This window comes from Nonomuraea helvata, assembly GCF_039535785.1.
Lineage (GTDB): Bacteria > Actinomycetota > Actinomycetes > Streptosporangiales > Streptosporangiaceae > Nonomuraea > Nonomuraea helvata.
Window position 1 is genome coordinate 2,096,640 of the sequence record NZ_BAAAXV010000001.1, and the last position, 110,950, is coordinate 2,207,589.

108 protein-coding genes and 4 pseudogenes (2 of these 112 only partly in view) are annotated in these 110,950 nt (G+C 69.9%); 61 read left to right on the forward strand and 51 right to left on the reverse strand.

Going from position 1 to position 110,950, the window contains the following annotated elements; all coding sequences use genetic code 11:
* On the reverse strand, positions 1 to 116 hold the 5' end (the start) of the coding sequence (locus ABD830_RS09615; protein ID WP_344986166.1) for an antibiotic biosynthesis monooxygenase family protein. Its footprint begins 172 nt before the window's first position; only the first 116 of its 288 coding nucleotides appear in the window; it begins with the start codon at positions 114 to 116; the stop codon falls past the left edge of the window.
* Positions 117 to 175: 59 nt separating this feature from the next.
* On the opposite strand from ABD830_RS09615, the gene ABD830_RS09620 reads away from it, so the two are divergent.
* On the forward strand, positions 176 to 520 hold the full coding sequence (locus tag ABD830_RS09620) for a DUF6703 family protein (protein ID WP_344986167.1): 345 nt from the start codon (positions 176 to 178) through the stop codon (positions 518 to 520).
* A 10-nt stretch (positions 521 to 530) separates the two neighbouring features.
* On the opposite strand, the pseudogene ABD830_RS09625 reads toward ABD830_RS09620, so the two are convergent.
* Positions 531 to 1,267, reverse strand: a pseudogene (locus ABD830_RS09625) (aldehyde dehydrogenase family protein); the annotation flags it as partial.
* Between the two features lie 76 nt (positions 1,268 to 1,343).
* Here ABD830_RS09625 and ABD830_RS09630 point away from each other — a divergent pair.
* Entirely contained in the window at positions 1,344 to 2,081 is a 738-nt protein-coding gene (locus ABD830_RS09630; RefSeq protein ID WP_344986168.1) for a GntR family transcriptional regulator, read from the forward strand.
* A 75-nt stretch (positions 2,082 to 2,156) separates the two neighbouring features.
* Here the strand turns inward: ABD830_RS09630 and ABD830_RS09635 are convergent.
* A pseudogene (locus ABD830_RS09635) lies at positions 2,157 to 2,261 on the reverse strand (TerC family protein); the annotation flags it as partial.
* 79 nt (positions 2,262 to 2,340) lie between these two features.
* Here ABD830_RS09635 and ABD830_RS09640 point away from each other — a divergent pair.
* The 5 genes and pseudogenes from ABD830_RS09640 to ABD830_RS09660 all read left to right on the forward strand — a co-directional run.
* A pseudogene (locus tag ABD830_RS09640) lies at positions 2,341 to 2,754 on the forward strand (formate dehydrogenase accessory sulfurtransferase FdhD); the annotation flags it as partial.
* Between the two features lie 145 nt (positions 2,755 to 2,899).
* Complete coding sequence (locus tag ABD830_RS09645) at positions 2,900 to 3,781, forward strand: metal ABC transporter substrate-binding protein (RefSeq protein WP_344986169.1); 882 nt, start codon at positions 2,900 to 2,902, stop codon at positions 3,779 to 3,781.
* Complete coding sequence (locus ABD830_RS09650; RefSeq protein WP_344986171.1) at positions 3,778 to 4,557, forward strand: metal ABC transporter ATP-binding protein; 780 nt, start codon at positions 3,778 to 3,780, stop codon at positions 4,555 to 4,557. Before ABD830_RS09645 ends, ABD830_RS09650 begins: the two co-directional genes overlap by 4 nt.
* Entirely contained in the window at positions 4,557 to 5,429 is an 873-nt protein-coding gene (locus ABD830_RS09655; protein ID WP_344987652.1) for a metal ABC transporter permease, read from the forward strand. The genes ABD830_RS09650 and ABD830_RS09655 overlap by 1 nt, the downstream gene beginning before the upstream one ends.
* Positions 5,426 to 5,818 carry a Fur family transcriptional regulator gene (locus ABD830_RS09660; protein ID WP_344986172.1) on the forward strand — a complete coding sequence of 131 codons (393 nt, stop codon included), beginning with the start codon at positions 5,426 to 5,428 and terminating at the stop codon, positions 5,816 to 5,818. The genes ABD830_RS09655 and ABD830_RS09660 overlap by 4 nt, the downstream gene beginning before the upstream one ends.
* Positions 5,819 to 5,824: 6 nt before the next feature.
* Here ABD830_RS09660 and ABD830_RS09665 read toward each other — a convergent pair whose 3' ends face one another.
* Positions 5,825 to 6,118, reverse strand: a complete 294-nt coding sequence (locus ABD830_RS09665; RefSeq protein ID WP_344986174.1) for an EamA family transporter — start codon at positions 6,116 to 6,118, stop codon at positions 5,825 to 5,827.
* A gap of 253 nt (positions 6,119 to 6,371) precedes the next feature.
* Between ABD830_RS09665 and ABD830_RS09670 the strand changes: the two genes are divergently transcribed.
* Complete coding sequence (locus tag ABD830_RS09670) at positions 6,372 to 6,899, forward strand: CGNR zinc finger domain-containing protein (RefSeq protein ID WP_344987653.1); 528 nt, start codon at positions 6,372 to 6,374, stop codon at positions 6,897 to 6,899.
* A gap of 12 nt (positions 6,900 to 6,911) precedes the next feature.
* Here ABD830_RS09670 and ABD830_RS09675 read toward each other — a convergent pair whose 3' ends face one another.
* Positions 6,912 to 7,250 (reverse strand): hydroxyisourate hydrolase, encoded by a 339-nt coding sequence (locus ABD830_RS09675; RefSeq protein WP_344986175.1) that lies wholly within the window; start codon positions 7,248 to 7,250, stop codon positions 6,912 to 6,914.
* Between the two features lie 1,957 nt (positions 7,251 to 9,207).
* On the opposite strand from ABD830_RS09675, the gene ABD830_RS09680 reads away from it, so the two are divergent.
* Positions 9,208 to 12,252 carry an AfsR/SARP family transcriptional regulator gene (locus ABD830_RS09680; RefSeq protein WP_344986177.1) on the forward strand — a complete coding sequence of 1,015 codons (3,045 nt, stop codon included), beginning with the start codon at positions 9,208 to 9,210 and terminating at the stop codon, positions 12,250 to 12,252.
* Here ABD830_RS09680 and ABD830_RS09685 read toward each other — a convergent pair whose 3' ends face one another.
* A complete protein-coding gene (locus ABD830_RS09685) occupies positions 12,253 to 12,462 on the reverse strand; it encodes a DUF6059 family protein (RefSeq protein WP_344986178.1) in 210 nt (69 codons plus the stop codon).
* A gap of 159 nt (positions 12,463 to 12,621) precedes the next feature.
* On the opposite strand from ABD830_RS09685, the gene ABD830_RS09690 reads away from it, so the two are divergent.
* Positions 12,622 to 12,921 (forward strand): WhiB family transcriptional regulator, encoded by a 300-nt coding sequence (locus ABD830_RS09690; protein ID WP_344986180.1) that lies wholly within the window; start codon positions 12,622 to 12,624, stop codon positions 12,919 to 12,921.
* Positions 12,922 to 13,096: 175 nt separating this feature from the next.
* Here ABD830_RS09690 and ABD830_RS09695 read toward each other — a convergent pair whose 3' ends face one another.
* The 4 genes from ABD830_RS09695 to ABD830_RS09710 are packed head-to-tail and all read right to left on the reverse strand — an operon-like array spanning position 13,097 to position 16,444.
* Positions 13,097 to 13,879, reverse strand: a complete 783-nt coding sequence (locus ABD830_RS09695; RefSeq protein ID WP_344986181.1) for an SDR family NAD(P)-dependent oxidoreductase — start codon at positions 13,877 to 13,879, stop codon at positions 13,097 to 13,099.
* A gap of 9 nt (positions 13,880 to 13,888) precedes the next feature.
* Positions 13,889 to 14,563, reverse strand: a complete 675-nt coding sequence (locus ABD830_RS09700) for an SDR family NAD(P)-dependent oxidoreductase (protein ID WP_344986182.1) — start codon at positions 14,561 to 14,563, stop codon at positions 13,889 to 13,891.
* Complete coding sequence (locus ABD830_RS09705) at positions 14,560 to 15,759, reverse strand: cytochrome P450 (protein ID WP_344986183.1); 1,200 nt, start codon at positions 15,757 to 15,759, stop codon at positions 14,560 to 14,562. Before ABD830_RS09705 ends, ABD830_RS09700 begins: the two co-directional genes overlap by 4 nt.
* A gap of 16 nt (positions 15,760 to 15,775) precedes the next feature.
* Entirely contained in the window at positions 15,776 to 16,444 is a 669-nt protein-coding gene (locus ABD830_RS09710; protein WP_344986184.1) for a TenA family protein, read from the reverse strand.
* Positions 16,445 to 16,592: 148 nt separating this feature from the next.
* On the opposite strand from ABD830_RS09710, the gene ABD830_RS09715 reads away from it, so the two are divergent.
* Positions 16,593 to 17,345 carry an SDR family NAD(P)-dependent oxidoreductase gene (locus ABD830_RS09715; RefSeq protein ID WP_344986185.1) on the forward strand — a complete coding sequence of 251 codons (753 nt, stop codon included), beginning with the start codon at positions 16,593 to 16,595 and terminating at the stop codon, positions 17,343 to 17,345.
* Positions 17,346 to 17,365: 20 nt separating this feature from the next.
* On the forward strand, positions 17,366 to 18,667 hold the full coding sequence (locus ABD830_RS09720) for a cation:proton antiporter (protein ID WP_344986187.1): 1,302 nt from the start codon (positions 17,366 to 17,368) through the stop codon (positions 18,665 to 18,667).
* A 58-nt stretch (positions 18,668 to 18,725) separates the two neighbouring features.
* Here ABD830_RS09720 and ABD830_RS09725 read toward each other — a convergent pair whose 3' ends face one another.
* From ABD830_RS09725 to ABD830_RS09750, 6 genes are all read right to left on the reverse strand, one after another.
* Positions 18,726 to 19,811, reverse strand: a complete 1,086-nt coding sequence (locus tag ABD830_RS09725) for a beta-ketoacyl synthase N-terminal-like domain-containing protein (RefSeq protein WP_344986189.1) — start codon at positions 19,809 to 19,811, stop codon at positions 18,726 to 18,728.
* Positions 19,808 to 21,031, reverse strand: coding sequence for a beta-ketoacyl-[acyl-carrier-protein] synthase family protein (locus tag ABD830_RS09730; protein ID WP_344986190.1), 1,224 nt, complete (start codon positions 21,029 to 21,031; stop codon positions 19,808 to 19,810). The genes ABD830_RS09725 and ABD830_RS09730 overlap by 4 nt, the downstream gene beginning before the upstream one ends.
* Positions 21,024 to 21,290: an acyl carrier protein gene (locus tag ABD830_RS09735; RefSeq protein WP_344986192.1), complete on the reverse strand. Its 267-nt coding sequence runs from the start codon at positions 21,288 to 21,290 to the stop codon at positions 21,024 to 21,026. The genes ABD830_RS09730 and ABD830_RS09735 overlap by 8 nt, the downstream gene beginning before the upstream one ends.
* Positions 21,291 to 21,302: 12 nt before the next feature.
* Positions 21,303 to 22,250: an SGNH/GDSL hydrolase family protein gene (locus tag ABD830_RS09740; protein ID WP_344986193.1), complete on the reverse strand. Its 948-nt coding sequence runs from the start codon at positions 22,248 to 22,250 to the stop codon at positions 21,303 to 21,305.
* A gap of 53 nt (positions 22,251 to 22,303) precedes the next feature.
* Entirely contained in the window at positions 22,304 to 23,485 is a 1,182-nt protein-coding gene (locus ABD830_RS09745) for a nucleotide disphospho-sugar-binding domain-containing protein (RefSeq protein WP_344986194.1), read from the reverse strand.
* Positions 23,486 to 23,546: 61 nt separating this feature from the next.
* Positions 23,547 to 23,912 (reverse strand): SchA/CurD-like domain-containing protein, encoded by a 366-nt coding sequence (locus ABD830_RS09750; protein WP_344986195.1) that lies wholly within the window; start codon positions 23,910 to 23,912, stop codon positions 23,547 to 23,549.
* A gap of 155 nt (positions 23,913 to 24,067) precedes the next feature.
* Here ABD830_RS09750 and ABD830_RS09755 point away from each other — a divergent pair, with 155 nt between their 5' ends.
* The 5 genes from ABD830_RS09755 (at position 24,068) to ABD830_RS09775 (ending at position 30,019) form a co-directional block, all read left to right on the forward strand.
* Positions 24,068 to 25,624, forward strand: coding sequence for an FAD-dependent monooxygenase (locus ABD830_RS09755; RefSeq protein WP_344986196.1), 1,557 nt, complete (start codon positions 24,068 to 24,070; stop codon positions 25,622 to 25,624).
* Between the two features lie 5 nt (positions 25,625 to 25,629).
* Positions 25,630 to 27,399 (forward strand): acetyl/propionyl/methylcrotonyl-CoA carboxylase subunit alpha, encoded by a 1,770-nt coding sequence (locus ABD830_RS09760; RefSeq protein WP_344987654.1) that lies wholly within the window; start codon positions 25,630 to 25,632, stop codon positions 27,397 to 27,399.
* Between the two features lie 140 nt (positions 27,400 to 27,539).
* Entirely contained in the window at positions 27,540 to 29,372 is a 1,833-nt protein-coding gene (locus ABD830_RS09765; RefSeq protein ID WP_344986197.1) for an AfsR/SARP family transcriptional regulator, read from the forward strand.
* A 9-nt stretch (positions 29,373 to 29,381) separates the two neighbouring features.
* The gene (locus ABD830_RS09770) at positions 29,382 to 29,702 is read left to right on the forward strand and encodes an antibiotic biosynthesis monooxygenase family protein (RefSeq protein WP_344986199.1); all 321 of its coding nucleotides are present in this window, start codon (positions 29,382 to 29,384) and stop codon (positions 29,700 to 29,702) included.
* Complete coding sequence (locus ABD830_RS09775) at positions 29,702 to 30,019, forward strand: antibiotic biosynthesis monooxygenase family protein (protein WP_344986201.1); 318 nt, start codon at positions 29,702 to 29,704, stop codon at positions 30,017 to 30,019. The genes ABD830_RS09770 and ABD830_RS09775 overlap by 1 nt, the downstream gene beginning before the upstream one ends.
* An 88-nt stretch (positions 30,020 to 30,107) precedes the next feature.
* On the opposite strand, the gene ABD830_RS09780 is transcribed toward ABD830_RS09775, so the two are convergent.
* From ABD830_RS09780 to ABD830_RS09795, 4 genes are all read right to left on the reverse strand, one after another.
* Entirely contained in the window at positions 30,108 to 31,577 is a 1,470-nt protein-coding gene (locus ABD830_RS09780; RefSeq protein ID WP_344986203.1) for an FAD-dependent oxidoreductase, read from the reverse strand.
* Between the two features lie 3 nt (positions 31,578 to 31,580).
* Positions 31,581 to 32,180 carry a nitroreductase family protein gene (locus tag ABD830_RS09785; RefSeq protein WP_344986205.1) on the reverse strand — a complete coding sequence of 200 codons (600 nt, stop codon included), beginning with the start codon at positions 32,178 to 32,180 and terminating at the stop codon, positions 31,581 to 31,583.
* A 2-nt stretch (positions 32,181 to 32,182) separates the two neighbouring features.
* A complete protein-coding gene (gene asnB, locus ABD830_RS09790) occupies positions 32,183 to 34,042 on the reverse strand; it encodes an asparagine synthase (glutamine-hydrolyzing) (RefSeq protein WP_344986207.1) in 1,860 nt (619 codons plus the stop codon).
* 85 nt (positions 34,043 to 34,127) lie between these two features.
* Positions 34,128 to 34,328: a ferredoxin gene (locus ABD830_RS09795; protein WP_344986208.1), complete on the reverse strand. Its 201-nt coding sequence runs from the start codon at positions 34,326 to 34,328 to the stop codon at positions 34,128 to 34,130.
* Between the two features lie 146 nt (positions 34,329 to 34,474).
* Between ABD830_RS09795 and ABD830_RS09800 the strand changes: the two genes are divergently transcribed.
* Together ABD830_RS09800 and ABD830_RS09805 are read left to right on the forward strand one after the other, a co-directional pair.
* Positions 34,475 to 35,548, forward strand: coding sequence for a methyltransferase (locus tag ABD830_RS09800; protein WP_344986209.1), 1,074 nt, complete (start codon positions 34,475 to 34,477; stop codon positions 35,546 to 35,548).
* Positions 35,549 to 35,603: 55 nt separating this feature from the next.
* Positions 35,604 to 37,067 carry a peptide MFS transporter gene (locus tag ABD830_RS09805; protein WP_344986210.1) on the forward strand — a complete coding sequence of 488 codons (1,464 nt, stop codon included), beginning with the start codon at positions 35,604 to 35,606 and terminating at the stop codon, positions 37,065 to 37,067.
* Between the two features lie 66 nt (positions 37,068 to 37,133).
* Here ABD830_RS09805 and ABD830_RS09810 read toward each other — a convergent pair whose 3' ends face one another.
* From ABD830_RS09810 to ABD830_RS09820, 3 genes are read right to left on the reverse strand one after another with little or no spacing between them, the layout of a single operon-like run.
* Positions 37,134 to 38,147, reverse strand: a complete 1,014-nt coding sequence (locus ABD830_RS09810) for a methyltransferase (protein ID WP_344986211.1) — start codon at positions 38,145 to 38,147, stop codon at positions 37,134 to 37,136.
* Between the two features lie 12 nt (positions 38,148 to 38,159).
* Positions 38,160 to 39,368, reverse strand: coding sequence for an FAD-dependent oxidoreductase (locus ABD830_RS09815; RefSeq protein WP_344986212.1), 1,209 nt, complete (start codon positions 39,366 to 39,368; stop codon positions 38,160 to 38,162).
* Positions 39,368 to 40,222: an LLM class flavin-dependent oxidoreductase gene (locus tag ABD830_RS09820; RefSeq protein ID WP_344986214.1), complete on the reverse strand. Its 855-nt coding sequence runs from the start codon at positions 40,220 to 40,222 to the stop codon at positions 39,368 to 39,370. Before ABD830_RS09820 ends, ABD830_RS09815 begins: the two co-directional genes overlap by 1 nt.
* 164 nt (positions 40,223 to 40,386) lie before the next feature.
* Here ABD830_RS09820 and ABD830_RS09825 point away from each other — a divergent pair, with 164 nt between their 5' ends.
* On the forward strand, positions 40,387 to 41,382 hold the full coding sequence (locus tag ABD830_RS09825) for an LLM class flavin-dependent oxidoreductase (RefSeq protein ID WP_344986215.1): 996 nt from the start codon (positions 40,387 to 40,389) through the stop codon (positions 41,380 to 41,382).
* A gap of 67 nt (positions 41,383 to 41,449) precedes the next feature.
* Here the strand turns inward: ABD830_RS09825 and ABD830_RS09830 are convergent, their stop codons facing one another.
* From ABD830_RS09830 to ABD830_RS09840, 3 genes are read right to left on the reverse strand one after another with little or no spacing between them, the layout of a single operon-like run.
* Positions 41,450 to 42,868: an NAD(P)/FAD-dependent oxidoreductase gene (locus ABD830_RS09830; protein WP_344986216.1), complete on the reverse strand. Its 1,419-nt coding sequence runs from the start codon at positions 42,866 to 42,868 to the stop codon at positions 41,450 to 41,452.
* Between the two features lie 45 nt (positions 42,869 to 42,913).
* Positions 42,914 to 43,510 (reverse strand): class I SAM-dependent methyltransferase, encoded by a 597-nt coding sequence (locus ABD830_RS09835; protein WP_344986217.1) that lies wholly within the window; start codon positions 43,508 to 43,510, stop codon positions 42,914 to 42,916.
* Positions 43,511 to 43,518: 8 nt separating this feature from the next.
* On the reverse strand, positions 43,519 to 44,745 hold the full coding sequence (locus ABD830_RS09840) for an FAD-dependent monooxygenase (protein WP_344986218.1): 1,227 nt from the start codon (positions 44,743 to 44,745) through the stop codon (positions 43,519 to 43,521).
* Between the two features lie 227 nt (positions 44,746 to 44,972).
* Here ABD830_RS09840 and ABD830_RS09845 point away from each other — a divergent pair, with 227 nt between their 5' ends.
* On the forward strand, positions 44,973 to 45,566 hold the full coding sequence (locus tag ABD830_RS09845) for a PadR family transcriptional regulator (protein WP_344986219.1): 594 nt from the start codon (positions 44,973 to 44,975) through the stop codon (positions 45,564 to 45,566).
* Complete coding sequence (locus ABD830_RS09850) at positions 45,563 to 46,774, forward strand: FAD-dependent oxidoreductase (RefSeq protein WP_344986220.1); 1,212 nt, start codon at positions 45,563 to 45,565, stop codon at positions 46,772 to 46,774. The genes ABD830_RS09845 and ABD830_RS09850 overlap by 4 nt, the downstream gene beginning before the upstream one ends.
* Positions 46,775 to 46,834: 60 nt before the next feature.
* Here the strand turns inward: ABD830_RS09850 and ABD830_RS09855 are convergent, their stop codons facing one another.
* The gene (locus ABD830_RS09855) at positions 46,835 to 47,533 is read right to left on the reverse strand and encodes a 4'-phosphopantetheinyl transferase family protein (protein ID WP_344986221.1); all 699 of its coding nucleotides are present in this window, start codon (positions 47,531 to 47,533) and stop codon (positions 46,835 to 46,837) included.
* Positions 47,530 to 48,384 carry a metallophosphoesterase family protein gene (locus ABD830_RS09860; protein WP_344986224.1) on the reverse strand — a complete coding sequence of 285 codons (855 nt, stop codon included), beginning with the start codon at positions 48,382 to 48,384 and terminating at the stop codon, positions 47,530 to 47,532. Before ABD830_RS09860 ends, ABD830_RS09855 begins: the two co-directional genes overlap by 4 nt.
* A gap of 216 nt (positions 48,385 to 48,600) precedes the next feature.
* On the opposite strand from ABD830_RS09860, the pseudogene ABD830_RS09865 reads away from it, so the two are divergent.
* From ABD830_RS09865 to ABD830_RS09880, 4 genes and pseudogenes are all read left to right on the forward strand, one after another.
* A pseudogene (locus tag ABD830_RS09865) lies at positions 48,601 to 49,935 on the forward strand (2-isopropylmalate synthase); the annotation flags it as partial.
* Between the two features lie 26 nt (positions 49,936 to 49,961).
* Positions 49,962 to 52,679: an AAA family ATPase gene (locus ABD830_RS09870; RefSeq protein WP_344986225.1), complete on the forward strand. Its 2,718-nt coding sequence runs from the start codon at positions 49,962 to 49,964 to the stop codon at positions 52,677 to 52,679.
* Positions 52,680 to 52,824: 145 nt separating this feature from the next.
* Positions 52,825 to 54,369 (forward strand): acyl-CoA carboxylase subunit beta, encoded by a 1,545-nt coding sequence (locus tag ABD830_RS09875; protein WP_344987655.1) that lies wholly within the window; start codon positions 52,825 to 52,827, stop codon positions 54,367 to 54,369.
* The gene (locus tag ABD830_RS09880; protein WP_344986227.1) at positions 54,369 to 54,542 is read left to right on the forward strand and encodes an acyl-CoA carboxylase subunit epsilon; all 174 of its coding nucleotides are present in this window, start codon (positions 54,369 to 54,371) and stop codon (positions 54,540 to 54,542) included. Before ABD830_RS09875 ends, ABD830_RS09880 begins: the two co-directional genes overlap by 1 nt.
* Before the next feature lie 43 nt (positions 54,543 to 54,585).
* Here ABD830_RS09880 and ABD830_RS09885 read toward each other — a convergent pair whose 3' ends face one another.
* The 4 genes from ABD830_RS09885 to ABD830_RS09900 are packed head-to-tail and all read right to left on the reverse strand — an operon-like array spanning position 54,586 to position 57,021.
* Positions 54,586 to 55,041: an anthrone oxygenase family protein gene (locus tag ABD830_RS09885; RefSeq protein ID WP_344986228.1), complete on the reverse strand. Its 456-nt coding sequence runs from the start codon at positions 55,039 to 55,041 to the stop codon at positions 54,586 to 54,588.
* 5 nt (positions 55,042 to 55,046) lie between these two features.
* A complete protein-coding gene (locus tag ABD830_RS09890; RefSeq protein WP_344986229.1) occupies positions 55,047 to 55,907 on the reverse strand; it encodes an LLM class flavin-dependent oxidoreductase in 861 nt (286 codons plus the stop codon).
* Entirely contained in the window at positions 55,904 to 56,284 is a 381-nt protein-coding gene (locus ABD830_RS09895; protein WP_344986230.1) for a SchA/CurD-like domain-containing protein, read from the reverse strand. The genes ABD830_RS09890 and ABD830_RS09895 overlap by 4 nt, the downstream gene beginning before the upstream one ends.
* Positions 56,284 to 57,021: an SDR family NAD(P)-dependent oxidoreductase gene (locus ABD830_RS09900; protein WP_344986231.1), complete on the reverse strand. Its 738-nt coding sequence runs from the start codon at positions 57,019 to 57,021 to the stop codon at positions 56,284 to 56,286. Before ABD830_RS09900 ends, ABD830_RS09895 begins: the two co-directional genes overlap by 1 nt.
* A 161-nt stretch (positions 57,022 to 57,182) precedes the next feature.
* Here ABD830_RS09900 and fabG point away from each other — a divergent pair, with 161 nt between their 5' ends.
* Positions 57,183 to 57,929: a 3-oxoacyl-ACP reductase FabG gene (fabG, locus tag ABD830_RS09905; RefSeq protein WP_344986232.1), complete on the forward strand. Its 747-nt coding sequence runs from the start codon at positions 57,183 to 57,185 to the stop codon at positions 57,927 to 57,929.
* Positions 57,930 to 57,936: 7 nt separating this feature from the next.
* Here the strand turns inward: fabG and ABD830_RS09910 are convergent, their stop codons facing one another.
* Complete coding sequence (locus tag ABD830_RS09910; RefSeq protein ID WP_344986233.1) at positions 57,937 to 58,872, reverse strand: NAD(P)-dependent oxidoreductase; 936 nt, start codon at positions 58,870 to 58,872, stop codon at positions 57,937 to 57,939.
* 149 nt (positions 58,873 to 59,021) lie between these two features.
* On the opposite strand from ABD830_RS09910, the gene ABD830_RS09915 reads away from it, so the two are divergent.
* From ABD830_RS09915 to ABD830_RS09975, 13 genes are all read left to right on the forward strand, one after another.
* Complete coding sequence (locus tag ABD830_RS09915; RefSeq protein ID WP_344986234.1) at positions 59,022 to 59,348, forward strand: TcmI family type II polyketide cyclase; 327 nt, start codon at positions 59,022 to 59,024, stop codon at positions 59,346 to 59,348.
* Entirely contained in the window at positions 59,341 to 59,790 is a 450-nt protein-coding gene (locus ABD830_RS09920) for a cupin domain-containing protein (protein ID WP_344986235.1), read from the forward strand. Before ABD830_RS09915 ends, ABD830_RS09920 begins: the two co-directional genes overlap by 8 nt.
* Positions 59,790 to 61,049 carry a beta-ketoacyl-[acyl-carrier-protein] synthase family protein gene (locus ABD830_RS09925; protein WP_344986236.1) on the forward strand — a complete coding sequence of 420 codons (1,260 nt, stop codon included), beginning with the start codon at positions 59,790 to 59,792 and terminating at the stop codon, positions 61,047 to 61,049. The genes ABD830_RS09920 and ABD830_RS09925 overlap by 1 nt, the downstream gene beginning before the upstream one ends.
* Complete coding sequence (locus ABD830_RS09930; protein ID WP_344986237.1) at positions 61,046 to 62,284, forward strand: ketosynthase chain-length factor; 1,239 nt, start codon at positions 61,046 to 61,048, stop codon at positions 62,282 to 62,284. The genes ABD830_RS09925 and ABD830_RS09930 overlap by 4 nt, the downstream gene beginning before the upstream one ends.
* Complete coding sequence (locus ABD830_RS09935; protein ID WP_344986238.1) at positions 62,281 to 62,547, forward strand: acyl carrier protein; 267 nt, start codon at positions 62,281 to 62,283, stop codon at positions 62,545 to 62,547. The genes ABD830_RS09930 and ABD830_RS09935 overlap by 4 nt, the downstream gene beginning before the upstream one ends.
* A gap of 16 nt (positions 62,548 to 62,563) precedes the next feature.
* Positions 62,564 to 63,034, forward strand: coding sequence for an SRPBCC family protein (locus ABD830_RS09940; protein ID WP_344986239.1), 471 nt, complete (start codon positions 62,564 to 62,566; stop codon positions 63,032 to 63,034).
* The gene (locus tag ABD830_RS09945) at positions 63,031 to 63,498 is read left to right on the forward strand and encodes an anthrone oxygenase family protein (RefSeq protein ID WP_344986240.1); all 468 of its coding nucleotides are present in this window, start codon (positions 63,031 to 63,033) and stop codon (positions 63,496 to 63,498) included. Before ABD830_RS09940 ends, ABD830_RS09945 begins: the two co-directional genes overlap by 4 nt.
* Positions 63,499 to 63,520: 22 nt before the next feature.
* A complete protein-coding gene (locus ABD830_RS09950; protein WP_344986241.1) occupies positions 63,521 to 64,252 on the forward strand; it encodes an SDR family NAD(P)-dependent oxidoreductase in 732 nt (243 codons plus the stop codon).
* Positions 64,252 to 65,877: an FAD-dependent monooxygenase gene (locus tag ABD830_RS09955; RefSeq protein ID WP_344986242.1), complete on the forward strand. Its 1,626-nt coding sequence runs from the start codon at positions 64,252 to 64,254 to the stop codon at positions 65,875 to 65,877. Before ABD830_RS09950 ends, ABD830_RS09955 begins: the two co-directional genes overlap by 1 nt.
* Positions 65,877 to 66,545, forward strand: coding sequence for a TenA family protein (locus ABD830_RS09960; protein ID WP_344986243.1), 669 nt, complete (start codon positions 65,877 to 65,879; stop codon positions 66,543 to 66,545). Before ABD830_RS09955 ends, ABD830_RS09960 begins: the two co-directional genes overlap by 1 nt.
* A gap of 163 nt (positions 66,546 to 66,708) precedes the next feature.
* Positions 66,709 to 68,217, forward strand: a complete 1,509-nt coding sequence (locus tag ABD830_RS09965; RefSeq protein ID WP_344986244.1) for a hypothetical protein — start codon at positions 66,709 to 66,711, stop codon at positions 68,215 to 68,217.
* A gap of 102 nt (positions 68,218 to 68,319) precedes the next feature.
* Positions 68,320 to 69,729, forward strand: coding sequence for a hypothetical protein (locus ABD830_RS09970; protein WP_344986245.1), 1,410 nt, complete (start codon positions 68,320 to 68,322; stop codon positions 69,727 to 69,729).
* A gap of 162 nt (positions 69,730 to 69,891) precedes the next feature.
* Entirely contained in the window at positions 69,892 to 70,737 is an 846-nt protein-coding gene (locus ABD830_RS09975; RefSeq protein WP_344986246.1) for an LLM class flavin-dependent oxidoreductase, read from the forward strand.
* A gap of 7 nt (positions 70,738 to 70,744) precedes the next feature.
* Here ABD830_RS09975 and ABD830_RS09980 read toward each other — a convergent pair whose 3' ends face one another.
* From ABD830_RS09980 to recO, 4 genes are all read right to left on the reverse strand, one after another.
* On the reverse strand, positions 70,745 to 71,515 hold the full coding sequence (locus ABD830_RS09980) for a phosphotransferase (RefSeq protein WP_344986247.1): 771 nt from the start codon (positions 71,513 to 71,515) through the stop codon (positions 70,745 to 70,747).
* A 39-nt stretch (positions 71,516 to 71,554) separates the two neighbouring features.
* Positions 71,555 to 73,150, reverse strand: a complete 1,596-nt coding sequence (locus tag ABD830_RS09985) for an ABC transporter permease (RefSeq protein ID WP_344986249.1) — start codon at positions 73,148 to 73,150, stop codon at positions 71,555 to 71,557.
* Between the two features lie 107 nt (positions 73,151 to 73,257).
* Positions 73,258 to 74,085 (reverse strand): isoprenyl transferase, encoded by an 828-nt coding sequence (locus ABD830_RS09990; RefSeq protein ID WP_344986250.1) that lies wholly within the window; start codon positions 74,083 to 74,085, stop codon positions 73,258 to 73,260.
* Positions 74,028 to 74,762, reverse strand: a complete 735-nt coding sequence (gene recO, locus ABD830_RS09995) for a DNA repair protein RecO (protein WP_344986251.1) — start codon at positions 74,760 to 74,762, stop codon at positions 74,028 to 74,030. The genes ABD830_RS09990 and recO overlap by 58 nt, the downstream gene beginning before the upstream one ends.
* Positions 74,763 to 75,233: 471 nt before the next feature.
* Between recO and iscB the strand changes: the two genes are divergently transcribed.
* The 6 genes from iscB to ABD830_RS10025 all read left to right on the forward strand — a co-directional run bounded on the left by iscB (position 75,234) and on the right by ABD830_RS10025 (position 82,005).
* On the forward strand, positions 75,234 to 76,541 hold the full coding sequence (gene iscB, locus ABD830_RS10000; RefSeq protein WP_344986252.1) for an RNA-guided endonuclease IscB: 1,308 nt from the start codon (positions 75,234 to 75,236) through the stop codon (positions 76,539 to 76,541).
* Between the two features lie 100 nt (positions 76,542 to 76,641).
* A complete protein-coding gene (locus ABD830_RS10005; RefSeq protein WP_344986253.1) occupies positions 76,642 to 78,165 on the forward strand; it encodes a CDP-alcohol phosphatidyltransferase family protein in 1,524 nt (507 codons plus the stop codon).
* Positions 78,162 to 78,881 carry a DUF5941 domain-containing protein gene (locus ABD830_RS10010; RefSeq protein ID WP_344986254.1) on the forward strand — a complete coding sequence of 240 codons (720 nt, stop codon included), beginning with the start codon at positions 78,162 to 78,164 and terminating at the stop codon, positions 78,879 to 78,881. The genes ABD830_RS10005 and ABD830_RS10010 overlap by 4 nt, the downstream gene beginning before the upstream one ends.
* A 269-nt stretch (positions 78,882 to 79,150) precedes the next feature.
* A complete protein-coding gene (locus ABD830_RS10015) occupies positions 79,151 to 79,744 on the forward strand; it encodes a zinc metalloprotease (protein ID WP_344986255.1) in 594 nt (197 codons plus the stop codon).
* Between the two features lie 82 nt (positions 79,745 to 79,826).
* A complete protein-coding gene (locus tag ABD830_RS10020) occupies positions 79,827 to 80,501 on the forward strand; it encodes a hypothetical protein (protein ID WP_344986256.1) in 675 nt (224 codons plus the stop codon).
* Positions 80,502 to 80,625: 124 nt separating this feature from the next.
* Positions 80,626 to 82,005 (forward strand): glycoside hydrolase family 16 protein, encoded by a 1,380-nt coding sequence (locus ABD830_RS10025; RefSeq protein ID WP_344986257.1) that lies wholly within the window; start codon positions 80,626 to 80,628, stop codon positions 82,003 to 82,005.
* 5 nt (positions 82,006 to 82,010) lie between these two features.
* Here ABD830_RS10025 and ABD830_RS10030 read toward each other — a convergent pair whose 3' ends face one another.
* Complete coding sequence (locus ABD830_RS10030) at positions 82,011 to 82,673, reverse strand: isopenicillin N synthase family dioxygenase (protein WP_344986258.1); 663 nt, start codon at positions 82,671 to 82,673, stop codon at positions 82,011 to 82,013.
* A 67-nt stretch (positions 82,674 to 82,740) separates the two neighbouring features.
* Positions 82,741 to 85,086, reverse strand: coding sequence for a GH1 family beta-glucosidase (locus ABD830_RS10035; RefSeq protein ID WP_344986259.1), 2,346 nt, complete (start codon positions 85,084 to 85,086; stop codon positions 82,741 to 82,743).
* Between the two features lie 92 nt (positions 85,087 to 85,178).
* On the opposite strand from ABD830_RS10035, the gene ABD830_RS10040 reads away from it, so the two are divergent.
* From ABD830_RS10040 to rocD, 3 genes are all read left to right on the forward strand, one after another.
* Positions 85,179 to 85,664, forward strand: a complete 486-nt coding sequence (locus ABD830_RS10040; RefSeq protein WP_344986260.1) for an Lrp/AsnC family transcriptional regulator — start codon at positions 85,179 to 85,181, stop codon at positions 85,662 to 85,664.
* A gap of 123 nt (positions 85,665 to 85,787) precedes the next feature.
* Positions 85,788 to 86,585, forward strand: a complete 798-nt coding sequence (gene ddaH, locus ABD830_RS10045) for a dimethylargininase (RefSeq protein WP_344986261.1) — start codon at positions 85,788 to 85,790, stop codon at positions 86,583 to 86,585.
* A gap of 2 nt (positions 86,586 to 86,587) precedes the next feature.
* Positions 86,588 to 87,802 carry an ornithine--oxo-acid transaminase gene (gene rocD / locus ABD830_RS10050; RefSeq protein WP_344986262.1) on the forward strand — a complete coding sequence of 405 codons (1,215 nt, stop codon included), beginning with the start codon at positions 86,588 to 86,590 and terminating at the stop codon, positions 87,800 to 87,802.
* Positions 87,803 to 87,848: 46 nt separating this feature from the next.
* Here the strand turns inward: rocD and ABD830_RS10055 are convergent, their stop codons facing one another.
* From ABD830_RS10055 to ABD830_RS10070, 4 genes are all read right to left on the reverse strand, one after another.
* Positions 87,849 to 89,090 carry a CU044_5270 family protein gene (locus ABD830_RS10055; protein WP_344986263.1) on the reverse strand — a complete coding sequence of 414 codons (1,242 nt, stop codon included), beginning with the start codon at positions 89,088 to 89,090 and terminating at the stop codon, positions 87,849 to 87,851.
* Between the two features lie 7 nt (positions 89,091 to 89,097).
* A complete protein-coding gene (locus ABD830_RS10060; protein WP_344986264.1) occupies positions 89,098 to 89,691 on the reverse strand; it encodes an RNA polymerase sigma factor in 594 nt (197 codons plus the stop codon).
* A gap of 65 nt (positions 89,692 to 89,756) precedes the next feature.
* Positions 89,757 to 90,473: a class I SAM-dependent methyltransferase gene (locus ABD830_RS10065; RefSeq protein ID WP_344986265.1), complete on the reverse strand. Its 717-nt coding sequence runs from the start codon at positions 90,471 to 90,473 to the stop codon at positions 89,757 to 89,759.
* Between the two features lie 4 nt (positions 90,474 to 90,477).
* On the reverse strand, positions 90,478 to 92,028 hold the full coding sequence (locus ABD830_RS10070) for an alkaline phosphatase D family protein (RefSeq protein ID WP_344986266.1): 1,551 nt from the start codon (positions 92,026 to 92,028) through the stop codon (positions 90,478 to 90,480).
* Positions 92,029 to 92,248: 220 nt separating this feature from the next.
* Here ABD830_RS10070 and ABD830_RS10075 point away from each other — a divergent pair, with 220 nt between their 5' ends.
* Positions 92,249 to 93,478: a Glu/Leu/Phe/Val family dehydrogenase gene (locus ABD830_RS10075; RefSeq protein ID WP_344986267.1), complete on the forward strand. Its 1,230-nt coding sequence runs from the start codon at positions 92,249 to 92,251 to the stop codon at positions 93,476 to 93,478.
* Here the strand turns inward: ABD830_RS10075 and ABD830_RS10080 are convergent.
* Positions 93,472 to 94,470, reverse strand: a complete 999-nt coding sequence (locus ABD830_RS10080; protein WP_344986268.1) for an MBL fold metallo-hydrolase — start codon at positions 94,468 to 94,470, stop codon at positions 93,472 to 93,474. The genes ABD830_RS10075 and ABD830_RS10080 overlap by 7 nt on opposite strands.
* A 79-nt stretch (positions 94,471 to 94,549) precedes the next feature.
* On the opposite strand from ABD830_RS10080, the gene ABD830_RS10085 reads away from it, so the two are divergent.
* Positions 94,550 to 95,176: a TetR/AcrR family transcriptional regulator gene (locus tag ABD830_RS10085; RefSeq protein ID WP_344986269.1), complete on the forward strand. Its 627-nt coding sequence runs from the start codon at positions 94,550 to 94,552 to the stop codon at positions 95,174 to 95,176.
* Between the two features lie 137 nt (positions 95,177 to 95,313).
* Here ABD830_RS10085 and ABD830_RS10090 read toward each other — a convergent pair whose 3' ends face one another.
* Complete coding sequence (locus tag ABD830_RS10090) at positions 95,314 to 95,664, reverse strand: hypothetical protein (protein WP_344986270.1); 351 nt, start codon at positions 95,662 to 95,664, stop codon at positions 95,314 to 95,316.
* 259 nt (positions 95,665 to 95,923) lie between these two features.
* Here ABD830_RS10090 and ABD830_RS10095 point away from each other — a divergent pair, with 259 nt between their 5' ends.
* Entirely contained in the window at positions 95,924 to 96,745 is an 822-nt protein-coding gene (locus ABD830_RS10095; protein ID WP_344986271.1) for a trypsin-like serine peptidase, read from the forward strand.
* Here the strand turns inward: ABD830_RS10095 and ABD830_RS10100 are convergent.
* The 3 genes from ABD830_RS10100 to ABD830_RS10110 are packed head-to-tail and all read right to left on the reverse strand — an operon-like array spanning position 96,729 to position 98,874.
* Positions 96,729 to 97,616 (reverse strand): Gfo/Idh/MocA family protein, encoded by an 888-nt coding sequence (locus tag ABD830_RS10100; RefSeq protein ID WP_344986273.1) that lies wholly within the window; start codon positions 97,614 to 97,616, stop codon positions 96,729 to 96,731. The two genes, ABD830_RS10095 and ABD830_RS10100, sit on opposite strands and share 17 nt — an antisense overlap.
* Positions 97,613 to 98,524, reverse strand: coding sequence for an NAD-dependent epimerase/dehydratase family protein (locus ABD830_RS10105; protein WP_344986274.1), 912 nt, complete (start codon positions 98,522 to 98,524; stop codon positions 97,613 to 97,615). Before ABD830_RS10105 ends, ABD830_RS10100 begins: the two co-directional genes overlap by 4 nt.
* 2 nt (positions 98,525 to 98,526) lie before the next feature.
* Positions 98,527 to 98,874, reverse strand: a complete 348-nt coding sequence (locus tag ABD830_RS10110; RefSeq protein WP_344986275.1) for a YrdB family protein — start codon at positions 98,872 to 98,874, stop codon at positions 98,527 to 98,529.
* Between the two features lie 115 nt (positions 98,875 to 98,989).
* Here ABD830_RS10110 and ABD830_RS10115 point away from each other — a divergent pair, with 115 nt between their 5' ends.
* From ABD830_RS10115 to ABD830_RS10130, 4 genes are all read left to right on the forward strand, one after another.
* A complete protein-coding gene (locus tag ABD830_RS10115) occupies positions 98,990 to 99,682 on the forward strand; it encodes a TetR/AcrR family transcriptional regulator (protein ID WP_344986276.1) in 693 nt (230 codons plus the stop codon).
* 24 nt (positions 99,683 to 99,706) lie between these two features.
* Complete coding sequence (locus ABD830_RS10120; protein ID WP_344986277.1) at positions 99,707 to 100,036, forward strand: PadR family transcriptional regulator; 330 nt, start codon at positions 99,707 to 99,709, stop codon at positions 100,034 to 100,036.
* Positions 100,033 to 100,914 carry a hypothetical protein gene (locus ABD830_RS10125; RefSeq protein ID WP_344986278.1) on the forward strand — a complete coding sequence of 294 codons (882 nt, stop codon included), beginning with the start codon at positions 100,033 to 100,035 and terminating at the stop codon, positions 100,912 to 100,914. Before ABD830_RS10120 ends, ABD830_RS10125 begins: the two co-directional genes overlap by 4 nt.
* A gap of 145 nt (positions 100,915 to 101,059) precedes the next feature.
* Complete coding sequence (locus ABD830_RS10130) at positions 101,060 to 103,066, forward strand: hypothetical protein (RefSeq protein ID WP_344986279.1); 2,007 nt, start codon at positions 101,060 to 101,062, stop codon at positions 103,064 to 103,066.
* A gap of 40 nt (positions 103,067 to 103,106) precedes the next feature.
* Here the strand turns inward: ABD830_RS10130 and ABD830_RS10135 are convergent, their stop codons facing one another.
* Entirely contained in the window at positions 103,107 to 103,535 is a 429-nt protein-coding gene (locus tag ABD830_RS10135; RefSeq protein WP_344986280.1) for an ATP-binding protein, read from the reverse strand.
* Between the two features lie 148 nt (positions 103,536 to 103,683).
* Here ABD830_RS10135 and ABD830_RS10140 point away from each other — a divergent pair, with 148 nt between their 5' ends.
* The 5 genes from ABD830_RS10140 to ABD830_RS10160 all read left to right on the forward strand — a co-directional run bounded on the left by ABD830_RS10140 (position 103,684) and on the right by ABD830_RS10160 (position 108,697).
* Positions 103,684 to 104,511: a helix-turn-helix domain-containing protein gene (locus ABD830_RS10140; protein ID WP_344986281.1), complete on the forward strand. Its 828-nt coding sequence runs from the start codon at positions 103,684 to 103,686 to the stop codon at positions 104,509 to 104,511.
* Positions 104,499 to 104,711: a DUF397 domain-containing protein gene (locus ABD830_RS10145; RefSeq protein WP_344986282.1), complete on the forward strand. Its 213-nt coding sequence runs from the start codon at positions 104,499 to 104,501 to the stop codon at positions 104,709 to 104,711. Before ABD830_RS10140 ends, ABD830_RS10145 begins: the two co-directional genes overlap by 13 nt.
* Before the next feature lie 955 nt (positions 104,712 to 105,666).
* The gene (locus ABD830_RS10150; protein WP_344986283.1) at positions 105,667 to 105,909 is read left to right on the forward strand and encodes a hypothetical protein; all 243 of its coding nucleotides are present in this window, start codon (positions 105,667 to 105,669) and stop codon (positions 105,907 to 105,909) included.
* Positions 105,906 to 108,107 carry a hypothetical protein gene (locus tag ABD830_RS10155; protein WP_344986284.1) on the forward strand — a complete coding sequence of 734 codons (2,202 nt, stop codon included), beginning with the start codon at positions 105,906 to 105,908 and terminating at the stop codon, positions 108,105 to 108,107. Before ABD830_RS10150 ends, ABD830_RS10155 begins: the two co-directional genes overlap by 4 nt.
* Positions 108,104 to 108,697, forward strand: a complete 594-nt coding sequence (locus ABD830_RS10160; protein ID WP_344986285.1) for a hypothetical protein — start codon at positions 108,104 to 108,106, stop codon at positions 108,695 to 108,697. Before ABD830_RS10155 ends, ABD830_RS10160 begins: the two co-directional genes overlap by 4 nt.
* 378 nt (positions 108,698 to 109,075) lie before the next feature.
* On the opposite strand, the gene ABD830_RS10165 is transcribed toward ABD830_RS10160, so the two are convergent.
* The gene (locus ABD830_RS10165; protein ID WP_344986286.1) at positions 109,076 to 109,522 is read right to left on the reverse strand and encodes a hypothetical protein; all 447 of its coding nucleotides are present in this window, start codon (positions 109,520 to 109,522) and stop codon (positions 109,076 to 109,078) included.
* Positions 109,523 to 109,950: 428 nt separating this feature from the next.
* A protein-coding gene (gene leuA / locus ABD830_RS10170; RefSeq protein ID WP_344986287.1) for a 2-isopropylmalate synthase crosses the window boundary here: on the reverse strand, positions 109,951 to 110,950 show its 3' portion. Its footprint extends 710 nt past the window's final position; the window shows 1,000 of its 1,710 coding nt (coding positions 711–1,710); its start codon lies beyond the right edge, outside the window — the gene reads right to left on this strand; the stop codon is at positions 109,951 to 109,953.

Sequence of the window (110,950 nt, forward strand, 5' to 3'; positions counted from 1 at the left end):
AGCCTGCCACGCCGGTAGCCCGGCTGGGCGGCGAGTGTGTCGAGGATGGTTTGGCCTTGCTTGACGAAATCTTGGGACTGGGACTCAGGAACGGTGTATCGGATCACGGCGAGCACCCGACCAGATTAAAGGCGTTACGACGGGGCCGACATGCCAACTGCCGTAGGCTCAGGGGGTGGCCCCTGACAGCAAGCGCCCGCTTCCCAAGGGCGAGCAGTTCTTCACGCCGGGCGCGACCGGCCTGCGCAAGGCCGTCGAGCAGCGCAGCGCCGTGCCGATCACCTATCTGTTCACCCAGGTGCCCCGCTGGGTGGCGCCCGCCGTGCTGGTGATCCTGCTGCTGGCCGGGTTCGCCGTGGCCAACCCGCTGGGCGGCGTGGCCGTGCTGCCGGTGATCGCGTTCATCGGCTGGCTGGCGTACCTGTCGTGGCCGTCGCTGGGGATCGGCGGGAAGGTGCTGCGGGTCGCCATGCTGACCTTCCTGGTGCTGCTTGTCGCGACCCGCTTCGGGGCCTTCTGATCTGGAAGGGCTAAGGGAGCAGGGTGTAGTGCGGGAAGTTGCCCGGCAGGCGCTCGCCGTCCGGGCCCGTGGTGGCGGCCCGTACGAGCAGCTCGCCGCCGACGAACGCGCCGCGCCAGGACGCCCCGAGCCCGCCGAACAGCTCCTCCCGGTCGCCCCGTGAGCGCGGCCGGTTGTGCCCCACCTTGAACGCCCGCACCTCCGGCGCCAGCCGCCGGAACGTCTCCTCCTCGTCGCAGGAGAGCGTGGCCACCAGGGCGCCGTTGCTGGCGTTCATCGCGGCCAGCAGCTCCGCCTCCGTGTCCACCAGCACGAACGTGTCCACCGGCCCGAACGGCTCGGCGTGGAAGAGCGGCGAGGAGCGGGGCGGGTTGAGCAGCGACCGCTGCACCACGAACCGCGGATAGGCGGTGCACCGCTGCTTGCCGTAGTCGAACGACGCCCGGATCTGCCGGGTGAGCAGGTCCCAGTCGCCGTCTCCCACACGCCCCACCAGTTGAGCCCCTCCTGCTCCAGCACGTGCCGGCGTCCGACGTCGGCCAGCGAGGTCGCCACCTTCGCCCCCGCGTCCCTGCCACCCACGAACGACACGCAGCCCAGCGCGCGCCCGCCGACGAGCACCGGCGAAAGCTCCGCCCCGCCCCCGCTGACCAGCGTGAACGGCAGCCCTTCACGCACGGCCAGCGCGCAGGCGAGCGTGAGGCAGCACAGCCCGCCGCCCGTGGGCGTCTTGGCGATCACGGCGTTGCGGTCCGGGATCATCCCTGGACGGTATGCTGTAGGCAGTCGACGAAAAACTTTAGTCCAGCCCTGGAGACGTGACATGTTGCTCTCGGATCAGGCCGGTCAGGCGACGGCCACGAAAATCGCCCGCCCTGCCACGCTCAGGGAGAGCGTCATCGAGGCTATCCAAGAGCTCATCGTCTCCGGGCAGCTCAAGCCGGGACAGCACCTGGTCGAGAGCGAGCTGGCCGAGCTGCTGGGAGTCTCCAGGCAGCCGGTCCGCGAGGCGCTGCAGCAGCTCAGCGGCGAGGGATGGGTGGACCTGTTCCCGGGTCAGGGCGCGTTCGTGCACGTCCCGACGCTGGAGGAGGCCGACCAGCTGCTGGCCGTGCGCACCCTGCTGGAGACCGAGTCCGCCAGGCTCGCCGCCAAGCACGCGGGCGAGGACGGCGTGCAGCGGCTGCGGGCGCTGTGCGCCCGGGGCATCGCGGCGGTGGAGTCCGACGACGTCGAGGCGGCCGTGGCGACCGACTCCGAGCTGCACGCCCTGGTGACCGCCCTGTCGGGCAACAAGGTCCTCTCCGAGCTGGCCAGCCAGGTGGCCAGGCGGGTGCGGTGGTACCACACGCCGGTGGCCCGCCAGCGCGGCATGGCCTCGTGGGAGGAGCACACCTCGCTGATCGACGCCATCGAGGCGGGCGACGAGCGCCGCGCGGCGAAGATCATGCGTGAGCACACCGAGCACACCCGCGCCTCCTACCTGGCACAGCGCGAGAAGGAGCCGGTCGAGCCGGCGCCCAAGCCGGTGCGCCGGCGCCGCCCGCGGCAGCTCGGTTGACCTGACGTTCGCAGAAGGCCACATGCTCCGAAACACCTCGGGCAGAGGGTGGAGTCATTGGAGGTGCATGCATGACACGCCATCGTGGTGCAGGGCCTCGAGGATCAGCTTCACGCCGATGAAGGCCAGCACCACCGACAGCCCCTTGCTCAGGTAGACGAGCCGGTCGAGCAGCCCGCCGCCCGCCACCGCAGGGGAGGGCGGCTCGAGGACCGAGGCCGACCTGCGGGTCGCGGCCCGCGCCGAGTCGCAGCGCGACCTGCGTGCGGCCCAGCGGGTGTTCGACAGGACCGGGGGCCCGCACGCGGCCGGCCTGTTCACGGCCGACGGCGAGCCGCTCTGCGTGCGCGAGGACGTGGGCCGGCACAACGCGGTGGACAAGCTGCTCGGCTGGGCGCTGCGCGAGGGCCGGCTCCCGCTGCGGGGCACCGTGCTGATGGTGTCGGGCCGGGCCTCGTTCGAGCTGGTGCAGAAGGCTGTCATGGGCGGGATCCCGGCGCTCGCCGCGGTCTCGGCGCCGTCGTCGCTCGCGGCCGAACTGGCCGCGGAGGAGGGGCTGACGCTCATCGGGTTCCTGCGCGGGAACTCGATGAACGTCTACGCCGGCGAGCGCCGCTTGGACATCGCCCTGGGCGCCGGCAACGGCTCAGCCGGCGCACATCAGCCGGGGTGATGGCGGGATGCCGTACGGCGCCGCCTGGCCCCCAGCTCCGCCGTCCGGCATCCCCGTGAGTTCAGCGCGGTTTTGACAACCATTTTCATTTTGGCCCATACTGACTCACATGATGTCAGGATTTTCCCGGTCGTACGCTGCTGGTTTGCTGGCCGGAGCCACTCTCCTCACCACTGCCGCCTGCGGCTCGGGCTCCGCTGAAACCGTCTCGGGAGACCGGCCCGAGGTGGTGGCCGCGTTCTATCCGCTCCAGTGGCTGACCGAGCAAGTGGGGGGATCCGACGCGCACGTCACCGGCCTGACCGCGCCCGGCGTGGAGCCGCACGACCTGGAGCTGGGCATCCAGCAGGTGAGCGAGCTCCAGAAGGCCGCGCTCACCGTCTACATCAAGGGCGTCCAGCCGGCCGTGGACGACGCGGTGGACGCGGACCGCAGCTTCGACGCCGCGACGGCCGTCAAGACGCTCCCCTCTCACGGAGGCGAAGAGCACGCGGGCGAGGAGCACGATCACGAGGTCTCCTACGACCCGCACCTCTGGCTCGACCCCTCCCGCCTGGCCACCGTCGCCACCAAGCTCGGCGAGCGCCTGGCCGCCGCCGACCCGCCGCACGCGCAGGCGTACCAGGATCGCGCCGCCAGGACGGCGAGCGCGCTGGGAGCGCTCGACCAGGAGTTCGCCAAGGGCCTGAGCACGTGCAAGACCAAGACGCTGGTCACCGCGCACGAGGCGTTCGGCTATCTGGCCGACCGTTACGGGCTCAAGCAGGTCGGCATCACGCTCGACCCGGAGCAGGAGCCGTCGCCCGCGCGCCTCTCCGAGGTGGCCAAGCTGGCCAGGTCCGAAGGCGTGACCACGGTCTTCACCGAGTCTCTGGTCAGCCCCAAGGTGGGTGAGGTGCTGGCGAACCAGGTCGGCGCGAAGACGGCGGTGCTCGACCCGCTGGAGAGCAAGCCCTCCGGCGACTACCTGTCCGCCATGCGCGATAACCTCAAAACCCTTCAAACAGCACTGGGGTGTACGGCATGAGCGAAACGGCCTTCGCGATGACCGACGGCCGGGTCTCCTTCGATGGCAAGCCCGTCCTTCGCGGGATCGATCTGACCGTCTGCCCTGGAGAGGTCGTGGCCCTCCTGGGCGCCAACGGCTCCGGCAAGTCGACACTGGTCCGCGCGCTGCTCGGCCTCACGCCGCTGTCCGGCGGCACGACGCTGGTGTACGGCTCACCGCCCGGCAAGTTCCGCGACTGGTGGCGCATCGGCTACGTGCCGCAGCGGCTGCACGTCGGCGGCGGCGTGCCCGCCACCGTGCGGGAGGTCGTGGCCTCGGGCCGCATCGCCAGGCAGAGCCGGCTCCGCAGGACCAGCCCGGCCGACAGGGCCGCCGTGGCCCACGCGCTGGAGGCCGTCCGGCTGGCCGACCGCGCGAACGACCCCGTGCAGTCGCTGTCGGGCGGGCAGCAGCAGCGGGTGCTCATCGCCCGCGCGCTGGCCGGGGAGCCGGACACGTACGTGATGGACGAGCCGACGGCGGGCGTGGACGCCGGGACACAGCAGTTGCTGGCCGACACGCTCGCCGGGCTGGTGCTCGACGGCAAGACGGTGGTGCTGGTCGCGCATGAGCTGGGGCCGCTGGAGCCGATCATCACCCGCGGCGTGGTGATCCGCGAGGGCCGCGTCGCGCACGACGGCCGCCCGCCGCGCCCGGAGGGCGACTGCGCCAGGCCAGGCCACGAGCACCAGCACCCGCACGCCGCGGCCCCGGCCGCGGGACCGCTGACGGGCTGGCAGGGAGACGCATCATGATCATGGAACTTCTCCAGGAGCAGCTCTTCCAGCTCGCCCTGGTCGCCGCGCTGCTGGTGGGCCTCTGCGCGCCCGCCGTGGGGACGTTCATCGTGCAGCGCCGGCTCGCACTGCTGGGCGACGGCATCGGACACGTGGCGCTGACCGGCGTGGCCCTGGGCTTCCTGACGGGCACGGCGCCCGTGCTCACGGCCGTGATCGTCTCGGTCGTCGGGGCGGTGGCCATCGAGCTGGTCAGGGCTCGCGGGCGGACGAGCGGCGACGTGGCGCTCGCGCTGCTCTTCTACGGCGGGATCGCGGGCGGCGTCATGCTCATGGGCATCGCGCCCGGCGGCAGCAACGCCAAGCTGAACTCGTACCTGTTCGGCGCCATCGCCAGCGTGACCCCTCAGGACATCTGGGTGATCGGCGCGCTGGCCGTCGCCGTGATCGCGGTGGTCGTGATCTTCGGCAGGGAGCTGTTCGTGCTCTGCCAGGACGAGGAGATGGCCAGGGCGAGCGGCCTGCCGGTGCGCTTCCTCAGCCTGCTGATCGCGGTCACGGCCGCGCTGACCGTGGTGATCGCCATGCGCGTGGTCGGGCTGCTGCTGGTCAGCGCGCTGATGGTGATCCCGGTGGCCACCAGTCAGCAGCTCACGCGGGGGTTCCGCACCACGATGGGGCTGGCCATGCTGTTCGGGGTGCTCGCCTCGGTGGGCGGCCTGCTGGCCTCCACCTACTCGGCCAAGGTGCCGCCCGGTGCGGCGATCGTGCTTCTTGCTCTCGCCGGCTTCGTCCTGGCGCTCGCGATCGGTAGATTCGTACGGCGAGGCCGTACCCAGGAGTCGACAGTGAGCGAGAGAGCCAAGTTGCGCACGGAGGAGGCCGCATGACGACGAGACGCGATGCCGTGCACGACACCCTCCGCAGGAGCGAGGGCTTCCGCAGCGCGCAGGACGTCTATGCCGAGATGCGCCTGCACGGCGCCAAGATCGGCCTGACCACCGTCTACCGCGCCCTGCAGGCCCTGGCCGACGGCGGCCAGGTCGACGTGCTGCGCACGGACGAGGGCGAGTCGGTCTACCGCGCGTGCGCCAGCGACGCCCATCACCACCACCTGGTCTGCCGCCGCTGCGGCCACACGGTGGAGGTGGCCGGTCCCGCGGTCGAGCGGTGGGCGGAGGCCGTGGGGAGCGAGCACGGCTTCACCGGGATCACCCACACGGTGGAGGTCTTCGGCACCTGCTCCTCGTGCTCCACGGTCCCGGCCAAGGTGGGCTGAGCCCCCTCACGCCACCTTCGACAGCTCCTCGTCGCGGGCTTCCCTGGCCTGAGCACGGCGGCCGGAGCCGTACAGGACGCCGAGGACGACCACCAGGCACCCGGCGAGCTGCAGGACCGACGGTCGCTCGCCGAGCGCCACCGCCGACAGCGCCACGGTCGTCATGGGCTGGATGAGCAGCAGCAGCGCGGTGAGCGCGGCGGGCTGGCGCGGCAGCGAGAACGTGATCAGCGACCAGCCCAGCACCTGCGGCCCCAGCGCGAGCAGCAGCAGCCATCCGTGCGCCGGCCACTCGGGCACGAGGTCGGCGCCAGCACGAGCATGGGCGGCACGGCGTACGCACAGCGGAACAATGCCGACGTGGCGGGCGATACACCTGATAGCCGGACCAACGGGCCGGAGGTGGAGATGATGAGCGCACCGACTATCGCGACCAGCACGATACGGCGATGTGCACTCATGGAGACCCCCGAACGCCCATGCAGCAGATACAGTTCGACGACGCTAGAACCCGGCGCGGACAGGAGTCAACATGCCGTTTGGCCATGACATGGTGCATTCTTTGGCCACCGTTGTCGAACTGGTCAACACTTCGCCCTCCACAGGCGGCGAAGAGGGGCTGGCCGGCCTGGCCGAGTTGCAGGCGTTCGTGGAGTCCCGCCAGATCAGCGGTGTGACCAAGCTGACGCCCCGCGACCTGGGCCACGTGCGGATGGTGCGGGAGGCGTTCCACCGGGTCTTCACGGCCCCCGACCAGCCCACGGCGGTCCGCACGCTGAACGCCCTGCTGTCGGAGACCCGCATCACGCCCCGCCTGACGGAACACGACGGCCACCCGCTCCACATGCACTACTTCGCCGCCGACGCGACGCTGGCCGAGCACGTGGCGGCCGACTGCGGAGTGGCCCTGGCCCATCTGCTGGTCGAAGGCGAGGTCGAACGGCTGCGCACCTGCTCGGCCCCCGACTGCGACCGCGTCTTCGTCGACGAGTCCCGCAACCGGTCCCGGGTCTACTGCGACAGCCGGACGTGCGGCAACCGCATGCACGTGGCCGCCTACCGTGCCCGGCGCCGCGCCTAGAGGAGCGGGCGTTCAGCTCCTGGTGCCGAAGTACGTGGAGTACGTGCTCGGAGAGAGCATGACCAAGATCTTGCAGATGTCGGTCTCGTCGCGGATCCGGAACACGACCACGATCTCCGGATAGATGGCCTCGATGCCGAGCCCGGAGAAGTAGTAGTCGCTGTCGAAGACAACCCGGTACAGCCCGCGGGACAGCCCCGAGTGGGCCCACTTGCTGACGTTCCCGTCGCCGTCGGTCTCGGCCTTGCCGATGTCGTCCCACACGCCGTCGACCAACTGCTCCAAACGCACTCGCAGGCCCGACGCCGGCCGGCCGTACACTCCGTCGAGCACCTGCGCAGAGATATTCATGTCTTCACCATTCCGACGCCATCTATCCTTGTGCCTTCCAGCCGCTATTCGCCTGCCGGGCCAGCCCGCGCGCCAGGGCGTGGTTCATCGCGTCCGATCCGGGCAGGAGACCGAGACACACGCGAGATCCCTGCCCGCGAGACTGACGCGGATGCACCGGTAATTCGGCGGCACACCGGATTTAGAGGATGTCGGAGGCGCGTTACCAAGGTCAAGTTCGAGTGTCAACCAGAGCTGCGTGAGAGTGATCTGGCACACATTGCCGGCCTCTTCCCCGTGGCCGAACTGCAGCCCTTCTTACGCCGACCGGTAGGGGCCACTCCGCCGGGGCCGCACCACTGCCGCGGTCGTTGTGCGCATGGACCGGCGGGCGCGTTCTCGACGGCTTGCCGTTCATCCATTTGGTCAGGCTCGCGTAGGCGCCGGGCATGGCGCGCTCCACGACGGCCGTGAAGCTGAGAGCCATTTCCGTCCCGGCCCACGATCCAACACGTCACGCGACCGTCGCGCAAACCTCGAGCGACAAGTCAGGCATCGTCCCGTCGAACAGCTCAGACGAATACCGGGAGCCGCGTTCGCAGGTTCCCGGTATTCGCCCGGCCGGCTTCGATAACCATGCGGCATCCCGCTATGGCGAGCCCTTTGCACCGGCGTCGCGCAGTTACCACCTCTATGCGGCTGATCAGGGGAAACGTCGCATTACCTCGATGAATCGGGGTGCCTGGCGGATCGGACGGGCTCCGCGCGTGCGCTCGATCAGCTCTGCATCGTCCGCGACGCCATGTCGCTCGTGGCGCGGCCGGACGTCGGCCCCTCTCCGCCGGGTCCGCGCACGAACACGCGCCCGTCCCGACCATCCTTCCAAATCGACTTCGATTTCCGCGCCGAACCGCCGCGGCCGAGCGGCCGGGCATCCCGGCTTTTGCGCGGGCGCCGCACCCGGAAACGTCGTTCGACGGTCACCGGTCAATCCGACCCGCGGCCTGCGGGGAATCTTGATGATAACGCTAACCTGCCGGGCGCGTTCGCAACTCAGGAAGCGAATTTATCAGGACGGCGGACAGTCGCCGGCATAACCGGCGTGACCGCGATTTCCATGGCCCGCCCCGACGGGATATACCGCCATTTCACCGAGGACCTGCGCGGTGATGTCCGCTGTCAAGGCCGTACGCAACTCCGGAAATGTAATCGATCAGTTATGCACCGGTCCAGGGGCGATGCCCTGCGCCTTTCTCCCGCACCCTGGTCGCGGGGCCGCCTCGGGGGCGGTCCAAGAGCCCTCGCGGAGGTAACGCGCGACCGGGCGCGACGTCGGCCTATTTGCCCGCCACCGGCCCGCCTACTCCCCCGATATCCGCTTTGACCTGGGAAGATGCCACCCGAGAAGGGAACGGATAATGAATGGATGGAGGGCGCTCATAGCTTCGGATCAACAGGCAGCCCGCCGGGCGGCGGCAGGCGCCCCAATTGTTAACGCGAGGTAAAACATGATGTGGCGTCGTCTCACGAAAAGCATCATCCCGCTCGCTCTGTCCGCAGCCCTCTCCGCGGCAATCCTTTGGGCCGGCGCCCACTCCGCCGGCGGCTCGGTCGCACTGTCGCCTAATCTCAGCTCCATGCACGATGATGGCACTCCCTGGGACTGACCCGGCGCTCCCCGTACAAGCCTAGCGGCCGCCCCCGGGCGGCCGTTTTCGCATTCACGTGTACACACAGGTTCCGGACAATGGAGTACCGCTGCGGCATGAGAGGCGACCGCGTCGCGAACAGATCGCGAAGAAATAGGTCTAATCTGGCTTCCAAATGCACCGCGCTGTACACTCCGCGAGTAGGGGGTAATCCATCGGTCCTCTATCGCAGCCGGTCAGGGGGCCTGTCCTGCGCCGATGACGGTGATGGGCGTACCAGTGATGTCGGCTGCGCGCACGCCATCGCCGGGCTGAACGGGAGACACGGGGTGGAGATTCGGATCCTCGGCCCTTTGGAAATCATGATCGAGGGGAAGCGGCTGGACCTCGGCAGCCCGCGGCAGCAGGCCGTTCTCGCCGTCCTCCTGCTGGAGGCGGGGCGCGTGGTCTCGGTCCGCAGGCTCATGGAGGCGATCTACGGCGACGACCCGCCGGCCACGTCACGGGCGCAGATCCAGATCTGCATCTCCGCACTCCGGCGCTTGTTCGCCTCGTACGGACATCCCCACATCATCACCACCGAGTCGCAGGGCTACATCTTCCGTTGCGACGACGACCAGATCGACGCGCAGCGGTTCCGGCGGCTCACCGCCGAAGCGCGGCGCGCGCGTGACGCCGGGCAGCTCGACGACGCCGTACGCGGTTACCGCGAGGCCCTCGCCCTGTGCACCGGGCCGCTGGAGGGCATCGAGAGTCGGCTGGTCCGCTCGGCGGTGACCCGGTTCACCGAGCGGCAGATCACCATCAACGAGGAGTGCATCGAGCTCGAACTCGAGCTCGGCCGGCACCGCGAGCTGGTGGCCGAGATCACCGAGCTCGTCGAGAGGCACCCGCTCCGCGAACGCTTACGCGGTCAGCTCATGACCGCGCTGTACCGGTCCGGGCGCCAGGCGGAGGCGTTACAGGTCTACCAGCACACGCGGGAGACCATGATCGAGGAGCTGGGGCTGGAGCCCAACGAGGAGCTCCGCCAGTTGCATCAGGCGATCCTCACCTCGCACGAAAGCCTCAACGCCCCGGCCCCACCCCCACCCCCACGCGAATCCCCCTCCGCCGCGCCCCAGGGGACGCCGCGATTACTTCCCAGCGACATCGCCGACTTCACCGGCCGCCGCCGGCAGGTGGAGACGATAGGACGGCTGCTGACCTCGGACCGCTGCCAGCTCGCCGTGCCGGTGGCGGTCATCTACGGCAAGCCCGGCGTCGGAAAGACCGCCATCGCCGTGCACACCTCGCATGCCATCGCCGACAGGTTCCCCGACGGCCAGCTCTTCGCCGACCTGCACGGCGCCGCATCGCCCACGGTCCATCCCAAGCAGGTGCTCGAACGCTTCCTCCGCGCTCTCGGCCTGCCCGGCACGGAGATACCCGACGGCCTGGAGGAACGGGCCGAGGTCTACCGCACCATGCTCTCCAACCGGCGCATGCTGATCGTGCTCGACGACGCCGGCAGCGAGAGCCAGGTCCTCCCCCTCGTGCCCGGCTACCCGGACTGCGCCGTCATGGTCACCAGCCGCAGCCGCCTGGTCGGGCTGCCCGGCGCCATGTCCGTCGAGATCGAGACGTTCGAGTCGCAACAGTCGATCAACCTGCTCAAGCGCATCGCCGGCAGCGACCGCATCCAGGACGACCCGGAGCCCGCCGCCGCCCTGGCGCAGCTCTGCGGCCACCTCCCGCTGGCCCTGCGCATCGCCGGTGCCCGGCTCGCCGCCCGGCCCAACTGGACCATCGGCCACCTGGTGGAGCGGCTCGCCGACGAGGCGCGGCGGCTCGACGAGCTCAGGTACGGCGAGATGGGCATCCGGGCCAGCCTCGCCCTGACGTACGAGAGCATGAGCGAACCGGCCCGCCGCCTGCTCCGGCGGTTGGCCATCCTCGACTTCACCCACTACTCCGGCTGGATCGCGGCCGCGCTGCTCGACGCGCCGCTCACCGAGGCCCAGGACCTGCTCGACGACCTGTCCGACGCCCAGCTGATCGAGATGTCCGGCCCGGACGACGGGCACGCCCACTATCACCTGCACGAGCTGACCCGCGTGTTCGCGCGGGAGCGGGTGGTGGCCGAGGAGTCCCCCGTGGAACGCAAGGACGAGCTGACCCGGGTGCTCAGCGCCCTGCTCGCCCTCACCCAGCAGGCGCACAGCCTGGAGTACGGCGGCGACTACGTCAAGGTGCGCAGCGCCGCCCCGTCCTGGCCGGCCCCGCCCGAGCAGATGGAGACGATCATCGGGCTCCCGATGCAGTGGTTCGAGCGCGAGCGCGCGACGCTGGTGGCCGCGATCCGGCAGGCCGCCAGGGCCGGGCTCGTCGAGCTCTGCTGGGACCTGGCGATCACCTCGGTGACGCTGTTCGAGGCGCGCATCTACTACGACGACTGGCGGCAGACCCACGAGGTCGCGCTGGAGGCCGCCCGCCAGGCCGGGGACGTACGCGGCCAGGCGACGATGCTCTACTCGCTCGGCTCGCTGCACAGCGCCGAACAGCGCTTCGACGACGCCCGGCGCGACTTCGAGGCGGCGGCCGAGATGTTCAGGGCCGAGGGGTACGACCAGGGAGAGGCGCTGGCGATCCGCGACCTGGCGTTCCTGGACCGGATGTACGGCCGGCTCACCGCCGCCGAGAACGGTTACCGCCACGCGCTGAAGATCTTCCGCGCCAACGGGGACCTGGCCGCCGCGGCATTCGTGCTGCACAGCCTGGCCAGGACGCGGCTGGAGTTACGCGACCCCGCCGAGGCCAGGCGGCTGCTCGACGAGTCGCTCCGGCTCAGCCGCACGGCCGGGAGCAAGCGCGTCGAGGCTCAGGTGCTGTGCTGGCTCGGCGACGCGTACATCCAGGCGGGCGACCTCTCCCGCGCCGTCGACGTGCTCCAGTCGTCGCTGACGATGGTGCGGTCGATGGACGACGCCATCGGAGAGGCGTACGCGCTGCACCAGCTGGCGCTCGCGCGGCTGCGCCGCGGCGAGTTCTCCGAGGCGGCCACCGCGCTCGACCGGTGCATCGATCTGGCGGGCAGCGCCCGGTCGCGACTGGCCGAGGTCAAGGGGTTCACCGGGCTCGGCGAGCTGGCCTCCGCCCGGGGCGAGCCGGACAAGGCCATCCACCATCTGGACCAGGCGCTGGCGCTCTGCCGGAAGATCCACGCTCCGCTGTACGAGGTCCGGGTGCTCACCCAGCTCAGCGTGGCCCACGCCGCCACCGGCGACAGGACCGCGGCGGAGCAGGCCCTCGCGGAGGCACTGTCGCTGGCCGCGCAGATGGATCCGGTGGTCGTGGAGCAGGTCTGCGCCGACCTGGGCCGTCGCGCGACGTGATCAGGGCCGGTTCAGCTCTTTCCAGAGCCGCGCCTCCTCCGGGGTCAGCGGCACATCGGGGATGAGCTGTTCCGGATGTCCCGCCGGAAGAGATGGAGGCGGGTTCTCCGGAGGGACCACCAGGAAAGGGGCCATCCCGGAGAAACGCCCAACACCCACCAGGCCGTCCCAGATGAACTTGATGAGCCCTCTGGCAAGCCGAGCTAACACGCCCTCACCCTCCTTCGGCGTCCTGCAGTGATGGATTGTCGCTTCCCCCGCTCGATCCCGTCTGGACGCCGCTCCACGCCGGTCCATCGGGCCGGTCCAGCGGGCGTCGAACAGGCGTCGAGCCGCGGCGTGCACGCTGGGAGAAACGAGGGGGCAGACATGAAGACGTTCACCCTTCCGGCCCACCCCGGCGACGACGCCCTCGCCCGGCTGGAGTGCTCGCCCGTCGCCGAGCACTGGACGGCCAGGGCCGGCTGCGCGCAGAGCGATCCCGATCTGTTCTTCCACGACGCCGGCCACAGCGCCGCCCACCGCGCCAAGGCGATCTGCCGCGACTGCCCGGTGGCCGAGCAGTGCCTGGCGGTCGCCGTACGGTTGGAGGTGCGGCACGGCATCTGGGGCGGCCTGCTGCCCGAGGAGCGCCGCCACCTCTACCCGGCGACCAGGTCGGCCGCTTGACGCTCCCCACGCTGGCCGCCGCCCTGCCACCCACCGCGCGGGCCGGCTGCATCCCCCTGAGAGCCGTGCCCCGCTGAGCATCACGTGGACCGAAGAGGCGTCGCCAGAAGCCACCACCCGCACGATCGAGGCCGGCTAGCCGCGTGGCGGTGAGCCGGCCTCGTGCGCGTCGCCCTCAGGAGGGGCGGTTGTAGTGAGCCGGAGGAGCCATACCGGCATCGATCATGACCTCCGCGCCCGTGATGCTGCGGACCCTGCCGGACGCCAGCATGACGACCAGGGTCGCGATCTCGTCGGGGTCGATCATCTCCCCCGTGGAGAGCCCCGTCATCTTGGGCACGGTGGCGACGAACTCCTCCGGGGTCATCCCCGCGCGCTTCGCGATCTCCGGGTTCGTCCACAGCCGGGTACGGACCGGCCCGGGCGAGATGGTGTTGACCCGGACGCCTTGCGAGCTGAACTCCGCGGACAGCGCCTTGCCGATGTTGGTGAGCGCGGCCTTGGCGGCCGAGTAGTGCCCGAGCCGTGGGTCCACCATGCTCGAGTTCATCGAGCCGATGTTGATGATGGCGCCGTTCCGCTCGACCAGGCTGGGGAGCGCCGCCCGGGTGGCCCGGATCGTGGTCAGGACGTTGAGCTCGAACGTGTGCTGCCAGACGTCGTCCTCGATGTCCAGGAAGCCCGAGGCCAGCTTCACCCCGCCGCCCACGTTGTTGACCAGGATGTCGATGCCGCCGAACTTGGCGAGCGCCGCGTCGATCAGCGACTGCGGGCCCTGCTTGGTGAGGAGGTCGACTTCGAGGGTGTGCGGCGTCGTGGCCAGCAGGTCCGCGCTGACGGTACGTGCCCCGCCGAAGACGTCGGCGCCCGCGGAGACCAGTTTCTGCGTGACCGCCAGCCCGATCCCGGCGCCGGCCCCGGTGACCACGGCCGTCTTGCCGGTCAGGTCGAATTCCATGCTCTCTCCTTAACGTTTCTCGGTGAGGAAGCTGCCGTTCGGCCCGCCGGCCGGCAGGGTCGCCACGTCGGCGATGAACCGGGCGGCCTGTTCCGGCGTGACGTGGCCGGAGGGCATCATGTCGGTACGCACGCGTCCCGGGTTGACCGCGTTCACCAGCACCCCGGTGCCCTCGCACTGGGCGGCCAGCATCGTGGTCAGGCCGTTCAACGCGCTCTTGGAGAGCGAGTAGCCGGGGGCGCCGGCGAAGAGGGCCCCGCCGAACTCGGCGGTCGTCCCGCTGGAGATCAGCACCACGCGGCCCCACCCGCGGCGGATCATGGACGGGACGAAGGCCTGGGCCAGCCGCCACGAGCCGATCAGGTTCACCCGCAGCGTCCGGTCGACCAGGTCGAGCGGCGCGGTGAGGGGGTCGGTGCGCGCGTCGAGCAGGACTCCGGCGTTGCACACCAGCACGTCGACGTGCTCGAGCTCCTTGCGCAGCAGCATGACGCCGGTGGGGTCGGTGACGTCCAGCACGTGCGGGCAGACGCCGGGACCGATGTCGGCGGCGGTGGCGAGGGCCGTCTCGGGGTCCCGCGCGGTCACCACCACCCGCAGGTTCCTGCGGTACAGCTCGGTGGCGACCGCGCGGCCGATCCCGCGGTTGGCCCCGGTGACGAGCGCGGTGCGCGGTCTGGTCACCACGTGACCGGAATCTCGCTGAAGCCCTCCATGAACCCGCCCAGGCCCCGGGGCAGCTCGTCGCCGGGCACCGCGAGGCGCAGGTCCGGGAACCGCCGCAGCAGGGTCTCGGTGGCCACCTGGAGTTCCATCCGGGCCAGGGCCGCGCCGACGCAGTAGTGGATGCCCGCGCCGAACGTCATGTGGTGGTTCTCCTTACGCCGGATGTCCAGCGTGAAGGGATCGTTGAACACGGTCTCGTCCATGTTGGCCGACTCCTCGGACAGCAGGACGCTGGAGCCTTCCTTGATCACCGTGCCGTCGGACAGCGGGATGTCCGTCAGCGCGTAGCGCAGGGTCCCGATGGACGAGCCCATGATCTGCGTACGCAGCAGCTCCTCCACCGCCGACGGCACCAGCGAGTAGTCGGCCCGGATCTCCTTGACCAGGTCCTGCCGGTGGAGCAGCACCGCGGTCCCGGTGCCGATCTGGCTGGCGGTGGTGACGTAGCCGGCGATGAGCAGGCTCTGCGTCCAGAAGTGCAGCTCGTGCTCGGACAGGCGGTTGTCGTCCTCGTCGCGTACCTTGATCAGGGCGCTGATCAGGTCGTCGCCCAGGTCCTCCCGCTTGGCGGCGATCAGCTCGACGAGATAGCCCCACAGGCCCTTGCGGCACTCCTCGACCTCGTCGGCGGGCAGCTTGGTGACGGACAGGAAGCCGTCCACCAGCCTGCGGAACCGGTTCCTGTCCTCCGGGGGGATGCCGAGCAGCTTGCAGATCACCAGGATCGGGAGCGGGAACGCGACCGCCTCGTTGAGGTCGACCGGCTTGGGCCCGGCCTCCATCTCGTCCAGCAGCTGGTCCACGGTCTCCTGCGCATAGGGCCGCAGCCGCTCGATCCGGCGCGCGGTGAACGCCTTGGTCACCAGGCTGCGCATCCTGGTGTGGTCCGGCGGGTCGGCGTCGATCTCGGGGTCGACGAACAGCTCGTTGTCCGCGGAGATCCGCGCGACACCGGGCCTGGCGATGTTCTTGCTCAGCCGCTCGTCGGCGAAGAGCTTCCTGACATCCTTATAACGCGTCACCATCACCGCCGTGTCACCGCTGGGCAGCCTGACCTCGACGAGAGCCTTGCTCCGCAGGCCACGCAGCCCCTCGGGCACCTCCATCGGAGGTGTCCACGCGAAGGGGTAGTGAATGGGGGTTTCCGTGCTCATTCGGCGACCTTTCTCCTTAAACCGGCCAGGAGGGCTGCCGCAGGCAGCATTCCGCGAAGGCCCATTCGTAACGGACGCTGGTGGAGAACTGCTCGACGATGAGCCGACGCTCCGCGGCCGAGCAGCTCTCGCCGGCCCGGTCGATCATGTCCAGGAACGCCCGCACGGCGTACCCGTAGGACTCACCCGGGTGGTAGACCTCGATCCACGGCAGATAACGGGAGCCGGGCGCCGCGTTGAGCTTCAGGTTGTCCGACACCTCGGCGTTGAACCAGACCATGGGCAGCAGCGCGCCGATCCCTGCGTAGTAGGAGCGCGCGGTGGCGGCCGCGAAGAAGGACGCGTGCGCGTGCGTGGCCGGGTCCACCGGGATCTGCTCGCCGAGCTCCGGCAGGCCGAGCTCTCCGGCCAGCCCGGTGTAGGCCTGGCGCAGCCGGTCCTTGGCCTCGAGCGTGCCCGCCACGGACTGGCCGAGCAGGAACGCGTCGGCGTCCTCGGGAGCGGCCGCGGCGCACCGGGCCAGGGCGCGGGCGTAGGCGGGCAGCAGGAAGCCGGTGTCCTGCTGGACGAAATAGGCGAGGGCCTCGCCGGGAAGCGAGCCGTCGCGAAGGCCGGACCAGAACGGATGGTCCTGCACCTTCCGTAACACCGGGTCCCTGATCTCCATGAGCTCTTCGTGCAGCATCGGCCTTCCCCTGTCGTCGTGAACTCCGCTCCGGACGGTAGGGACCCGTCCTAGAAGCCCTCTGGAGCCCGGCACCAGGCGGTGACCAGCCGTTCTCGAGCCCGCTGCCGCACATTGGTGGCTCCCAACGCCGACTTAAGGACGTCACATGGATCTTGGCTTGGCGGACAAGCGGGTACTGATCACCGGCGCCACACGGGGCATCGGCCTGGCCACGGCCCGCGTCTTCGCCGCGGAGCGGGCGCGGGTCGCCATCACGTATCACACCTCCGACGCCGCGGCCAAGCGCGTGGTCGAGGAGCTGGGCGGCGAGGACCGGGCGTGCGCCTTGCCGTACGACCTGGCCGATCCGGACTCCATCAGGCAGGCCGTGTCGGCCGTCGAGGAGCGCTGGGGCGGGGTCGACGTCGTGGTGGCCAACGCGCAGTCGTGGGTGTGGATCAACCCGGAGGACGTCCCGCCCTACCAGGACTTCCCCATGGATCACTGGCTCGGGCTGTTCCGCGAGAACGTCGAAGGCCACCTGTGGACCGTCCGCCAGGCGCTGGGCGGCATGCGGGAGCGCGGGTGGGGCCGGATCGTGCTGCTGTCGTCGGTGACCGCGACCCACGGGAATCCCGGTTCCGAGCTCTACAGCGCGGCCAAGGCGGCGCTGCACGGGTTCGTCCGCGGGCTGATGTGGACGCGCGACGGAGTGCTCGCGAACGTGGTCGCGCCCGGCGGCACGCTGACGGAGAGCCTGGAGGCCGTGGACCCCAAGCTTCTGGCGCGGGCCGTGGAGGAGACCCCGAGCGGGCGCCTCAGCACGGCGGACGACGTCGCGCGCCTCATCGTCTTCCTGTGCTCCGAGGCCAACGGCAACATCAACGGCGAAGTCGTGCACACCGCCGGCGGGCGCTGACCGAGAGCTGAGGGTTGACCATGCATCTCACCACTCCGGTGCCGCCCATCGCGGCCGACAGTCTCCTGCTCTTCCTGCTCCAGGTCGGGCTGCTCCTGCTGGTCGCCCTGGTGCTCGGCAGGCTCGCCACCCGGCTCGGCATGCCCGCGCTCGTGGGCGAGCTGGGCACCGGCGTCCTGCTCGGCCCCTCCCTGCTGGGCCACGTCGCGCCGGGGGTGTCGGACTGGCTGCTGCCCAGGGACGCCGCCCAGTTCCACCTGCTCGACGCGGTGGGCCAGATCGGCGTCCTGCTGCTGGTCGGCATCACCGGCATGCACCTGGACCTCGACCTGATCAAGCGCAAGGGCACGACCGCCGTCAGGGTCAGCACCGCCGGGCTCCTGGTGCCGCTGCTCTGCGGCGTCGGGGTGGGGCTGCTGCTGCCCGCCTCGCTCATGGCCGGGCAGGGCGACAGAACGGTCTTCGCCCTGTTCCTCGGCGTCGCGCTGTGCGTGAGCGCCATCCCGGTGATCGCCAAGACGCTCATGGACATGAACCTGCTGCACCGCGAGGTCGGCCAGCTCACCCTGGCCGCGGGCACTGTCGACGACGTCTTCGGCTGGCTGATGCTGTCGGTCGTGTCCGCCATGGCGACGACCGGCCTGCGCGCGGGCAGCATCGTCCAGTCCCTGGTGGCCCTGGCCGTCTTCGTCGCACTGGCGGTCACGGTCGGGCGGACCGCCGTCGGGGTGCTCCTGCGGCCGGTCAGCAGGTCGGGTTCGCCGGGACCAGCGATCGCCGCCGTGGTGGTCCTGCTCCTGGGCGGCGCCGCCGCCACTCACGCCCTCGGGCTCGAGGCGGTCTTCGGCGCCTTCGTCCTCGGCATCCTCATCGGCCAGGCGCCCGGCTTCGACCTGAGCCTGCTCGCGCCCCTCCGTACGGTCGTGCTGGCCGTGCTGGCCCCGATCTTCTTCGCCACGGCGGGGCTGCGTATGGACCTGACGGCGCTCGGCGACTCCGCGATCCTGCTGGCCGCCCTCGCGGTGGTGGCGATCGCGATCGTCGGCAAGTTCGTCGGCGCCTTCATCGGCGCGCTGAGCAGCCGCCTCACCCGCTGGGAGGCCCTCGCGCTGGGAGCCGGGATGAACGCCAGAGGCGTGATCGAGGTGATCGTCGCGATGGTGGGCCTGCGGCTCGGGGTGCTGAACACCGCGAGTTACACCATCCTCATCCTGGTCGCCGTCCTCACGTCCCTGATGGCGCCGCCGCTGCTGCGCCTGGCGATGGCCCGCGTGGCCGTCCAGCCCGGGGAGCGCGAACGCGAGCTGCGAACGGTCGCCTAGCACGCCGAAGAGACCGGCCCGGAGATGCTCTCCGGGCCGGTCTCTTCTTTGCGCCGGCTCAGCCAGGGTGGCGCAGCACCAGGCAGCCGACGTTCCCGTCGTCGCCGGTGACGACGACCAGGGCCACCGAACCGGCCGCGGCGGGGCCGGTGCGCCAGGCCGCGAGCACGTCCGCCAGCTGCAGCGCGGCCGTGGCGCTGAAGCTCTCGCCCAGCAGGGTCGCCGTCCTGAGCTGCGCGGGCAGCGGCTCGCCCAGGGCGTCGCGGACGCCGGCCTGCTCGGCCGCTCTCAGCCCGCGCAGGACCGACGCGCTCAAGGAGATGGCGGTGACCGCCGCGCCGGGCACGCCGCTGCGCTCCAGTGCACGGCCGACGGCGGTGGCCACGCCCTGCCGTACGTCTGACATGCCCAGGGTGCCGACCTCGCAGGCGAGCACCTCAGCCAGCGGCGCGCGGCCGGCCGCGGCGGCGCCTTCGGCGCTCTCCATGACGAAGACCGCCGCCCCCTCCCCCACCGCCGCGTCCGGCGCCAGCGCGCCGGACAGGTGCCAGGCCCACGCGGACTGGGGGCACAGCTCCTCCACCGCACCGACCAGGGCGCGGTCGATGTGGCCCTGGATGATCGCGTTCCTGGCGTAGCTGACCGCGCCCAGGCCCGACACGCGGCCGTCGGCGATCGTGGCGTTCACGCCGCGCAGCGAGTTCCAGATCGCGATCTGGCTCGCGCAGAAGTTCATCACCGAAGGCGGGAAGAGCGTGGCCTGCACCAGGTAGGGCTTCTCCCGCACCAGCGTCTCGCGGGAGAACTCGCTGGAGCTGCGGATGCTGCCGGTGCTGGTCCCGATCACCACGCCGGTCCTGGCGCGGTCGTCGTCGCTCAGGGCGGTCTCCAGCGTCGCCAGCGCGCGGTTGCTCGCCACCAGGGCGAGGCGCGTGGTCCGGTCCAGGGTCCTGATGCCCTTCTTGCCGAGGTACTCCTCGACCCTGAGGTCGGGGATCACCGCCAGCGGGATGGGCGGGTACTCCCCTTCGGGAGGCTCCGCCCGCCCTGCCTGGTTCCGTGGGGCGGTGAGCGCCTCCAGGCCGATGCCCGAAGGCGACACCACGCCGCAACCGGTGATCACGAGTGGCGCCGACGTGGTCACGCGACCCTCCCCAGGATGGTGATCGCATTGTTCCCGCCGAAGGCGAAGCCGTGGTTCTGCACGATCCGCGGCGAGGCCGTCCGGCCCGTCCCCGGTACGCAGTCCACCCCGGGGCCCAGCGCCGGATCGATCTCCGTCACGTTGGCCGTGGGCGGTAGGAACCCGTCATGCAGCGCCATGCAGCAGATCAGCGCGCCGAAGCCGCTGGCGGCGCCCATCGTGTGCCCGATCATGGATTTGATCGAGCTGATCGGCGGCAGCCTGTCGCCGAACACCTCACGCACCGCCTTCACCTCCGTGGCGTCGTTGGTCGGAGTGCCCGTGCCGTGCGCGCAGATGTAGTCGATGTCCTCGGAGCGCACTCCGGCGTTGCGGTGCGCGGCCCTGATGCACTCCGCGATGCTCGTCGGGTCGGGCGCCACCGGGTGCTTGGCGTCGCAGTTGACGCCGTACCCGAGCACTTCCGCATAGATACGGGCACCTCGGGCGAGTGCCCCCTCCAGCGGCTCGAGGAACAGCGCGACCCCGCCCTCCGCGGTGAGGATCCCCGAGCGGTGCGTGTCGAAGGGCCGGCACACCGACTCGGCCAGCGCCCCGAGCCGGTAGAAGCCGGCATGCTCCCACCGGTTGACCGAATCGGCACCGCCGCTGATCATGAAGTCGGCCTCGCCGGTACGCACCAGGTCGTAGGCATAGCCGAGCGTGTAATTGCTCGCCGAGCAGGCTGTCGCGATGGTGTGGGCCTCCCCGGTGAGAGCGAGCTCGGCGTTGACCGCGGCGGCGATGCGGTTGGCCGGCGCCCGGCGGGCGAGGACCGGGTCGATGTCCTTGAGCCCCTGGTCGACCCACTGGCTCACCAAGTCCTCGATCACCGCCGACTCGCCGAGCGTCGTCCCGATCGCCGAGCCCGCGCGCGCCGCCGAGACCTGAGCGGGATCGATCTCGGCGTCGATCAGCGCCAGCCGCGCGGCGGAGGCCGCGAACAGGCTGCTGCGGCCCCACTCCTCGACCCGCAGCCTGCGCAGCACCTGGCCGGGGTAGAAGTCGTGGACCTCGCCCGCGTAGGTGTGCGGGAACCCGCTCGCGTCGAAACTCCGGATGGGCGACACGCCGTTCCGCCCCGCCCTGATGGCGTCCGCGAAGGCGCGCGCCCCCGTTCCGAGGCTGCTCACCGCTCCGAGCCCGGTGACCACGACCCGGCGCGACGCCGTTTCAGGCATCGGTGTCCTCGTAACGGAGCACGAGCTCGACCACGGCCCCCAGGTTGACCATCTCGGGAAGGGCCTCGCTCGGGATGCGCACGCCCATGGACCGCTCGATGCTGGCGATGATGTCAATGGCCAGCAGCGAGTCGGCGCCGTGCTGGTTGACGAAATCGCTGGTGTACGTCAGCTCGTCCGGCTCGATCTCCAGGACGTCGACGAGGATGTCACGGATCTGCTGGAGCCGCTCGGCCTGGATCGCCACGTGGGACATCATGCTTCCTTTCGGTTAGGCGGCGCCCTCGAGCGCCCGGTGGATCATTTCCGCGGCTTGCCGGTTGCCGTCGTCGGTGAAGTGCACGGTGTCCGCGAACGCGTCGCCCTCGAACAGGTCGGCGGACAGGTTCAGGAACGAGATCCCCAGGTCGGCGCAGCCCTTGGCGTACAAGGCGGCGTAGGCGTCCCAGTTCTCCTCGATGGCGCTGTGCAGGACGCCGAAGACGGGTGCGTCGAAGTCGTACCGTGCCTTCTCCTCGGGGCTGAGCTGTCTCGTGCGCGAGGTCACGAGCGGCTGCAGGCAGAACAGGACCCGCGTACGCCCGCCCGCCGCCCGCGCGAGGAAGCCGAGGTGCTCGAGCCGCCTGCGGGCGGCCGCCTCCATCCGCGGCACGGTGTCGGCGAGGTTCCAGGCCGGGGCCTTGCCGCGCTTGCGGCGGCGGGACTCGAGGTCGGGCACCTCTTCGCCGGCGGCGAGGGTGGCCAGGTCGAACAGCGGGATCTCGGCGAGCTCCGTGAACGTGCGCTCGTAGGAGACGGCGCCGAACAGCCCGCTCGGGTCGAGCGAGCCGACCAGGTTGACGAAGTCGGGGCCGCCACCGATGACCACCACGGTGGACGCCGCGTGCAGGAACGGTGTGGCGGCGACCAGCTCCTGGAGGGAGACCGCCGCGCACAGGCCCAGGTTGAGCTGCCGGGTCCCGGAGGCGAAGGCCAGGTGCGAGGGAGGCGAGTCGCGGTCGGAGGTCGCGGCGAGGCCGACGGCCACCGAGTTGCCCAGCACTATCCCGCCGCCGCCCGCGGCCAGCCACGAGGTGGTGTCCACCGTGCCGAACGGCGAGTCCGAGAGGCGAAACCCCTCCTCATCGGTGTTGAGCACGGATGAACGGTGACCGGGAGGCAGGGTGAAGCCGAGGAAGGGATGCGGATAGAGATCGATGCCGTGCCGTTCGAGCAGCATCCCGCCACGGTGTCGCCGAGCGAATGACTCGTGCGCGAATTTCGGGGTGGATCTCATTGCTCGACAGTCACCGCCACCGGTTGAGGGCGGCTCGTGCCCGGCTCGACGAGGCTCTCCAGCGCCTTCACGACCTGGGCCGGGGACGGCTGGCCGGACATCTCGCCCTGCAGGCGCCGCGCGGCGGCCCGGTGACCCGGATTCGCCATCAGCTCGGCGAGATGGTCTCTGATCGCCGCCGGCTCGGCTGCCTGCGCCGGGAGGGCCAGCCCTGCGCCCGCCTCGGCCAGCCGCCCGGAGTGGCGTTGGTGATCGGGCAGCCGCGGGAGGTGCAGCTGCGGCAGCCCGTGCGCCAGCCCGGTCAGCAGGGTGCCCGCGCCGCCGTGGGCCACGACGACGTCGCAGGCCGGCAGCAGGAGGTCGAGCGGCGTTCCCTCGGTGACGTACGCACCGGGCGGCAGCTCGCCGAGCAGCGGCCGCTGCTCCGGCGTGACCGCGACGACCACTTCCACGTCGAGGTCGCCGATCGCCCTGGCCACCTCCCCCGCCAGGAAGAGCTCCGGAGCCACCCGGCTCGGCGTGGTGCCCCAGGTGACGCACACGCGCGGCCGGACGGACGGCGCGGGCAGGCCGACGGGCAGCCTGCCGGGACCGTTGTGGGGCAGATAGCGCATCGGCAGGCGGCGGGAGCCGACGGGAACCTGCAGCCCGGCGGGGCACGGGTCCACGGTCGCCACGCCGAACGGATCGACGGCGTCCAACCCCAGCTTCGCGCTGAGCGGGGCGAGCGCGTCCGGCAGGAAGCGCCCGACGACGCTCATGAGGTCGGTGCCGAACAGGTGCCGCACGGCCGGGACACCGAGCGCGGCGGCGGCCAGCGGCCCCGCGAAGGCGGTGGGCTCGAACACGATGAGGTCCGCGCGCCACCGCCTCCCCAGCGCGATGAGATCGTCCGTCATGGCCTCCGCCAGCTCGGCCAGCAGGCCGAAGACCCGCGGCCCGCCGCCCGACGGCCGCTGGGCCGACGGCGGCGGGAACACGATGTCGTGGAAGGTCGCCACCGCGTCCACGTCCCGCCCGACCGGCGCCGCCGGCAGGCCGGTACGCAGGATCGCGCCGGTGAGCTCCGGCTGGCTCGCCACCAGCACGTCGTGCCCGGCGGCCCGGCAGGCCCACGCGAGCGGCACCATCGCGTACAGGTGGGACGGCCACGCCCAGGTCGTGAAGATTATCCGCATGCGCCCAGGGCACCACGGGGCGGTGGCCGATGCCTCGAGCAGCACTGGAGGCGCCCTCGACTCACCGCGGCACGGCCAGCTGGGTGATCGAGCGCAGCATGCTGCTCTTGAACGTCCGGACGAACCCTTCGGGGGTGCCGGTGTCGCGAGGGGACCTGAGGTACGGCTTGAGTTTCCGCTCGACCTCCTGGACGCCCGGCTGGACGGCCATGTGCCGCGCCACGGCGTCGAGGTCGCCTTCGAACTCGATGAACCGGACCAGCAGGTTGTCCCTGATGAACACCGCCGTGGCCAGGATCCGCCCGGCCTGCTCGCCGTCAGCCCCCGGCACCACCGCCGACCTCGGCCGCTGGAAGCCGGAGAAGACCTCCGCGACCTGGTCCTCGTAGCCGCTCTTGATGTCATAGGTGATCGCCGTGAAGGGCATCGTGTCCTCCCAAGGGAAATCCGGTCTGTACGGCACGCAGCATGCACCGCCGTACTCGGACGAGACTCGAAGCCACCCGCGACCCGAGCGAGGCTTGAGCCTGCCGTGGAACCCTCCGGCAAGCGCACCGATGCAGCCGGAGAAGGAGACCATTGATGACGACGCCTGACGAGAACGCCCCGGTCCTCATCGTCGGTGGCGGGTACGCGGGCCTGGCCTCGGCACTGTTCCTGTCGGGGCACGGCGTGCGCCCGGTGCTGGTGGACAAGCAATCGGGCGTGTCCATCCAGGGCCGCGCACGCGGGATCAACCAGCGGACCATGGAGCTCTACCGCCCCCTTGGCCTGGCCGCGCGCATCGCGGCGGCCGGCGCGCCGTTCGACGCCGAATCGGGCGTCGTACGGTGCGAGAGCCTCGCGGGCGAGTGGACGTGGCTGCTGGACGACGACTCGCCGCGGGCCTTTCCCGAGCTGACCGCCGGCGAGTACGTCATGGCCGACCAGCGCAGCGTGGAGCCGATCCTGATCGAGGCGGCCCGCGGCCTGGGGGCCGACATCCGGTTCGACACGCGGTGCCTCTCGGTCGAGGTGGACGCCGAGGGTGTCACGGCGGTGACCGAGGACCGGGTCAGCGGGCAGCGGCGCACCATACGCTCCGACTATCTGATCGCCGCCGACGGCTTCCGCGGCGCCATCAGGCGCCGGCTCGGCATCGACCACACGGGGCCGGGCGTCACCCAGAACTGGGTCACCTTCATCGTCGAGGCGGACCTGGCGGAGCTCGTGACGCAGCGGGCCATGCTCTGGATCGTGGTCAACGCCGAGATCGGCTTCGGCTCGTTCCTCACCACCGCCGTGCCCGGCCAGTGGGCGATCAGCTTCACCTACGACCCCGCCAAGGAGTCCCCCGCCGACTTCACCCCGGCACGCTGCGAGAAGGTGGCCAGAACGGTCATCGGCCGGGACATCCCCGTCACCGTCCTCGACATCGCCTGCTGGGAGGAGGCCGTCGGGGTCGCCGACCGCTACCGCCACGGCCGCGTCTTCCTCGCCGGCGACTCCGCGCACGTCTGGTCGCCCGCCGGCGCGATGGGGGCGAACGCCGCCGTCCAGGACGCGCACAACCTGGCCTGGAAGCTCGCCGGGGTGCTCGGCGGGTGGGCGGGAGCGGGCCTGCTCGACACCTACGAGCCCGAGCGCAGGCCGGTGGCGCGGACGCTGGCGGAGATCACCGTACGGCGGCAGCAGGCCCGGTTCTCTGACCAGCCGTACGAGGACGACGTGGACGACCTGGTCTGCGCCCTCGGCCAGCGCTACGGGCACGACTCCGTCTACGGCGACCAGGTGGTGGCGCGAGCCGTTCCCGGCGCTCGCGCGCCGCACCTGTGGCTGCGCCACGAGGGGCGGCGGATCACGGTGCACGACCTGTTCCACGACGCGTTCGTGCTGCTCACCGGGGCTGACGGCGCCGGATGGACGGAGGCGGCGGACAAGTGCGCCGCCCAGCTGGGCGTCCCGTTGCGGGCCTACCGCGTCGGCCAGGAGGTGATCGACGTGGACGGCGCCTGGGAGGACCGCTACGGCGTCGGCCGGGACGGGGCGGTGCTCGTACGGCCCGACGGCTACGTGGCCTGGTGCGGCCCCTCGCCGGACGCCGACCCTGAGGCGACGCTCCGCGGCGCGCTCGGCCGGACTCTGGCGAGGACGTCATGAGCGGCATCTCCAAGGTCCTGATCGTCAACCGCGGCGAGATCGCGGTACGGATCGCCAGAGCCTGCAAGGACCTGGGCCTGACCAGCGTCGCCATCTACTCCGAACAGGACCTGAACGCCCTCCACGTCAAGCGCGCCGACGAGGCGTACGCGCTCGGCGGGACCAGCCCGGCCGAGACGTACCTGGCCATCGACAAGGTGCTGGCCGTCGCCGACCGCTCCGGCGCGGACGCGGTCCATCCCGGCTACGGGTTCCTGGCGGAGAACGCCGACTTCGCCGAGGCCGTCCTCGATGCGGGGCTCACCTGGATCGGCCCGCCGCCCGCCGCGATCAGGGCGCTCGGCGACAAGGTCGCCGCGCGGCACATCGCGCAGAAGGTCGGCGCGCCGATGGTGGCCGGCACCGGCGAGCCGGTCGCCGGTGTGGAGGAGGTGCTGGCCTTCGCCGCCGAGCACGGGCTCCCGATCGCGATCAAGGCGGCGTACGGCGGAGGCGGCCGGGGGCTGAAGGTCGCCTGCACGACGGCGGAGATCCCGGAGGCGTACGAGTCGGCGGTGCGCGAGGCGGTCACGGCCTTCGGGCGCGGGGAATGCTTCGTGGAGCGCTATCTGGAGCGGCCGCGCCACGTGGAGACCCAGTGCCTGGCCGACGCGTACGGCGAGGTCGTGGTGGTCTCGACCCGCGACTGCTCGCTGCAGCGGCGGCACCAGAAGCTCGTCGAGGAGGCGCCGGCCCCGTTCCTGACCGCCGAGCAGCGGGCGCAGCTCTACAGCAGCTCCAAGGCGATCCTGCGCGAGGCCGGCTACGTCGGCGCGGGCACCTGCGAGTTCCTCATCGGCCTGGACGGCGTGGTCTCGTTCCTCGAGGTGAACACCCGGCTGCAGGTCGAGCACCCGGTCACCGAGGAGGTGACGGGCATCGACCTGGTGCGGGAGATGTTCCGCATCGCGGAGGGCGAGCCCCTCGGCTACGGCGACCCGGAGCCGCGCGGCCACTCGATCGAGTTCCGGATCAACGCCGAGGACGCCGGGCGCGGATTCCTGCCGGCCCCCGGCACGATCGCGGCCTTCTGCCCGCCGAGCGGGCCGGGCGTGCGGCTGGACTCCGGGTACACGTCGGGCCAGGAGGTGCCGAGGGAGTTCGACTCGCTGATCGCCAAGCTGGTCGTGACGGGAGGCGATCGCGAACAGGCACTGCGGCGGGCCCGGCGGGCGCTGGCCGAGTTCGAGATCGAGGGGCTCCCCACGCTCCTGCCCTTCCACCGCGCCGCGGTGGAGGAGCCCGCCTTCACGGGCGAGCCGTTCACCGTGCACACCCGGTGGATCGAGACGGAGTTCGCCAATCCCGTCGAGCCGCACCCGCACACCGAGGTCGTCCCGGCGCAGGCCGCCCCCCGCGAGCGCGTCAGCGTCGAGGTGGACGGCCGTCGCCTCGAGGTCGTGCTGCCTACCGGCCTCATGAGCGGTGCGATGAACGCCCCGACGAACGGCGGGGCGATGCCAAGGCGCGGGGGCGCCGCCAAGGCGTCGACACTGGCAGGCGCCGACAGCGACGCCCTGGTCAGTTCGATGCAGGGCACCGTCGTCAAGGTCTTCGCGGCCGACGGCGACACCGTCGAGGAGGGCGAGACCATCCTGGTCATCGAGGCGATGAAGATGGAGCAGCCCGTCACCGCGCACAAACCGGGCGTGGTCACCGGCCTGTCCGCGACCCCCGGAGAGAGCGTCTCGTCCGGCGCCGTGCTGTGCCGGATCACCCCTAGTACCAGCCAGTAGGCCGCTAACCCGCAACCCTAGGGGTTGCTAGCAAAGAAGCTCAAAAATTAGCCTTCGAGTGGAATTGATGCCGGACGTCCGAATTCCGCCGGAATCAACGTTGATTCCCTCAACATGCCGTGCGCAGATTGAAGGGCACAATGAGCTTCCGCATACTCGGCCCGCTCGCTGTCATACACGAGGGCAGGGACATCACTCCTACAGCACCCAAGGTCCGCCAGGTCCTGGCCTTCCTCTTGGTACGCAAGGGCCAGATCGTGCAAATCAGCGAATTCATCGACGAGTTATGGGGAGATCATCCGCCGGAGAGCGCGATGACGACCCTGCAGACCTACATCTACAAACTCAGGAAAGAAGTGCTCGACCCCTCGGGCCTGGCACGTTTGCACACGCAGCAGTGCGGTTATCTGCTGGATGTTCCGGACGAAAGCGTCGATGTCGGCATCTTTGAAAAGGCGACGCGTGAAGGCCGTTTGACGCTGGAGAGCGGCGACGCGCAGCGCGCCGGCGAGCTGCTGTCCGAGGCGTTGAGCGTGTGGCGTGGCCAGGCCCTCCTCGGCGTCACCACGGGCGAGATCCTCTCCGCCCACGTGACCCGCCTGGAGGAGAACCGGCTGCGGGCCCTTGAGCTGCACATCGATGCCGACATGCGCCTCGGCCGCTACCGCGAGCTCATCAGCGAGCTGAAGACGCTCGTACACGGCTACCCCCTGCACGAGCGTTTCTACGGCGACCTCATGACGGCCCTGAACCGCTCCGGGCGCCGGTACGAGGCGCTGGAGGTCTACCGGCAGTTGCGCAAGGTGCTGATCGACGAGCTCGGGCTCGAACCGTCCGCCGCCCTGCAGCGCCTCCACCAGTCGCTGCTGAGCGCCGACGCCCCCAAACCGGCCGGGACCGCTCCCCCTCGGCCGCAGGGCGCCACCACCCCGCCGCCGGCCGCGCTGACCGTCCCCGCGCAGCTGTCGCCCGACATTTCCGACTTCACGGGACGGGTGGCGGAGCTCGCCCGGCTCGCCCAGGTCCTGGCCGCGCCCCAGCCCGGCAGCACCGCGGCCCGGACGATATCGATCACCGGGATGGGCGGCGTGGGGAAGACGACCCTGGCGCTGCACGCCGCGCACCTGCACCGGGCCCAGTTCCCCGACGGACAGCTCTTCACCGACCTCCACGGCGCGTCGGCCGCGCCGGCGTCGCCCGGTGACGTCCTCGCCGGCTTCCTGCGCTCGGTCGGGGTGCCGGACCAGCAGATCCCGCCGACGCTCGAGGAGCGCAGCAACCTCTTCCGGACCTGGAGCAACAACCGGCGGATCCTGGTCGTCCTCGACAACGCCAGCGATGCCGCCCAGGTGACCCCGCTCCTGCCCGCGACCCCCCACTGCGTCGTGATCGTCACCAGCCGCGAGGGGCTGCAGAGCATGCCGGGCGTGACCAACGTCGAACTCGGCGTCATGAGCCTGTCCGAAGGCACGCAACTGCTCGGCCGCATCATCGGGGCCGAACGGGTGGCCGCCGAGCCGGAGCACGCCGAGACGATCGTCGAGCTCTGCGGACGGCTGCCCCGGGCCCTGCGCTGCGTCGGCTCCCGGCTCGCCGCCGCCAGGGTCTGGTCGCTGCAGAAGATGGCGGCGCTGCTGGAGTCGTCCCCGGCGCCCCTCGACCAGCTGCGGTTCGCCGAGTTCGACGTGCGCGCCGACTACGACCACGCCTACTTCCGGCTCGACCCGCACGACCGCAGCACGCTCCGCCTCCTCAGTCTGCTCCCCGCGCAGGACTTCACCGCCGTGACCGCCGCAGGACTGCTCGGCAACGCCACCGACGCGGTGGAGGCCCGGCTGACCCGCCTGGCCGGCTGCCATCTGCTCGACGTACGGGCGGACGACGCCGGCAGCATCCGCTACGGCATGCACAGACTCACCCGGCTCTACGCACGTGAACGGTTGAACCGCGAGTTTCTCCAACCCGAGGATTGAGGTCATCCCATGTCACAGTCACAGCCCGTCTTCCGCGTCCTGCTCCGCATGAACATCCACTCCGGCATGGAGGAGGAGTTCGAGCGGACGTGGTACCAGGTCGGCAAGGCCGTCACCGACCACCCCGCCAACCTCGGCCAGTGGCTCTCCAAGAGCGAGGAGGAGGAAGGCGTCTACTACATCATGAGCGACTGGGCCGACGAGCCGCGCTTCCGCGAGTTCGAGCACAGCGCCGGCCACCTCGAGCACCGCACCAAGCTCCACCCGTTCCGCTCCGGCGGGACGATGACGACCATGCAGGTCGTGTACGCGATGGGGGGCAAGCGCTGATGCCCACGGCACGAGCCAGGGTGCTGATCTACGCCGTCGCGCCGTCCGAGGAGCCTGACGCGGTGGAGGCGGCGTACCACCGGATCAGCAGCGACCTGTCGGGCACACCCGGCCTGCTCGGCAACGAACTGCTGCGGGCCGCCGACGACCCCGCGGCGTTCGTCGTGATGAGCGAGTGGGAGAGCCTGGCCGCGTTCCGCCGCTGGGAGGAGGGCGCGGGGCACCGCGACACGACGGCTCCCCTCCGCCGCCACCAGCGGGCGCCCGGCGGCAGACCGTTCGGCATCTACGAGGTCACCGCGGCCTACTCCGCTTGAGCACCGGCCCGGGCAGCGTCCATGAAAGGGGGTGGCGCACCGCGTACGTACGCGGTGCGCCACCCCTTTCGCGCTGCCCGGGTGACGGTCACACGGGCGAGCCCTCGAGGCGCGCCCGATCCTCGCCGCGGGCGTCGGCCGTCAGGACGATCTCCCGGAGCTCCTCCCTGCCCGGCCCCAGCTCCACGGCGGGCGCGGCCGCGAGCTGCCGCAGGTTGTCCCTGGCCCGCAGGACGATCTCGGGATTGTTGATCACGGCGTCGGCCGGTCCGGCCAGGTTGATCCGGCGGCAGAAGGCCCGGGAGAGCTCCACGTCGGTGAGTATCCCCGCGGCCACGCCCTCGGCGATGAGCCGCTGCCGCTCCATCTCGGCCCGGTCGTCCTCGGGCACCTCCTCACCGGTGATGCGGTAGATGCGGGCCCGGTCCATCGCCGCCGACTCGCGGTAGACGGCGTCGGCCTCGGAGGCGGTGGCGGCGTCATAGGCGAGCGCCATGGCCACCGGATCGCCGTGGTGCGCGGCCACCGCCTCCGCCGCGGCGAAGGCGTAGGTGAGCGCCATCGACGCCCCCCAGCCGTAGGCCGGGTTGGTGGTGCACAGCGCGTCCCCGACGGCCAGCAGCCCCGTCACGACCGGCCGCCCGTCCGCGACGAACCGCCGGCGTACGTTGTGATGCCCGCCCATGATCTGGACGCCGTCCAGCGGGGTGGCGTTGGCCGGGTCGATCCACGGCGCCAGCGCCGGGATGCTGCGCGCGGCGGCCTCCCAGGTCCACGTGTTGCGCAGCGGCTGCAGGTTCTCGCTGGGGTGGACCTCGAGGCAGAGGCCGAACGTGTCGTGGTCCCCGGGGAAGCCGATGTACATGAGGCTTTCGAGCTCGCCGCGGACGAGCATGGCGTTCTTCGGCAGGGCGCAGCCAGGGGTGAAACGGTAATAGCGGCTGAAGTAGACGGTCTGGCAGTCCTGGGTGTCGGTCGGGACGGTGACGCCGGCGGCGGCCAGCCAGCGCGACACCCGCGAGCGCCCGCCGCCGCAGTCGAGCACCAGGTCCGCCGCCAGTTCCTGCCCGTCGGCCAGGCGCACCCCGGTCACCCGGGGCGGCCCCGACTCCTCCGGTGCGAAGAGCAGGCCGCCCACGACCTCCGGGCAGCGGAAGGTGATGCCCGGCTCGGCCTCGGCGCAGCGCCGTAGCGCCAGCTCGAAGGCCGACCTGCGCGCCCACACGACGGTGAACTCCTCGTCGGAAGGCTCCCAGAGCTCCGGCGGGACGAAGGTCTTGAAGACGTTGACCTCCTCGATGCCGTCGGCCCTGAGCTGGTCGAGGACCTCGGGCGCGTGCGCCGCCAGCAGCGTGCGCGCCCGCGCGGAGAAGCCGTGCGGCAGCCGGAACTGCGGGACGCCGCGGCGCTTCCACGCCAGGAAGGGGTCCAGCCCCGGGTCGGCGGGCGGCGGCGGGTCGCGCTCGATCAGCGTGACCGGGTAGCCGTGCCGTACCAGGCCGATGGCGGCCGCCAGGCCGGCGATGCCGCCCCCGAGGACGGCGATGCGCGGTTTCACCACTCACACCCGCCATTCGATGAGCTGGTCGTTGGGCAGGCGGGTCGCGGCGTTGGGCGGCACGGGCAGCACGCGGTCATGGTCCGGGTGGCCGATGGTGATCACGCCGGCCAGGGCGAGGTCGTCCGGCAGGGCGACGACCTGCGCCAGCTCGTCCAGCTCGTCGGTGTAGACGGAGCTGAAGAACCCGGTCGCGAGCCCCTCGTTGAGCGCGGCCAGCTGCAGCAGCATGAACAGCGCGCCGCAGTCGAACCACCAGAACGGCACGGGCCAGGGAATCTCGCTGTAGCCCGGCCTGACCTCCTCGGCGCCGCCGTAGCGCTCGTGGTACGACCGCTCCCGCGTGCACAGGTAGATGTGCACCGGCGCGGAGGCGATCCACCGGGGGAAGCCCAGGTCGACGTAGCGTCCCTCGGCGATGTCGGCGGCCTGCTGCCGGAGCTTGGGATCGGTCACGACGACGAGCCGGTGCCCCTGGCTGAAACCCGCGCTGGGCGCCCGCCGCAACGCCTGCAGGACGCGCTGCAGCACCTCGTCGGCCACGGGCCGGTCCTTGTAGCTGCGCATCATCTGGCGCTTGCGCAGCACGTCGGCGAAGTCCATCGTCAGATCTCCAGCTCTACGTTGTACTGCCTCATCCAGGTGTTGAACTGCAACGTCATCTCGATGTGCATCCTGCTGATCCACTCGTTGGCGCGCTCGGACGGCTCCTCGACCGTGCGCCGGATGGCGTCCAGGTCGAGCAGCGGGAGGGCCGGCGACGAGGGATCGTTGATCAGGGCGGTCAGCTCGCCGTGCAGCATCCGCGTGTAGGCCGGGTCCTGCGTGACGGGCCACGGGCTCTTCTTGCGGTCCAGCACGGAGGCGGGCACGAGATCGCGTACGGCCGCGCGCAGGATGCTCTTCTCCCTGCCGTCGAAGGTCTTGAAGCTCCACGGCGTGTTGTACATGTACTCGACCAGCCGGTGGTCGGCGTACGGCACGCGGAGCTCGAGACCGTGCGCCATGGACAGGCGGTCGTCCCGATCGAGCAGCATGGGCAGCCAGCGGGTCAGGGTGACGTAGCCGAGCGAGCGCATCTGCCGCTCCTCGGCGTCGTCGCCCTCCTGGTGCGGCACCTCGGACAGCGCCTGGCTGTAGCCGTCGGCGTAGAAGGCCTCCATGTCGAGCTTGCGCATCAGGCCCTGGTCGAACAGGCCCCGGCCCTGGCCGCGGGGCGAGCCCGGCTGGCGGAGCTCGTTGGCCGTCCAGGGGAAGGTGCCGGCGTTCAGCAGCTCGGGGACGTACATCCAGTTGTAGCCGCCGAAGATCTCGTCGGCCACCTCGCCCGCCAGCGCCACCGTGGAGTGCGTCTTGATCTCACGGGAGGTCAGGTAGTTGGAGGTGTCCATGTCGCCCAGCGTCGTCGGCATGTCCTGGGCCAGCAGCACCTCCAGCCGGGTCCGCGGGTCCATCAGGTCGCGGGTATTCAGCATGATCCTGATGTGGTCGGAGCTGATGTGCCGCGCCATCTCGGCCGCGTACGGCTCGTCCGGCGAGAAGCGGACGTCGTCCGGCCGGAAGTTCTGCGCGTACGTGTCGAACGTGGTCACGAACGTGCGCACCCGCTCGCCGTCGAGCTTCCACCGCCACTTGGCGGCGATCGCCGTGATGGCGCTGGAGTCCAGGCCGCCGGAGAGCGCCGTGCAGAGCGGGACGTCCGCCTCCAGCTCCCGCAGGACGATGTCCTCGAGCAGCTCGCGGACGTGGCCGATGGTCTCCTTGATGTCGTCGTCGTGCGGCCGTGCCTCCAGCGCCCAGTACGTCCGGTCCACCACGCCGTCGCGGCCGACGGTCAGCGAGTGACCCGGCAGCACCGCCCGCATGTCGCGGAAGACGGACCGGCCCGGGGTCTTGGCGGTGGCGAACAGCTCGCGCAGCCCGTCGAGCGTCACGGCGGGCCGCACCAGCGGGTTGGCCAGCAGCGACTTGGGCTCGGAACCGAACAGGATCCCCTCCGGGAGCCTGGTGTAGAACAGGGGCTTGACGCCGAGGCGGTCGCGGACCAGGAACAGTTCCTCCCTGCGCACGTCCCAGATCGCGAAGGCGAAGATGCCCTCGAGGCGCTTGGCGCAGTCGCTCCCCCACTCGAGGTAGGAGCGCAGGACGACCTCGGTGTCGCTGCGCGTGCGGAACTCGTGTCCCCGCGCCCGCAGCTCCGTGCGCAGCTGCTTGAAGTTGTAGACCTCGCCGTTGTAGACGATCACGGCGATGGTGCTGCCGTTCTCCTCGACGGCCAGCGGCTGCGCACCACCGGCCACGTCGATGATCGCCGTACGCGTGTGCCCGAGCCCGACGTGGCCACGCAGCCACAGGCCCCGGTCGTCAACGCCTCGTTTGGCCAGCGCGTCGGTCATCGCCTGCAACGTCGCCCGCTCGGGCGTCAGGTCTCGTCCGAAGTCCGCCCAGCCGGCGATACCGCACATCCACATCTCCTTCGGTTGGTCGGCAAGCTTCGCCCCAGCATGTGACCGCCGAGTCCAGCCGACCTCGACGACCGCTCGACCGGGCTCAGGCGGGCACGTCCCGGATGTGGATCGACCGGGTCGGGCAGCCGCGGGCCGCGTGGCGTACGGCGTCGTGCAGCTCGCCGGACGGGTTCGGGTCGAGCACCTCGACCAGGCCGTCCTCGTCCTGGTCGAAGACCTCGGGAACGCCGTAGACGCACAGGCTGGCCACCGCGCACGTGTCCTTCGTCGCGCTCACATGCATCGCACTCACCCGTTTCGGTTGGGAGAGCCTCACTGTGCGAGACGCGGTTCGCGGGCGGCTCGAGGGGCCGTCTTCGAGTGAGGTTCCACGGCGCTGCGGCATGGTCGCCGTGACCCAGAGCGCTATGGATGGAAGGAGGCCGGCCGATGACGCCCAGCGCCCCCGGCTCCGTGCACGACATTCTCCGCCTCGGCAACGCATTCTGTGAGGCCCAGGCGCTGCTCACGGCGGTGGAGCTCAACCTGTTCACCGTGCTGTGCGACGGGCCGGCCGCCGAGCCCGACCTCGCCCGCCTGCTGGGCCTGCACGGCCGCGGCCTGCGTGACTTCCTGCGGCTGCTGGTCGCGCTCGGCCTGCTCCTGGAGGACGACGGCCGCTACCGCAACGCCGAGGTCGCGGAGCTCCACCTCGTCGAGGGCCGGCCAGGATACGTCGGGGGCGCGCTCCTCGGCGCCAAGGCGAACCTCTATCCGCTCTGGGGGGAGCTCACCGAGACGCTGCGCACCGGCCGGCCGCGATCGGCCGCCGACGGTTTCGCCGCCATGCTGGACGACCCCGCGGAGCTGCGGCGGTACACCCGCATGATGGACGGCGCCCTGCAGCCGCTCGTGCCGGGGATCGTCAAGGCCGTCGACTGGGCGGCCCACCGGAGCGTCCTGGACGTCGGCGGGTGCCGGGGCGACCTGGTGGGGCAGCTCGTCCGGTCCCACCCGGGGCTGACCGGGCACGTGTTCGACCTGCCGCAGATGGAGCCGCTGTTCGACGAGCACATGGCCGAGCTCGGCACGGCCGGGAGGGTCCGCTTCCACTCCGGGGACTTCTTCGCCGACCCACTGCCTCGTGCCGATGTGCTGATCCTCGGGCACATCCTGCACAACTGGTCGCGGGAGCGGCGGGAGCAGTTGGTCCGCGCCGCGTTCAAGGCCGTCAACCCCGGCGGCGTGCTGCTCGTGCACGACCGGATGATCGACGCCGCGCACCCGACCGTCGACAACCTCGTGACCAGCCTGGTCATGGCCCTGGTCACCGAGGAGGGCGAGGAGTACGCCATCGGCGAGCTCGTCGAACTCGCCGAGTCGGCGGGCTTCGCCTCCGTGAGCCGGCAGCCGCTCGACCACAACGAGACCCTGGTGGTGTGCCGCCGGAGCGGCGAGCCGGGCCTGAGAGCGGCAGGGCGTCCAGCCCGTAACCAGCGAAGGCCCGAGGGAGCGCGACCATAAGCACGCTCAGGTCGTCCTTGAGCCTGGCTCGAACCCCTGGACGGACGCTCGGAGCATGACATCCCCATCCTGGTCCAGACGTTCGTTCATCACGCTCTTCATGAGCGACCTGTGGGAGCGCTTCGGCTTCTACGGCATGCTCGCCATCCTGGTCCTCTACTTCAGCGCACCCGCCGCCGGCGGCGGCCTCGGGCTGGCGCCCACCGACTCCGCTGCGCTGATGGGCGTCTACCTCGGCCTCACCTTCATGCTGTCGCTGCTCGGCGGCTGGGTGGGCGACCGGATCCTCGGCCCGCACGCCGCGACGCTGTACGGCGCCGTCATCGTGGCGGCCGGCTACTTCGTGCTCGCCGCACCCACGACCGCGCTCACCGGCGTCGGGCTGCTGCTGGTGGCGACGGGCACGGCGATCTACAAGCCGAACCTCACCACCATGCTCAACCTGCACTACGAACGCGTCCGCAGCGAGCGCGAGGCGGCGATCTCCATCTTCTACGTGGGCATCCAGGTGAGCGCTCTGCTGGCCCCGCTGGTGACCGGCTACCTGGGCGAACGCGTCGACTGGCACGCCGGCTTCGCCGCGGCCGGGGTGACCTCCGTCGCCTGTGCGCTGACGTACTGGCGTGGCAGCCGCCGCTTCGACACCGCCGGCACCCTCACCGTCAACCGGGCGAGCGGGCAGGAGCTGCGGCGGTTCGGCGTGCGCGCGGCCGTCCCGGCGGTCTTCCTGCTGGCGGCGGCGGTGGGGCTGGTGCCGGTCGGGCTCACCATCGCCATCTGCGGGCTGAGCATCATCGTGGTGCCGTTCGTGTCCTTCTGGCTGCTCCGCCGCCACCCCGACCTCACCGCGGGCGACCGGCGGCGCCTGACCGTCTTCCTCTGGCCGCTGTGCGGCTCGGCGCTGTTCTGGCTGATCGCCGGTCAGGACGGCTCGATCCTGAACCTCTTCGCCCAGCAGTCCACCGACCGCGAGATCTTCGGCTTCGTCGTGCCGGCGAGCTGGCTCCAGTCGGCGACGCCGCTGTTCATCCTGCTGGCCGCGCCGCTGCTGGCGCGGTACTTCAAGCGCCACGGGCAGTACGTCAACGTGGCGGTGAAGTTCTCGGTCGGGCTCGTCATCGTCGGGTTCAGCTTCATGATCATGGCGGGCGCCGCCTGGCTGGCGGCTTCGGGCGAGAAGACCTCACCCCTGTGGCTGGTCTCGATCTACCTCCTGCACGCCCTCGGCGAGCTCATCATCGCGGCGGTCGGCATCAGCGCCGCCTTCGAGGTCGCGCCCCCGGCCTTCCGCGCCCGGATGATCGGCCTGTGGTGGCTGTTCTCCGCGCTCGGCGCCGGCCTGGCCAGCCAGGTGGTACGGGTGACCGCGGTCATCCCGCAGTCGGTCTACTTCCTCGTCATCGCCGTGATCGTCACGGGCTTCGGTCTCGCGGTGGCGTACCGGCGTGACCGGATCGCGGCGGGCATCGTCCGGCCGGTCGAGACCGGCGAGCCGGCGGCATCCACCGTCCTCCACTGACGAGTCTCTCAACGCAGAAGGCCGGTGACGGTGGATCCGTCACCGGCCTTCGCCGTGCGGTGGGGCTCAGCTCGCCTTGCGGGCGATCACGAGCGTGTCGTCGTCGCCGAGCAGGCGCACCTCGACGGAGGCGAACCCGGCCGCCTCCGCGTGGCTCCGGAGCTCACCCACGGTGTACTCCGACCCGCCGTCGGTGACCAGCAGCATGTCCAGGCTGATCACCAGGTTCTCGATCCGGCTGGACTTGCGGTCGAGCATGCGGTCGTAGACCACGAGCACGCCCCCGGGGTTGACGGCCTGGTACGCCTTCTCCACCAGGAACTTGCGCTGCTCGGCCGACCAGTCGTGCAGCACGTGCCCCATGACCACGATGTCGGCGCTGGGCAGCGGGTCGTTGAAGAAGCTGCCCCCGTGGAAGGTCACCTTGCCGGTCAGCCCCTGCGCGGCGGCGAGCTCCTCGGCGAAGGGCGCCATCTGCGGCAGGTCGAACACCGAGCCGGCGAGGTGCGAATGCGCCTTGACGATCTGGGAGACCAGAGCGCCGCGGCAGCCGCCGACGTCCAGCACGGAGTCGTAGTCGCCCCAGCCGTCGTAGGCCTCGATCAGCTGCGGGCCGAGCGTGCGCGTCAGCGCGTCCATCGAGTTGATGAACTGGCCGAGGATCTTCGGGTTCTCGACCACCTCGTCGAAGTGGCTGCCGGTCTGCGACTCGCCGGTGCGCAGCGCCTCGGAGAGCCGGCCCCAGGCCGGGTAGAGGTTGCGGTTGGACCTCTCGATGAACCCGCCGATGTACGGCTCCGTGCCGCGCACCAGGTACTGGTCGGCGCCCGCGCTGTTGCGGTAACGGCCGTCCTCTCGCTCCAGCAGGTTGAGCTCGACCAGCAGGTCGAGCCAGTCGGACAGGCCGCGGCCGTGCAGGCCGAGGCGCTCGCGGATCTCCTCGGCGGAGGCCTCCACGCCCTGCAACTCGGTGAACAGACCGAGCTCCACGGCGGTCATCAGCGCCTTCGCGTCACAGAAGGAGTTGGCCAGCCGGATGATCCCGGAAGGCTTGCTGGTGTCCACGGCTGTAGTCGTCACGTACGCATCTCCCTAGGCTTCTGTTTCGACATCGATCTTCCGCATGGACCATTTGGCGATCTTCAGCGACATCTCGATCGCTTCGGTCGCGTACCGCACCATCTCGGCCTGATAGCCGGCCGCCGCGTCCTCCAGCGACGCCTCGCCCCGCGCCACGGCCGCCAGGGCCCGGCTGAGGGCGCTCGCGTCGCGCAGCGCGGTGTTCGCCCCGACGCCGCCGGTCGGCGGCATCGTGTGGACGGCGTCTCCGAGGGGGATGACCCTGCCCTCACCCCAGGGCTCGACGGGCACCGTCGCCTTCAGCGTCAGCGGATAGGTCTCCGCCGCCTCGGCGTGCGCGAACACGCCGCGAAGGTCCGGATGCCATTCGGCGGTCCGCTCGAGCACCAGCTCGCGCAGCTGTTCGCCGGTCATCGAGAGGAACTCGGTGTCGGGGATCCCCAGCACGTCGCGGTGCACGCTGAAGACCGACATGTAGTAGTCCTCGGCCGGGTCCATCTCCACACCCGGCCACAACCGCCCGGCCGCCTCGCGCGGCGTGTCGCGGAAGACCATGGGCATCAGCGCGAGGCGGAGCCCGTTGGCGCCGGTGACGTTGACGAACCGGTCGCGCAGCACCTCCGGCAGGCCGGCCTTGATGGCGGCAGCCCTCGGCGTACGGGAGAGGATCGCGCGGACGCCGAGGTCGAGGTGCCGGAACTCCGGCCGCAGCTGCCTGCGCACCTGCGAGTTGGCGCCGTCGGCCGCCACCAGCACGTCGCCGGTGACCGAGCCGCCGTCGGCGAAGTGCGCCACGACCTGGTCGCCCACCTGCTCAAAATGCGTGAAGCGCCGGTCGAAGTGCACCCCGTCGAGACCCGCCAGCAGGACGCGCCGCAGCGTCATGCGGTCGACCGCGTCGATCTTGTCGGGCGCGTCGCCGCGCGCGTCGCCGAACTCGGGGGCCCACTGCGGGTTCAGCTGCTCGTCGTAGGCCGCCAGGCCCTGCTCGTGCCGCAGGTTCGCGGTCGCGGCGAGCAGGTCCTGCGCGCGGCGGGGCAGGCAGTCCCGCAGCGCGCTCTCCCCTTCCGGGCTGATCCGCAGCCGGTAGCCCTGCATCCGCCCGCGGGGCGACGCGTCACGCTCATAGACGTGGACGTCGTCGACACCGGCCTGTTTCAGACCTTGAGCGAGGCAGAGCCCGCCGATGCCGCCGCCGATGATGATGATCCGTAGCGGCATCACAGCACCACGTCGGCGATCCGGTCGAGGTGGTCCGGATCGGCCGTGCACGAAAGGATCAGCAGCTCGTCGCAGCCGTTGGCCGCGTAGGCGGCCGCCGCGTCCTTGAGCACGCTCTCGTCCGTGATGGCGCCCTTGGCGAGATGCTCGGCCATGGTGCCCATGTAGGCGTAGTAGCTGAGCATGTGCTCGGTGGCCCGCTCCTTGCCGTCGGGGCCGAGGGACACGTAGCAGTTGGTGCCCATCCTCGGCGTGCCGGTGCGGCCCTCCTCGTCCCAGAGCTCCTTGAACCTGGCCACCAGGTCGGGGAACTTCTGCGGCGGGCCGCCGGGCGAGATCCAGCCGATGCCGTACTTCGCGGCCCGGCGCAGGCCCCCGGGCGAGTGGCCGCCGGCCCAGAACGGGATGTCCCCGTTGACGGGCCGCGGGCCGACGCCCGGAACCGGGCCTTCGCCCTTCCAGACCTCCCTGAGCTCCTCGAGCATCGCGTCCAGCCGCCTGCCACGGGTGTGGTAGTCGGTGCCCGTCGCGACGTAGTCGTCCTCGCGCATGCCGGCGGAGACGCCGACGATGAGACGGCCCCCGGACAGGCGGTCCAGGCTGGCGAGCTGCTTGGCCAGCTCCACGGCGCTCGGCCGGTAGGCGGCCAGCAGGATCGCCGTCACGAGCTTGATCCGCTCGGTCACCGCCGCCGCGGCGGAGAGTGTGACGATGCCGTCGTAGTTGTCGTAGACCATCCGATCGACCACCGTCAGGCTGCTGAATCCGAGGCGCTCGGCGCGGCGCGCGAACTCGATCAGCTGGCTGCCGTCGGCGCCGGGGATGGTGGTCGGAAGGCAGACTCCGATATCCATGAACGCTCCTCTGTGCTTGCCTGGCTACCGGCGTGCACAAGTCTCCGAGCGGTCGTTGGGGGCGCGGTCGAGCCTGGGTCGATACGCCTGTCCGGCGCGTTCGACGGCGCGTCGAGTTCGCCTGGCTATTTTCGGCTTCCGAGCCGAACGTCGAAAGGTATGCCATGAAGCTGGGCGCGATCATCGAGTGGACGGACGACCTCGCCGTATTTCGCGATGTCGTCCGCCTCACCGACGAGCTCGGATATGACGTCATCGGCGTCGGGGACACCCCTGCCCGCGCCTACGAGCTGTTCGTGTCGCTCGCCGTGGCGGCGCAGGAGAGCAGGAACGCGACCCTGACGACCATGGTGACCACGCCGTTCCTGCGCCACCCTGTCGCCACCGCCACCGCGATCTCCACCCTGTACGAGCTGACGGGCGGCCGGGTCCACCTCTCGCTGGGCAACGGCGGCAGCACCAGGCGCGTCGTCGGGCGCTCCCCCGTGGGCTCGCCACGCCAGCTCTTCGACTACCTGCGGGCGGTCCGGGAGATCCTCGACGGCGGGACGGCGGAGGTCGACGGCTTCACCACCGAGGCGCTCACCCGGGTGCACCCCATGCCGATCCACGTGGCCGCCGACTACCCGCAGAGCCTGCGCCTGGCGGGCGAGACGGCCGACGGCGTGATCACCACGGTCGGGATGTCGGCCGAGCACGTGGAGCGGAAGATCGCCATGATCCGGGCCGGCGCCGAGCAGGCCGGCCGCGACCCGGACGCGATCGAGATCTGGGGCTTCAGCTTCATGTCCGTCCGCGACACCCACGAGGAGGCGGTCGCCGAGATCGCCGCGGCCCTGGCCTCCGACGTCGCCCTGCGCCTGAAGGCGCCGCACATGCGCAAGCTCGTCCCGTCCGGCCTGCTGGGCGCGGTGGAGGAGATGGAGCGCCGCTACGACGTCTGGGACTTCGTCCACGGAGGCAAGAACGCGCGCCTGCTGGAGGAGCTGGGGCTCACCGACTTCGCCCTCTCGCTCACCGGCGTGGCGGGGACCGTCCCGGAGGTGGCCGAGCAGCTGAAGGTGCTGGAGTCCGTGGGCGTCACGGGGATGTTCGCGGCGCTGCCCGTACTGGCCGACCCGGCGACGACACTGCGCGGGCTCCGCAAGGCGGCCGATTAGCACTGACGATCACACAGAGCCGGCCCCCACCTGGGAGGTGGGGGCCGGCTCTCGTCGTGGCGCCCGCTCAGCCGACGGCGTCGAGCTCCTGCGCCGGCTGGCTCGAACGCAGGCCGAGCCGGGGCTGGGTGACCAGGTAGAGCCCGCCGACGGCGTTGGCCGGGTCGAACGGCGACTGCTTGACCTCGTGAACCCGGTTGAGGTTGTTCAGCGGGTTGGGGTCGCCGCTCTCGGCCCCCTGCAGATGGGCCTGGACCAGCTTGTACGCCTGCTCCGCGTCGTTGAGGTCGGCGATGCCGGTGACGATGCGGTCGAACGCGGCCTGCACCTCCAGGTGGTCGCGCTCCCCGGAGGTCAGCCGCTGCGCGTTGAAGAAGTGGTGCTCCTTGCCCCGGTAGCTCTCGTAGAACACCGAGACCAGCACGAGCAGCCGCTGGTAGGCGTGGTGGTAGACGTGGGAGTAGAAACGCCCGGCGTCCTCCTCCTCGACCTCTCCGCGCAGCACGCTGGACAGGCTCGCCGCGGCGAGCATCGCGCTGTAGGTGGCCAGGTGCACGCCGGTGGACAGCAGCGGGTCGAGGAAGCAGGCGGCGTCACCGGCCAGCAGGTATCCGGGACCGGCGAAGTTCTCGGTGACGTAGGAGTAGTCCTGCTCGACCTTCATCGGGGACACCTGCTCGGCGCCCTCCAGCATGGCGAGCACGGCCGGGCACTTGGCCAGCGCCTCGTCGTAGACCGCCTGCACGTCGCCGTCGAGCCGGTTGCGGCTGTCCCTGAACAGGTCGCGCCCGGTGACCAGGCCGACGCTCACCGTCCCGTCGTGCAGCGGGATGGCCCAGAACCAGCCGTCCTCGATGGAGCAGACCGCGATGGCGCCCTTGGGTCCCTTGTCGAGCGGCTTGGCGTTCTTCCAGTACGTCCACGCCGCGACGTTCTTGAACACCTCGTGCATCCGGCGGCTCTTGAGGTGCTTGGTGGCGAGCACGCCGGCGCGGCCGGAGGCGTCGATGACGTGGCCGAACTCGATGCGTCCCGTCTTGCTCGCGTCCTTGGTCTCGTACCAGGTGGCCGCGACCGCGCGGTCGCCGTCGAACTCGATGTCGCGCACGCTCACTCCCTCGTGCACCTCGACACCGAGCTCGCGGGCGTGATCGAGGAGGATCTGGTCGAACTCGCTCCGTACGACCTGCCACGCGTTGGGGGTCTCGTCCCCCATGTTGCTGAACCTCACCTCCCACTCCTCGGGGCCCCAGACGAAGAAGGCGCCGCCCTTGGGCTGGAAGCCGTGGGCCTCCACCTTGTCCCAGACGCCCAGCAGCTCGAAGATCGGGCGGCAGGAGGGCAGGATCGACTCGCCGATGTGATAGCGGGGGAAGCGGTCACGTTCCAGGAGGGTCACCTGGAAGCCCTCGCGGGCCAGCAATCCGGCCGCCGTCGCGCCGGCGGGGCCGCCCCCAATGATCAGAACCTGGGTTGATTCGCGCATGGCTGGATCCTTCCGTCCTCGGGTTGAAGGTCGCTCGTGCACCGGTCAAGGGCGACGACGCAGCAAGAAGCAGGCTGAGCCGCTGCCGGGGACCGGGGCGGCGAGCCGGCGGATCGTGAAATCTTCCTCATACAGCTCCCGTTCCTCTCCCGGCCGGAGCCGGCCGGGATATCGCATGCGCTCCCAGCGCCACCAGGGGATGTCGTTGTAGAAGCACCACATGAGGACGAGCCCGCCCGGGCGCGTCCACTCCGCCACGTGCGCCGCGACCGCCCCGCGTTTGGCGGGGGCCACGTCGTCGACCGACCCGTAGTCCAGGATCAGGTCGTACGGCCCGGCCACGCCGTCCACCCGTGGCGCGGTGAAGTCGGCCCTGACGAGGTTCACCTCCACGCCGGCGCTTCCGGCCGCGCGCCGCGCCTTGGCCAGCGCCGTGGGAGAGAAGTCCACCCCGGTGGTCTCGAACCCCTGCCTGGCGAGGAAGACCGCCTGCGTGCCGTCGCCGCAGCCGAGGTCCAGCGCGCGGCCGGGGGCCGCGATCTCGCCGCTCGCCAGCAGTTCGGCGAGCTCCGGTCGAGGCTCGCTGGTCTCCCAGGGCGCCCCGACGCGGTACATGAAGTCGTAGCTTCTCCGGCCTGCCATGCCACACCTCATCTCGTCCTGGCGTCGGACAGCCGAGCGGCTTCCGGATCGACCGGCTCGTCCCAGTCGATCCGGTAGCGGTGCTGGTAGCCGAACGTCCGCTCCGGTCGCAGGACCGTGCGCAGCCCCAAGGGCAGCAGCAGGCTCATCAGCCCGCCCGCCACCGGTCCGAGCAGCTTGCTGCCGTTGGTCCGCGCGGCCTGCGCGATGACCCGCTCGACCCTGGGGCGGCGCAGGCGCTCGTAGGCGGCGAACGCGCCCGGGAGGTCGGGCAGGTCGCGCAGGCAACGGGCGAGCTGGACCGCGCTCTCGATCGCCAGCGAGGCGCCCTGGCCCGAGCTGGGCGAGGGCGCGTGCACGGCGTCGCCGACGAGCACCATCCGGCCCCGGTGCCAGCGCGGCACGCTCGGCATGATCTCGACCGTGCCCAGCACGATCAGGCGGTCGGGGCTGGTGTGCCGGATCAGGTCGCCGGCGGGCACGTCGCCCGCGTAGACCTCGCCCAGCCGCCGCAGCCACTCGGCCGCCGGCACCCGGCGGGCCTGGGCGGCGGTCATCGGCTCCGCGTGGGGAAGGTTGGCGAACCATCCGGTCCTGCTGTCGGGCTGCAGCCAGTATCCGAGGAACGCCCGCCTTCCGAACGCCATCCAGAGCTCGTCCGTACGGGCGGGGACCGCGTGGTCCGCCAGGCCGTCGAAGTTCAGCAGCGGAACGTGGCGCGGCCCGGGGGCGCCAGGGTCGATGAGCGTGCGGACCGTGGAGCGGATACCGTCGGCGCCGATCAGGACGTCCCCGCTGGCGGTGCTGCCGTCGGCGAACCTCGCCGTGATGCCGCCCGGGGTCTCGTCGGCGCCGACGAGGCGCTTGCCGTACACGATCCTGACGCCGTTCGCCGTGGCGTGGTCGTGCAGCGGGCCGTAGAGGTCGCTGCGCCACATGGTCTGGCTGGCTTCCAGGCCCGGCAGTCCGGGCAGCTCGCCGAGCCGCTTCCCGCTGCCGCTCGCCACGACCATGCTCCTGGTCGGCTGGCCGACCGTGCGCACCGTGACGTCCGAGCCGGTGATGCCCAGGGCGGCGAAGCCGTTCGGCGCGATCGTCAGCACGCTCCCGACGCCCTCGGCGGGCCCCGCGTACGCCTCGTAGACGGTCGCCTCGATGCCCGCCTTGCGCAGCGCCAGCGCCAGCACCGGACCGGCGATGCCGCCTCCGATGACCAGCGCGCTGCCTGTCGCCATCGTCGAGCCTCCAGAACGCTTGGGTTGAGCCGGTGGCGAAACGCTAGGTGGCGGGGCTCAACGGCCACTGGAGGCCGCCTTCGAGGCAGCTACGAGCGGGCCCGGTTAGAACCGGAGGCATCCGGCCGGTACGTCGTAATAGTTGGTATCACTTAGTTGGTGTTGACTATATAGAGCTGACTAGTGCATCCTGAGTAAGTAACAAAGGGAGTGTGGATGGGACAGTGATGAAGCAACGCAAGGTGACCAACCCGCTGGCGTTGGCGGTGCTTGCAGAGCTGATGGTCGAGCCCATGCACCCCTATGAAATCGGACGGCGCCTCAAGGGACACGACACCGACCAGTCCATCAAATACAATCAGGGCTCGCTCTACATGGTCGTCAAGCAACTGACCAAGGCAGGCTTCATCGCTTCCCAGGAGACAGTGCGCGACACGTTGCGACCCGAGCGCACCGTCTACGCCCTCACCGATAAGGGCAGGCACGAGCTGTTCGACTGGCTGAGCGACCTGGTCGCGCAGCCGGTCAACGACTATCCCCAGTTCGGGGTGGCCTTGTCGCTCATGAGCGTCCTGCCGCCCGCCGAGTCGGTCCGGCTGCTCACCCAGCGGCTGGAACGCCTCACCACCCAAGCCGAGCAGATCCGTCAGAGCAGGCAGAGCGCCGGCAACGACGGGGTCCTGTGGGTGTTCTTGATCGACGACGACTTCCGGCTCGCCCTGCTGGAAGCCGAGCGTCAGTTCGTCACTGAGCTCATCGAGTCATTCAAGCAGCCGGCCTACATGCGGGCATGGCAGGAAACCTTAGGGAGCCAGACATGACTTCAGTTCGGAAAGCGCTGGTCATCGGTGGCGGCGTCGCGGGGCCCGCGGCCGCCATGGCGTTACAGAAGGCCGGGATCGAGGCCGTGGTCTATGAGGCATACGCCACCCCGGCCGACGACGTCGGCGTGTTCCTCACCGTCGCCACCAACGGCATCGACGCGCTGCGCACGATCGGCGCGGACAAGGATGTGGTGGCCGCAGGTTTCCCGACCCCGAAGATCACCCTGCGCAACAGCGCCGGGAAGAACCTGGGCGGCACCAACACCGGCGCCCGCCTGGCTGACGGCACCACCAGCCACACCGTCCGCCGTGCCGACCTCTACCGCATCCTGCAGAACGAGGCCACCAGCCGGGGCATCCGCATCGAGGGCGGCAAGCGCCTGATCAGCGCCGAGCAGACCGCCGACGGCGTGCGGGCGATCTTCGAGGACGGCACCGAGGCCACCGGCGACATCATCATCGGCGCCGACGGCATCGACTCCACCGTACGCAAGATCATCGACCCCAAGGCGCCGGCCCCCCACTACACCGGCCTGATCAACCTCGGCGGCTACACCGACGGAGTCCCGGTCGACACCGAATCGTGCAGCTACAGCATGATGTTCGGCAAGCGGGCCTTCTTCGGCTACGCCGTCCTGCCCAGCCGCGAGGTGTGGTGGTACGCGAGCCTGCCCCACCACAACGAGCCCAAGAAGGGCGAGCTCGACGCCACCGACGGGCCGGGCTGGCAGCGCAAGCTGATCAGCTTCTTCGAGCACGACTCGGGCCCCGCGGTCGACCTCATCAAGGCCACCCGCAACCCCGAGAACCTGCGCGCCACGCCGACCCGTTCCGTGCCCAACCTGCCGACCTGGCACAACGACCGCATGGTCATCATCGGGGACGCCGCCCACGCCCCCACTCCCACCTCCGGGCAGGGCGCCTCGCTCTCCATCGAGGACGCCGTGGTCCTGGCCCAGTGCCTGCGCGACCTGCCCACCGCGAAGGAGGCGTTCGCCACTTTCGAGAGGCTCCGCCGCCCGCGCGTCGAGGCCATCATCAAGGTCGCCAGCAGCATCAACAACAACAAGGCCCCCGGCGCCGTCGGCGCGGCGATCAGGGACGCGTTCATGCCGATCGTCATGAAGCTGACGGCCAACAGCAAGTTCATGATGTCGCAGTACGACTACCACATCGAGTGGGACGAGGTCGTCAAGGCCGCCTAGGCCCCCAGAATGGTTCAACGCCCGGCTGGTCCTCCCAGCCGGGCGTTCGCATATGGATGATCAGCTGGCCACGGCCATCAGGCCCTGGCGGGCCGGGGTGTAGATGGAGGACGGCATCACGATCGCGGTCAGGATGAGCCCGTCCCCGGCCAGCCAGCGTCCGGAGAAACCGGTCAGCCGGTGCCGGTTCAGCAGCGGGCCGGGCACCTGCAGCCGCGCCTCGAACGTGCCGCCCGGACGGATGTCGACCAGCACGTCGTGGAAGCCCAGCCACCGGCGGGCCAAGGGGAACCACGCCTTGTAGACCGACTCCTTGGTGCAGAACAGCAGCCGGTCCCAGCGCACGTCGGGACGCTGCTCGCTCAGCTCGCGCACCATCCGCTCCTCCTGCGGCAGCGCGATCGCCTCGAGCACGCCCATCGGCAGCTCCTTGTTGGGCTCGGCGTCGATGCCGATGGCGGCCGCCTCGACCTGCGTGGCGACCACCACGCCCCGGTAGCCCGCGCAGTGGGTGACGCTCCCGATGAGCCCGCGGGGCCACAGCGGCTCGCCGCTCTGTCCCGACAGGATCGGCGTCGGCTGCCGGCCGAGCAGCCGGATGGCCCGCCTGGCGCAGATCCTGGCGGTGGTGAACTCCTTGCGCCGCTTGCCCACCGCTTTGCTGATCATCGCCTCCTCCTCCGGGAACAGGCTGCCTTCCAGCTCGTCCTCGGTGGTGTCGGACGACACGACGTACGGGGGCAGGATGGACTCGATCATGCCGGTTCCTCCGCGGGGAGCACCGATCTGAGCACGGTGCCGGATCTGGTCCACTGGAGCCATTCGCGCGGGTAGCCGAGGGAGACCTCCTCGAAACGCACCCCGTCGCTCCAGCTCGTTCTCGGTATGTGCAGGTGGCCGTAGACGGCGCACCGGACGTCGAAGCGGCGGTGCCAGTCGTGGGTCCGCTCCGTCCCGCACCACATGGCGAACTCCGGGTGGCGCAGCACCAGCGTGGGTTCGCGGATCAGCGGGTAGTGGCTGACCAGCACCGTCGGGATGGCCGGGTCGCGCCCGGCCAGCCTGCGCTCGGTCTGCTCCACTCTGGCGTCGCACCACGCGTCCCTGGTCGGATAGGGGTCGCAGTGGAGATAGAGCTCGTCGGTGCACACGACACCGGCTCGCCTCGCCCAGTCCAGCGCGTCCTGCCGGGAGACCCCGGGTGGCCGGAAGCTGTAGTCGTACAGCAGGAAGAGCGGGGCGATGGTGACGGGGCCGCCGGGGCCCGTCCAGACGGGATAGGGATCCTCCGGGGTGATCACGCCGATGCGCCGGCACATCTCGACGAGATAGCGGTAACGCTCCTCGCCGCGGAGCTGGACGGGGTCACCGCTGAGCGTCCAGAGCTCGTGGTTGCCCGGCGTCCAGACGACCGTGGCGAACCGCTCCTTGAGCAGGCTCAGCGCCCACTCGATGTCCGGGGTGAGCTCGGCGACGTCGCCGGCGACCACCAGCCAGTCGTCGTCGGACTGCGGCCGGAGGGACTCCAGGACCTGGCGATTGCGGGGATGGGACACGTGCAGGTCGCTTATCCCCCAAAGCCGTCCGGCGCTCTTCCTGACCTTGATCATATTTTCACGATAAGGTCCGCTATTTCCCATCAAAAGTCCCGCAACCCAGGTCTAGGGTGCGTGCCCCCTCACCAGGGGGATTAGGGGTTCCGGTGCCGAGCAGCCCGGAGGGAAATAGCCACCCGAAGCCGGGCGAATAGCCGCGTACCTCACTCTGAACCTCGATAAGGGCCACGTATTTCGGGCCTCAGCACATGCTCGACACCTGAGGAGGGACTGCCGTTGAACAGAACCACAAAGGCGGTCCGGCGCTACGGCGCTCCCACACCGATGCCGCTCCCTGACCGCCGGTGGCCGGACAACACCGTCACCTCGGCGCCACGCTGGCTCTCGACCGACCTCCGCGACGGCAACCAGTCGCTGGCCAGCCCCATGGACCCGGCGCGCAAGCTCAAGATGTTCGACCTCCTGGTGCGGATGGGCTACAAGGAGATCGAAGTCGGCTTCCCGGTGGCCAGCCAGGACGACCACGCGTTCGTCCGTCACCTCATCGAGAACGACCTGATCCCCGACGACGTACGGATCTCCGTGCTCGTCCAGGCCAGGGACGAGCTCATCAGGAGGACGACGGAGAGCCTCGTGGGAGCGCGGCGGGCCACGATCCATCTCTACAACGCCACCTCACCGATGTTCCGGCGGCTGGTCTTCGGCATGACCAGGGACGAGTGCAAGGACCTCGCCGTCCAGGGCACCCGCCTACTGATGAAATACGCGGACAAGTTGCTGGGTAACTGCGACCTCGGCTACGAGTACTCGCCCGAACTGTTCAACGACACCGAGCCGGACTTCGCTCTGGAGGTCTGCGAGGCCGTCATGGACGTCTGGCAGCCGGGCCCCGGCCGCGAGACCATCGTCAACCTGCCCACCACGGTCGAGCGGACGACCCCGAACGTCTTCGCCGACCAGATCGAGTGGTTCAGCCGCAACCTGTCCAGGCGTGAGCACATCTGCCTGTCCGTCCACCCGCACAACGACCGCGGCACCGGGGTCGCGTCGGCCGAACTGGCGCTCCTCGCGGGGGCTCAGCGCATCGAGGGCTGCCTGTTCGGCAACGGGGAGCGGGCGGGCAACGTCGACCTGGTCACGCTCGGCATGAACCTGTTCAGCCACGGCATCGACCCAGGGGTCGACTTCTCCGACATCGACGCCATCCGCCGCACGGTGGAGGAGTGCAACGGCATCGCCGTGCACCCGCGCCACCCCTACGGCGGCGAACTCGTCTACACCGCCTTCTCCGGCTCCCACCAGGACGCCATCAACAAGGGCTTCGACGCGCTCCAGCGCGAGGCGGAGCGCTCCGGCGCGGCCGCCCGCGACCTGCCCTGGGCCATGCCGTACCTGCCCGTCGACCCGGCGGACGTCGGCCGCTCCTACGAGCCCGTGGTACGGATCAACAGCCAGTCGGGCAAGGGCGGCATCGCCTACGTCATGCGAGCCCATTACGGCGTGCGCCTGCCCCGCCAGGTGCAGATCGAGTTCGCGCGGATCGTCCAGCGGCAGGCGGACGGCGAAGGCACGGAGATCGCTCCGACCCGGATACGAGAACTGTACGAGTGTCTGCCAGGGGGAGATCGGAAATGGATTTGATCGAGCGCGACGAGGCGCTCACGACGTTGGAGGGCCTGCTCGCGAACATACTCTCGGGCCGGGGATGCGTCGCCGTGGTCGGCGGCACCGTCGCGACGGGCAAGAGCAGGCTGCTCGACACGTTCGCTCAGGGGACCGCCCAGCGGGGCGCGCTGTCCATCGCGGCGTCGGGCTCCCCCGTGGAGCAGGACCTGCCGCTGGGCGTGCTGGGCCAGCTCATCCACGAGGCGCCGCTGATGGAGGAGGAGCGCTCCAGGGCGATGGCCCTGCTGCGGGAGGGCGCGCAGAGCGACCTCGGCTCCGACCGGCTCGGCCAGCCCCACGCCCAGGTCGTGCACGCGCTCTGCACGGTGCTCATCGAGCTGTCCGAGCGCTACCCGCTGGTGATCGTGGTGGACGACGCCCACTACGCCGACCGGCTCTCCCTGCTCTGCCTGGCGTACCTGTCCCGGCGTGTGCGGCTCGCCCGGATCATGATGGTCCTCAGCCACTCCGACACCGCGTGGGAGTCGGGTTCGGGCGCGTTCTCGGGCGCGCAGCTGTTCTCCGGGCCCCGCTGCCACACCATCCAGCTGCGGCCGCTCTCTCGTGCGGGCGTGCTGTCCCTGGTCGCCGCGCGGGTGGGGGCGGAGGAGGCCGAGCGGTACGCCGAGGACTGGCACGCCTACAGCGCCGGCAACCCGCTGCTGCTGCGGGCCCTGCTGGAGGAGCGATCCGAGGGCCGGCCCGTCCCCGGCCACCGGTACGGCCAGGCCGTGCTGGAGTGCCTGCACCGCGGCGAGCCCGAGCTGCTCGGCGTGGCGCGCGGGCTGGCCGTGCTCGGCCAGGCGGACTCCCTCGACCGGCTGCTCGGCATCGAGCGTACGCGGCTCGACAAGGCGCTCCGCTCCCTGGCCATGGCCGGTGTGCTCGGCTCGGGCCGCTTCCTGCACGAGGCGGCCCGGCTCGCGGTGCTGGCGGAGCTGGACCCGGCGGACAGCATGGACCTGCACCGCCGGGCCGCCAGGCTCTGCCACGACGACGGCGCCCCGACCGAGGTGGTCGCCGAACACCTCCTCCACGCCGGTCCGCCCGATGACGCCTGGGTCGTTCCCGTGCTCGCCGACGCGGCGGCGAGCGCGCTGCGCGAAGGCCGCGTCAAGCCCGCCATCGAGTACCTGCGGCTGGCCTGGCACACCGCCTGCGACGAGCGGGAGCGCACACGGCTCGCCATCCTGCTCATGCGCGCCGAGTGGCGGATCAACCCGGCGGCGCCGGCCAGACGCCTCACCGACCTGTTCGAGACGATGCAGCGGGGCTGGCTCGACGGGAGCGACGCCGTGGTGCTGGCCAAGGCGCTGCTCTGGCACGGCAAGCTGGACGACGCCAAGGAGGTCTTCGACCACCTGGCGGAATCCGGCGGCGCCCATGGTCCGGAGACGACGATGGAGCTGGCCATCGCCGGCTCGTGGTTGCGCTCCACGTACCCCTCGATGAACGCCCCGCTGGGCGAGACGCAGCCGCGCACCACGCTGGCCCCGCTGGCGGCCATCCACCGGTTCGAGTCCACCGCCGCCCTCACCGAGGTGATCGTCAACGGGCCGCAGGCCGAGGCCATCACGACCGCCGAGCGGATCCTGCGCGTGAGCCACCTCGACGAGATGTCGATGGACACGGTGGAGAGCGCGCTGCTCACGCTCACCTACGGCGGGCGCCCCGAGCAGGCCGCGCCCATGTGCGAGCTCTTCCTCGCAGAGGCCTCGGCCAGACAGGCCCCGAGCCGGATGGCCAGGCTCGCCGCGATCCGGGCCGAGATCGCGATCCGCCAGGGCGACCTGCGTACGGCGGTGCACCAGGCGGGCACCGGCCTGGAGCTCCTCCCGGTCAGCGGCTGGGGCGTGACGGTCGGGGGCCCGCTGGGCAGCCTCGTCATCGCCCACACCGCGATGGGCCACTACGAGACCGCCCACGACCTGCTCGACCAGCCCATGCTCGACGCCATGTTCGAGACCAGATACGGCCTGCACTACCTGTACGCCAGGGGCCGCTACAGCCTGGCCATCGGCGACGTCGCCTCGGCGCTCGACGACTTCCAGCGCTGCGGCGAGCTGATGGGCCGGTGGAACGTGAACGCGCCGGACCTCTTCCCCTGGCGGGCCGACGCCGCGGACGCCCTGCTGCGGCTGGGCCGGCCGGACCAGGCCCGGCACCTCATCGAGGAGCAGCTGGTGCGCTTCGGCTCCTCCTCGCTGCGCATCCAGGGGATCTCCATGCGCCTGTTCGCCGCCACCAGCGAGATGCGGCACCGCCCCAACCTGCTCAGGAGGTCGGTCGACCTGCTGCAGGCCGGCGGCGACGACTACGAGCTGGCCCGGTCGCTGTTCGACCTGGCGGAGGCGTACGGCAAGCTCGGCGAGCGCCGGCGTGCCGGAATGATCCTGGTACGGGCCCGGACGGTGGCGAACGAGTGCGGCGGCGCGTTCGACACCGCCTCCCCGGCGGCGGAGGAGACCGACACCCCCGCGGCGCGCGAGTCAGGCGAGGTCGTGACCGTGCTGAGCGAGGCCGAGCGGCGGGTCGCGGCGCTGGCGGCCGCCGGGCACACCAACCGGGAGATCGCCGGCCAGCTGTACCTCACCGTCAGCACGGTCGAGCAGCACCTGACCCGCACCTACCGCAAGCTCAACATCGGCGGACGGAGCGATCTACCTGCGTCTATCGCCTTCTAGTGGTCCAGTAGGGGTGCCGCGTCGCGGAACCCGTGTGTTCCTCTGGGATGTGCACAAACCTGACAACAGGTGAGGGGAACGCATGCTGGAGAGGGAAGACACCGGGATCATTGATTCGCCGTTGACCGACTTGCCCCGCGAGACGATGAGCGATCGCGTCACGGAGCTGGCCCTCCTCAAGGAGAACATCAGGAGCGGGCCGGATGCCGAGGCCACGGCGAGACAGCACTCCAAAGGCAAGCTGACCGTACGCGAACGGCTGGAGGTGCTGCTCGACCCCGACTCGTTCGTCGAGGTCGAGGCCTTCCGCCGGCATCGGGCGACCGACTTCGGGATGCAGCACCGCCGCCCGCACACCGATGGCGTGGTGGCGGGCTGGGGACGCGTCCACGGCCGCCGGGTCATGGTGTTCGCGCACGACTTCCGCATGTTCGGCGGGGCACTCGGAGAGGCTCACGCGGCCAAGATCCACAAGGTGATGGACCTGGCCGAGGCCGCCGGGGTCCCGCTGATCAGCTTGAACGACGGCGCGGGCGCGCGCATCCAGGAGGGGGTGACGGCCCTCGCCGGTTATGGCGGCATCTTCCAGCGCAACGTGCGCATGTCGGGAGTGATCCCGCAGATCAGCGTGATGCTCGGGCCGTGCGCCGGCGGGGCGGCGTACTCCCCCGTGCTCACCGACTTCGTGTTCATGGTCAACGGCATCGCCCAGATGTTCATCACGGGCCCCGATGTCGTGAAGGCGGTGACCGGGGAGGAGATCAGCGCCGACTGCCTCGGCGGCGCGCGCGTGCACGGGACGGTCTCCGGGGTGGCGGGCTTCGTCTATCCCGACGAGGTCTCGTGCCTGGAGGACGTGCGGTTCCTGCTGTCCATGCTGCCGTCCAACAACCAGGAGCTGCCGCCGTCCGTCGCCGCCGCCGACCCGACGGACCGGAGCAACGACTGCCTGCTCGATCTCGTCCCCTCCGAGCCGTCGATCCCGTACGACATGTCCGCGGTCATCGAGGAGATCGTCGACGACGGGGAGTTCTTCGAGTTCCACGCCGGCTGGGCGGGCAACCTCATCTGCGGGCTGGCCAGGTTCGACGGCGAGGTGACCGGGATCGTCGCCAACCAGCCGCGGCACCTGGCCGGTGTCCTGGACATCAAGGCCTCGGAGAAGGGCGCCCGCTTCATCCAGCTCTGCGATGCCTTCAACATCCCGCTGGTCAGCCTGGTGGACGTGCCCGGCTTCCTGCCCGGCACCGACCAGGAGCACGGGGGGATCATCCGGCACGGGGCCAAGCTGCTGTACGCGTACTGTGCCGCCACCGTCCCCCGGATCCAGCTGATCCTGCGCAAGGCGTACGGTGGCGCGTACATCGTGATGGACTCCCGCTCCATCGGGGCGGATCTGTCCTTCGCGTGGCCGACGAACGAGATCGCGGTCATGGGCGCGGAGGGCGCGGCCAACGTCATCTTCCGCAGGGAGATCGCCGCGGCGGCCGACCCCGCGGCGCAGCGGGCCAGGCGGGTCGAGGAGTACCGCAACATCCTCATGCACCCGTACTACGCGGCCGAGCGCGGTCTCGTGGACGACATCATCGACCCGCGGGAGACCAGGGCGACCCTGATCCGGGCGCTCGCCCTGCTCCGGGCCAAGCACGCGGCGGGCCCGCAGCGCAAGCACGGAAACCCGCCGATGTGATGGAACTGCACATCATGTCGGGGCACCCGACGGACGAGGAGATCTGCGCGCTGGTCTGCGCGCTCACCGCGCTGGGCACGGCTCGGGCCGCACGGCCTGAGCCCGCTCCCGCCACCAGGCGCCCGCGCCGGGAGTGGCACCGCTACCGCTCGCCCCGCTCCTGGGCGACCTGAAAACGTCAAGGCCCAAGGGATGATCCCTTGGGCCTTGACCGGGTCAGAAGATCAGAGTGAGGGCGAGACTGTTGGCGGCGAGCGCCACCATGGCGAACGACGTACGCAGCAGGTGCCAGCGCCGCCACACCGGGCGGGGATCCTCCCATCCCGGCGGGACCGCGTCCGGATCGGTCCGGTGCACCCGCTTGTTGATCGGCACGTTGCGCAGGTGGGAGACCCACGAGACGCCGGCGAGGCACACCGACGCGCAGATGACCAGCGCGCGGGCGGCGCCTCCCGGTGCCCAGAAGGCCAGGACGATGTCCAGCAGCGTCGTGCCCAGCACGATGAGCGGCATGGTGGGGTCCCAGTTCCGGCCGAGCAGCGTGTGCGTGTAGACGTAGCGGTCCGGCGGCATCGCCGCCAGCGCCGGCACGGTGCTGACCGCCACCGCGAACAGCACGCCCGCCACCGTGCCGCTGCCGAGGAGCACCAGCACGGCCAGGACGTTCAGCATGTTGATCACCTCCAGACGGCGTCCGCGATCAGGTCGGCCTGTCCCGGGTCCTGGACGCACGGGAACAGCAGCAGCTCGTCGCAGCCGGCGGCCTCGTAGCCGGCCACGAAGTCACGCAGCTGCCGCGCGTCAGTGAGCACGCTGCGCACCGCCATCTCGGCCTTCCACCCCATGAAGGAGTAGTAGTCCAGCAGGTGGTGCGCGGCCTGCTCACGCCCGTCCGGGCCCAGCGACACGTAGGCGATCGCCATGAGACGCGGCCGATCGGCCCGGCCGGCCGCCTCCCAGGCCTCGCGGACCCGGCCGACCAGCTCGCCGTAACCGGAGGCCGAGCTGCCCCCGGCGATCCAGCCGTCGCCGAAGGCGGCGGCACGCCGCATCGCCGTGGGCGAGTGGCCGCCCACGAACAGCGGCGGCCCGCCCTTCTCGGCGCGCGGGCCGGGGACCGGCCCGTCGCTCTCGCCGCTCCAGAACCCGCGCAGCTCGGCCAGCAGCCCGTCGAGCCGCCGGCCGCGCGCCGCATAAGAGGTACGGCACGCCTCGTAGTCGTCCTGCCGCCCGCCGGCGGCGACGCCCACCGTGAGCCGTCCTCCGGAGAGCCGGTCCAGGCTCGCGAGCTGCTTGGCGAGCAGTGCCCGATCGCCCCTGTAGGCGGCGATCAGGATGGTCGTGGCCAGCCGGATCCGGCCCGTCGCGCCGGCCGCGCCGGCCAGGGCGATCAGCGGCTCGTAGCCGTCGTACATCAGCCGGTCGAGCGCTCCGAGTGACGAGAAGCCGAGCTCCTCGGCCCGGCGGGCCCAGGTGAGAAGATCGCTGCCGGCGATCCCCGACACCATCGTCGGCAGCCCGATGCCCAGCTCCATCATCGGCCCGCAGGATGGGTGTCCACGGAGAGCTGGACGACGCAGCGCATGAGCGCGTTGCGGAAGTACGCCTGGAACGCCTCCGGCGTGGAGGTGTCGCGCTGGTCGACGAGGTAGGGCGCCAGCTTCTCCTCGATCACGTGCACGCCTTTCTGTCCGGCCATGTGGGCGGCGACAGCGCGGAAGTCGCCCTCGTAATGGATCACTCGGACCAGCACGCCGTCCTTGAGGAATACGGCCGTGCCGAGCAGCCGGCCGGCCTGGTCGCCGGTCGCGTCGCGCAGGATGGGAGTGTCCACCCGCTGGAAGTCGGCGAAGATCTCCGCGATCTCGTCGTCGAATCCGGGCCGGACGTTGTAGGTGATGGCGGCATAGGGCATCAGACGCCTCCGTCCACGTTGAGAGTGACCCCGGTGATGTACCGGGACACGTCGCTGGCCAGAAAGAGCACGGCCGCCGCCACCTCTTCGGGAGAGCCGAGGCGGCCGAGCGCGGTCACCGCCTTGATGAGGTCGGCGACCGGGGGCGGCGGACCGTCGCCTGGCCCCTTCACGATCACGCCGGGCGCCACGGTGTTGACCCGCACGCCCCTGCTGCCGAGCTCCCTGGCCAGTGACCTGGTGAGCCCGGAGAGCGCGGTCTTGGAAGCGCAGTAGTGCGCGCTCTCCGGCCGCCCGCGCATGCCGGCCGACGCTCCGATGTAGATGACGGAGCCGTGGTCGGCGAGCAGCCCGAGTGTGGCCCGGGTCACCAGGAAGCTGCTGGTGAGGTTCGCCGAGATGACCCGGTCCCACTCCTGCTCGGTGAGCTCCGCGAAACGGGCGCGGCCGTCGACGCCGACGTTGTTCACGACCACGTCGAGGCCGCCGAGCGCCTCCTCGCAGACGGTCGCGAGCGTGGCCGCGCCGTCGGGCCCGGTCACGTCGGCCTGCACCACGCGGTGGCCGTCACCCAGCTCCTTCAGTTCGCGGGCCAGACCGTCGGCCGCCTCTCCCGGGCTGCGGTGGCAGGCGACCACGCGGGCTCCGGCCCGGGCGAACGCCAGCGCGGTCGCCCGGCCGATCCCCTGCGTGCCGCCGGTCACCAGGACCCGTTTCCCGGCCAGTTCAAGATCCACGATCAACCTCCGCTCAGGGCACGTCATGGCCGATGCTGGGCGTTCGCGCTCGCGACAGGCTGGAACAGGGCTCGACCGGCCGCGCGAGCGCAGGCAGGAGGCCCTTCGCTCCTCGAGCCGGCCTCGAGCAGTCCCTCCGGGGCCGATGCGACTCTGAGGTAATGAGCCACACAGACAGGCAGGTCGCGCTCGTCAGCGGCGGCTCGCGCGGCATCGGCCGGGCGATCGTGCTGCGACTGGCACGGGACGGATTCGATGTCAGCTTCTGCTACCACAGCGCCGAGGAGAGCGCGGCGGCGGTGGCCAAGGAGGCCAGGGAGTTCGGCGGCCAGGTGCTCCCGGTCCGCGCGGACGTGGCCAGCGGCCAGGCGATGCGGGACTGGGTCGGCCGCGTGGAGGACGAGCTCGGCGCGATCGACACGGTCGTGACGTCCGCCGGCATCACGAAGGACGCGCCACTCATGCTCGTGGAGGAGGCCGACTGGGACGCGGTGCTGCGGACCAACGTCGACGGCGTCTACCACCTGTGCCGCGCCGCCGTCTTCGGCATGATGAAGCGCCGGTCGGGCTGCGTGATCACCATGTCGTCCGTGGCCGGTGTGTACGGCCACGCGACGCAGACCACGTACTCGGCGTCGAAGGCGGCCATCATCGGGTTCACCCGGGCACTGGCCAAGGAGATCGGCGGGCACGGCGTGCGGGCCAACGTGGTCGCGCCGGGCCTCATCTCGACGGACATGACCGACCAGCTCAGCGAGCGGGCCGCCAAGCGCCTGCTGGACGCGATCGCGCTGCGCCGGTTCGGCCACCCCGAAGAGGTGGCCGATCTCGTCGCCTTCCTGGCCTCCGACCGGGCCTCGTACATCACGGGCAGTGTCTTCGAGGTCCACGGCGGAATCGCGATCTGAGCCCGGCTCAGCGGGCGGGGGTGGGCAGCTCGGTGACGGCGGCGGCGTCCTTGCCGCCGCCGCCGTCGCCACGGACCGGAGTACGCAGCTCGGCGATGGCGGCGGCGTCCTTGTCGCCGTCGCCGGCGCGGATCGCCGCGCCGAACCGCTCGGCCACCCCCGCCGTGACGGGCAGCTCCAGGTCGTGCGCGGCGGCACCGGCCACCGCCAGGCGAAGGTCCTTCTCCATCAGCGTGCTGCGGAAGGCCGGCGGCTCGTAGCGGCGGGTCCGCATCAGCTCCGCGCGGAACGCGAGCGCCGGCGAGCTGAACCCGCTCTTGGCGATGGTCGTGAAGAACAGGTCGCGGTCGACACCGGCGCTGACGGCCAGCTGCGCCGCCTCGGCCAGCGCGGCGATCTGGTTGCCGAGGAGCAGGTTGAAGGAGAGCTTCAGCCCGCAGGCCGAGCCGGCCGGGCCGACGTGCACCATCTCCTGGGCGAGCGCCTCCAGCACCTCGCGGGCGCCGTCCACGTCCTCGCGCCGCCCGGCCGTGAAGATCCGCAGCTGGCCCGCCCTGGCCATCGGCGGGTTCCCGATCACACACGCCTCGATGCGGCGGGCGCCGATCCTGGCCAGGCGCTCGGACGCGGCCGCGGAGTAGGCGGGCGAAACGGTCGAGGTGTCCACCACGAGTGCCCCAGGACGGAGCCGCCCGGACAGCTCACCGAAGAGGATCTGCTCGACCGCCGCCTCATCGCTGAGGCTGAGCAGGATGATCGAGGCGTCGCGGCCCGCCTCGCCGGCGGAGGAGGCGACGCGTGCCCCCGCCTCCGCCAGCGGCGCGGCCTTGGCCGCGGTGCGGTTGTGGACCACCAGCGGGAATCCGGCCTCGCGCAGGCACAGCGCCATGCCGGCGCCCATGCCGCCCAGACCGATGAAGGCCAGCTCGTTCTCGCCGCTCACAGCAGTCACCTTTCGACGGTTCTGAAATGCCGCCGCCACTGTGCGGTTCTCGGCTCGACGTGGACTCGCGCCGCCCGCTTCGAGCGGGATTCGACCGAGACCAGAACCATCGGGTCAACCATGGGGCATCAAAACGAGAGGAGCTCCCGGTGCATCGGACATTGATCGTCGCCCGCATGGACCCGGCCGAGGCGGACAACGTGGCACAGATCTTCAGGGACTCTGACGCCACCGACCTGCCCCGGATGATCGGAGTGTCGCGACGCACGCTTTTCCGCTTCCACAACCTCTACTTCCACCTGGTGGAGGCGGACGACGACATCACGCCGGATCTCTACAAGGCACGCAGCCACCCGCTCTATGACGACATCAACAAGCGGCTGGCTCAGCACATCCGGCCGTACGACCCGAACTGGCGCGAGCCGAAGGACGCCATGGCCAACCCCTTCTACGTCTGGGAGTCGAACGGTGAGTGAAGCAGCGGAGAAGCTCGCCGTGGTGGCCAAGGTGCGCGCGGACGACGTGGCTGCCAACCGGCGCCGCGGAGGTGACATCCGCGTGGTCCTCAGCCCGAAGACCGTCGCCTCGACCTCCGGGTTCATGGGCACGCTGACGCTCGCGCCCGGCGAGTTCGTGGCCGAGCACTACCACCCGTACTCCGAGGAGTTCCTCTTCGTGGTGCGCGGCCGGCTCACCGCCAGGATCGGCACGCAGGTGCTGGAGCTCGAGGGCGGCGAAGGGCTGATGGTCCCCAAGAGTGTGCCGCACCGGGTCTGGAACGACGGCGAGGAAGAGGTGTACGCGATCTTCCACCTGAGCCCCCTGGCACCGCGGCCGGAACTCGGGCACGTCGACACCGAGCCCCTGCCGGCCTCCGGGGCGGCGCAGGCCGTACCGGATGTTGGAGGGCCGAACTGATGCGCACTGACAGGCGCGTCGTGATCACCGGGATCGGGGTGGTGGCCCCGGGCGGCATCGGGACGAAGGCGTTCTGGGATCTGCTGTCCGAGGGCCGCACCGCCACCCGCACCATCTCGTTGTTCGACCCGTCAGGCTTCCGCTCCCGCATCGCGGCCGAATGCGACTTCGACCCGGCCGCGGAGGGGCTGAGCCCGGCGGAGATCCGCCGGATGGACCGGGCGGCGCAGTTCGGCGTCGTCTGCGCCAGGGAGGCCCTGGCCGACAGCGGCATCGAGGGGGTGGTGCCGCCGGAGCGCATCGGGGTCAGCATCGGCAGCGCCGTGGGGTGCACGATGGGCCTCGAGGAGGAGTACGTCGTCCTGAGCGACGGCGGCCGGCGCTGGCTGGTGGACCCCGACTACGTGGTGCGGCACCTGTACGGATACATGGCGCCGAGCACCATCGCGTGCGAGGTGGCCTGGGCGGCGGGCGCCGAGGGGCCGGTCTCCCTGATCTCCACGGGCTGCACGGCGGGGCTGGACGCGGTGGGCAACGGCGCCCAGCAGATCTGGACCGGCCGGGCGGACGTGGTGATCGCCGGGGCGACCGACGCGCCCATCTCGCCCATCACCGCGGCCTGCTTCGACGCGATCAAGGCGACCTCGCCCAACAACGACGACCCGGCCCACGCGTCGCGTCCCTTCGACGCGCACCGGGACGGGTTCGTCCTCGGGGAGGGGTCCGCGGTCTTCGTCCTGGAGGAGCGGGAGGCGGCCCTGGCACGCGGCGCCCATATTTATGCCGAGATAGCGGGATTCGCGAGCCGGAGCAACGCGTACCACATGACGGGGCTCAAGCCGGACGGCCGTGAGATGGCCGAGGCGATCACCAACGCCCTGGCCATGGCGCGGCTGGACGCCTCGGACATCGACTACATCAACGCGCACGGCTCGGGGACCAAGCAGAACGACAGGCACGAGACCGCGGCCTTCAAGCGCGCGCTCGGCCACCGTGCGTACGAGGTGCCGGTCAGCTCCATCAAGTCCATGGTCGGCCACTCGCTCGGCGCCATCGGATCCATCGAGGTGGCCGCCTGCGCGCTGGCCATCGAGCACCAGGTGGTGCCGCCGACGGCGAACCTGCACACGCGGGACCCCGAGTGCGATCTCGATTACGTGCCGCTCACGGCGCGGGAGCACGCGATCGACGGAGTGCTCAGCGTCGGCAGCGGGTTCGGCGGTTTCCAGACCGCCATGGCCATCGTGAGGTCGGCATGAGTACGGAAACCAGCAGGCAGGCCGTCGTCACCGGGCTCGGGATCGCGGCGCCGAACGGGCTCGGCATCGAGGACTACTGGGCCGCCACGCTGGCGGGCCAGAGCGGCATCAGGGAGATCAGCCGCTTCGACGCCTCCGGCTACCCGGTGCGGCTGGCCGGGCAGGTGAGCGGCTTCACCGCCGGCGAGCACGTCCCGAGCCGTCTCATCCCGCAGACCGACCACGGCACCCACCTCGGACTGGCCGCCGCGGCCTGGGCCCTGGAGGACGCCGGCGCCGACCCCGCGGCCATGCCGGAGTACGACATGGCCGTGGTGACCGCCAGCTCGTCCGGCGGGACCGAGTTCGGCCAGCGGGAGATCGAGCGGCTGTGGTCCAAGGGCCCGTCCTGGGTCGGCGCCTACCAGTCGATCGCCTGGTTCTACGCGGCCACGACCGGCCAGATCTCCATCCGCCACGGGATGCGGGGGCCCTGCGGGGTCATCTGCGCCGAACAGGCGGGCGGGCTGGACGCGGCCGGCCAGGCGCGCCAGCTGATCAGGAGCGGCACCCGGCTGGTGGTCACCGGCGGGACCGACGCCTCGCTCTGCCCCTACGGCCTGACCGCGCAGTACAGCAACGGGCGGCTCAGCGAGTCGGCCGATCCCGTCAGCGCGTACCAGCCCTTCGGCGTCGGCGCGAGCGGCTACGTGCCGGGCGAGGGCGGCGCGATGCTGATCGTCGAGAACGCCGAGGACGCCCGGGCCCGGGGCGCGCGCGTCTACGGGGAGATCGCCGGTTACGCCTCGACCTTCGACCCGCGCCCGGGCTCCGGCCGGGAGCCGGGCCTGCGCAGGGCCATGGAGCTGGCGATCTCCGACGCCGGGCTGAGCGCCGGCGACGTCGACGTGGTCTTCGCGGACGCGGCCGGCGTGCCGGAGCTCGACCTGCAGGAGGCCGCGGCGATCCGCGCGGTGTTCGGCCCGGGCCGCCCGCCGGTCACGGCGCCGAAGACCATGACCGGGCGGCTCTACGCGGGCGGCGCGGCCCTCGACCTCGCGAGCGCCCTGCTGGCCATTCGCGACGGCGTCATCCCGCCCACGACCGGGGTGAGCGAGCTGGTCCCCGGGTGCGACATCGACCTGGTCCTCGGGGCGCCGCGCGAGGCGGCCCTCGGCACCGCCATGGTCGTCGCCCGCGGCCACGGCGGATTCAACGCGGCAGTCATCGTCACGAACGAACGGAGCACCAGATGACCCAGACCACTCCCACTCCCTTCACGCTCGAGGACCTCAAGGCCACCATGATCGAGTGCGCCGGCGCCGCCGAGAACGTGAACCTCGGCGACGACATCTCCGAGGTCCCGTTCGTCGATCTCGGCTACGACTCGCTCGCGGTGCTGGAGGTGACGGCCAAGCTCCAGAACCACCTCGGCGTGGTGATCCCCGACGACGTGGTGGAGCAGCTGCCCACGCCCCGCGCCCTGGCCGACTACGTCAACGTTCGTCTGGCGAACTGAACGGAGGAAACCCGCCATGGCCGGACACACCGACAACGCCATCGTCATCGAGGCCCCCATGGACCTGGTCTGGGAGATGACCAACGACGTCGCCTCGTGGCCCCAGCTGTTCAGCGAGTACGCCGCCGCCGAGATCCTGGAGCGCGACGGCGACACGATCACCTTCCGCCTCACCATGCACCCCGACGAGGACGGAACGGTGTGGAGCTGGGTCTCCCAGCGCACCCCCGACCCCGTGAAGCGCGAGGTGCGCGCCCACCGGGTCGAAACCGGCCCATTCGAGTACATGAACATCTTCTGGGAGTACCGCGAGGTCCCGGAGGGTGTGCGGATGCGCTGGGTGCAGGACTTCCACATGAAGCCGCAGGCCCCGGCCGATGACGACGGGATGACCGCGTACCTGAACCACAACACCGCGATCCAGATGAACCGGATCAAGGGGCTGGTCGAGGAGGCCGCGGCGGCGGCCTTGCAGGGCGCGGGATGACCGGGGCGCTCCTCGCGCTGGCGCTGTTCGCGAACGGGGTCGCGACCGGCGTCATGCTCGGCAACGCGATCGGGCTGGCGGCCTTCGCCCTCCGCCTGCCGTACGCGGGGTATGTGGACCTGATCAAGTTCTTGTGGCCGCGTTACGACCCGTTCCTGCCCATCATGAACGCGCTGGCGTTCGGGCTGGACGTCGTCCTCGCGGTGACGGTCTCGGGCGGACGGGCGGAGGCGACGGCCCTGTTCTGGCTGGCCGCCGCACTGCTGGCCGTGCTCATGGCGATTTCCCTGCTGAAGAACGTCCCGATCAACAAGTACGTGACCGCGCTGGACCCGGCCAGTCAGCCGAACGACTGGCCGGAACGCGATCCGCGGGTCCGCTGGAAGACCTGGAACACCACGCGAGTGGTGCTCTCGCTGGCCGCGCTGATCGCCAACCTGGTGGCGGCGGCGATTCTCCTCTAGATGTCACAGGAGCCATGGAACGATGGAGCTCAACCTGACCGCAAAGAAGATCCTCGTGACCGGCGGTTCGCGGGGCATAGGGCGGGGCGTCGTGCTCGGCCTCGCCCGCGCGGGGGCCGACGTGGTGACGTGCTACCGCACGGAGGGCGAGGCCGTCACGAGCCTGGCCCGCGAACTCAAGGAGACCGGTGGCGACCACCACCTGGTCAGGGCGGACGTGAGCAACCCGGCGGACGTCGACGACCTCGTCGAGCACTGCCGCACCTCGTACGGATCCCTTGACGTGGTCGTGCACAACGCGGGCGTCATCAGTCACATACCGTTCGCCGAGCTCCCCCTCGAGGAGTGGCAGCGCGTCGTGGCCAACAACCTGGGCGGGCCGTACCTGGTCACGCAGCGCGCGCTGCCGCTGCTCAGCGAGGGTGGCTCCGTCATCTTCGTGGGCTCGAGGGTGGCCACGGTGGGCATCCCGCTGCGCGCCCACTACACGGCCACCAAGGCCGGCCTGGTGGGGCTCACCCGTTCCCTCGCCAAGGAGCTGGGCCCGCGCGGGATCCGCGTGAACGTGGTGGCGCCCGGGCCGATCCAGACGGAGGAGCCGACGCCGCCCGCCGTCCTCGAGCGCTACCAGAAGATGATCCCCCTCGGCAGGCTCGGGGACGTCTCGGACATCGCCGGGGTCGTCGGCTTCCTGTCCAGTGACCTGTCGCGGTTCGTGAACGGCGAGACGATCAACGTCGATGGAGGAATCTGATGTACGACGAGAACGTGCCGGTGCTGATCGTGGGCGCCGGCCCGGTCGGCCTGTCCACGGCGGTCTTCCTGGGCCGTCACGGCATCAGGACGCTGGTCGTCGAGAAGCGCGGCGAGACCTCCATGCTGCCCCGCGCCCCCGGCCTGCAGGCCCGCACCATGGAGATCTTCCGGGCGGCGGGGCTGGGCAAGGAGGTCCGGGCGCTGGAGATCGGTGACTCGCACCCGTTCTTCGAGGGCGGGATCCTGCGGGTGAACACCTTCTCCGAGATCGCCGACGCCGTGGTGCTGGAGGCTCCGTCGCTGGACGGCGCGGAGATCAGCCCCGAGCGGGTCATGGGCTGCGGCCAGGACCGCTACGAGGTGGTGCTGGCGGAGAAGGCCCGCGAGTACGGCGGCGAGGTGCGCTTCGCGACCCGGCTCCGCGAGATCGAGCAGGACGACGACGGTGTGACCGCCCAGGTGGAGGACGTGACGACCGGGGTGGTCACGACGGTCCGGGCGCAGTACCTCGTGGGCGCGGACGGCGCGAGCAGCTCGGTCCGCAACATCCTCGGCGTCTCCCGCTCCGGCCGCGGCACCGTGTTCAACGCGCTCAGCATCTACTTCCGCGCGCCCGAGCTGGAGGAGATCCTGGCCGACCGGCCGTTCATCCTCTGCTACGCCACCGCCGGCGGGACGATGACCGGTCTGTCGCGGCTGCACGGGCGCGACCCCTGGCTGGCCGCCCCCATCTACCACCCGGACAAGGGCGAGTCCCCGGCCGACTTCACCGACGAGCGCTGCATAGAGATCGTGCGCAACGCGTCGGGCAAGCAGGACATGCACGTCGAGATCATGGCGAAGGTGCCGTGGGAGGGCGCGCAGCTGGTGGCGGAGCGCTTCCGCGTCGGACGGGTGTTCCTGGCCGGTGACGCCGCCCACGTGCACCCGCCCGCCGGCGGGTTCGGCGCCAACACGGGCATCCACGACGCGCACAACCTGGCCTGGAAGCTGGCGGCCACGCTGCACGGCTGGGCGGGCCCGGAGCTGCTCGACACGTATCACGACGAGCGCCACGCGGTGGGCAGCGCCATGGCGCAGCAGGCCATGGTGCGCAACCGCATCAGGCACGGGTACGCCACGGACGACGTACGCAACGAGATGGTCGACGACATCATCATCACGCTCGGCTACCGCTACCGCTCCCAGGCGGTGGTGACCGAGACGCCGAGGCCGACGCTGACCGCGCCGCTCGAGCTGGTCGGCGAGCCGGGCACCCGGGCGCCGCACCTCTGGCTGGAGCGCGACGGAGAGCGGCTGTCCACCATCGACCTGTTCTGGGACTCGTACGTGCTCCTCACCAGCGGCGAGGACGGCGGCGCCTGGCAGGAGGCGGCGGCCAAGCTCGCCGAGCACACCGACGTGCCGCTGCGCGTGGTGCGGCTGGGCGCGGAGGGCGACTACGTCCCGCTGGACGACGACTGGGCCGCCACCCTGGGCATCGCCCGTGACGGCGCCATCCTGGTCCGGCCCGACGCGTTCGTGGCCTGGCGGGGCGGCGGCGCGGCCGACGCCGAGCAGGTGCTGGCCGAGGTCCTCGGCCGGGTCGCCGGCGGCCTCAGCGTGACGGCGGCGGCGCGCTGATGTCCACGCGGGCGGAACTGTCGGCGATCGCGCGACCGCTGGTGGCCAAGGTCAAGGAGCATCCCTTCTGGACGGGCCTGCGTGCGGGCACGCTGCCGCCGTCATCGCTGTGGTACTTCGCCGAGCAGGACGCCCGCTACGTCGTTCCCACCTACGCGCGGGCCCTGGCCATGTGCGCGGCACTCGCCGAGCGGGACGAGCACGGCACCCTGCTCTGCTCCGCGGCGAGTGCCACGTTCGGCTCGCTGCCCAAGCTGGCCGCGGGACTGTCAGAGCTGGCCGCCGGGCTGCCGGTGGCCGGCTCTGACAGCACCGAGGCCCGTCCGATGATCCACGCCTACACGTCCTTCATGCTCGCCGCGCCCACGATCTCGTTCGCCGCCGGCATAGCCGGCCTGCTGCCGATGAGCTGGTTCCACCTCTTCGTCTCCGACGATCTGCGGGAACGCTGCGAACCCGGGTCGCGCTACGCGTCCTGGGTCGCGCAGTATCCGCCGGGCGGCGACTACGAGGGCTACGTGAACGCCTACCTCGCCATGGTCGACGAGGTAGGCGCTCAGAGCTCGAAGACCGACAGGAAAAGGCTCGTCGAGCACTTTCTCATCGGCGCGCGATTTGAATGGGCTTTCGCGGAGGCCGCCTGGCGGCACCAGGAATGGGCCGTATAGCCCTTGTCGAGCAGCCGTCGAGCCGGTCGGCTCAGACTCGCTCCACGTCCTTTCCTGGACCCAAGCAATACCTTCTTGGAGCAAGCACATGGATAACACGTCGGAAATCGTGCGGAGGAGCCGTGGCCCCGCTGCCCACATCATTCTGTTACTCGTCGCCGTCATGAGCACATTCGTATTGGCCGGCGCCCCGGCGCAAGCGGCGACGCGGACGACCGGCACCAAGTATTACGTCAATTGCAGCTCCGGGAACGATTCCGCCTCCGGCCTCTCCTCGAGCGCGGCCTGGCGGACCCTGGCCAAGGTCAACTCGGTCGTCTTCAAGCCGGGCGACTCGATCCTGTTCCGCCGCGGGACCACCTGCCAGGGCGTGCTGCAGCCGCAGGGGTCCGGCACGGCCGACAGCCCGATCGTCATCGGCTCGTACGGCACCGGCGCCCGTCCCGTCATCGACGGCGGCGGGGCACGTGCCGCCGTGTTCCTGCACAACGTGCAGGGCTGGGAGATCCGCGACCTCGAGATCACCAACCCGGCCACCCGGGACAACAACGCGCGGGCGGGCATCTACGTCCTGCTCGACGACTTCGGCATCGGCAAGCACTACAAGATCAGCGATGTGAAGATCCACGACGTGCCCGGCTGCGACTGCCTCCAGCCCGAGCTCGAGAACAGCGGCGGCATCGTGTTCAAGGCCGCCGGCTCCCAGGTGGCCACCGGATTCGACGGGGTCGAGATCACGCGCAACGTCATCTCGGGCGTGGACAACGTCGGGATCGGCATCGTCTCCCAGTGGTCCAAGCGTGACCTGTACCCCGCGGGCACGAACACCTTCGTGCCGAACAAGAACGTGCACATCTATCTGAACAAGCTCACCGATCAGGGCGGCGACGGCATCCTGGTGCAGAACGGCGTCGACCCGCTGACGGAGTGGAACATCGTCGACGGGTTCGGCCTGCGGGCGAGCGCCTCGCACGCCGCGATCGTGGCCTTCAACTCCGACCGGCCGGTCATTCAGTACAACGAGATCACGGGTGGCTCCGCCACTCCGCCGTCGTTCTCGCTGAGCGTCGACGCGGGCAACCGCGACATCGTCTACCAGTACAACTTCAGCCACGACAACGACGGACCGTTCATGCTGTTCTGCGCGTTCACCGGCTCGTACTCCGACGGTGCGACGATCCGCTACAACATCAGCCAGAACGACAAGGACCTGCTCCTCGGCACCTTCGAGATCCCCGTCGTCGCCAACGGCTGCGACAACGGGATCCCGAACGTGAAGTTCTACAACAACGTGATCTACAGCCCCACGGCCAAGGCCATCGTCGGCAGCCGGGGCGACCACACCCCGATCGAGTTCACCAACAACATCTTCTACGGCGCGCCGGAAGGCTCGGCCATCCACGACGCGGTGGGCGTCTACGACCACAACCTCTACTACAACGTCGTCGTGCCGTCGAACCACGCCAACCCCGTGATCGCGGACCCGAATTTCGTCAATCCCGGCAGCGGGACCGGCCTCGGCAGCATCCTCGGATACCGGCTGCGCTGCGGTTCGCCGGCCGTCGCCGCCGGGGTCGCCATCACCGACAACGGCGGCCATGACATCTTCGGTGTCCAGGTGCCTGCCAGCGGGCCGAACATCGGCGCCTACCAAGGGCCCTGTGTCAGCTGACCGTTTCCCTGACAGCCCCCTCCCGCAGGGGGCTGTCCCCTTTCTGGAGTGAGCTTCATGGTGCAGAGCCCACCTCTTTCGGAAACCGGCGTACGTTATTACGTGGATTCCGCATCAGGCGATGATTCCGCCTCCGGCCTGACGTCGCACGCCGCGTGGCGGACCCTGGAACAGATCAACTCGGTCGTCTTCGAGCCGGGCGACTCGATTCTCTTCCGCCGCGGAACCACTTATCAGGGGGTCCTGAAGCCGCAGGGTTCGGGCACCGCGGACAGCCCCATCGTCATCGGCGCCTACGGCACCGGCGCCCGCCCCGCCATCGCGGGCGGCGGCGCACGCTCGGCCGTGCTCCTGCACAACGTGGAAGGCTGGGAGATCCGCGAACTCGACATCTCGAATCCCGGCCCCCGGGACACGACTCCCCGCGCGGGCATCTACGTCCTGCTCGAGAATTACGGCATCGGCAGGCACTACGTGGTCCACGACGTCGTGGTCCACGACGTGGTCGGCTGCGACTCCCTGAAACCGGAGGTCGAGAACAGCGGCGGGATCGTGTTCAAGGCCGCCGGCTCCCAGGTGGCCACCGCATTCGACGGGATCCAGATCTCGCACAACACCGTGTCCGACGTGGACAACATCGGCATCGGCACGCTGTCGCAGTGGAATCGCCACGAGCTCTATTCGGCCGGCACCAACCATTTCGTGCCCATCACCAACGTGCGGATCTTCCGTAATGACCTCAGCGGCCTGGGCGGGGACGGAATCCTCGTGCAGAACGGCCTCGACCCGGTGACGGAACTGAACCGGGTCGACGGGTTCGGCCTGCGCACGACGGAAGCCCGCGCCGCGATCCTGGCGTCCAACTCGGTCCGGCCCGTCGTGCAGTGCAACGAGATCACGGGCGGCTCGGCGACCCCGCCGTCGTTCGCGCTCAGCGTGGACGCGGGCAACCGCGACCTCGTCTACCAGTACAACTACAGCCACGACAACAACGGCCCGTTCATGCTGTTCTGCGCGATCGCCGGCTCGCACACCGACGGCGCGACGATCCGCTTCAACATCAGCCAGAACGACAAGGACCTGGTGCTGGGGGATTTCGAGATCCCCGTCGTCGCCAACGGCTGCGCGAACGCCATCAAGAACGTGAAGTTCTACCACAACGTGATCTACAGCCCGTCCGCCGGGACGATCGTCGGCAGCCGCGGCGACCACACGCCGATCGCCTTCACCAACAACATCTTCTACGGCCGCCCGGAAGGCTCGGCCATCAACGACGCGGTGGGGACCTACGACCACAATCTCTATTTCAACGTCGCCGTGCCGCCGCACCACGCCAACCCCGTGATCGCGGACCCGAAATTCGCCGACCCTGAAACGCTGCCAGGGTTCCGCCTCGACGGCGACTCCCCGGCCCGTGGCGCCGGCCTCGCCATCCACGATGGCGGCGATCGCGACATCCACGGCACCCCGATCCCCCGGGACGCACCGCCGAACATCGGCGCCACCACCTGAGCACCGCGAGTTGCCCGACGTGGCTGCGTCCCCCTAGAGTGAGCCTCACTTGATCAGGAGCTCCCCAGAAGTGCGCCGCAGAACGGGGAGCCCTGCCTCCCCCGTCGTGGAGGTCCTGGAGGGGCGGCATCGATTCCGCATGCCCCTTCACGGAGGTACTTCATGAACGTCGGTCTCGGCCTGCCCATCAGCGACCCCGCGGCACTGCTCGACTGGGCCCGCCGCGCTGATGCCGGCCCCTTCACCACTCTCGCCCTCCTCGACCGCCTGGTCTACGACAACCCCGAGCCGCTGGTCGCCCTGGCGGTCATCGCCGGAGCCACCACCCGCGTACGCGTACAGACCGAGGTCCTGCTCGCGCCCCTTCGCGAGCCCGCCCTGCTCGCCAAGCAGGCCGCGACCCTGGACCTGATCTCCGGCGGCCGGCTGGTCCTGGGGCTCGGCATCGGCGGCCGCGAGGACGACCATCTGGTCGCGGGCACCGACCTCCGCACCCGCGGCCGCCGCCTCGACGAGCAGATGGCCGTCATGCGCCGGTTGTGGTCCGGCGAGCCGTACGGCGACGGGGCCGGCCCGATCGGGCCTCTCCCCGCCCGGCCCGGCGGCCCCGAGGTGCTCTTCGGCGGCTTCCAGCCGGCCGCGCTCGCCCGGGTCGCCCGCTGGGGGGACGGATTCCTCGCCGCCGCCCCGCCGTCCTGGGCCGGCGGGCTCATCGACACCGTTCACCGGTTCTGGAAGGAAGCGGGGCGCTCCGGCGAGCCTCGCATCGTCACCCAGGTCAACGTCGCGCTCGGCCCCGAGGACGTCGTCACGGACGCCTGTGCAGCCATGGGCGCCTATTACGAGTTCACCGGCATGGCCGACCGGATGGTCTCCGGGATGCTCACCACGCCGGGCGAGATCCGCCAGGCCATCGCCCAGTACGCCGACCTCGGCGCGGACGAGGTGATGCTCTACTGCTACGGCCGCGACCCGGAGCAGGTCGACCGCCTCGCCGACGCCCTCTGAGCGTCGCTCATCCCGCTTGCAGCAGGGCCAGCGTCCGGTCCGCCTGTTCGGACCGGACTGCCTCGCGGACCCGCAGCAGCCAGAACAGCGCCATGAGGCGGCGGCATTCCGTGAGCCTGGCCGACTCCGCGGCGGTCAGCTCGAGCCGTTCGAGCACGGCGGTCATCCCGGCCGGGTCGTTCTCCCAGACCGCGATGTGCTCGCTCACCTCGGCCAGCTCGAACGCGCGGTCGCTCCGGCCGGAGTACTCGAAGTCGATGACCCGGACCTTCGTGCCGTCCCACAGATAGTTGGCGATGTTCCCATCGCCGGTGCCGAACACCGGGGTGCCCGGCTGGGCGAGCACCTGTTCCAGGGCCGGGCGCTCCACCCAGGCACGGGCCGCGCGGAGCGCCTCGGCCCTCGGAGGATCCGGCTCCACCACCGCCGCCTGCTCGCGGACGAGCCGTAGGAGCTCGACCGGGTGCCCGGCACGTGCCGGCATCCGCTCGAGCTCCCGCGGCGGGATCGCCTGCTGGACAGCGGTGACGGCCTCGGCCAGGGCGTCGACGAGCTTCCCTGTGATCTCCCCGCTCACGGCGGCGCCGTCCAGGCGGGACATCACCACGCTCGGCGGGTCGGCCGTCAGCTCGGCGGTCACCGGCGCCGGAGCCAGGCCGGGATCGTGCTCATCGAGCAGCTTCAGGGCTCGCCATTCGCGTCCGGGCTCGTCGTGGTGCCACGACCGATACCGCTTGATCACCACGTCGGAACGCACCTCGATGGAATGGCCGCCCATTCGCCCTCCGATCTCGCCGGGTGGCACATCCTAGATCATTCAGCCGAAGTCGCGGCGGCGCAGAGCCACCAGGGCGCCGCCGAGCAGCAGCGCCGTGACGGCCGTGAGTGCGAGGGTGGGGCGCGGGTCGAAGGGCGTCCCGATCATCGCGTTGGGGATGTAGTGGAACGGCTCGATCGGGGTCCCGTTCCAGAGCCCGTACAGGGGGCCGGCGACCTTGCCGAGCGCGGCGGTCAGGAGCCAGACGGCCCAGGAGAGCGCCACGCTCGCCCGCGGCAGCAGCCCGTACGCGAGCATGCAGACCGCCCCCACGCACCAGGCCGCCGGCACGGTGCTCAGCGCCCCCGCGAGGAAGCGGGGCAGGTCGGTGGCGAGGTCGCCGACGAGCACCGAGTACAGCGTGCCGAACACGAGCCCGGCGACGGCCATCAGGGCCGCCGTGCCGAGCCCCGCCACGACCAGGTGACCGGCCGCCCAGCGCAGCCGGGTCAGCGGGGTGGACTGCACGGTCTCCGCGCGGCCCGAGACCTCCTCCGAACGCAGCCGCAGCGTCATGAGCACCGGGTAGAGCGCGACGGCGTACGAGATGACGAGGATCAGGTACCAGGAGTAGGCGCCCAGCGTCCGGCCCTCATCGGACAGGCCGAGGCCGTGCACGATGTTCTCGACCACGACGCTCGGCCGCGAGAGCAGGTCCCTGGTGAGCGGGCTGAGCCCGGCCCCGGCCGCGGCGAAGCACGCGACCCCGGCCGCCCATTTCGCCAGCAGGCCGCGGTGCAGCCGCCAGGCCAGGCTGACGGGGCCGCGCAGCTCCGGCGCCGACTCCCGGCCCAGGCGCTCAGGCAGCAGGCCGGAGCCGAGGTCGCGGCGGTCGAGCAGCCGGTACGCGACCGCGTACAGGATCGCGCCGACCAGGAGCGGCACGCCGAGCATCCACCACCGCTCGTCCTGGTACGGCCGCACCAGATGGCTCCACCCGATCGGGGACAGAGCCTTCAGCCAGTACTGTCCGGTCGCGTCGCCGGCGTAGCGCATCACGTAGGCGGCGCCGAGCACGGACAGGCTGATCGCGGTGGCCGTGCGGGCACTGCGCGCGAGCTGGGCGGCCACCGCGGCGACGGCGGCGAACACCCAGCCCGCGACCGCGATCGCGGACATGTACGCGAGGGACCCCACGACCGGGAACCCGATCCCGATCAGCACGATGGCGGTCAGCGCGCCGCCGGCCAGGCTGATCCCTCCCGCGACCAGCAGGGCGGCTGTCAGAGGCGCGTGGCGGCTCACCACGCCCGACCGGACCAGCTCGCTCCTGCCCGTATCCTCCTCCCTGCGGGTGTGCCGGACGATCGACATCAGAGCCGCGAACGCGCTCGCCACATAGAGGAAGCCGCCGCTGCGCCACGTCGCGAGCACCTCCAGCCGCGGCTCGGGCACGCCACCGCCGAGCGCCCGCAGGAAGGCGTTGCTGGTGGCGAGCCGGGTGTAGGTGACCTTCAGCTCGTACGTGCCCATGTACCTGTTGATGTAGGACACCATCACCAGGGCAAGGGTCACGATCAGGAGGATCCACCAGGGCGCGATGGCCCGTTCGCGGCGCAGCGCCAGGCGGACGAGGTGGCCGGTGCCCACGATCATCTCCAGCTCCTATTCGTGAGTACAGCAGGCTATTCCGACGAACAGCAGGCTATACCCACGTATAGCGAGGCGGCCAAGCGGTACCGAGGATGGCGCGAAAAGGCCGGTCAGACCTGGTTGGGGATCGCTCCGCCGTAGCGCCTGTCGCGCTTGGCGAAGACCTCGCACGCCTCCCACAGATCCCGGCGGTCGAAGTCGGGCCAGAGCCGGTCGAGGAAGACCATCTCGGCGTAGGCCGACTGCCACAGCAGGTAGTTGGAGAAGCGCTGCTCACCCGAGGAGCGCACGAAAAGGTCCACCTCGGGGATGTCGGGCTCGTCCAGGTAACGCGCGAACACCTTCTCGTTGACCTTCGACGGCTTGACCCGCCCGGCCGCGATGTCCTCGGCCAGCTTGACCGCCGCGTCGACGATCTCGGCCTGCCCGCCGTAGTTGACGCAGAACTGCAACGTCAGCGTGCGGTTGCGGACCGTCATCTCCTCGGCGGCCTGCAGCTCCGAGATCACGCTCTTCCACAGCCGCCCGGGCCTGCCCGCCCAGCGCACGCGCACGCCCATGGCGTTGAGCTCGTCGCGCCGCCGCCGGATCACGTCACGGTTGAACCCCATGAGGAAGCGGACCTCGTCGGGCGAGCGCTTCCAGTTCTCGGTCGAGAACGCGAACGCGCTCAGATAGGGGATGCCCAGCTCGAGCGCCCCCTCGATGACGTCGAACAGCGAGGACTCGCCTGCCTTGTGCCCCTCGATGCGGGGCAGCCCCCGGGCCTTGGCCCAGCGGCCGTTGCCGTCCATGATGATGGCGACGTGCCGGGGCACCAGGTCGCGCGGGATCGGGGGCGGAGTCGCGCCCGACGGGTGCGGGGACGGAGGTCGTACGTTCACACGGGCTCCCTTTCGACGTGTCGGAGAGAGCGTATTCCGTGTTCGAGGTGCCATTGCAGATATGCGGCCACGAGCCCGCTGCACTCGCTGCGGTGGCGCGACTCCGAGGCGTCGGCGGTGGCCCAGTCGCCGCGCAGCAGCGCCGTCATGAGCCCGATCGTCTCTCCCGCGGGCACGGCCGCGCCGGCCGGCCGGCACGCCCCGCACACCACTCCCCCGGCGACGATGGCGAACGCCCTGATCGCCGGCGCCTGGCACTTGGCGCAGGCGTCGAGCGCGGGGGCGTAGCCGGCCACGGCCAGCGAGCGCAGGAAGTACGCGTCCAGCACCAGCCGGGCCTCGTGGCCGCGATCGGCGAGCGTGCGCAGCCCACCCACCAGCAGCAGGAACTGCCGCAGCGCCGGCTCCTTCTCCCCGTGCGTCAGCCGGTCGGCGGTCTCCAGCATCGCGCTGCCCGCGGTGTAGCGGGGATAGTCGGCGGCCAGCACCTCGCCGTAGGGCCTGATGGTCTCCGCCTGGGTGACGACGTCGAGCGTACGCCCGGTGTGCAACTGCAGGTCGACGTGGGTGAACGGCTCCAGCCTGGCCCCGAAGCGGGATGTCGTGCGGCGCACGCCCTTGGCCACGGCCCGGATCTTGCCGGTGCGCCTGGCCAGGATGGTGACGATACGGTCGGCCTCACCGAGCTTCTGCGTGCGTAGAACTACGCCTTCGTCACGGTAGAGACTCACTCGAACATCTTACGGCTGGATCGGAACCATGTTACGGGCATGCTCTGATGACGCGACTTTGCTTGATCCTCACTAGACTTTGACGTCTGTTACGTATTACTCAGTGTTCAACCCCAGTTACCGCCTCGAAAGGGAGTCGTCACTCGCTCCCCGGTTTCGACGCCGGGGCCCGTCTTGCTGAACCGGGGCGGGCCGGAGTGACCAGACCCAGCCATCACGCACAAGGAGGTGACCTTGATGGCTACGTTTCACGTAGGACAGCAGACCCACTCCGCCGTGCTTCCTCAGCGGCGGACCCTGGAATCCGCGTCAGCAGACCCCCCCGGAGCAGGAACGAAACGGGACGCGGACACCCGCCATCTGCGGGTATCCGGCGTGGAACATGGTCGAGGGGAGACCCACGCCGCCTCACCTGGCGGTCAGGGCGTCACCCGCGCAAGCGGAGAACCCAGTCGTGAGACCGCACCCCGCGTGTTCGTCCTCGCATCGGACGGCACGCCACTGGACCCGTGCCACCCCGCCCGCGCCCGCGAACTCCTCACAGCGAGGCGTGCAGTGGTGGCCCGCCACACCCCCTTCACCATCCGATTGAAAGACCGCACCGCCGAACAGTCCGAGACCCAGGGCGTTGAGGTCTCCCTGGACCCCGGCAGCAAGCACACCGGTATCAGCGTGTTCCGCAACGACGCAGGGACCCGGCATGGGTTGTACGCCATCCAGCTCGACCACCGCGGCGGCAAGATCCGCGACAAGCTCACCGCCCGGGCCACCTCCCGGCGCGGCAGGCGCTCGCGCAACCTGCGCTACCGAGCCCCCAGGTTCGACAACCGCACCCGCCCGGACGGCTGGCTCGCGCCAAGTCTGCAGCATCGCGTGGATACCACGATGAGCTGGGTGGCGCGGCTGCGCCGCCTGGCCCCCGTCCGGCTGATCCAGGTAGAGACCGTACGGTTCGACACCCACGCCCTGGCCACGGGCAGGCCGCTGGAGGGCATCGAGTACCAGCACGGTACCCTGCACGGCTACGAAGTGCGGGAATACCTGCTGGAGAAATGGGGGCGAGCCTGTGCCTACTGCCCAGCGAGCGGCGTCCCATTGAACATCGACCACATCCAGCCCCGCTCCCGGGGCGGCTCGGACCGGATCAGCAACCTGTGCCTGGCGTGCATACCCTGCAACCAGAACAAGAACAGCATGCCGATCACCGAGTTCCTGTCGGACCGCCCAGGGGTTCTCGCCCGGGTGCTCGCGCACGCCAAGGCGCCGCTGGCCGACGCCGCCGCCGTCAACGCCACCCGCTGGGCCCTCTACGCGGCGTTGACGGCCACCGGCCTGCCGATGCGCTGCGGCAGCGGCGGCCGCACCAAATGGAATCGGCACCGCACCGGCGCACCCAAATCGCACACCCTTGACGCTCTCCATGTGGGCGAGCTCGATCGGGTGGTGTCCTGGCCGGGCCGGGTGCTGATTGTCACCGCCACCGGCAGAGGCGCGTATTGTCGAACCCGTACCGACGCCTTCGGGTTTCCCCGCCTGCGCCTACCCCGCATCAAGCAGAGCTTCGGCTATCGGACCGGGGACCTCGTGCGCGCGATCGTGCCGAAAGGCAAGCATGCCGGAACGCACACCGGCAGGGTCGCAGTCCGCTCCTCCGGCAGTCACACCGTGCAGACCCCCACCGGCCTTGTGAAAACCTCGCACAAGCACCTCCGCCTGCTCCAGCGAGCAGACGGCTACGCCTACACGACCAAGAAGGAAGAACACCGGTGCACGCCCTGACGACGGTTCGCCCGGCGGCGAACCGCCTTTTCCCGTCCCGCTACGCGGGAGTGCGTCTCCTCCCTGCCATGAAGGCCGGAGTATCGGCGGAGGAAGTCGGATGACCCGCGTGGTCCTGCTGGGCGCCTCGCCCGGCCCCGACACCTCTCCGACCGGCCTGAGGCTGGCCGCGCTACCCGGCAATCCCACCGTCGCCGAGCGACTACGCAGCCAGCTCACTTCCCTGGATCCACGGCTCGCCACGATCGACTCAGGCGACGTGGCCGCCGCCCTGCACGCGCTGGCAGAGGTCGCTGAATCCGCGACGGAGAACCTCTTCATCATCCCGGAGAACTCCGTCGTCCACGACGAGCTGATCTACCAGATCACCAAGGCCAAGCGCGGCGCGCTGGCGCTCGTAGCCAAGGAGCCGCGTCCGGAGGTGACAGAGGAGGAGCAGGACGACAACGGTCCCGAGGACAACGTCCCGATCGACGAGGCCGAGCCCGAGATCGGCCTCGCCCGCCTCGAAGGGCTGCCCGTCCGCTCGCGCGTCGGCAAGTCTCGCGTTGTGTCGGTGGGCACCGCGAGCCACGCCGTGACCAGGCCCAACGCCGTCCTGCTCGGTCCACTGCACGTGAGCGCGCGCAACGCGCCGATCCTGGCCGAGACCTGCCGCGAGCTGGCCGCGATGGCCGCCACGTTCGGCGAGGACGACGACCTGCTGCAGCTCATCGTGTTCGGCCTGGTGCGCAACGGCGTGTCGGTCGGCATCAGGGGCCGGCGCGACCTGTTCTACCGCCGGGTCACCACCCAGGAGGAGGCCAACGAGGCCGGCGCCGAGATGTCCGGCATGGACGAGGACCGGGCCAGGCTCAACAACGCGGTCAAGGGCGCCGACGGCTTCTTCACCACGTACTTCGTCTCCACCTACTCCCGCTTCATCGCCCGGTGGGCGGCCAGGCGCGGCCTGACGCCCAACCAGGTGACGCTGATCTCGATCGCGCTCGGCGTGGCCGCCGCCGCCTGCTTCGCCACCGGCGACCGGCCGTGGATGGTGCTGGGCGGGGTGCTGATCTACTTCGCGTTCGTCTTCGACTGCGTGGACGGTCAGGTCGCCCGGTACGCGCGCAAGTTCGGCGTGCTGGGGGCGTGGCTGGACGCCACGTTCGACCGGTTCAAGGAGTACGTCGTCTTCGCCGGACTGGCCATCGGCTGGGTGGTCTCGGGCAACGGCGACGACATCTGGATCCTGGCGCTGGCCGCGCTCGGCCTGCAGTCCGTACGCCACCTGCTCGACTTCTCCTTCGGCGTCGCCAACCGCCGCAAGCCGCCCGCCAAGCTGCCCACGCTGGCACTTGACGCCCCCGACGACCGCGACCTGCGCCAGGCGCTCACGCGCCGCAAGGTCGAGCGGAGCCAGGGTCTGCGCGGCCTGCTCAAGATGTGGACCAAGGCCGGCAAGTTCCGGGCCGTCCACTGGGCACGCAAGATGATCGTGTTCCCCATCGGCGAGCGGTTCGCGGCCATCGCGATCACCGCCGCCCTCTTCGACGCCCGGATCACCTTCCTCACCTTGGTGATCTGGGGCTCCGTCGCCGCCGCCTACACTCTCACCGGACGCCTCATGAGGTCGCTCGTATGATCACCCAACCGCAGGCCATGGCCACCCCCACGCCGGACCCCGACGAGGAGCGCCGCCGCATCCAGACCGCCCGCCTGCTCGCCTACCGCGACGACGGGCCGCTGGTCCACGCGCTCGCCGGCAAGCTCGGCCGCGGCCTGCCGCCCGTGCCCGCCACGCTCGTCGCCCTCCTGGTCGTCGCCGTCTTCGTGGTCACCGGCGTGCTCAAGCCCGGGCCCATCCTGCTTCTCCCGGTCGCGACCACGCTGCTGCTCGTGCTGCCGACCGCGCCGCGTGACCACCTTGGCCGCTTCGACTGGCTCACCCCGCCGCTGCTGCGCGGCGCCGAGTTCCTCACCATGATCGCGATCGGCCTCGCCGCCGACGCGCCCAAGTGGCTCCTTTTCGTGCTGGTCTATGTCGTGGGTTACCACACGTATGACACCGTTTACCGGACGCGGCAGAGCATCTGGCCGCCCGCGTGGGTGTTCCACGCGGGGCTCGGCTGGGAGCTGCGCCTGCTGATCATCGGTGTGGGAGCGGCCCTCGGCGTGCTGACGCCCGTGCTGGCGGTGCTGACGGCGTACCTTTTCGTGCTGTTCGCGGTGGAGAGCGTGACGAGCTGGGTGCGCCTCGACAAGGCCTCCGCCCAGGCGGGCGCCGACGCCGAGCAGGACCTGGAGGCCTCCCCCGAGGACCAGCTCGAGCAGGCCACCGGCGAGGCCGACAAGGGCTGACCCCGTCCCCGAGTCGTACGGCGCCGCCCTCAGGGCGGCGCCGTTCGTTTTTCATGCGATGGCCCGCTGCTTGATGAGAACCGCATGTCTCCATGAACGGAAAAGAAACGGAAGGGGAACGGAAGAACAGAGTCGTAACTTCCTTCTGTCCGGGCTGTAGCCACGTCCTCTGCGCAGCGACGACAACTCAAAAATAGGCAAGTACGGGGAGAAGAGTGCCAAAATTTAGTCTCGGGCCCGTTCGACGACGGGTCACCGGCGTGGTCGCGATGGCTCTCGTGCCGTTGATGGTGGCGGTCGGGGTGGCCTGGGCCGCCGTCACCGACAACATGTTCCCGACCGCAAACACCGGCAGTAGCTGCGCGCTCGGCATGGGCCATCCACCATGCCAGACCGACAATCGCGAGGTCTATTTCTACATGGACAGCAGCGGCGAATACAAACTGGAGTCGGAAGACCGGTCGACGGTCAACGCCGCCATTGACGGAGAGTACCGTCCCACGGATTTGGCCTTCCACTACGACTCGTCGCCGGTGTTCGAGGGGAGCGGCGAGACCGACATCATCTACCAGGAGGGCTCGACCGGCCTACCGGACAGTGTGGCCGGCAGGACGTGGTGCAATGCGCGCGGCGGCACCAGGTACAACTGCGACCAGCAGTACATTCGCATCCGAGGCAACGGGGAGTACAACTACGCGAGAGTTTGCCATGAGACCGGACACGCCGTCGGCCTGCAGCACGGCGACTACGCCAGTCCCCAGCTCAGCAAGACCGATTCCCGCCTCGGCTGTATGGTGACCCCTTCCGCCGGCCATAGCGATCTCGGCTCCAATAACCGGGACAACATCAATGCCACTTATTAGGAGGGCCGCGGTGAAGCGTCTTACGTATATCGCAACCGGTATCGGGCTCGCTGCGGCTCTCGCTGTCGCGGGAGTCGCCACTGTGAATGCCGCCGACGGCGCGCCCGCGCCGCGCCGGATCGCGATGGCCGACGGAGACGACCGCCTGCCCAGCATCACGGCCACGGACTGGGTGACGTACGCCGACCATGTGGTTGTCGTCAACGCCACCTCCGAGCAGACGATCCCGCCCGCCCAGATCGAGATCGAGCGTGGGGAAGGATTGATCGGGCGGAAGGTGAATCTGGAGGTCAAGGACGTGCTGTGGTCGCGGGAGGACGCGGCCCAGCCGGCCCCGAAGGAGTGGGAGTACAACGCGTCCGGTTGGACCTTCACCGAGGGGAACCTGAGCAGTCCGACCGTGACAGCCATCTACGATCGGCCGCGTATCGAGCCAGGGCACCAGTACATCCTGGCCATCGCCTGGGAAGGGCCGCACTGCGCCGAGGGCGACACTCCGGAGCCCGCGAGGTGGATGGGGCTCGGTGAGGGCTCGGAGTTGCCTTTCGACGGCGACGTCATCGGCCAGGGCGAGATGGAGGGCCATGCGCAGAGCGTCGCCGAGGCGCGCACGCTGGCGGCCGACGCCGGTCCGGACGCGGGGCTGGAAGAGGAAATGGCAGGCAACAGCGCGGACGCCCTCGCCGCCAAGCTGAAGGCGACCCCGCCCGGGGAGAGGCAGCAGTCCGAACCGCCGCCGACGGCCGCCTGCGACTGACCACGACGGGCCTCCTGTCAGAGAGTGCTCTTCAAGGTGAGCGATGTTGACGGCGGGTAAGGGCTGTGTTGACATCGTCTGAGAGAGCGCTCTCTCCACGCCTCCACACCCCCATGGAGCGATGATGACAACAGCCATCCGGCCCCGGCGTCGCCTGGCGGCCGTGGCCGTGGTGCTCGTGGCGCTCAGCGGCCTGCTCGTCAAGGCGGCCGTCAGTGCCTCGGCCGCCGTTCCGCCCACCCCCTCAGGTTGGTCGCTGGTCTGGTCGGACGACTTCAACGGCACGGCCGGCACGCTGCCTTCGTCGGCCGACTGGATCGTCGACACCGGGCACTCGTACCCCGGCGGCCCGGCCAACTGGGGCACCGGCGAGATCCAGAACTACACCTCCAGCGCCTCCAACCTCAGCCTCGACGGCGGCGGCAACCTCCGCATCACGCCCCAGCGCAGCGGCTCGGGCGAGTGGACCTCGGCCCGCATCGAGACCAGGCGGGCCGACTTCAAGCCGGCCGACGGCCGCGTCCTGCGCATCGAGGGCCGCATCCAGATGCCGAACGTGACAGGCGACGCCGCGCTGGGCTACTGGCCGGCGTTCTGGGCGCTCGGGGCGCCGTACCGGGGGAACTACTGGAACTGGCCGGGGATCGGCGAGTTCGACATGATGGAGAACGTCAACGGCATCAACGCCGTCTGGGGCGTGCTCCACTGCGGCGTCAACCCGGGCGGCCCGTGCAACGAGACCACCGGCCTCGGCGCCAACCGCGCCTGCCCCGGCTCGACGTGCCAGGCGGCGTTCCACACCTACCGCTTCGAGTGGGACCGCAGCGTCAGCCCGAACCAGCTGCGCTGGTACGTGGACGGGCAGCAGTTCCACAGCGTGAGCCAGTCGCAGTTCGACGCGGGGACGTGGACCAACATGACCGGGCACGCGGGCTACTTCCTGCTGCTCAACGTGGCGATGGGCGGGGCGTTCCCCAACGCGCTCGGCGGCCAGACGCCCACGGCGGCGACCGTACCCGGGCGATCGATGCTGGTGGACTACGTGGCGGTATGGCAGAGCGGAAGCGGCTCCACCCCGCCTCCCGGGGGCGTCGACGCCCGTTCGACGATCCAGGCCGAGCGGTACCAGGCGCAGTCGGGCACCATCGTCGAGACCACCACGGACACAGGCGGCGGGCAGAACGTCGGGGCCATCGCCAACGGCGACTGGCTCCGCTTCGACGGGGTGGACTTCGGGACGGAGGCCGCCCGTCAGTTCAGGGCCAGGGTGGCGTCCGGGGCCGCGGCCGGGGTGAGCGGGCTGGTGCAGGTGCGGCTGGACAGCCCCACCGCCGCTCCCGTCGGGGACTTCGCCCTCGCCAACACGGGCGGCTGGCAGAGCTGGCGTACGGTGCCCGCCAACATCTCGGCCGTGACCGGGACGCACACGGTGTATCTGACCTTCAGCAGCGGTCAGCCCGCCGACTTCGTCAACGTCAACTGGTTCACCTTCTCGACCAGCTGAGGCTCTCAGAGGGTCTCGAAGAGGCGCGGGAAGACCTTGGAGACCTTGGACAGCAGGTACTCGCCGTAGGTGCCGGTGAAGTCGACCTGGCCGTCCCACCTGTGGCCGGAGGCGTACGGCAGCGGCGGCACCTCGCTGTCCCAGCCGGGGTCGAAGAAGAACGGGAAGCTGAGGCGCTCGTTGCCGCTGCGGTTGAGCACCCGGTGCGGGGTCGAGCGGTAGTGGCCGCCGGTGAGCTTGTCGAGCATGTCGCCGATGTTGCAGACGAACGTGTTCTCCAGCGGCGGGGCCTCGATCCAGCCGCGCGGGGTGCGTACCTGGAGGCCGCCGTTGGCGTCCTGGAGGAGGAGGGTGAGCAGGCCGTAGTCGGTGTGCTCACCGACGCCCCAGGTGTCGGGGTCGTCCGGCGGGGCGGGAGGGTAATGAAATATCCGGAAGAGTACGGTCGGGTCGGCGGTGTAGCCGGTGCGGAAGTAGCCCTCATCCAGCCCCAGGCTCAGGGCGATGCCCGACATGACGGACTGGGCGAGCGCGGTCATCGTGTCGAGGTACTCGAGTACGGCCTCGCGCAGCTCGGGGACCTGGGCGGGGAACAGGTTGGGGCCGTGCAGCGGGAGCGGGCCCTCGGCGAGCAGGGGCGCGACATCGATGACCGGCAGTTGGCTCACACCGTCATTGTGATCGAAGGCATGACCGCGCGCGCTCCTGACCCACCCCTCGGACGCCCCACGGCGCTCAGGTGGACTCCCTGGTCACCAGCCGGGTCGGCAGCACGACCGACGTCGTGTGGCGGCCCTCCAGCCGGGACAGCAGCAGTCGCGCCAGCGCCAGCGCCTGGTCCGCCAGCGGGACCCGCACGGTGGTGAGCCCCGGCGTGGTGGCCGAGGCGGCGTCGATGTCGTCGAAGCCCACGATCGCCAGGTCCTCGGGCACCCGCCGCCCCGCCTCCCGCGCGGCCTGCAGCGCCCCGATGGCGAGCTGGTCGGTGGCGGCGAAGATCGCGTCCAGGGCCGGGTCGTCGCCGAGCAGCTGCCGGGCGGCCACCGCACCGGAGGCCCGGGTGAGGTCCGCGAGTGCCAGCAGCGGCTGCAGCCCCGCACGGTGCAGCGCCGCGCGGTGCCCGGCCAGGCGGTCCTGGACGGCGACCAGGTCCATGGGACCGCAGATCATGCCGATGCGCCGCCGCCCGCGCGCGAGGAGGTGCTGGGTGGCGGCCTCGGCGCCGCCGGTGTTGTCCACGTCCACGTACGGCACCAGCGAGGTGATGGCCGGCTTGCCCAGCAGCACGATCGGCACGCCGGTGCGCGAGAGCCGCTCGGCGAGCGTGTCGGCCCGGTCCGGCGGCAGCAGCACGACCCCGTCCACCAGCCGGGCCTCCGCCTGCTGGACGATGCGCCGATGGCTCTCGGCCGTGTCGGCGAGCATGAGGGTGATCTGCTTGCCCGCGCCCTCGAGCATGCTGGTGACGTACTGGACCACGGCGGCCGTGAGCGGGTCCCCCTGCCTGGGGACGGACAGGACCAGGGCGATCGCGTTGGTGCGCCGGGTGACCAGGCTGCGGGCGGCGGCGTTGGGCACGTAGCCGAGCTCCTTGACGGCCCGCATCACCACCGTGCGGACGTCCGCGCTCACCGCCGCCTCACCGTTGACCACGCGCGAGACCGTGGCCCTGGAGACGCCGGCGCGGGCCGCGACGGTTTCGAGCGTGGGCCGCTTGGGGCGGGTCTCGGCGAGGCCGTTGCGGCGGATGACGTCGCGGTACCACAGCGCGCTGTCCTTCAGCCGTCTGCGCTGGGTGGCGAAATCGACGTGCACGAGGCCGAACTTCCGCTGGTAACCGTCGGACCATTCGAGGTTGTCGAGGAGGGTCCAGACGAGATATCCGCGGACCCGGGCGCCGTCCGCGACGGCCGACGAAAGAGCGCGCAGATGTTCTTCTATGAAACTGATGCGGTCCACGTCGTGAATGCCGTCGCCGGTCACCGTGTCGACGAAGTCGGCGCCGTTCTCGGTGACCATCAGATCGAGTCCTGGATATTCCCGGGAAAGGCGTCCCAGCAGCAGAGAAAGGCAGTTGGGCACGATCGGCCAGCCCATTGCGGTGACCGCCGTGGGCACCGTGCAGAACAGCACGCCCTCGCTTCCTGGAAAGGCCGGGTCGGCGGTCTCGCTGGGCTGCGCCTGCACGACCAACGGGGTGTAGTAATTGACGCCGAGCAGGTCCACGGGCTGGGCGATGGTGTCGAGGTCGCCGTCGCGGATATGGTCGAGACCGCCGTGGCGCTCGATGACGGGCAGCAGCTCGGCGGGGTACGTCCCGCGCAGCATCGGCTCCAGGAACTGCCGGTTGGCCAGCATGTCGATCCTGGCCACGGCCTCGGCGTCCTCCTCCGACAACTCCCTGTCGAGGTCGCTCACCTGGGCGGGCGTCATGACGGGCGAGATGTTGAGCACGGGTCCGACCCTCGTGGCCCCGGCCGAGCGCAGGGCCTGCGCGGCCAGGCCGTGCGCGAGCAGCATGTGGTGGGCGCTCCTGAACGCGTCCGGGGCCGATTTCCGGCCCGGAGCGTGCACGCCGGAGCCGTATCCCAGGAAGGCCGCCACCCAGGGCTCGTTCAGCGTGAACCAGGTGTCGACCCGGTCCCCGAGCCGGTCGTGAACCGCCGCGGCGTAATCGGCGAAATGGCGGGCGGTGTCACGGGACGGCCAGCCGCCGACCTTTTCGAGCGCCTGCGGCAGGTCCCAGTGATAAAGGGTCGCATAAGGCGTGATGCCCGCCGCGAGCAGCTCGTCGACCAGCCGGTCGTAAAAGTCGAGCCCGGCCTCGTTCGCCTTTCCCGAACCCTCGGGCAACACCCGCGGCCAGCTCACCGAGAATCGGTAGGCGGCCATTCCGAGGTCTTTCATCAACCGCACGTCCTCGGCATGGCGGTGATAATGGTCGCACGCCTCGGCGCGGTCGGCGGAGAAGCCGTCCCATATGGACGGCCCGCGGCCGTCGGCGGACGTGGCCCCCTCGATCTGAAAGGCGGACGTCGAAACTCCCCACACGAAACCCTCGGGGAAGCTTGTGGTGCTCATTCTGGCGGATACCTTCCGATGACTGTCAGCATGCCCAGTTTCCCGCGCGCCGCTCGTCGCGCGCCAGCCTGGCCAGGCGGTATACAAGGCGCGTGGAACTGGACCGGCTCGATCGTGACATCATCGCGGCACTCGTGGACGACGCGCGCGCGACCTACGCGGACATCGGCCACCATGTCGGGCTGAGCGCGTCGGCGGTGAAGCGCCGGGTCGACCGGCTACGCGACACGGGGGCGATCACCGGGTTCAGCGCGAGGGTGGCGCCGCAGGCGCTCGGGTGGACGACCGAGGCGTACGTGGAGCTGTTCTGCCAGGGCAAGACCAAGCCCTCGGACATCGCACTGGCCGTCGCCAAGTTCCCCGAGGTGGTGGCGGCGGCCACGATCACCGGCGAGGCGGACGCGCTGCTGCACATCAGGGCCACGGACGTGCGCCACGTGGAGCGGGTGATCGAGCGCATCGCGGCGGAGGCGTTCGTGGTGCGGACCAAGAGCTCCATCGTGCTGTCGCGGCTGGTGGACACCCCTCCGGGAGCCGCAGTGCCGGAGCCGCGCAACGGATCGCGTCCCACGCCCTGACACACGCAACAGACCCGCGCCAACACGCAATGCCAAACACTTGGCCTGCATAAACACGCATTCTTAGGCTGTCTCCGTCCCTCCAATCTGGACATCCATCCATAAACCTCGACGGAGACCTGCATGCCCAAACACTTCCTGATGTGCCGTCCGGACTACTTCACGGTCGAGTACGCGATCAACCCGTGGATGCATCCTGAGGCCGGCGCGGACCGCGATGTGGCGGTCCGGCAGTGGGAGGGCCTGAAGGCGGCGTACGAGGAGCTCGGGCACAAGGTGAGCCTGATCGACCCGATCGAGGGCCTGCCCGACATGGTCTTCGCGGCCAACGGCGCGCTGGTCGTGGACGGCCGCGTCTACGGCGCCAGGTTCGCCCACCCCGAGCGCGGCCCCGAGGGCCCCGCCTACCTGCGGTGGTTCACCGAGCGCGGATACCCGGCGCACGAGCCCCTGCACGTCAACGAGGGCGAGGGCGACTTCCTCACCCTCGACGAGGTCATCCTGGCCGGAACGGGCTTCCGCACGGACGTGGTCGCCCACCAGGAGGCGCAGGAGTACCTGGGCCGCCCGGTGATCACCCTGAAGCTGGTGGACCCGCGCTTCTACCACCTCGACACGGCGCTGTTCCCGCTCGACGGCCGCAACGTCGCGTACTACCCGGAGGCCTTCTCCGAGGGCAGCAGGAAGGTGCTGCGCAGGCTGTTCCCCGACGCGGTGCTCGCGACCGCCGAGGACGCCGAGGTGCTCGGCCTGAACGCGGTCAGCGACGGCAGGAACGTGGTCATCAACGCCGAGGCGTCGAACCTCCAACTGGAGCTCAAGCGGAGCGGTTACGAGGTCATCCCGGTCGACCTGTCGGAGCTGCGTAAGGCGGGCGGGGGCCCCAAGTGCTGCACACTGGAGATCAGGGGGGAGATCTGACCATGACCACCAGCGCAGAGCTCATCGAGATGAGCGAGCGCCGTAGCGCGCACAACTACCATCCACTGCCCGTCGTGATCCACGAGGCACACGGCGCCTGGGTCACCGACGTCGAAGGCAAGCGGTATCTGGACTGCCTGTCCGGCTACTCCTCGCTCAACTTCGGCCACGGCCATCCGAAGATCATCGAGGCCGCCCAGGAGCAGCTCAAGAACCTGACCCTGACCAGCCGCGCCTTCTACCACGACCAGTTCGCGCAGTTCTGCGCCGGGCTCGGCGACCTCACGGGCAAGGACCTGGTACTGCCCATGAACACCGGGGCCGAGGCCGTCGAGACCGCCATCAAGGTGGCCCGCAAATGGGGCTACGAGGTCAAGGGCGTGGAGCCCGACCAGGCGAACATCATCGTGATGGAAGGCAACTTCCACGGCCGCACCACCACGATCGTGAGCTTCTCCACGGACCCGGAGGCACACGACAACTTCGGCCCGTTCACGCCGGGCTTCCGGCTCGTGCCGTACGGCTCCGCCGAGGCGATCAGGCGGGCCACCGACGCGAACACGGTCGCGGTGCTGGTCGAGCCGATCCAGGGCGAGGCCGGGGTGCTGGTGCCGCCTGACGGGTACCTGGGCGAGATCCGGGAGTTCTGCTCCGCCCAGGGCATCCTGATGATCGCCGACGAGGTGCAGTCGGGGCTGGGGCGGACCGGGCAGACGTTCGCGTGCGACTACGAGGGGGTCGTGCCCGACATCTACGTGCTGGGCAAGGCGCTCGGCGGCGGCGTCGTACCGGTCTCGGCCATCGCCGCGAACCGCGACGTGCTCGGGGTCATCCATCCCGGCCAGCACGGGTCCACGTTCGGCGGCAACCCGCTGGCCTGCGCGGTCGGCATCGCGGTCATCGAGCTGCTCAACACCGGCGAGTTCCAGGCCAGGGCCGCCAAGCTGGGCGAGGTGCTGCACACCCGGCTGCGCGAGCTGGTCGGCAAGGGGGTGGTCGAGGTGCGCGGACGCGGGCTGTGGGCGGGCGTGGACATCGACCCCGAGCTGGCCACGGGGCGGGAGGTGTCCAAGGCGCTGCTGGCGAGGAGCGTCCTGGCCAAGGACACGCACGGCTCCACGATCCGCCTCGCCCCGCCGATCGTCGTGTCCGAGGACGACCTCGTCTGGGCCGTGAACCAGCTCGCCGACGCCCTCTACGAGTTCAGCCAGTCCTGATGAAGGGCCCGGCCACCGTACGTGGCCGGACTCTTCTCCGCGAGTGTCACTCCGTCGGCGTCACCGTCACCGTCACCTCCGGCTCCGGTTCGGTCACGTCTCCGGTCTCAGGGTCCAGCGTGACCGTCATGGTCGGCAGAGGCTCCGGCGTCTGCGTCATGGCGTCATTGCTGGGCGACGGCGACGGTGTGACCGTGCTCGACGGGCTCGGGGCGGCCTGGAGGGTGGCGGTGACGCAGTCGGGGGCTTCTCCTTCCCGTAGCTTCGCCTGCGGCAGCTCGTCCACCACCGAGACCTTCAGCTGGGACGTCAGCCCCACCACGCTGTCCTTGGGAGCCTGGGCGAGCTTCTCGTCCACGACCGTGTTCCGCTCCCCCATGAACAGGTGCGTGACCGGGTCGAAGATGGCCTGCCTGAGGATTCCCTGCGGGTCCACCTGCCCGAGCGCCACGCCCTTGCGGCCCGCCGCGTCCTCCACGCCCTCGGCCACCTGGACGCCGGGGATCGTCCTGGCCGCCTCGAAGAGCGCGTCACGCTGCGCCTTCGGCATGTACGTCTCCCTGACCAGGTCCGTCACGTGGTCGAACGCGGCCCGGTCGCTGTCCACGCCCTTGCCGTCGCTCACGTACGCCTTGCTCATCTCGTAGAGACTCGCCCGCATCCCGTCGGCATCCGTCGGCAGGGTGCTCAGGTAGGCGTAGTCGGTCCGGCGATTGCCCTGCGGCCCTGAGCAGACCGGCAGCGCGTGCCAATCGGAGCCCTTCCAGTCCTTGGCCTCCTTCGGCAGCGCCCTGCCCGGCCACGGCTGGGGCTCGCGACCCTCGATCAGCAGCAGGCCGTCCGCGCTCCCGTCCACCGACTGCCAGATCTTCCGGTGCGTCCGGTAGAGGTAACGCGAATTCTCCCCCTTCTTGCCGAACGAGAACAAGCCGTACATCGTGTCCGACTCGATCTCGATGAACTGGCCGGGCCGGGGGTCCAGCTCGTCGGACGACGCCACGGAAGCCGACACGGCGGCCGACTGGGTCACCGATGTGGCGGGGTTCGTGCCGCCCCGCCCCTGGTTCGACAGGGCCACTGCCACGCCGCCGACCAGGACGACCGTGGCCCCGAAGGCGGCCGCGGCCTGCCACCCGAACCTGGGCAGGCGAAAGCGGCCCCCGCCACGCGCCTCCGCCAGCAGCCGCTGCCGCGCCCTGGCCCTCGCCTCGGCTCCGAACGGCGGCACAGTAGGCCTGCCGTCGGAGAAGAGGCGGATCTCGTCCTCATCCCTGCTGTGGTCATTCATGCTGTGCTCATCCACGCCGGGGCTCCTCTGTCGCGTAGGGATCGATGCCGCCGAGCGCCCTGCGCACCTTCGCGCGGAGCCGGTGGAGCCTGGACCTGACGGTGCCGACGGGCACGCCCAACGCGAGCGCGGCGTCCTCGTACGTCAGATCCCCCCAGGCCACGAGCAGCAGCAGGTCGCGCTCGCCCGCGCTGAGCCGGGTCAGTGCCCTGGCCAGCCTCGGCTGGAGCTGCTCGGCCGTCACCCGGTCGGCGCTGCGGTCGTCGAACGTGCCGGGGCGCTCCACGCTCACCTTGGCCATGGCCGTGGTGCGCCGCCGCTCCGTCCTGCGGTGCTGAGCGATGACCTTGGTCGCGATGCCGTACAGCCAGGGTCTGGCGTCCGGCCAGGAGCGGTCGTAACGCGCCCGCCCACGGAACGCGACCAGGAACACCTCCCCCGTCACGTCGTCGGCCAGCTCCGCTCCGAGGCGCCGGGCCGCATACCGGTGGATCTCATCGGCATGGCGGTCGAACAGCGCCGCGAAGCTCTCCGGGTCGTCGAGCGAATGCCCGATCAGGGTCGAGTCATCCAGCGTCTCAGGCGCATCCTGAACACCCACCACTCTGTCGGTCCTCTCTCATGCGGTCACCCTGTTGTTGGCCGCATGCCGGAGGCCGGTTCCCACTATTTCGCCCGCTGCCAGACCTCCATGCCCTCGGGCGCCGCGTCCGGGACGAACCCGGCCGCCTCCAGCTCCGACGCCAGCCGTTCCCTGGCGGGCCAGTGGTTGGTGACGACCATCTCGTCCTCGCTGAGCGCCACGCCGCGCTGCCGGATCCGGTAGACGAAGTGCGAGGTGACGCTCTCGCCCGCGACCTCCAGCACCTGCCCGGCGATCTCGTACGCGTGCCTGCCCACCTGATAGGAGTCCATGACCTCCAGGCCGCCCGGCGCGGGCAGGGCCCGCTCGCGCCAGTTGAACACCAGGCGCCCGCCCGGCTCCAGCTGCCTGGCCAGCACCCGCCACAGCTCGGCCCGCTCCTCGGCCGGGAAGCTCTGCAGCACCGAGATCATCACGACCGCCTCGACCGGCTCGTCCACCTCCACGTCCAGGGCTCCGTACGGGAGCACGGTCACGCGCCGCAGCAGGCCGGGATCTGACGACAGGCGGGAGACGAGAACCGAGCGCATGCCCAGCGACGGCTCGACGGCGTAGATCTCGGCCGGCGTCTCCCTGGCGATCAGCTCGGTGATCAGCCCGGTGCCCGCCCCGATCTCGATCACGCTGCGCCGCACGCCCTCGAGCAGCGGGGGAAGCAGCTCGCGCACCAACGGAACGTGCCCGTCGCCGTGCCAAAGGTCGTAGAACGGCACGGCGACGGCGTAGTTGTCCTCAAGCATTCGATCAGCGTAGGCGGACGGAGTCGATCGGAGCGACGGAGTCGCCGTCGGACTCGTACCAGGCCACCTCGTCGGGGAAGGTCAGCGTGGCCAGCGCGTTCTGGAACCAGGGCCCCTGGGTGACCCGCCACCGGAACGGCGGCCGCGGGATGCCCGCCGACCGCGCCAGCAGGCCGCCCACCAGCGTGGCGATCCTGAACTGGGTGAACACGTTGGCCCAGCGCAGCAGGCGGCTGAGCGGGTTGCGGATCGGCGAGCAGACGATCTGGTAGATCGGCCCGGCACTGGCCTTGGCCAGGTAGGAGTAGTGGACGTCGCCCGAGAGGATGAGCACCGGTTTGCCGAGCCTCGCCAGCAGTCTGGCCAGGTCGTCGAAGGAGCGCCGGAAGGCCGCCCAGTGCTCCAGGTCGAGGGCCTGCCGGAAACGCTCCGACCACCGCTGCGCGAGCGGGCCCCATCTACCGTCACACAGGGCCTCGTTCCAGTTCTGCACCAGGTGCACGCCCTCGGGGAGCATGAACGGGATGGACGAGCCGATGACCAGCCGCTCGGCCGGGGCGGCGAGCTGCTCCTCGAGCCAGGCCCACTCCTCCGCGTCGAGCATGCGGCGGTCGCCGGGCGTCAGCTGCCTGGCGCACCTGGTGTCGACCATGATCAGGCGGGCGCGCCCGAGGTCGCGGGCGTAGCTCCAGCGGTTGCTGGTCGGCTCGGCGTCCGCCTTCTCGGCGAACGCGTCGAGGGCCGCGCCGCCGTCACCGCCCTCCATCAGCTCGCGCAGCAGCGGTTCCTCCGCGCGCTCGGCCGGTGAGAGGTTGCCGAGGTGCTGGTAGACCCAGTACGCCCCGAGCGCCGAGACCACCCGGCGCTGCCACCACTGCGTCGCGGCCATCTGCTCGCGCCAGGGCTGCGAGGTGTTCCAGTCGTCGCGTACGTCGTGATCGTCGAAGATCATCGCGCTCGGCACGGTGGACAGCAGCCAGCGGATCTCCGGGTCCGTCCAGGCCAGGCGGTAGAGCTCGGCGTACTCCTCGAAGTCGGCGATCTCGTTCTGCGGCTCCGTGCTCCTGCGGCCCTTGATGTAGTCGAGCATCTCGGGCGAGGGGCTGTCGGCGTAGACCTGATCGCCGATGAGCAGCAGCAGGTCGGGCCACTCCTCGTCGGCCGCCGTCGCGAGATGGCCGCCGTACGCGCGCAGCACGTCGGCGCCGTGCGTGAGGACGTGCGCCGCGTCGTGCGCCACGCTGGCGCGGCACGAGCCGAACGCCAGCCTGCGCGCGCCGTCGGCGGGCAGCAGCCGAATCCGGCTCGGCGGGCGACCCGCCAGGGGCCATACCTGCTCCCCGTCGAGCCTCACGGAATATGAACCGATATCCTGAGTGAGCTCAACGAGATCCACGATCGCATAGTGGTGACCGTGCACGGTGAAGGTAGGCGACCGGTAAGACCTACCGTCCGCCTCGATGGTGACCGTGCAGGGTTCGGCGGTCTCCACCCAGATCGAGGCGCTGACGGAGTCCACGTACCGCAGCATCGGCCCCATCACGAGTGCGGGCATCTCATCCCCCGGAGATTTTGACGATTCGGCACGTTTACGGGACGCAAGCCTGCCAGAGTGGCACGGTCCACAGCACCTCGATCGGCAGCCGGGATTTCACCGACGACTAGGCAAGGTCAAACACCCCACCCTAGGATGATCTCGACAATAGCGCCCACAAGGGGAAGGCAATGGCGCTTTCCCTGCAAATAGGGCGCACTTCACAGGAGGACTCGCTTCCATGAGCATCATGGTGCCGTCAAAGACGCCGGCCCTGATCACCCCGGGCCGCCAGGCCCTCGACTCCGCTCTCCACCAGCTCGCCGGGGCCGTCGAGCACCTCGGGCTCGACGACGAGACCCACACGATGCTGGCCACGCCCCGCCGCTCCATGGCCGTCGCGGTCCCGGTGCGGCGCGAGGACGGCCGCGTGCAGGTGGTCCAGGGGTACCGCGTCCAGCACAACGCCTCACGCGGCCCCGCCAAGGGCGGGCTCCGCTTTCATCCCGGCACCGATCTCCACGAGGTCACCGCGCTCGCGATGTGGATGACGTGGAAGTGCGCGCTGGCCGGCATCCCGTACGGCGGCGCCATGGGCGGCGTGGCCGTCGACCCGGCCGCGCTCACCGCCCGTGAGCTGGAGCGGCTCACCCGCCGCTACGCCGCCGAGATCCTGCCGCTGGCAGGCCTGGAGAAGGAGGTCCCCGTACCGGACGCCGGGACCGACGAGCGGACCATGGCCTGGATCCGCGACACCTACCGGCTCGACTCCGGCTACTGGGCGCCGGGCGCGAGCATCATGACGCTCGACGACGCGACCGCGCGGGGCGCGCGGATCGCCGCGCTGTCCGCGCTCGGCGGCTCCCCCATGGGGCTGACCGTGGCCGTGCAGGGCTTCGGCAAGGTGGGCGCACGTGTCGCCCACTACCTCGCCGAGGCGGGCGCCAAGGTGGTGGCCGTCTCCGACGCCTCCGGCGCCGTGTACGCGGGCGGCGGCCTCGACCTCGACGGCCTGCGCGCGTGGAGCGCCGAGTCCGGTGGCGTGTCCGGCTACCGCGACGCCGACGCGCTGCACCGCGACGACCTGCTGGAGCTGGACGTGGACGTCCTCGTGCTGGCGGCACTGGAAGGCGCGGTCACCGAGGCCAACGCGCCCGGGGTCCGCGCCCGCCTGATCGTGGAGGCCGCCAACGGCCCCACGACCCCGGAGGCCGACGAGATCCTGGCCGCGAACGGCGCCACGGTCGTGCCCGACATCCTGGCGGGTGCGGGCGGGGTGATCGTGTCGCACCTGGAATGGATGCGGAACGCCCAGGCCGGCTCGTGGAGCAACGCCGAGTTCGACGCCCGGCTCCATGACCGCATGCACGACGCGTTCATCGAGGTGAGGTCGCTCGCCACCGCGCGCGGCCTGACCCTCCGGGAGGCGGCGCACGCCGTCGCCGTGGGGCGCGTCGTCTCCGATCACTGACCCGCCTCGTAGAGGCGGTAGGTGGCCAGGACGTTGAGCCGGTGGAGGTCCCGGCAGAGGGCGAGCATGCCCTGCCGGGCCTGCTCCTGGGGCACCGGGTAGCGGGCGAGGGCCGCCGCGAGGCCGGGGTCGAGGGCCTCGGCCCACGGGTCGGTGCAGGCCGCGTACGTCTCCTCCAGGCTGCGGCCCGCCTCCACGCTGGCCAGCACCTCGTCGTGGAGTCGCTCCAGGTAGCCGATCAGGGCCTCCAGGGCCGCGCGCCCGTCGCCCATCGGGCCGTGACCGGAGACGATGGTTTCCAGCTCCGGCAGGGCCTCGCGCATCCTGCGCAGTGAGGCCACGTACGGCTCCGGGCCGCCCTGGAGCAGCATGTGGGCCGTGCCCGCGTGGGCGAGGAAGTTGCCGGTCCAGGCGGTGCGGGTGTCGGGGACGTACACGACCGTGTCGCCCGGGCCGTTGCCGGGGCCGAAGTGGTGCAGCTGGACGGTGCGGCCGCCGAGGTCGATCTCGGCGTACGAGTCGAACACGAGGTCGGGGCGGCGCCACGTGGTGACCTCGTCGAGCAGGGCGGCGTCGCCGTACATGTTGGCCGACCTGGTCTGCTTCTCGTACGCGAGGTCCGCCATGTTCTCCCTGTTCGCCCGGGACGAGACCACGACGACGTCGCCGGGGAAGGCGGCGTTGCCGAAGGTGTGGTCGCCGTGGTAGGTCGTGTTGACCAGGTAGCGGAGGGGCCGATCGGTGAGGGCGGCCACATGCGCCTGGATTTTTGCCGAAATTTCGGCCGTTATCCCGGCGTCGATCACCAGCGCCGCGTCCCTACCGGCCACCACCCCGTTGTTGTCCTTCGGCGGGATGCTCGCCATCAGCGCGTACACACCCTCGGCGAACGCGTGCGGCACCAGCTCCAGGCCCACCGGCGACAGGTTCGGGCCGCCGTAGCCCGCGGGCCGCTCGGCGATCTCCCGCTCCGGAATCCGTGACGTGGACATCTTCCGCTCCTCTCAGTCCTGCCTACGCCAGTAAACTAATCGATCGATCGATTATTTAGCAAGATGATTGGATGTCACCGTGAGCAGCATCACGAGCCGGCGCAGGCCGGGCCGCCCCTCCAAGGCCGAGGCGGGCGACACCAAGGCCGCGCTCCTGGACGCCGCGCTGCGCCTGTTCGCGCAGAACGGGTACGCGGGCACCTCGATCAGGGCGATCGCGAGGGAGGTCGGGCTGAGCGAGAGCGTCCTGTACGCCCACTTCGACAGCAAGCAGGCGATCTACGACGCCGCCATGGCCCTGGCCGGCCCCCAGGCGGCCACCGTGGCGCTCGACGACGCCCCGGAGGACCCGGCGGCCTTCGTCGGATCGTTCGCCGCCCGGGTGCTGGCCGCGTGGGACACTCCGCAATCCAGGCAGGTCATGAGCCTGGTCTCACGTGACGGCCTGATCCACGACGACGCCCTGAACGAGGGCATCGAGGACGCGCTGGCCCGCCTGGCGGAGGTGTTCGCGGGGTGGCAGTCGGCGGGGCGGATCCGTACGGACCTGGGCGGTCCCGACGACCTCGCCTACGCCCTCCTGGCCCCGATCGCCCACGCCCGCATGCTGTGGCTGCACGGCACCGCGACGGAGGAGCAGCGCGAGCGCGCCCGCGCCCGCATCACCGCCCACGCCGCCCTGTTCGCGACGGCCCTGAGCCCCTGAGCCCACGTCGGCGGGGCGGGGGGCGGCGGCCGTCCGGGCCCAGCCGGCGCGCGATGGGTGTTGAGATCCGCCTTCATGAGCCGATCGTCAACACCCTTCGCGGTTTCCTTACTGCAGTGACTCAGGACCTTGACCGTCTAGTCGGCACAGATGGCGTAGACGCTGATGCCGACGTCGTTGTAACCGTCCTGGCGTCCGAGGCCGATCCAGCCACGCCCGTCATCCGTAGGGAAGGATCCGACGAGAATCGCCCGGTTACCGCGCGCCTCGGCTCCGCCGCCGAGGACGTGCTTAGAGCCGGGGCACATCACAACGCGACGTTGGAAGTTCGGCACGTTGGCGTTCGGGAGAGCGACGATCTGATACCCCGACGGAAGTGCCTTCGCCTGGGCGGTCTCGGTGTTGGCGGCGGCGGCGGCCGTACTCAGGCCGGCCGTGGCGGCCACGACGACGGTGGCGGCGATGAGGGCAAGGCTCTTCGACTGCATGGTCCTCCTTGTGACGGCCCCCTGGCGATTCCCTGCGCGAGCGTGCGCGCATGGCGCGATGCCGTTGCAGGAAGGAATCAGGGGGCAAAGGGCTTCTACACAGAGAGCATTCAGCCCTTTACTTTCGGTGTCAATACTCTCTGTGTTCAGTCGATTTCACTGAGTAATTACAGGAGGGCCGGATTTCCCGTGCACAAGTTAGGGTAAAGCTTAATGTTGCAGGTCAGAGCACTGATCATCTTCGCTCTAAGGTGGGAGGGTGCTCAGGTTGGTGCTGTCTCTGGTCCTGCTCGACCCAACCGCCGTCGCCGAGGTGCCGCAACGTAACGTCCCCGTTCCCCGGATACTGACCCCCGACGGCGACCGTCTGGGCTACGCGCCGGTCCCCCGTCCCTACGCGGGGGCGCGCCGGCTCACCGGGATGCTGCTCGGCCACGACCCGGCGACGCGGACGAACGTGCTGTGCGGGGGCGCGGTGATCAACTCGCGCAGCCGCAGCCTGGTGCTGACCGCGGCGCACTGCCTCTACCAGCACGGGCGGGCGATCAAGCAGCTGGCCTTCCTGCCGGGCTACGACGAGCAGCCGCGCATGGGGATCTGGCCGGCCGTGCGCACGTGGGTGCCGGCCAAGTGGCGCAACCAGCCGTACTCGCCGGACCTGCTCCCGTACGACATCGGCCTGGTCGGCGTGGTGCGCCGCAAGCGCCCGCTGGAGGACGTCACCGGGCGGGGGCTGCCGCGCCTGACCACCGGCAGGGGCACGGAGCTGCGCGGGCTGGAGCTGCTCGGCTACCCCGGGGGCAAGGACTATCCGGGCACGCAGATGTACCGGTGCGTGGCCGACACGGTCGAGGCGCTCTCCGAGGAGCCCGGACTGATGGTCACGCGCAACTGCCACGCCGCCGCCGGGGGCAGCGGCGGGCCCGCGCTGTACGGGGACGCGGTGGCCGGCGTCGTGTCGTCGTCCAGCCCGCTGAAAGACCAGAAGGGGTACACCGTGCTCACCAGGCTGAGCGCGCCCGTCTTCGAGCGGATGTTCGCCAAGGCCGACAAGTCGATGCAGCTCACGCCGCCCGGCTGACGATCTCCTCGCACAGCGCGTGCGTGGCCAGGGCGTCGTCGGCGGCGATCCGGCGGCCGTCGCGTACGGCGGCCAGGAACTCCAGGCAGACCTGCTCGATGCCGCGCTGCCTGGCCACCGGCGTCCAGTCGGGGCGGCGGGCGAGCATCTCGCCGCCCCGGTGGTCGACGACGTCGCCGAGGTTGACCACGCGGCGCTTGGCGCCGTCGCCCATGGCCTCGCAGGACTCCTCGCTCGCCCCGCTGACCCGGTTCATGACGCCGATGGCGGTGAAGCCGGCGCCGGACAGCTCCAGGACGACGTGCTCGAGCAGGCCGTCCTGGACGCGGGTCCTGATCGTGGTGCCGGTGACAGGGCCTGGGGCGAGGAATCTGAGGGTGTCCACCACGTGAATGAAGTCATCGAATATCGCCCGGCGGGGCACGTCAGGGTGATTGTCGCGGTTCTTCTCCATCAGGATGAGGTGGCGGGGATGGTCGGCAAGTCCGACATATCCGGGCGCATAGCGCCGGTTGAACCCGACCATCAGCGACCTCCCCTCGGCCTCGGCCAGCCGTACGAGCCGCTCCGACTCCTCGAGCGTGTAGGCGATCGGCTTGTCGACGTAGACGTGGACCCCGGCCCGGAGCAGCGGCTCGACGATCTGCGGGTGCGCGTCGGTGGCCGCGTGCACGAACGCCGCCTCGACCCCCGCCTTGATCACCTCGTCCACGCTCGTGGAGCGCCGGGCGACGCGGTAGGTGTCGCCGAGGCGGTCCAGCCGGGCCTGGTTGCGCGTGCAGAGGTACAGGTCGAGGCCGGGCTGGGCGGCCAGTACGGGGAGGTACGCCTTCTCCGCGATGTCGCCCAGGCCGATCATGGCTGTCTTCACGCCTCGAGCGTAGCCTTGAGCGCCTCGTCGATCGGGGTAGGCGCGACGCCGAACGTGCGCTGGAACGCCGAGGAGTCGAGCACGAACGGCGCGGTGAACTGATAGCGGACGTGCTTGAGCTCGCCCATCATGGGCGAGAAGAGCCCGCCCACGCTGATCACCGGCCACGGAATCTGCGCCATCTTGGGCGCGGGCAGGCCGAGCAGCGCGGCCATCCGCCCACCGAGCTCGCGGAAGGTCTGCGGGTCGCCGGTGGGCACGTGCCAGGTCCGGCCCCAGGCCCGCTCGTCGCGGCCGGCCACGATCAGCGCGTCGGCCACGTCGGCCACGTAGCTCCAGCTGTGCGGCACGTCGAGGGGGTAGGGCACCTGGACGGTCTTGCCCGCCCTGAGCGGCACGAGGAACCGGTCGCCCAGGTAGCCCTGCTCGCTGGTGCCCGGACCGAAGTAGTCGGAGCCGCGCACCTCGGTCGCCCTGATCCGGCCCGCCTCGTGCGCGGCCAGCGCGTCCCGCCACATCTTCGCCCGCACCTGCGCCTTGGGGCTGGTGGAGGCGAGCGGCAGGTCCTCGGTCATGGGGCCGGTGACGGGCCCGTACGGGTAAAGGTTGCCGAGCATCGCGTACACGGCGCCGCTCGCCTCGGCGGCGGCCAGGAGCGACTCCGCCATCGGCGGCCAGTCGGTGAGCCAGCGGTGGTATTGCGGGCTGACGCAGTTGTAGAGGACGTCGGCCCCCTTGGCGATCTCGATCAGCCTGGCCTTGTCGGCGACGTCGGCGGCCACCTTGACCGTCCCTGCGGGGCCGCTGCCCGAGCGGGTCACGACGGTGACATCCTGTCCCTGCGCGACAAGCTTGGCCGCCACGTGCGTGCCGACCTGGCCGGAGCCCACGACGACGTGCTTACCCATGATCAAACCTGCTTCCAGATGATGCGGAGAACCGCGTTGATGACGAAAATCGCGAAGAAGATGGCGGCCGGGGTGACCAGACCGGAGGCGTAGAGCGCGGCGGCGCCGCCGCCGAACCAGAGGATCTCCAGCGCGGCGCGGGCCAGGCCGGTGAGGGGGAACGTGGCGTTCGCGCCGCCCCCGGCGCCGAACAGCGCCCACACGGCGATGAACAGGGCCGGCCCGCCCAGCCCGGCCAGCAGCTTGATCACCCACATGCTGCTCACCGTGAAGCCCCAGTAACCCACTGAGGCCAGCACACCGAGCTCCAGGAAGAACATCAGGACGGCGTTGGCGTTCTTGGCGAGCATCTTGATCCTCCGTGCTGTACCGCTCCGCTTACGAGAGCAATGCTCTCTCAAGAGAGCATCGTTCGTCAAGAGCAGTGCTCTCGTTTCTTGGCACCGCTCTGATAGCCTGACGTCCATGACAGCCAGCCGTACTGCCAGAGAACGTGTCAGGGCCGAGCTCACCAGAGAAATCACCGATATCGCGCGCCGCCAGCTAGCCACCGAAGGCGCGGGCGGCCTGTCGCTGCGGGCCGTCGCACGCGAGATGGGCATGGTCTCCTCGGCCATCTACCGCTATTTCCCGAGCCGCGACGACCTGCTGACCGCGCTGATCATCGACGGCTACAACGCGCTGGGCGAGGCCGTGGAGCGGGCCGACGCCGACTGTCCGCAGGACGACTTCCCGCGCCGGTGGATGTCGATCTGCCACGCCGTACGCGACTGGGCGGTGGCACACCCGCACGAATACGCGCTGCTCTACGGCTCCCCGGTGCCCGGCTATCAGGCGCCGCAGGACACGATCGCGGCCCGGGTGCGCGACGTCGCCGTGATGGGCCGGCTCGTCTCCGACGCCTGGCGGGCCGGCGCGGTCCGACCCCCGTCCGAGGAGCTGTCGCCGGGGCTGGAGTCGGAGGCGGCCGCGCTCCGGGACCTCATGCCGGGCGTGCCCGACGACGTGCTCTGGCGCGGCATCTCGGCGTGGACCGCGCTGTACGGGTGGGTCAACTTCGAGGTGTTCGGCCAGTTCAACAACACGATCGGGGACCGGCGGACGGTGTTCGAGCACTCGATGCGGCTGGCGGCCTCGACGATCGGACTTGCTCAGTGAGACTTACTAAGTTTTACTGAATACATGGTACGGAGGAAACAGGAGCTCGGCCGCTTCACAGACGTGGCGCTGCTCGTGCTCATCAGCCTGGCCGAAGGGCAGAAGCACGGATACCGGATGATCAATGACATCGAGGAGTTCTCGGGGACCGCGCTGGAGCCGGGCACCCTCTACGGGGCGCTGATGCGGCTGGAGGAGCGCGGGTGGATCGAAGCGGTCGAGTCGGCCGAGCGGCGCAAGCCGTACCGGATCACTGAGAGCGGGCGCGACGCGCTGGGCGAGCAGCTCGCCACGCTGCGGCGCATCGAGCAGGCGGGCGCCAGGCGTACCGGAGCCGCTTGGGGGCTCGCATGATGCGGGCCGTGGCCGAGGCGATGCTCAGCCTCTATCCGAAGGTGTGGCGGGAGCGTTACGGCGAGGAGGTCGCCGATCTGGTCAGATCGCGACCGGTACGCGTACGTACGGTGCTCGACCTGGTCAGGGGCGCGGCCGACGCCTGGGTCCACTATCGGCACGTCCCGGGCGCCGGGGGCCTGACGGTCCCCCTCACGGCGGTCCTGATCGGTGCGGGAGCGGCCCTGTGGCTCCTGTGGAATCCGGGCGTGCGGGACGTGGCCAGCCTGCACGGCGTGTGGGCCGAAGCCGCGAGCGCGGGCGGGATCGCCGCGACGATGCGGGACATGGCGCAGGTGTGGTTCGCCATGGCGGCCGTCATAGCCGTGCTCTCGGCGGCGCCGCTGCTCCACACCTGTTTCGTCGCGATGCGGCATTCCGTGCATGGCCCGCTCACGCGGATGACCGCACGACGGGTGATCATGACGGCCGCACTGCTCGCCGTCCCCGTCGGGCTGGTCGCTCAGCTCTTCGCCAGCATGGCCTTCCAGGACGCCGGCGCTCCTGTCGGGCCACTGGGCGAGGCGATGGTGGGCGGCTTCCACGTACCCATCATCATGGCGATCGTGCTGGTGCTGCCCATGACGGCGGCGGGCGCGCCATCACTGGGCTCCGACGTGCGCGGCACCGGCCAGATCCTCGCATCGGCGGCCCTCTGCAACGCGCTCGCCTGGGTACCGGTCGCGGCCCTGCTGGTGCTGGGTCTGGAGAAGGCGTCCTGGTCGTTCGTGGCGATGGTGTCGCTGAGCGCGCTGGTGAGTGTGTGGATGGCGGCGCTGGTGGCGAGGAGCGCGATCAGGCGCGGCAGGACCGTGATGGGCCAGCTCACCCCTGCGTGAGCTGCGGCACCAGCCCCTCGTCCACGGCCGCGACGACGAACTCGTCGGGGATGGGCGCGCACAGCGGGTCGATGGTCCATCATGGAGAGTCATCGGCCCGCGCGGCTTCGAGCCTCCGGGACCGCCGTAACCACCGTGGGGAATCATGCGGACCTTCTTCGAGCCGGACCAGGAAGAGGAGTTCGAGGCGGCCAAGGACCTGCTGATCCGCCGCTGCCTGGACTGGGCCGGCGACCGCGGGCTGGCCGCCGACGACTTGGTGCTGACGGCGGCCTTGGACTCCCGCCATCGCAGCACAGACGGACGGCTGGCCTTCTGGGATGCCACGCAGGTGCGGCGGTTCCTGCTGGAGTGGATCCCCCGGTACGTCGCCGCACCTCGGGAGGACCTCGACGCCGCCCCCGAAACGCTGGTCACGCTGCTGCGTTACCTCGACGCGACCGGCATCCGGGACCCGCGCGGCGCCACGACGGCCGAGCTGGAGAAGGCCGTGGCGGAGGCCGTGAAGGAATATCCGGCGGCATTGGCGGACCCGTACCGCCAAGGGCCGGCGAAGTTCTGGACGCAGGTGGCCATCGACAACGGTGTCGACGTGAGCGACCACAAGGCCCTGACGAAGTTCCAGCGCGACGTCGACGCGGGTCGGGTGGCGTACGACGCGGACGTGCTCGACAAGGTGGTGGAGGCACGTTTCCTGGGAGCCGGGCCCGACGAGGAACGAGCGTTTCCCCAGCCGCCCATCGTCCTGCCGTCCGCGCCGGAGATCGCCGCCGCAGCGGCGCGAAGCGCGACCGTACGGAGGCTGGCGGCGCTGGCGGACTGGGCCGGAGCGGAGGGCCGGCCACTGACCAGTGCCGGGAACCTCCGCATGGCCGACGCCCGCGAGCTGGCCGAGCTCCTCGGCACCGGCGAGCAGGACCTCAAGGTCCGCAGCGCCACGCACATGCCCAAGCTGCACCTCCTCGTCGAATGGGCGAAGGCCGCCCGCCTGGTCCGCGTGAACAAAGGTCGCCTCCTACGGGTGGCCAAGGCCGCACCCCTGCTGCGTGACCCGGAACGGCTGTGGTCGCGGGCCTTCGAGGTCTTCTTCGACCTCGGCCCGGTGATCGGCGGCTCCACCTCGGGGTGGGAGGTCGAGTCGCTGCTGGTGGAGGTCTTCGGCGAGGTGATGGCGGACGTACTGAACAGCGTGTACGGCCTCTCGGACCGGGTCCCCGTGGCCCGCCTCCAGGAGACGGTCTGGCTGGCCTGCCACGAATACCTGATGCTGGACGATCGGGCGCACGACCTGTGGCGGCGGAAGGTCGACGACGACCTGGTCGCGGCGCTGGAGGCCCTGGCCGAGCTCGGCGCCGTGGAGCTGAGCCACGGCGTCGCCGATCCCCTCTACCTGAGCGACCTGGGCGATGACGACGAAGAACAGCCCTTGCCACCCGAAGCGCGGACTCGACTGCGGGCCATCCTCACCGAGCCGGGCATGCTCGTGAGCCTGACACCGCTCGGCATGCGGGGCGTGCGCGAGCGGATGCTCGCCGAGGGCCGGGACGCACCGCTGGTGGGCGAGCTTGCGGAGGCCGCGCCGGGCGAGCTGCTGGGCGTGCTCGCGGAGCACTACCCGCGTGAGGAGGCCGCGACGGAACTGGCGGGCTGGCTCGCGGCCCACGGCGGGGACGTCGAGCCGTTGCTGGATGCCATACGGGCCTGCCCGTTCCGCACCCGCGCATCGGCCATGCTCACCACCCTGGTGGAGACCCATCCCGACGGCCGGTCGCTCCTCGCACGCCTGCGCGGGGACCGCGCACTCGGGCCCATCGCCCTCACCCTGCTGCACGACGCCGGAGCCGTGGGCCCGGACGATCTGTCCTCTTCCGAGCAACTCCTGCTCATGACCGAAGGCCTGCTCAACCTGCTGGAGGTGGCCGGCCCGGAGGAGGTCGTGTCGCAGCTCGGTCAGATGGCGGGCAGGGAGGCGCCACAGATCATCGAGGCGGCGACGCAATCCGGCCATCCCGCCACAGTCGGCATGGACGAGCTACGCAGGCTGGTGGCAGAGCCGCTGCGTACCCGCTCCCACACGCTCCGCTTCGTGGAGGGTCCTCGGCCGGGGGCGCGCGGCCGCCGTTCCGGTCACGGCAAGAAACGCAGGCGCTGACCTCAGGATCAAGACGCTCTCAGAGGATGAGTACGGGCACTCACCGCGGCCGTGCAGGTGGAACGGCCGGGATGGCGCACCAGACACTACGGCCAAGGCCGCGGCCATGCTCTCGGACTCCCCAGCTCTGAGAGATCTCACCGATGATCAGCAACCCGCGGCCATCCTCCGCCTCCGGCTCCTGCCGGACGTAGGGCGCGGAGAGCGTTGAACCGGGGTCACGTACCTCCACGTAGACCACTTCCTCCGTCAGGGAGACAGTGAGGCCGATGAGGTCGTGCGGCCCGGCATCGGAGTGCCGGAGCGCGTTGGTCAGGAGCTCTGACGCAACCAGCACGGCGTCGTCGACGGAAGGGTGGTCTTCTCCCAGCCATCCACGCACGTGGGAGCGTGCGCGTGAGACGGACTCGAGAATGCCCGCCAGCTGAATCGAACCGATTACCCTCGGCTCGGCGCTCGCTGCTTTCATGGCTTCACCCACTCGAAGAAGTCGGCCTGGATCTGCCTTCCCACCATCCCAAGCCTCAGCTACATTAAGTGGTCGAATGACTTCAACCAGTCATCAACGGTTTCGGTGGGCCGTGCGCTGAAACGTTGATGAAGCTCCCGGAGGTCAGATGCCAAGGGAAAGCGATCTATACCCCTCCGATTCACCGACCGCACTCTTCGGTTTCGAGCTGCGCCGACACCGCAAGGCGCGAGGCTGGTCCCAGGCCCAGCTCTCGAAGAACGTTCCCTACTCCGTCGGCACCATCAGCATGATCGAGACCGCGCAACGGTCACCCTCGGAGCAGTTCGCCCGCTACTGCGACGAGGCACTGGAGGCAGAAGGTGCGCTGATGCGACTCTGGCCGATGGTCAGTCGCACGGCCGCCCCTATGTGGTTCCGGCCATGGCTCGATGTGGAAGCCGCCGCAGAAGCGATTCGCACATGGGAGCCGTTGATGGTCCCCGGCTTGTTCCAAACCGAGGACTACGCCAGGGCCATCCTGAGCGGCGAACCAGGCGCGGGACCAGAGCAGATCGAGGAGCAGGTCACCGCTCGTATGGAACGCCAAAGCATCCTCAGACGAGCCACACCCCCCATGCTCTGGGTGGTTCTCGACGAAGGAATCCTGCACCGTCCCATCGGCAACACCGCCGTGATGTCGGCGCAGCTCGACCAGCTTATCGAGCTCGCACTAGCACCTCGGATAACTCTTCAGATCCTCCCTTTCAACGCCTACTCCACGCCTGGACTTCTGGGCGGGTTCGCCATCGCTCAGACCCAGGGAGCCCCTGACACCGCTTACATCGAGTCAGCCGGGATCTTGGGGCGGGTAACAGAACGACCAGAAGACGTCCGCGCCCTAACATTCAGATATGAAGGGATTCGTGCCGAAGCACTGTCACAGCGCGAGTCCATGAAAGTGATCAAGGAGGCAACTCGGCGATGGACGAGCTGACGCAGGAACTCAGCACCGCTACGTGGCGCAAGTCCACCCAATCAGGAAGCGACGGTGGCAACTGCGTTGAGGTCGCAGAACTGTCCGGCGGGCACCGAGGCGTTCGCGATAGCAAGAACCCTACCGGCCCCGCGCTGATCTTCACCTCAGGCGAATGGAACGCCTTCATCGATGGCGTGAAAACCGGCGAGTTTGACTAAGTATCACCGGCCTCCCCCTCCGAGGAAGGTCATTCGCCTCTGTCCAGGACCTTCCTCGGATTTCAGAGCTTTCGCTGAACGCCGCATTCAGCAGGGCATGGTCGACGAGATCCTTCACGCGAGTATTCGGCCGATCTCCGGTAGTTCCGGTCAGCGCATGCAGCTTCACCGCGAAGTGCCGACGAGAGTGCGCCACAAGCCGTAGGTGGTAGCGGGAATCTTTCGGCATGTCGTACCAGTTCTTGAGCGCCTGATCGTACGGGATGAGCACGAGGCCGGCGGCGAGCCGCACGTCGAGCCCTGGCGATAGCGCGTCCACAGATCGTCCGCCGATAGGCGTCGATCTCCCCGATGAGACCGGCGCCAAGGTCGACCTCCCGGATCTTGAGCCTGTTCGCCGCATGGACAAAGGGTGACTCCAGCCTCCTGGCATGCCGTTTGACCTGTTCGATGCATCGTCGGCGTGATAGCCGTTCGCTTGACCTCCACCGCCGCAAAGAGCCAACCCGGAGCGGTATTCGAGCGCGCAACTGCGCCCCCGCCTCGACCCGCCTGCGGCGACAAGGATCTTCCTGTCCATGATGACGTGCTCCTCGAGCACCTGGTCCCCACCCCGACCGTTTCAGTTGATCTTCAACGAGCATCCACCAGGTTTCATTCTCGTTTGAGAAAGAGATCCATAGGCCAGAGTCAATTCCAATCCCGAGAAGAGTGGCGGAAGATCACGTCTCTACCAGGGCGCAATGATGGCTCTGCACGCTTCGCCTCCTTCAAGAAGTCCGAGCCACCCCCCCAGTAAGACAAAACGCCCATTTTCGAACAAAACTCGAACGCGCTATACCTTTCAGCGAGTTTCAGCTTGTTTTGTTGACGTGATGTTGATTACCGTGTGAAAGGCGTGGAGGGCGCTGCCTCCTGATCTGCTCTGTGCAGCGAGCCGTACAAGGGGATCATCTTGGCCAACCTCGATCGCCAGGCGATGCGGGCCGCGGCACAGCGGATCCAGCGGCTGTCCGACGAGCACTGGTGGGCTCTCGATCCGTCCTGCCGCCTGATGGAGAACGACGCGTGGGTGGGGCCGACAGGCGCCAGGTTCGACGCCCAGGTCCACGCCGACCAGCGAGAGCTGCGTGACATGCTCGCGCAGGCCGTCCACAACGCGAACCAGAAGCTGGCCTCGCTTCAGGAAACGCCATGACGGAGTTCACCGGGGTCAAGCAGCCCGAGTTCGACACGATGACGAGCAAGCACACCGAGGCGGCCCGGCGGCTGGAGGAGCTGGCGCAGGCCCTGCACAGCGAACTGCAGAGCGCCGGCCTGGACACTTCTCCGGCGGCGCGGCTGCGGCAACTGGCCGGACGGGTCACCACGCAGGCCGAGGACCTGCGGCGACGGCAGAAACTGGTCCACGAGCTGCAGCGGCAGAAGGTCACATTCGGCAGGAGCACGCCCGCCGGGAGCTTCCTCGACATGCCTGACAGCCTGGAGGCTGCCAAGGGGTTGCTCGACGGGACACTGGCGGGTCGCGCTGCGCTGAACGCCGCAGACGGAGACGCCAAGGCGCTGGCCGAACTGGAGAAGTACGCGCCGCGGACCGGGGACGCGGAGTTCGTCAGGGCATTCCTCGCTGCGCTGGGCGCCAGGGGCGTGACGCAGTTGCCCGGCTCGCTCGCCGCACAACTGCGCGACGCCAAGATCCACGGGGACTCCGATCGCATGGCCCACCTCTCCGGCCAAGGCCAAAAAGCCCTGCGCATGCTGAGCACGGCCCTGGCCAAGGGGACCGATCCGAAGAACCCCGCGTATGCGGGCGCCGATTTCCTCAAGGACCTGGTGAAGGAGGGCCGAGCCGAGCACAAGGCCGGCGACATCAAGTACTCGGGTTACCAGGCACAGGCGCTCATCTGGCGCGTCCACGACGGGAAGCCGCCGTTCTCGAAGGAGTTCATGGAGGTCGTCGGGCGCGACGTGATCGTCTACGAGTACGAGCAGCGCAAGGACGAATGGGCGGCGAGGAAGGACACGTTGGGGCGTATTTTCGCGGGTGCCCAGGTCCCCATAGTCGACGTGGCCGGCGCGCTTGGCCTCGGCACCCTACTGAGACCGGGAACCTACGCGAACGCTCCAGGCGCGAAAGGCACATCGTCGGTGGTGGACGACCTTTTCCACGCGGCGAAGTCCAGCCGCGAAGCATCCCACGCCCTGCTGGACCACACTCCGGCCGGGTGGAAGGAGTCCGTGCTGGATTATCTGCTGACGACCCGGTGGGACGCATCCCGCTATCTGGGCGACTACGCGCCGTTCAACGACATGCTGGTAACCGCGACGACCGGCCAAGACGCCACCTCCCAGAAGCTGGCCGCGGAGATGACCAAAATTGTCTCTGACGAGGTACGCGGTGCCTTTGGCAAAGCCGACAGCGGCAACCTGGAGATCAGGGACCGAGACGTTTTCGATCGGTACACGCCCCTGAGCTACCCGCTTGCCCGCGCGATCGCTGCCAACATCGACCAACTCTCTCGGCTTTACCTGAACCATGCGACCTTCGGCAACGTGGCGGCCGAGGACATGTCCTACGCGCTGACATTGGCCGGATCCAACGACGCCGGGTTCGAGGCACTGGTGAAAGCGCAGACCGAGCATATGCGAGCGGCGCTCGACACTGTGCCTCCCGTCGGACTCGACGCCTCCAACGCCGAGCGCTTTGGCTTCACCAAGGCCGACGTCAAGCACTTTGACCTCAATGAGAACGGCCGAGTCGACAGCACCGACACTACGCAGTTCCTGACAGACCGCACCGTGGAGGAGGCACGTCCCTTCACCCACATAGTGGAGACACGCCGCCAGGTGCTGATCGCGCAGGGGCTGGACGACAAGAAGGCGGACGAGGCGCTGAAGAGCATGGTGAGCGACGCTATTGGACTGCTCCCGGTGCCGGGAGCCAAGCAGGTAGGCCAACTTGCCAAGGGAGTATTTGGCGATTTGGCAGGCAAGGGATACGACAAACTCGCCGGGGCAGCATATGACGAGATCGCTAATCGGGTCGCCCAGCGGATGTCCGAGCACGGGCGGGGGTTGGACGATACGCAAAGCACGCTGGCGGACAATCGGCTAGCGGTGGAGCGACTGGCGGAGCAGATGCTCGCCACAGCCATGCTGAGCAAGGGTTTGCTCAACGACCTGGAACTGAGCAAGCAACCGTTCGCGGACGGGGGTCTCAAGATCAAGACTTTCGCCGAGATGACCTCGCAGGAATACAGCCAGTTCCTCGAGTGGACTCGCGCAAGGGGAGGCAGTAGCGAACTACTCAATAACTTCAGCACCACCTTTCGCAGCACCACTGAGGTGGACGACTATCTCGACCTTGATATCTCCTCCACCCGAGGTGGGAGATGAGGCGTTCTGGGCTTTTCGCCGCTCTGAGTGCTTTCGCGCTGATCACCGCAGCCTGTACGCCGGAGAAGCAGATCGTCTCTACACCGGCACCAGTTCCACAGCCGGTCGTGAATTCTTCGCCATACGTCTGCAAGCTCATCCCCGAACAGGCATTTCGCACCATCAGTGGCATCACCGCACCTCTCGTCGAGAGAATCAACGGAACTGAGAACAACGGTGACTGCCGAGCTCCCGATGCGAGCACACCGCGGCTTGGAGTGTGGTGGGCGCGGGAGGGATCCGGTATGCCTCGGGAGCACATGGACTTCCTCATGCATGAGGACAGGCGTCCGCTCTACAGCAGGTATGGCGGAATTTCCCTTCCACCCGATCTCGGTGATGGCATGGCCGCATACGTACGAAGCGCTCCGTTCGCCGACCAGCCGTATCGAGTGAGCGCCTTGTTCCGCTGCGGCGCCAAAGAGCGGATGATCGACATCTATCTACCCCAAGTCGCCAAGGGCAGGGATGCGATCAAGGACATGATCGAACTCATGCGCATCGCCCAGAAACGCTACGGCGAGCTCTACAACTGCACTCCCGGCAAATAAAAGCCGCACCCCGACGACCCGTCCGCACCCCCTGATCGAGAGAGCGCGGTTGAGCGTCGAGACGATGGCCTTGAGGGAGGTCGTCGTGATGTTGGCGTCGATGCCCCACAGCACCTGCCCGTCGACCTACCACTCCAGGTACGAGGCGGCTTCGGCGTCGGCGCCAGCGCTCATCACGTGCTCCACGTAGTCCAGAACACGCACCCTGACGCCGACCTTCGATCACGTCGATGCAGGTCGAGATCGGCCCGGTGCCCGTGCCCTCGACCTCACGACTCTCCATCAAGCCGTACGTCGGCGCTGATGCGGTCCTCATCGTCCACCGTGGACTCGTGGCGGTGGACGATGAGGCTGAACGCGCGCTCCATCTACCCCCGCCTATAGCGGCGCGAGCCAAAACTGTATCTTCAGCAGAGTGAAGCTGACGAGGTCCGGCGTGAACTCTTCGTAGCCCAGGCGCTTGCGATGGATTCTGACCTGCCAGACGCTGTGTCGCCGACCAAGATCGAACTCTGCACCCCAAAATACGTTACCGTCATGGCCATTTATGGCGAACACCGCTCCGGAAGCCAGGTATACGCTTCCGGACCAGGTCCCGTCCCACGAGTCGCAGAGTGGAGGCGGTCCGTCCCAGAGCTCGTATTTGATCAGGCATCTTTCGCTTTGAGCCTCGTCGATTGCGATTCCGTTGTCGCTGACACGGATCCACTCGCTCATATAGGAGCTGAGGTTATAGATATCCCATTCGGCCTCGACGTCCGCGATACCGATCAAATACTTCGAGACCTCGCGCCTATCAAGGAGTTCGGCGATGATGCTTGCCACGGTTTCCTGACTTTCCCATGCCGCCAGCGCACCAATGAGACCTGTTCATGATTCAGTTGTTCTGACTGACGCCAGACGTTCGGCGCCAACGGAACTTCTCGCAGCCAGTCCCGTCCTGCGGCCTGCGCTGATTCTTGCATACGCCGCCCGCAGCCGTGCGGTTTCCCTCAGCGACCAGCTCGAATCTTTGGCGCTACAGCGAGCTTCGCAAAGTACCTTCTAGGGGATCTTCTCAGGCCACTTAAGGACCAGATAGGTCTTAAGCGATATATCCTTACCCTTGAAGTGCGCCTGCATGAGAGTCTCAAAGGTGTCGCATCTGGCGCAGAATTGGGAAATGCCCCAGAAACCTCCTGACATGAATAGCTCGACCGCGCCCCCTTCCGATCGTGAGGGAGGGGGCGCGGTCGAGCTATCAGTATGCAGTCTTATGGGCGCGCAGCGCGATTGACCGCCGAGATGATGGCCTTGAGCGATGCCGTCGTGGTGTTGGCGTCGACCCCGACCCCCCAAAGCACCTGCCCGTCGACCTCACACTCCAAATAAGAGGCCGCCTTGGCGTCACTGCCCGCGCTCATCGCGTGCTCCACATAATCCAGAACGCGCACCCGGATACCGGCTCCAGAAATGGCGTCGATGAAAGCCGAGATCGGGCCATTACCCGTGCCCTCGATTTCGCGGATTTCCCCGTCGAGCCGAATGTCGGCGCTGATGCGGTCCTTGTCGTCCACCGTGGATTCGTGGCGGTGGGCCATGAGGCTGAGGCGGCCCCAGCGGTTGGCCGGGTTGGGGAGGTATTCGTCGCGGAAAATCTCGTACATCGCGGCGGGGCTGATCTCGCCGCCCTCGCTGTCGGTGCGAGCCTGCACGACCTTGGAGAACTCGATCTGCAGCCGCCGCGGCATGTCGAGCTGGTGGTCGGCCTTCATGATGTACGCGACGCCGCCCTTGCCGGACTGGCTGTTGACGCGGATGACGGCCTCGTACGTGCGGCCGATGTCCTTCGGGTCGATCGGCAGGTACGGCACCGCCCAGGTGAAGTCGTCCACCGGTACGCCAGCCGCGGCCGCGTCGCGCTCGAGGTGCTCGAAGCCCTTCTTGATGGCGTCCTGGTGGGAGCCGGAGAAGGCGGTGTAGACCAGCTCGCCGCCCCACGGGTGGCGCGGGTGCACGGGCAGCTGGTTGCAGTATTCGGTGATGCGACGGATCTCGTCGATGTCACTGAAGTCGATCTCGGGGTCGATGCCCTGGGAGAACAGGTTCATGCCCAGGGTGACCAGGCAGACGTTGCCGGTGCGCTCGCCGTTGCCGAACAGGCAGCCCTCGATGCGGTCGGCGCCCGCCATGTAGCCCAGCTCGGCGGCGGCCACGGCGCTGCCGCGGTCGTTGTGCGGGTGGAGGGACAGGACGATCGAGTCGCGGCGCTTG

Bases quoted from the DNA above. Each gene is read 5' to 3' on its own strand.
- ABD830_RS09630 (WP_344986168.1), top strand. From the start codon at position 1,344: ATGTTGCTCTCGGATCAGGCCGGTCAGGCGACGGCCACGAAAATCGCC.
- ABD830_RS09650 (WP_344986171.1), top strand. From the start codon at position 3,778: ATGAGCGAAACGGCCTTCGCGATGACCGACGGCCGGGTCTCCTTCGAT.
- ABD830_RS09660 (WP_344986172.1), top strand. From the start codon at position 5,426: ATGACGACGAGACGCGATGCCGTGCACGACACCCTCCGCAGGAGCGAG.
- ABD830_RS09675 (WP_344986175.1), bottom strand. From the start codon at position 7,250: ATGAATATCTCTGCGCAGGTGCTCGACGGAGTGTACGGCCGGCCGGCG.
- ABD830_RS09690 (WP_344986180.1), top strand. From the start codon at position 12,622: ATGAAGACGTTCACCCTTCCGGCCCACCCCGGCGACGACGCCCTCGCC.
- ABD830_RS09695 (WP_344986181.1), bottom strand. From the start codon at position 13,879: ATGGAATTCGACCTGACCGGCAAGACGGCCGTGGTCACCGGGGCCGGC.
- ABD830_RS09705 (WP_344986183.1), bottom strand. From the start codon at position 15,759: ATGAGCACGGAAACCCCCATTCACTACCCCTTCGCGTGGACACCTCCG.
- ABD830_RS09710 (WP_344986184.1), bottom strand. From the start codon at position 16,444: ATGCTGCACGAAGAGCTCATGGAGATCAGGGACCCGGTGTTACGGAAG.
- ABD830_RS09715 (WP_344986185.1), top strand. From the start codon at position 16,593: ATGGATCTTGGCTTGGCGGACAAGCGGGTACTGATCACCGGCGCCACA.
- ABD830_RS09720 (WP_344986187.1), top strand. From the start codon at position 17,366: ATGCATCTCACCACTCCGGTGCCGCCCATCGCGGCCGACAGTCTCCTG.
- ABD830_RS09730 (WP_344986190.1), bottom strand. From the start codon at position 21,031: ATGCCTGAAACGGCGTCGCGCCGGGTCGTGGTCACCGGGCTCGGAGCG.
- ABD830_RS09735 (WP_344986192.1), bottom strand. From the start codon at position 21,290: ATGATGTCCCACGTGGCGATCCAGGCCGAGCGGCTCCAGCAGATCCGT.
- ABD830_RS09740 (WP_344986193.1), bottom strand. From the start codon at position 22,250: ATGCTGCTCGAACGGCACGGCATCGATCTCTATCCGCATCCCTTCCTC.
- ABD830_RS09745 (WP_344986194.1), bottom strand. From the start codon at position 23,485: ATGCGGATAATCTTCACGACCTGGGCGTGGCCGTCCCACCTGTACGCG.
- ABD830_RS09750 (WP_344986195.1), bottom strand. From the start codon at position 23,912: ATGCCCTTCACGGCGATCACCTATGACATCAAGAGCGGCTACGAGGAC.
- ABD830_RS09755 (WP_344986196.1), top strand. From the start codon at position 24,068: ATGACGACGCCTGACGAGAACGCCCCGGTCCTCATCGTCGGTGGCGGG.
- ABD830_RS09765 (WP_344986197.1), top strand. From the start codon at position 27,540: ATGAGCTTCCGCATACTCGGCCCGCTCGCTGTCATACACGAGGGCAGG.
- ABD830_RS09770 (WP_344986199.1), top strand. From the start codon at position 29,382: ATGTCACAGTCACAGCCCGTCTTCCGCGTCCTGCTCCGCATGAACATC.
- ABD830_RS09775 (WP_344986201.1), top strand. From the start codon at position 29,702: ATGCCCACGGCACGAGCCAGGGTGCTGATCTACGCCGTCGCGCCGTCC.
- ABD830_RS09785 (WP_344986205.1), bottom strand. From the start codon at position 32,180: ATGGACTTCGCCGACGTGCTGCGCAAGCGCCAGATGATGCGCAGCTAC.
- asnB (WP_344986207.1), bottom strand. From the start codon at position 34,042: ATGTGCGGTATCGCCGGCTGGGCGGACTTCGGACGAGACCTGACGCCC.
- ABD830_RS09795 (WP_344986208.1), bottom strand. From the start codon at position 34,328: ATGCATGTGAGCGCGACGAAGGACACGTGCGCGGTGGCCAGCCTGTGC.
- ABD830_RS09800 (WP_344986209.1), top strand. From the start codon at position 34,475: ATGACGCCCAGCGCCCCCGGCTCCGTGCACGACATTCTCCGCCTCGGC.
- ABD830_RS09805 (WP_344986210.1), top strand. From the start codon at position 35,604: ATGACATCCCCATCCTGGTCCAGACGTTCGTTCATCACGCTCTTCATG.
- ABD830_RS09815 (WP_344986212.1), bottom strand. From the start codon at position 39,368: ATGCCGCTACGGATCATCATCATCGGCGGCGGCATCGGCGGGCTCTGC.
- ABD830_RS09820 (WP_344986214.1), bottom strand. From the start codon at position 40,222: ATGGATATCGGAGTCTGCCTTCCGACCACCATCCCCGGCGCCGACGGC.
- ABD830_RS09825 (WP_344986215.1), top strand. From the start codon at position 40,387: ATGAAGCTGGGCGCGATCATCGAGTGGACGGACGACCTCGCCGTATTT.
- ABD830_RS09830 (WP_344986216.1), bottom strand. From the start codon at position 42,868: ATGCGCGAATCAACCCAGGTTCTGATCATTGGGGGCGGCCCCGCCGGC.
- ABD830_RS09835 (WP_344986217.1), bottom strand. From the start codon at position 43,510: ATGGCAGGCCGGAGAAGCTACGACTTCATGTACCGCGTCGGGGCGCCC.
- ABD830_RS09840 (WP_344986218.1), bottom strand. From the start codon at position 44,745: ATGGCGACAGGCAGCGCGCTGGTCATCGGAGGCGGCATCGCCGGTCCG.
- ABD830_RS09845 (WP_344986219.1), top strand. From the start codon at position 44,973: ATGAAGCAACGCAAGGTGACCAACCCGCTGGCGTTGGCGGTGCTTGCA.
- ABD830_RS09850 (WP_344986220.1), top strand. From the start codon at position 45,563: ATGACTTCAGTTCGGAAAGCGCTGGTCATCGGTGGCGGCGTCGCGGGG.
- ABD830_RS09855 (WP_344986221.1), bottom strand. From the start codon at position 47,533: ATGATCGAGTCCATCCTGCCCCCGTACGTCGTGTCGTCCGACACCACC.
- ABD830_RS09860 (WP_344986224.1), bottom strand. From the start codon at position 48,384: ATGATCAAGGTCAGGAAGAGCGCCGGACGGCTTTGGGGGATAAGCGAC.
- ABD830_RS09870 (WP_344986225.1), top strand. From the start codon at position 49,962: ATGGATTTGATCGAGCGCGACGAGGCGCTCACGACGTTGGAGGGCCTG.
- ABD830_RS09875 (WP_344987655.1), top strand. From the start codon at position 52,825: ATGAGCGATCGCGTCACGGAGCTGGCCCTCCTCAAGGAGAACATCAGG.
- ABD830_RS09880 (WP_344986227.1), top strand. From the start codon at position 54,369: ATGGAACTGCACATCATGTCGGGGCACCCGACGGACGAGGAGATCTGC.
- ABD830_RS09885 (WP_344986228.1), bottom strand. From the start codon at position 55,041: ATGCTGAACGTCCTGGCCGTGCTGGTGCTCCTCGGCAGCGGCACGGTG.
- ABD830_RS09890 (WP_344986229.1), bottom strand. From the start codon at position 55,907: ATGATGGAGCTGGGCATCGGGCTGCCGACGATGGTGTCGGGGATCGCC.
- ABD830_RS09895 (WP_344986230.1), bottom strand. From the start codon at position 56,284: ATGCCCTATGCCGCCATCACCTACAACGTCCGGCCCGGATTCGACGAC.
- fabG (WP_344986232.1), top strand. From the start codon at position 57,183: ATGAGCCACACAGACAGGCAGGTCGCGCTCGTCAGCGGCGGCTCGCGC.
- ABD830_RS09925 (WP_344986236.1), top strand. From the start codon at position 59,790: ATGCGCACTGACAGGCGCGTCGTGATCACCGGGATCGGGGTGGTGGCC.
- ABD830_RS09930 (WP_344986237.1), top strand. From the start codon at position 61,046: ATGAGTACGGAAACCAGCAGGCAGGCCGTCGTCACCGGGCTCGGGATC.
- ABD830_RS09935 (WP_344986238.1), top strand. From the start codon at position 62,281: ATGACCCAGACCACTCCCACTCCCTTCACGCTCGAGGACCTCAAGGCC.
- ABD830_RS09940 (WP_344986239.1), top strand. From the start codon at position 62,564: ATGGCCGGACACACCGACAACGCCATCGTCATCGAGGCCCCCATGGAC.
- ABD830_RS09945 (WP_344986240.1), top strand. From the start codon at position 63,031: ATGACCGGGGCGCTCCTCGCGCTGGCGCTGTTCGCGAACGGGGTCGCG.
- ABD830_RS09950 (WP_344986241.1), top strand. From the start codon at position 63,521: ATGGAGCTCAACCTGACCGCAAAGAAGATCCTCGTGACCGGCGGTTCG.
- ABD830_RS09955 (WP_344986242.1), top strand. From the start codon at position 64,252: ATGTACGACGAGAACGTGCCGGTGCTGATCGTGGGCGCCGGCCCGGTC.
- ABD830_RS09960 (WP_344986243.1), top strand. From the start codon at position 65,877: ATGTCCACGCGGGCGGAACTGTCGGCGATCGCGCGACCGCTGGTGGCC.
- ABD830_RS09965 (WP_344986244.1), top strand. From the start codon at position 66,709: ATGAGCACATTCGTATTGGCCGGCGCCCCGGCGCAAGCGGCGACGCGG.
- ABD830_RS09975 (WP_344986246.1), top strand. From the start codon at position 69,892: ATGAACGTCGGTCTCGGCCTGCCCATCAGCGACCCCGCGGCACTGCTC.
- ABD830_RS09980 (WP_344986247.1), bottom strand. From the start codon at position 71,515: ATGGGCGGCCATTCCATCGAGGTGCGTTCCGACGTGGTGATCAAGCGG.
- ABD830_RS09985 (WP_344986249.1), bottom strand. From the start codon at position 73,150: ATGATCGTGGGCACCGGCCACCTCGTCCGCCTGGCGCTGCGCCGCGAA.
- ABD830_RS09990 (WP_344986250.1), bottom strand. From the start codon at position 74,085: ATGGCACCTCGAACACGGAATACGCTCTCTCCGACACGTCGAAAGGGA.
- ABD830_RS10005 (WP_344986253.1), top strand. From the start codon at position 76,642: ATGACCCGCGTGGTCCTGCTGGGCGCCTCGCCCGGCCCCGACACCTCT.
- ABD830_RS10010 (WP_344986254.1), top strand. From the start codon at position 78,162: ATGATCACCCAACCGCAGGCCATGGCCACCCCCACGCCGGACCCCGAC.
- ABD830_RS10015 (WP_344986255.1), top strand. From the start codon at position 79,151: ATGGCTCTCGTGCCGTTGATGGTGGCGGTCGGGGTGGCCTGGGCCGCC.
- ABD830_RS10025 (WP_344986257.1), top strand. From the start codon at position 80,626: ATGACAACAGCCATCCGGCCCCGGCGTCGCCTGGCGGCCGTGGCCGTG.
- ABD830_RS10035 (WP_344986259.1), bottom strand. From the start codon at position 85,086: ATGAGCACCACAAGCTTCCCCGAGGGTTTCGTGTGGGGAGTTTCGACG.
- ddaH (WP_344986261.1), top strand. From the start codon at position 85,788: ATGCCCAAACACTTCCTGATGTGCCGTCCGGACTACTTCACGGTCGAG.
- rocD (WP_344986262.1), top strand. From the start codon at position 86,588: ATGACCACCAGCGCAGAGCTCATCGAGATGAGCGAGCGCCGTAGCGCG.
- ABD830_RS10055 (WP_344986263.1), bottom strand. From the start codon at position 89,090: ATGAATGACCACAGCAGGGATGAGGACGAGATCCGCCTCTTCTCCGAC.
- ABD830_RS10065 (WP_344986265.1), bottom strand. From the start codon at position 90,473: ATGCTTGAGGACAACTACGCCGTCGCCGTGCCGTTCTACGACCTTTGG.
- ABD830_RS10070 (WP_344986266.1), bottom strand. From the start codon at position 92,028: ATGCCCGCACTCGTGATGGGGCCGATGCTGCGGTACGTGGACTCCGTC.
- ABD830_RS10075 (WP_344986267.1), top strand. From the start codon at position 92,249: ATGAGCATCATGGTGCCGTCAAAGACGCCGGCCCTGATCACCCCGGGC.
- ABD830_RS10080 (WP_344986268.1), bottom strand. From the start codon at position 94,470: ATGTCCACGTCACGGATTCCGGAGCGGGAGATCGCCGAGCGGCCCGCG.
- ABD830_RS10090 (WP_344986270.1), bottom strand. From the start codon at position 95,664: ATGCAGTCGAAGAGCCTTGCCCTCATCGCCGCCACCGTCGTCGTGGCC.
- ABD830_RS10105 (WP_344986274.1), bottom strand. From the start codon at position 98,524: ATGGGTAAGCACGTCGTCGTGGGCTCCGGCCAGGTCGGCACGCACGTG.
- ABD830_RS10110 (WP_344986275.1), bottom strand. From the start codon at position 98,874: ATGCTCGCCAAGAACGCCAACGCCGTCCTGATGTTCTTCCTGGAGCTC.
- ABD830_RS10115 (WP_344986276.1), top strand. From the start codon at position 98,990: ATGACAGCCAGCCGTACTGCCAGAGAACGTGTCAGGGCCGAGCTCACC.
- ABD830_RS10120 (WP_344986277.1), top strand. From the start codon at position 99,707: ATGGTACGGAGGAAACAGGAGCTCGGCCGCTTCACAGACGTGGCGCTG.
- ABD830_RS10125 (WP_344986278.1), top strand. From the start codon at position 100,033: ATGATGCGGGCCGTGGCCGAGGCGATGCTCAGCCTCTATCCGAAGGTG.
- ABD830_RS10130 (WP_344986279.1), top strand. From the start codon at position 101,060: ATGCGGACCTTCTTCGAGCCGGACCAGGAAGAGGAGTTCGAGGCGGCC.
- ABD830_RS10135 (WP_344986280.1), bottom strand. From the start codon at position 103,535: ATGAAAGCAGCGAGCGCCGAGCCGAGGGTAATCGGTTCGATTCAGCTG.
- ABD830_RS10140 (WP_344986281.1), top strand. From the start codon at position 103,684: ATGCCAAGGGAAAGCGATCTATACCCCTCCGATTCACCGACCGCACTC.
- ABD830_RS10145 (WP_344986282.1), top strand. From the start codon at position 104,499: ATGGACGAGCTGACGCAGGAACTCAGCACCGCTACGTGGCGCAAGTCC.
- ABD830_RS10155 (WP_344986284.1), top strand. From the start codon at position 105,906: ATGACGGAGTTCACCGGGGTCAAGCAGCCCGAGTTCGACACGATGACG.
- ABD830_RS10160 (WP_344986285.1), top strand. From the start codon at position 108,104: ATGAGGCGTTCTGGGCTTTTCGCCGCTCTGAGTGCTTTCGCGCTGATC.